The sequence below is a fragment of the Flavobacterium glycogeni genome, assembly GCF_048286775.1.
GTDB lineage: Bacteria > Bacteroidota > Bacteroidia > Flavobacteriales > Flavobacteriaceae > Flavobacterium.
Map to the genome: position 1 here is coordinate 1 of NZ_JBLVPV010000014.1, position 95,625 is coordinate 95,625.

At 33.8% G+C, this 95,625-nt stretch carries 76 protein-coding genes; 35 read left to right on the forward strand and 41 right to left on the reverse strand.

Annotated features, from left to right (window positions below):
- Positions 1-384 precede the first annotated feature (384 nt).
- Positions 385-1,833: a PhoX family protein gene (locus ACNQGX_RS12010; protein WP_417976538.1), complete on the forward strand. Its 1,449-nt coding sequence runs from the start codon at positions 385-387 to the stop codon at positions 1,831-1,833.
- A gap of 97 nt (positions 1,834-1,930) precedes the next feature.
- Positions 1,931-3,697, forward strand: a complete 1,767-nt coding sequence (locus ACNQGX_RS12015; RefSeq protein ID WP_417976540.1) for a cytochrome-c peroxidase — start codon at positions 1,931-1,933, stop codon at positions 3,695-3,697.
- A 53-nt stretch (positions 3,698-3,750) separates the two neighbouring features.
- On the opposite strand, the gene ACNQGX_RS12020 is transcribed toward ACNQGX_RS12015, so the two are convergent.
- The gene (locus ACNQGX_RS12020; RefSeq protein WP_417976542.1) at positions 3,751-4,320 is read right to left on the reverse strand and encodes a hypothetical protein; all 570 of its coding nucleotides are present in this window, start codon (positions 4,318-4,320) and stop codon (positions 3,751-3,753) included.
- 226 nt (positions 4,321-4,546) lie between these two features.
- Between ACNQGX_RS12020 and ACNQGX_RS12025 the strand changes: the two genes are divergently transcribed.
- From ACNQGX_RS12025 to ACNQGX_RS12045, 5 genes are all read left to right on the forward strand, one after another.
- Positions 4,547-5,929: an MATE family efflux transporter gene (locus tag ACNQGX_RS12025; protein ID WP_417976544.1), complete on the forward strand. Its 1,383-nt coding sequence runs from the start codon at positions 4,547-4,549 to the stop codon at positions 5,927-5,929.
- Between the two features lie 27 nt (positions 5,930-5,956).
- Complete coding sequence (locus tag ACNQGX_RS12030; protein ID WP_091204000.1) at positions 5,957-6,184, forward strand: hypothetical protein; 228 nt, start codon at positions 5,957-5,959, stop codon at positions 6,182-6,184.
- A gap of 19 nt (positions 6,185-6,203) precedes the next feature.
- The gene (locus ACNQGX_RS12035) at positions 6,204-6,443 is read left to right on the forward strand and encodes a hypothetical protein (protein WP_417976546.1); all 240 of its coding nucleotides are present in this window, start codon (positions 6,204-6,206) and stop codon (positions 6,441-6,443) included.
- Positions 6,444-6,498: 55 nt separating this feature from the next.
- Complete coding sequence (locus ACNQGX_RS12040) at positions 6,499-8,439, forward strand: LTA synthase family protein (RefSeq protein ID WP_417976547.1); 1,941 nt, start codon at positions 6,499-6,501, stop codon at positions 8,437-8,439.
- A gap of 296 nt (positions 8,440-8,735) precedes the next feature.
- Positions 8,736-9,533 (forward strand): hypothetical protein, encoded by a 798-nt coding sequence (locus tag ACNQGX_RS12045; RefSeq protein WP_417976549.1) that lies wholly within the window; start codon positions 8,736-8,738, stop codon positions 9,531-9,533.
- A 17-nt stretch (positions 9,534-9,550) separates the two neighbouring features.
- On the opposite strand, the gene meaB is transcribed toward ACNQGX_RS12045, so the two are convergent.
- The 3 genes from meaB to ACNQGX_RS12060 all read right to left on the reverse strand — a co-directional run bounded on the left by meaB (position 9,551) and on the right by ACNQGX_RS12060 (position 11,846).
- Positions 9,551-10,639 carry a methylmalonyl Co-A mutase-associated GTPase MeaB gene (gene meaB, locus ACNQGX_RS12050; RefSeq protein ID WP_417976551.1) on the reverse strand — a complete coding sequence of 363 codons (1,089 nt, stop codon included), beginning with the start codon at positions 10,637-10,639 and terminating at the stop codon, positions 9,551-9,553.
- Positions 10,640-10,733: 94 nt separating this feature from the next.
- Positions 10,734-11,381, reverse strand: a complete 648-nt coding sequence (locus tag ACNQGX_RS12055; RefSeq protein WP_417976553.1) for an NAD(P)-dependent oxidoreductase — start codon at positions 11,379-11,381, stop codon at positions 10,734-10,736.
- A gap of 57 nt (positions 11,382-11,438) precedes the next feature.
- Positions 11,439-11,846, reverse strand: a complete 408-nt coding sequence (locus ACNQGX_RS12060) for an Rrf2 family transcriptional regulator (protein WP_417976555.1) — start codon at positions 11,844-11,846, stop codon at positions 11,439-11,441.
- A gap of 143 nt (positions 11,847-11,989) precedes the next feature.
- On the opposite strand from ACNQGX_RS12060, the gene ACNQGX_RS12065 reads away from it, so the two are divergent.
- The 3 genes from ACNQGX_RS12065 (at position 11,990) to ACNQGX_RS12075 (ending at position 15,044) form a co-directional block, all read left to right on the forward strand.
- Entirely contained in the window at positions 11,990-12,904 is a 915-nt protein-coding gene (locus ACNQGX_RS12065) for an AEC family transporter (RefSeq protein WP_417976557.1), read from the forward strand.
- 53 nt (positions 12,905-12,957) lie between these two features.
- Positions 12,958-14,169, forward strand: coding sequence for an MFS transporter (locus ACNQGX_RS12070; protein ID WP_417976559.1), 1,212 nt, complete (start codon positions 12,958-12,960; stop codon positions 14,167-14,169).
- Between the two features lie 236 nt (positions 14,170-14,405).
- The gene (locus ACNQGX_RS12075; protein WP_417976561.1) at positions 14,406-15,044 is read left to right on the forward strand and encodes a peroxiredoxin; all 639 of its coding nucleotides are present in this window, start codon (positions 14,406-14,408) and stop codon (positions 15,042-15,044) included.
- Between the two features lie 329 nt (positions 15,045-15,373).
- Here the strand turns inward: ACNQGX_RS12075 and ACNQGX_RS12080 are convergent, their stop codons facing one another.
- The 7 genes from ACNQGX_RS12080 to ACNQGX_RS12110 form a co-directional block, all read right to left on the reverse strand.
- On the reverse strand, positions 15,374-16,255 hold the full coding sequence (locus ACNQGX_RS12080) for a DMT family transporter (RefSeq protein ID WP_417976563.1): 882 nt from the start codon (positions 16,253-16,255) through the stop codon (positions 15,374-15,376).
- Entirely contained in the window at positions 16,255-16,836 is a 582-nt protein-coding gene (nudK, locus tag ACNQGX_RS12085; protein WP_417976565.1) for a GDP-mannose pyrophosphatase NudK, read from the reverse strand. Before nudK ends, ACNQGX_RS12080 begins: the two co-directional genes overlap by 1 nt.
- Positions 16,837-16,897: 61 nt before the next feature.
- Positions 16,898-18,169, reverse strand: coding sequence for an adenylosuccinate synthase (locus tag ACNQGX_RS12090; RefSeq protein WP_121364626.1), 1,272 nt, complete (start codon positions 18,167-18,169; stop codon positions 16,898-16,900).
- 59 nt (positions 18,170-18,228) lie between these two features.
- Positions 18,229-18,684, reverse strand: a complete 456-nt coding sequence (locus ACNQGX_RS12095; RefSeq protein ID WP_035670620.1) for a Fur family transcriptional regulator — start codon at positions 18,682-18,684, stop codon at positions 18,229-18,231.
- Between the two features lie 118 nt (positions 18,685-18,802).
- Positions 18,803-21,022: a RelA/SpoT family protein gene (locus ACNQGX_RS12100; protein ID WP_417976567.1), complete on the reverse strand. Its 2,220-nt coding sequence runs from the start codon at positions 21,020-21,022 to the stop codon at positions 18,803-18,805.
- A gap of 82 nt (positions 21,023-21,104) precedes the next feature.
- Positions 21,105-21,506, reverse strand: a complete 402-nt coding sequence (locus tag ACNQGX_RS12105) for an acyl-CoA thioesterase (protein WP_417976569.1) — start codon at positions 21,504-21,506, stop codon at positions 21,105-21,107.
- 112 nt (positions 21,507-21,618) lie between these two features.
- On the reverse strand, positions 21,619-22,404 hold the full coding sequence (locus tag ACNQGX_RS12110; RefSeq protein WP_417976571.1) for a TrmH family RNA methyltransferase: 786 nt from the start codon (positions 22,402-22,404) through the stop codon (positions 21,619-21,621).
- A 207-nt stretch (positions 22,405-22,611) separates the two neighbouring features.
- On the opposite strand from ACNQGX_RS12110, the gene ACNQGX_RS12115 reads away from it, so the two are divergent.
- The 4 genes from ACNQGX_RS12115 to ACNQGX_RS12130 are packed head-to-tail and all read left to right on the forward strand — an operon-like array spanning position 22,612 to position 26,654.
- Positions 22,612-23,214 (forward strand): trimeric intracellular cation channel family protein, encoded by a 603-nt coding sequence (locus tag ACNQGX_RS12115; protein ID WP_417976573.1) that lies wholly within the window; start codon positions 22,612-22,614, stop codon positions 23,212-23,214.
- A gap of 35 nt (positions 23,215-23,249) precedes the next feature.
- Positions 23,250-24,251, forward strand: a complete 1,002-nt coding sequence (locus ACNQGX_RS12120) for a GNAT family N-acetyltransferase (RefSeq protein ID WP_417976575.1) — start codon at positions 23,250-23,252, stop codon at positions 24,249-24,251.
- A complete protein-coding gene (locus ACNQGX_RS12125; RefSeq protein ID WP_417976577.1) occupies positions 24,248-25,378 on the forward strand; it encodes a DegT/DnrJ/EryC1/StrS family aminotransferase in 1,131 nt (376 codons plus the stop codon). Before ACNQGX_RS12120 ends, ACNQGX_RS12125 begins: the two co-directional genes overlap by 4 nt.
- A 1-nt stretch (position 25,379) precedes the next feature.
- A complete protein-coding gene (locus ACNQGX_RS12130) occupies positions 25,380-26,654 on the forward strand; it encodes an O-antigen translocase (protein ID WP_417976579.1) in 1,275 nt (424 codons plus the stop codon).
- 16 nt (positions 26,655-26,670) lie between these two features.
- On the opposite strand, the gene ACNQGX_RS12135 is transcribed toward ACNQGX_RS12130, so the two are convergent.
- Entirely contained in the window at positions 26,671-27,810 is a 1,140-nt protein-coding gene (locus tag ACNQGX_RS12135) for a glycosyltransferase (protein ID WP_417976581.1), read from the reverse strand.
- A gap of 36 nt (positions 27,811-27,846) precedes the next feature.
- Between ACNQGX_RS12135 and ACNQGX_RS12140 the strand changes: the two genes are divergently transcribed.
- The 3 genes from ACNQGX_RS12140 to ACNQGX_RS12150 are packed head-to-tail and all read left to right on the forward strand — an operon-like array spanning position 27,847 to position 30,460.
- Positions 27,847-28,974, forward strand: a complete 1,128-nt coding sequence (locus ACNQGX_RS12140; RefSeq protein WP_417976583.1) for a glycosyltransferase — start codon at positions 27,847-27,849, stop codon at positions 28,972-28,974.
- Positions 28,971-29,363, forward strand: a complete 393-nt coding sequence (locus ACNQGX_RS12145) for a sugar 3,4-ketoisomerase (RefSeq protein WP_282714996.1) — start codon at positions 28,971-28,973, stop codon at positions 29,361-29,363. The genes ACNQGX_RS12140 and ACNQGX_RS12145 overlap by 4 nt, the downstream gene beginning before the upstream one ends.
- A complete protein-coding gene (locus tag ACNQGX_RS12150) occupies positions 29,360-30,460 on the forward strand; it encodes a glycosyltransferase family 4 protein (RefSeq protein ID WP_417976585.1) in 1,101 nt (366 codons plus the stop codon). The genes ACNQGX_RS12145 and ACNQGX_RS12150 overlap by 4 nt, the downstream gene beginning before the upstream one ends.
- Here the strand turns inward: ACNQGX_RS12150 and ACNQGX_RS12155 are convergent.
- Both ACNQGX_RS12155 and ACNQGX_RS12160 read right to left on the reverse strand, forming a co-directional pair.
- Positions 30,457-31,347: a glycosyltransferase family 2 protein gene (locus ACNQGX_RS12155; protein ID WP_417976587.1), complete on the reverse strand. Its 891-nt coding sequence runs from the start codon at positions 31,345-31,347 to the stop codon at positions 30,457-30,459. The genes ACNQGX_RS12150 and ACNQGX_RS12155 overlap by 4 nt on opposite strands.
- The gene (locus ACNQGX_RS12160; protein WP_417976589.1) at positions 31,347-32,030 is read right to left on the reverse strand and encodes a cell division ATP-binding protein FtsE; all 684 of its coding nucleotides are present in this window, start codon (positions 32,028-32,030) and stop codon (positions 31,347-31,349) included. Before ACNQGX_RS12160 ends, ACNQGX_RS12155 begins: the two co-directional genes overlap by 1 nt.
- Before the next feature lie 236 nt (positions 32,031-32,266).
- On the opposite strand from ACNQGX_RS12160, the gene ACNQGX_RS12165 reads away from it, so the two are divergent.
- The 3 genes from ACNQGX_RS12165 to ACNQGX_RS12175 are packed head-to-tail and all read left to right on the forward strand — an operon-like array spanning position 32,267 to position 37,634.
- Positions 32,267-35,281, forward strand: a complete 3,015-nt coding sequence (locus ACNQGX_RS12165) for a tetratricopeptide repeat protein (RefSeq protein WP_417976591.1) — start codon at positions 32,267-32,269, stop codon at positions 35,279-35,281.
- Positions 35,282-35,328: 47 nt separating this feature from the next.
- Entirely contained in the window at positions 35,329-37,128 is a 1,800-nt protein-coding gene (locus tag ACNQGX_RS12170) for a porin family protein (protein ID WP_417976593.1), read from the forward strand.
- Between the two features lie 56 nt (positions 37,129-37,184).
- Positions 37,185-37,634, forward strand: a complete 450-nt coding sequence (locus tag ACNQGX_RS12175; RefSeq protein ID WP_417976595.1) for a hypothetical protein — start codon at positions 37,185-37,187, stop codon at positions 37,632-37,634.
- A 427-nt stretch (positions 37,635-38,061) separates the two neighbouring features.
- On the opposite strand, the gene ACNQGX_RS12180 is transcribed toward ACNQGX_RS12175, so the two are convergent.
- On the reverse strand, positions 38,062-38,475 hold the full coding sequence (locus tag ACNQGX_RS12180; protein WP_417976597.1) for a hypothetical protein: 414 nt from the start codon (positions 38,473-38,475) through the stop codon (positions 38,062-38,064).
- Between the two features lie 183 nt (positions 38,476-38,658).
- On the opposite strand from ACNQGX_RS12180, the gene ACNQGX_RS12185 reads away from it, so the two are divergent.
- From ACNQGX_RS12185 to ACNQGX_RS12220, 8 genes are all read left to right on the forward strand, one after another.
- Entirely contained in the window at positions 38,659-38,808 is a 150-nt protein-coding gene (locus tag ACNQGX_RS12185; protein WP_417976599.1) for a hypothetical protein, read from the forward strand.
- Positions 38,809-38,890: 82 nt separating this feature from the next.
- On the forward strand, positions 38,891-40,516 hold the full coding sequence (locus ACNQGX_RS12190) for an amidohydrolase (RefSeq protein ID WP_417976601.1): 1,626 nt from the start codon (positions 38,891-38,893) through the stop codon (positions 40,514-40,516).
- A gap of 195 nt (positions 40,517-40,711) precedes the next feature.
- Positions 40,712-42,328 carry an asparagine synthase B gene (gene asnB, locus ACNQGX_RS12195; RefSeq protein WP_417976603.1) on the forward strand — a complete coding sequence of 539 codons (1,617 nt, stop codon included), beginning with the start codon at positions 40,712-40,714 and terminating at the stop codon, positions 42,326-42,328.
- 582 nt (positions 42,329-42,910) lie between these two features.
- Positions 42,911-44,854 (forward strand): DNA topoisomerase (ATP-hydrolyzing) subunit B, encoded by a 1,944-nt coding sequence (gene gyrB / locus ACNQGX_RS12200; protein ID WP_417976605.1) that lies wholly within the window; start codon positions 42,911-42,913, stop codon positions 44,852-44,854.
- A gap of 95 nt (positions 44,855-44,949) precedes the next feature.
- Entirely contained in the window at positions 44,950-45,885 is a 936-nt protein-coding gene (gene mdh, locus ACNQGX_RS12205; RefSeq protein ID WP_131917053.1) for a malate dehydrogenase, read from the forward strand.
- A gap of 226 nt (positions 45,886-46,111) precedes the next feature.
- The gene (gene secDF, locus ACNQGX_RS12210; protein WP_417976607.1) at positions 46,112-49,081 is read left to right on the forward strand and encodes a protein translocase subunit SecDF; all 2,970 of its coding nucleotides are present in this window, start codon (positions 46,112-46,114) and stop codon (positions 49,079-49,081) included.
- A gap of 380 nt (positions 49,082-49,461) precedes the next feature.
- Positions 49,462-49,830 carry an acyloxyacyl hydrolase gene (locus ACNQGX_RS12215; RefSeq protein WP_417976608.1) on the forward strand — a complete coding sequence of 123 codons (369 nt, stop codon included), beginning with the start codon at positions 49,462-49,464 and terminating at the stop codon, positions 49,828-49,830.
- A gap of 152 nt (positions 49,831-49,982) precedes the next feature.
- Entirely contained in the window at positions 49,983-52,109 is a 2,127-nt protein-coding gene (locus ACNQGX_RS12220; protein ID WP_417976610.1) for a T9SS type B sorting domain-containing protein, read from the forward strand.
- A 52-nt stretch (positions 52,110-52,161) separates the two neighbouring features.
- Here the strand turns inward: ACNQGX_RS12220 and lgt are convergent, their stop codons facing one another.
- The 5 genes from lgt to ACNQGX_RS12245 form a co-directional block, all read right to left on the reverse strand.
- The gene (gene lgt / locus ACNQGX_RS12225; protein ID WP_417976612.1) at positions 52,162-53,088 is read right to left on the reverse strand and encodes a prolipoprotein diacylglyceryl transferase; all 927 of its coding nucleotides are present in this window, start codon (positions 53,086-53,088) and stop codon (positions 52,162-52,164) included.
- Between the two features lie 68 nt (positions 53,089-53,156).
- On the reverse strand, positions 53,157-53,405 hold the full coding sequence (yidD, locus tag ACNQGX_RS12230) for a membrane protein insertion efficiency factor YidD (protein WP_282727229.1): 249 nt from the start codon (positions 53,403-53,405) through the stop codon (positions 53,157-53,159).
- An 83-nt stretch (positions 53,406-53,488) separates the two neighbouring features.
- On the reverse strand, positions 53,489-54,967 hold the full coding sequence (gene cysS / locus ACNQGX_RS12235) for a cysteine--tRNA ligase (protein WP_417976615.1): 1,479 nt from the start codon (positions 54,965-54,967) through the stop codon (positions 53,489-53,491).
- Positions 54,968-55,124: 157 nt separating this feature from the next.
- Positions 55,125-55,796, reverse strand: coding sequence for a GTP cyclohydrolase I FolE (folE, locus tag ACNQGX_RS12240; protein WP_131917046.1), 672 nt, complete (start codon positions 55,794-55,796; stop codon positions 55,125-55,127).
- A gap of 228 nt (positions 55,797-56,024) precedes the next feature.
- Positions 56,025-57,227 carry a pyridoxal phosphate-dependent aminotransferase gene (locus ACNQGX_RS12245; RefSeq protein ID WP_417976617.1) on the reverse strand — a complete coding sequence of 401 codons (1,203 nt, stop codon included), beginning with the start codon at positions 57,225-57,227 and terminating at the stop codon, positions 56,025-56,027.
- A 127-nt stretch (positions 57,228-57,354) separates the two neighbouring features.
- Here ACNQGX_RS12245 and ACNQGX_RS12250 point away from each other — a divergent pair, with 127 nt between their 5' ends.
- Complete coding sequence (locus ACNQGX_RS12250) at positions 57,355-58,683, forward strand: PDZ domain-containing protein (RefSeq protein ID WP_417976619.1); 1,329 nt, start codon at positions 57,355-57,357, stop codon at positions 58,681-58,683.
- Between the two features lie 60 nt (positions 58,684-58,743).
- Here the strand turns inward: ACNQGX_RS12250 and ACNQGX_RS12255 are convergent, their stop codons facing one another.
- A complete protein-coding gene (locus ACNQGX_RS12255; RefSeq protein WP_417976621.1) occupies positions 58,744-59,130 on the reverse strand; it encodes a DUF1573 domain-containing protein in 387 nt (128 codons plus the stop codon).
- Positions 59,131-59,347: 217 nt separating this feature from the next.
- On the opposite strand from ACNQGX_RS12255, the gene ACNQGX_RS12260 reads away from it, so the two are divergent.
- Entirely contained in the window at positions 59,348-62,062 is a 2,715-nt protein-coding gene (locus ACNQGX_RS12260; RefSeq protein WP_417976623.1) for a valine--tRNA ligase, read from the forward strand.
- A gap of 263 nt (positions 62,063-62,325) precedes the next feature.
- Entirely contained in the window at positions 62,326-62,703 is a 378-nt protein-coding gene (locus ACNQGX_RS12265; protein ID WP_417976625.1) for a hypothetical protein, read from the forward strand.
- Between the two features lie 172 nt (positions 62,704-62,875).
- On the opposite strand, the gene ACNQGX_RS12270 is transcribed toward ACNQGX_RS12265, so the two are convergent.
- From ACNQGX_RS12270 to ACNQGX_RS12300, 7 genes are all read right to left on the reverse strand, one after another.
- A complete protein-coding gene (locus ACNQGX_RS12270; RefSeq protein ID WP_417976627.1) occupies positions 62,876-64,786 on the reverse strand; it encodes a S9 family peptidase in 1,911 nt (636 codons plus the stop codon).
- Between the two features lie 136 nt (positions 64,787-64,922).
- Positions 64,923-65,474, reverse strand: coding sequence for a PepSY-associated TM helix domain-containing protein (locus ACNQGX_RS12275; protein ID WP_417976629.1), 552 nt, complete (start codon positions 65,472-65,474; stop codon positions 64,923-64,925).
- Positions 65,475-65,600: 126 nt separating this feature from the next.
- Positions 65,601-67,862, reverse strand: coding sequence for a TonB-dependent siderophore receptor (locus ACNQGX_RS12280; RefSeq protein WP_417976631.1), 2,262 nt, complete (start codon positions 67,860-67,862; stop codon positions 65,601-65,603).
- A gap of 189 nt (positions 67,863-68,051) precedes the next feature.
- Positions 68,052-69,185, reverse strand: coding sequence for a PepSY-associated TM helix domain-containing protein (locus tag ACNQGX_RS12285; RefSeq protein WP_417976633.1), 1,134 nt, complete (start codon positions 69,183-69,185; stop codon positions 68,052-68,054).
- Between the two features lie 64 nt (positions 69,186-69,249).
- Positions 69,250-71,622 (reverse strand): TonB-dependent siderophore receptor, encoded by a 2,373-nt coding sequence (locus tag ACNQGX_RS12290; RefSeq protein WP_417976635.1) that lies wholly within the window; start codon positions 71,620-71,622, stop codon positions 69,250-69,252.
- A gap of 198 nt (positions 71,623-71,820) precedes the next feature.
- Positions 71,821-72,300 (reverse strand): DUF6265 family protein, encoded by a 480-nt coding sequence (locus tag ACNQGX_RS12295; protein WP_417976637.1) that lies wholly within the window; start codon positions 72,298-72,300, stop codon positions 71,821-71,823.
- 340 nt (positions 72,301-72,640) lie between these two features.
- Entirely contained in the window at positions 72,641-74,932 is a 2,292-nt protein-coding gene (locus tag ACNQGX_RS12300; protein WP_417976639.1) for a DNA topoisomerase 3, read from the reverse strand.
- A gap of 397 nt (positions 74,933-75,329) precedes the next feature.
- Between ACNQGX_RS12300 and ACNQGX_RS12305 the strand changes: the two genes are divergently transcribed.
- Positions 75,330-76,868, forward strand: coding sequence for a Fic family protein (locus tag ACNQGX_RS12305; protein ID WP_417976641.1), 1,539 nt, complete (start codon positions 75,330-75,332; stop codon positions 76,866-76,868).
- 169 nt (positions 76,869-77,037) lie between these two features.
- On the opposite strand, the gene ACNQGX_RS12310 is transcribed toward ACNQGX_RS12305, so the two are convergent.
- Genes ACNQGX_RS12310 through ACNQGX_RS12320 form a run of 3 tightly spaced genes read right to left on the reverse strand, consistent with a single transcriptional unit; the run spans position 77,038 to position 78,630 of the window.
- Complete coding sequence (locus ACNQGX_RS12310; protein WP_417976643.1) at positions 77,038-77,442, reverse strand: hypothetical protein; 405 nt, start codon at positions 77,440-77,442, stop codon at positions 77,038-77,040.
- On the reverse strand, positions 77,402-77,755 hold the full coding sequence (locus tag ACNQGX_RS12315) for a hypothetical protein (RefSeq protein WP_417976645.1): 354 nt from the start codon (positions 77,753-77,755) through the stop codon (positions 77,402-77,404). The genes ACNQGX_RS12310 and ACNQGX_RS12315 overlap by 41 nt, the downstream gene beginning before the upstream one ends.
- Positions 77,756-77,760: 5 nt before the next feature.
- Positions 77,761-78,630 carry a hypothetical protein gene (locus tag ACNQGX_RS12320; RefSeq protein ID WP_417976646.1) on the reverse strand — a complete coding sequence of 290 codons (870 nt, stop codon included), beginning with the start codon at positions 78,628-78,630 and terminating at the stop codon, positions 77,761-77,763.
- A gap of 208 nt (positions 78,631-78,838) precedes the next feature.
- Between ACNQGX_RS12320 and ACNQGX_RS12325 the strand changes: the two genes are divergently transcribed.
- From ACNQGX_RS12325 to ACNQGX_RS12335, 3 genes are all read left to right on the forward strand, one after another.
- Complete coding sequence (locus ACNQGX_RS12325) at positions 78,839-79,210, forward strand: helix-turn-helix domain-containing protein (RefSeq protein WP_417976672.1); 372 nt, start codon at positions 78,839-78,841, stop codon at positions 79,208-79,210.
- A gap of 353 nt (positions 79,211-79,563) precedes the next feature.
- On the forward strand, positions 79,564-81,162 hold the full coding sequence (locus tag ACNQGX_RS12330; RefSeq protein ID WP_417976648.1) for a hypothetical protein: 1,599 nt from the start codon (positions 79,564-79,566) through the stop codon (positions 81,160-81,162).
- 203 nt (positions 81,163-81,365) lie between these two features.
- Entirely contained in the window at positions 81,366-82,271 is a 906-nt protein-coding gene (locus tag ACNQGX_RS12335) for a phospholipase D-like domain-containing protein (protein WP_417976650.1), read from the forward strand.
- 291 nt (positions 82,272-82,562) lie between these two features.
- Here ACNQGX_RS12335 and ACNQGX_RS12340 read toward each other — a convergent pair whose 3' ends face one another.
- The 10 genes from ACNQGX_RS12340 to ACNQGX_RS12385 all read right to left on the reverse strand — a co-directional run bounded on the left by ACNQGX_RS12340 (position 82,563) and on the right by ACNQGX_RS12385 (position 95,058).
- On the reverse strand, positions 82,563-83,300 hold the full coding sequence (locus tag ACNQGX_RS12340) for a hypothetical protein (protein ID WP_417976652.1): 738 nt from the start codon (positions 83,298-83,300) through the stop codon (positions 82,563-82,565).
- Positions 83,301-83,394: 94 nt separating this feature from the next.
- Entirely contained in the window at positions 83,395-83,922 is a 528-nt protein-coding gene (locus tag ACNQGX_RS12345; RefSeq protein WP_417976654.1) for a transposase, read from the reverse strand.
- Positions 83,923-85,383: 1,461 nt separating this feature from the next.
- Entirely contained in the window at positions 85,384-85,941 is a 558-nt protein-coding gene (locus ACNQGX_RS12350) for a YbhB/YbcL family Raf kinase inhibitor-like protein (protein ID WP_417976656.1), read from the reverse strand.
- Positions 85,942-86,033: 92 nt separating this feature from the next.
- Complete coding sequence (locus ACNQGX_RS12355; protein WP_417976658.1) at positions 86,034-86,873, reverse strand: helix-turn-helix domain-containing protein; 840 nt, start codon at positions 86,871-86,873, stop codon at positions 86,034-86,036.
- Positions 86,874-87,027: 154 nt separating this feature from the next.
- Positions 87,028-87,774, reverse strand: coding sequence for an ankyrin repeat domain-containing protein (locus ACNQGX_RS12360; RefSeq protein WP_417976660.1), 747 nt, complete (start codon positions 87,772-87,774; stop codon positions 87,028-87,030).
- A 527-nt stretch (positions 87,775-88,301) separates the two neighbouring features.
- Entirely contained in the window at positions 88,302-89,606 is a 1,305-nt protein-coding gene (locus ACNQGX_RS12365) for a M20/M25/M40 family metallo-hydrolase (RefSeq protein WP_417976662.1), read from the reverse strand.
- Positions 89,607-89,993: 387 nt separating this feature from the next.
- The gene (locus ACNQGX_RS12370; RefSeq protein WP_417976664.1) at positions 89,994-90,308 is read right to left on the reverse strand and encodes a transcriptional regulator; all 315 of its coding nucleotides are present in this window, start codon (positions 90,306-90,308) and stop codon (positions 89,994-89,996) included.
- A 403-nt stretch (positions 90,309-90,711) separates the two neighbouring features.
- Positions 90,712-93,159, reverse strand: a complete 2,448-nt coding sequence (locus ACNQGX_RS12375) for a serine hydrolase (RefSeq protein ID WP_417976666.1) — start codon at positions 93,157-93,159, stop codon at positions 90,712-90,714.
- A 94-nt stretch (positions 93,160-93,253) separates the two neighbouring features.
- The gene (locus ACNQGX_RS12380) at positions 93,254-94,285 is read right to left on the reverse strand and encodes a helix-turn-helix domain-containing protein (protein WP_417976668.1); all 1,032 of its coding nucleotides are present in this window, start codon (positions 94,283-94,285) and stop codon (positions 93,254-93,256) included.
- A 278-nt stretch (positions 94,286-94,563) separates the two neighbouring features.
- Complete coding sequence (locus tag ACNQGX_RS12385; protein WP_417976670.1) at positions 94,564-95,058, reverse strand: GNAT family N-acetyltransferase; 495 nt, start codon at positions 95,056-95,058, stop codon at positions 94,564-94,566.
- Positions 95,059-95,625: the final 567 nt, after the last annotated feature.

Sequence of the window (95,625 nt, forward strand, 5' to 3'; positions counted from 1 at the left end):
ACAATAACGAAAGAATCAAATCAAATTTAAACAAAATGAGCCCGATAAAATATCGAGCTCACTATTGTCAAAATTAATTATAAATTTGTCTAAACTTTTGGGTGCAGTCTATTTAAAGCAATTTAAACGGGGTTTTGTTTTTTACTTTCAAAGGTTTCGTTTGTTAATACTTTTGGCGCATGATTGATTCGAGAAGACGTAAGTTGTATTTTCTTACGAAAGTTATTTGAAGTTTATCATTGTATTACGATACGGTTAGTATGTAAAATTATTGTTTTTATCGCTTTAAAATCCAGCCAACTCTTGGCTTTTTGTTAATATTCAATTCATTCAGAGTTTAAATTCACGGCATTACTTTGCTGAGAATTTAAACAATCAACCAAAATGAAACGAATTATTTTACCAATGTTATTTTTAGCATCATTAATCTCATGTGAGAGTGATTCTAAATCTTCTAATGAAACGACGAGTGTTGTTTTAGCGAATCAATCTTCGACCCCGGTGTTATTGAAAAAGCAAGTCGGCTTTGAGAACTTAGAGCTTTTTTCACTGATTGCTTCTGATGATGTTTTAGCAGAAAGTCCAAATTTTGTTTTTGGAGGATCAGCTGATGGATCAGGATTGTTGAAAAACGCCGATGGCACTTTTACTTTTTTGGTAAATCACGAAGACAATTTTGCAGTATCAAGAGTCACATTTGATAAAACATTAAAACCTACAAAAGGAGAATATTTGTTGAATTCTGACGGAGGATTCTCGAGGTTATGCGGCGCTACAATGGCAACGGTTGCTGAACATGGTTTTGGACCACTTTATATAACCTGTGGAGAATCAGGAGAAGAATCCCAAACGCAGGGAATAAATCCTTATGGAGATGTTGGAGCTGCTTCTATTGTAAAAGCATTACCAGCTTTTGGAAGATTAAGTGCGGAGAATGCTTTGCCATTAAAAAAAACTGCATTTGCAGGAAAAACAGTTGTTGTGATTGGTGATGATGATGATAAAACCAATGGCGGACAAGTATTTATGTATGTATCGAATACTGTGGGTGATTTGTCAACTGGTTCTTTGTATATGATGAAAAGAACGAATGACAACCAGAGAGAGAAAGATATGGTTGCGGGAGAAACCTATAATGTTTCGTTTGTGAAAATCGAAAATCAAAAAGATTTGTCAGGCGCAGCAATTAATGCGTCAGTAAATACTTTAAAAGCCGTAAAATTTGGTAGAGTTGAAGATCTAGATTACAGAAAAGGAGGAGGAGCTGCTGACCGTGAAATCTACTTTAATGTTACTGGACAAGCTACTACAGGAGTTAATGCGGATGCTTCAAGAACTAAATACGGTAGAGTTTATAAGTTGAATCTGGACGCTGCAAATCCATTAACAGGAACTTTACAGATAATTCTTGATGGTGATGATCGTACTGGAATTGCCGGAAAATTCCAAAATCCAGATAATATTTGCGTGACAAAAAATTATGTATACGTACAAGAAGACGCTAATGGATATGGAGATGAGACTCATGATGCTTACATTTATCAATACAATATTGCTACCAAGGCATTAAAAGTGGTTGTGGAGTTAGATCATCGCCGTACCGCGACTGATGCTGCAAAATATAATGTAGGTGGAACTTCTAAATTTGGAGATTGGGAATATGGTGCTTTGATAGATGTTTCAGAGCAATTAGGAATTGAAGATACTTTTTTATTGAGTGTCCAGCCACATTCTTGGAGAGGTGATAAATATAAAGGGGTTGATGGAGGTACAAAACGTCCACTTGAAAATCAGGCGAGTCAAATTGTTTTAATCAAAGGATTGGCAAGATAAATTCTTCACAGATTAAATAGTTGCAGAAATCCACGGTTTCCTTTTTGAAACCGTGGTTTCTGTTTTTTTATAATTTTCTTAATAATTCATAAATAGCATGAAGAATTTTTTTCTTTTTTTAATTCTAATTTCACTTTTCTCCTGTAAGGATAATACCCAAAAGCATGAGGAAATAAATGATTTGTTCCAATCAGATATTAAAATATTAGTTCAAAAAGTTGCTCAATTAGAAGATTTAATTCAAAATAACGCACCATTACCACAAATTCAAAAGCAATTCTTGGAGGCACATCAAAGCTACAAACAAGTAGAAACGATTAGTGAGTATTATTTTCCGACTGTTTCTAAAGAGATTAATGGTCCTGCATTAGATGAATTTGAAGAAGACGAGGGAAAAACAGTTCCTCCTGAAGGATTTCAAGTAATTGAAGAATTTATTTTTCCTAAATATGACCCTGAATCAAAAGGGGTACTTTTAAAAGAAATTGGGATACTTTCCGCTAATTTAAAAAGGCTAGACTATCTTTCGCAAACGAATCAATTGACAGATTCGTATATTTTTGATGCTATGCGGTTAGAAGTCTTTAGGATTATTACTTTAGGGATTACCGGATTTGATTCGCCAATTGCTCAAAACTCCATTCCTGAAGCATTGTCATCATTAGAAAGCATTGAGAAATATTATAAGGTTTATGCTGAAGACTCAGATGACGCAGTTCTAAAAACGATCGAAGAGGGAAAAGAATATTTGAAAAATAATAATAAGTTCAATGAATTTGACCGGGCTGCTTTTATTCTGAAAGTTGCAAATCCGCTGAGTAAGGATTTATATAAAACCCAAATGGCTTTGAATATTCCTTTTGTCAAAGAAACCAGAGGATTAAAAACAACTGCCCAAACCCTTTTTGACAAAAATGCTTTTGATGCCGAAGCTTTTTCGGCATTTCCAGATTATGAAACGACACCAGAAAAAATAGAATTGGGAAAATTATTGTTTAATGATCCTGTTTTATCGGGAGATAATTCTCGTTCTTGTGCTTCTTGTCATCATTCTGATAAAGCTTTTACCGACGGTGTGGAGAAATCAATTTCATTAGACGGTAAATCTTTGGTTAAAAGAAATACGCCTACGCTTACTCATATAGCATTTCAACGTGCTTTCTTTTTCGATTCGAGAGTTAATTATCTCGAAGATCAGGCTGTAGCGGTAATTATCAATGAAAATGAGATGCATGGTTCTTTGGCAAAATCAGCTATAGCTTTAAAAAAACAAGCGAGTTATGTTGCCAAGTTCCAAAAGGCATTTCCTAAGAAAGAAATAGATGAATTTGGGATAAAAAACGCATTGGCATCCTACATAAGATCATTGAGTAATTACGATTCAAAGTTTGATGGATTTATGCGGGGAGAGGAAAAGTTTGATTTAGATGAAATCGCAGGATTTAATTTATTCGCCGGAAAAGCAAAATGTGCGACGTGTCATTTTATTCCATTGACAAACGGAACGGTACCGCCAAGTTTTATGAAATCAGAAAGCGAAGTGCTGGGTGTTCCGGATAAGTATAAAAAATTAGATCCTGATTTAGGGAAATTCGAATTAACGAAAGCCGAAATTCATCGTAATTCTTTCAAAACGCCTACCATAAGAAATGTAGAATTGACGGCTCCATACATGCACAATGGTGTTTTTAAATCGTTGGAAGAAGTGATTGATTTCTACAATGATGGCGGCGGGAGTGGATTGGGATTCAAGTTAGAGAATCAAACCTTACCCGAAGACAAACTGAACCTTACAGACTTGGAAAAAAAACAGCTCATTGTCTTTATGAAAACGTTGACAGATAAAAAATATTTTAAAAAATAAAACAAAAAATGCGCTGAAATTCAGCGCATTTTTCTAACTAATTCAAAACAGTTTTATAGTTTGAAACCATAAGCAAGACGAACTCCAACTTGTCCTACACCTTCACCTGAAGTTCCATTATTGTTCACTGTTGGAAAATCAGAATAGTGCTCATAACGCAAAGAGATATCAATGTATTTTGAAGCATAACCAATACTTGGGGCTAAAATCAAGGAGGTTTGGTTGTAATTATTAGTCACTGCAAATCCTGCACCGGCTTCACCCATTACATAAAATTGATCATCCCATACGAAAGCTTTAAAACCTGCTTTTACCGGAATAAATCCTAGATCGTCTCCGTCAGCTTTACTTACAAATAAGTTGTTGAAACCAGTTGTTAAGGTTACAGAATATCTTTTTGATAAATCATATTGTAATCTTGCATCGGCTCCTAAAGCTAATTTGTATGGATTATCAACTGAATATCCACCATTTAAACCAAATCCTAAACGGAATCCCTGATCGTAATTTGGAACTTCTGTAACTTCTGTAACTTCTTTTGTTTCTTGTGCTTCTACATTACCAGCAAATAGCATTGCTATTGCTAATACAAATACCGTTTTAATTTTTCCAGTGATTTTCATAATTCTATTGTTTTGATTAATATTCTTTTGTCGTTATTTCTATTTGTTTCTAAACGACTTTACAAATGTATAGCCCTCATAAGTCTGTTTTGTTATAGAATTGTTGGGTTTTGTTATAGAATTCCTTGTTGAGTGTAAATAAGCAGTAAAAAAGTAGTGTTATATATGCAATAGTATTGATGCAATTGAAAGCTTCTAATTATCTTTGCCATCAAAAAAGCAAAAAGTGAATTTATCTCAGTACTTCAAAGAGTTTTCTTATAATATTGCATTAGCCTACCCAGTAGTTTTAGGAATGCTAGGTCATACATTAATAGGTATAGTTGATAATTTCATGGTTGGTAAATTGGGTTCTACCGAATTGGCGGCCGTTTCACTGGGTAACAGCTTTATATTCATCGCTTTGTCTTTAGGGATAGGATTTTCTACCGCAATTACTCCCTTAGTGGCTGAGGCGGATGCCGAAAAAGATGATCAAAAAATCCGTTCGACTTTTCATCACGGATTGCTTTTATGCACGGTTTTAGGAGTTGCATTATTTATTTTGACGGTGTTGTCTAAACAAATTATGTATTTGATGCACCAACCCAAAGAAGTGGCTGATATGGCTGCTCCTTATATTGACTGGGTTGCGTTTTCTTTGATTCCGGTGATTATCTATCAGGGATACAAACAATTTGCTGATGGTTTAGCCAAAACAAAATATTCGATGTATGCTATATTTATGGCTAACGTAGTGCATATATTTTTTAATTATGTACTGATTTACGGAATTTGGATTTTTCCAAAATTAGGAATTCTGGGTGCTGCACTAGGAACCGTATTATCAAGGATAATGATGGTAGTTTTTATGCATTACCTGATGAAAAGAAATTCAGCATTGAAAAAATATTTCAAGAATTTTAGTTTCAAAGAAATACGAAAATCAATTTTGAAAAAAATTATCAATCTTGGTTTGCCCTCAGCAATGCAAATGTTGTTTGAAGTAACTTTGTTTACAGCTGCGATTTGGCTTTCAGGTTCTTTGGGTAAAAATAGCCAGGCTGCCAATCAGATTGCACTTATTCTGGCATCGTCAACTTTTATGGTAGCGATGGGGTTAAGCGTTACAGCAATGATCCGAGTGAGTCATACCAAAGGAATGAACGATTATAAAAATTTGATTATTGTAGCACGATCTATTTTTTTATTGGCGATTATACTTGAAACCTTTTTTGCGATAATCTTTGTGGTTTTTCATAATTTTCTGCCACATTTATTCTTGAATATGACGGATTCAGCCCAAATGCTAGACAACGAAGAAATCATCATTATAACTTCAAAATTACTCTTGATTGCAGCCATTTTTCAAATCTCGGATGGAATTCAAGTAGTTGTTTTGGGAGCGTTACGTGGTTTGCAAGATGTAAAAATCCCTATGTACATTACCTTTGTGGCGTATTGGGTCATTGGTTTCCCTATTTCCTATTATTTAGGAAAATATACGGAACTCAAAGCCGTTGGAATCTGGATTGGACTTTTGGCGGGATTAACCGCTGCCGCTTTATTTTTGTATATTCGCTTTGCGAGATTGACAAGAAAGTTGGTGGTGCAAAATCATAACAAATAAAATAATAAATACTTAACTATTAAATTCATGGAATTACCAAAATTTTTACTGGGCGACAATACTGATTTTCCCGAAGATATTTTTATCATACACTTAGATTACCCAAGATTTATCATCAATCTAAAAGATGATGAGGTAGAGTTTATGGAAGAAGCAGAGGATCTTGACGAAGCAGAATTAAATGCTGAAATGGAAGGATTAATCGTTCTCGCCAATGAATTTTATGACCGAGAAATTAAACTTTACGAAGAGTAGGTCTAAAATATCAAGTTTTATGAAAAAAATATTTGTAGTGTTTTTGGCTTTATGTGGAGTCGGATTTGTGTTAAAAGGAATATTTGGTTTTTTTCCTTTGAATTTCTGGACAATTTCTGAAAATAATTATTGCTATGATTTAGGACATAATTTCGGTTATTTAACCGCTAAAGTTGCTAAAATTATTGTGGGTATATTTTTAATTAAATATACTTATGATTGGTTTAGTAATGAAAATAAAATGCAAGAAAACAATTAGATAATCCTAAATAATTTTTCTAAATAATAATTGTAAAGTAAAATATCCCTTTTAAATGAGAAGATTAGCTTTTCTGAAACCTGTTTTCAATTTCATAGCAATAGGATTGCTAATAACTACCTTAAGTCGAATATTTTTATTTTTTCTCTTTAAAGACAGGGTAGTAGAAACTCAAGAGTATTGGCACATTTTTCCAATTGGATTCCGAATGGATTTAATATTGTTGTGTTATTTGTCTTTTCTTCCCGCAGTTTTAATTACCTTTTTGCCCAGTCAAATTATAAAATACACGAATAAAATTGTAGTGTTTTATAGTTTTTCATTTCTCTTTTTGATTCTTTTTGTAGAACTGGCAACGCCGGATTTTATTAAACAATATGATACGCGTCCAAATAAGATTTTTTTAGATTATTTGATTTATCCAAAAGAAGTTGTCGGGATGTTGCTAAAAAGCTATTTAACTTCTATAATGGTTACTTTTTTAATTTTAGGAATCACGTTGTATTTTGCCATAAAAAAAGGGAATACATTATTTCACACTCAAAAATCGGATTACAAATTCAAGCTGATTATTTTTCCGTTTGTTGCTTTTTTTCTCTTTTTTGGTGCGCGTTCCAGCCTTACTTCAAAAAGACCCATTAATGCGAGTAATGCTGTTTTTTCAACGGATCAATTAACAAATTGCTTAGGATTAAACTCCTTTTACACCGTTGCTTTTGCCGCTTATTCGATTAAAAATGAAGGCAATACTAAGATGTATGGTAAAATGGATGAAGCGGAGGCGACTGCCCGCGTAAAAAAATACATGAATGTGTCAGAAACTGATTTTACCGACGCATCGATTCCATTTCTTCATAATCAAGAACCCGATTCTCTTTTAAAAAGACCGTATAACCTTGTCGTTTTTTTACAAGAAAGTCTTGGAGCGGAATACGTTGGTATTTTGGGTGGAAAACCATTAACTCCGGAGTTCGATAAACTGTCTAAGGAAGGATTGCTGTTCACCAATTTGTATTGCACCGGAACGCGAAGTGTCAGAGGAATTGAAGCCGTTATAACTGGATTTCTTCCTTCTCCATCTGAAAGTGTGGTGAAACTTGGAAATTCGCAACAAGGATTTTTTACTTTAGCGGATGCTTTAAAAAGAAAAGGTTACAGCACCAGTTTTATCTATGGCGGCATGGCTAATTTTGATAACATGGCTTCTTTTTTCAATGGAAATGGTTTTGAAGACATTGTGGATCAGGATGATTTCGACAAAGACGGGAATAAATATGCTTTCAAGGGAACTTGGGGTTATTCTGATGAGGATTTGGTGGTGAAAGCTAATAATTATTTTAAATCCAAAGGAAATAAACCATTTTTTTCGTTAATGTTTTCTACGTCAAATCATGAACCTTTTGAGTATCCTTCCGGCAGAATTAAGCCTTTTGACAAAAAGCCTGCAACAGTAAACAATGCCATGAAATACGCTGATTTTTCAATTGGCAAATTTATTGAATTAGCTAAAAAAGAGGCCTATTTTAAAAACACTATTTTTATTGTTATTGCAGATCACAATACAAGAACCTACGGAAAAAATTTAGTTCCTATAAACAAATTTCATATTCCTGCTTTGATCATTGGACCTAACGTTCCAAAAGGAAAAGTATATGATAAATTAAGCAGTCAAATTGATATTCCGCCAACTTTATTGAGTTATCTCGGAACTCAATTTGAAACCCCGATGGTTGGAAGAAATTTAAACAGTTTGAATGCATCCACAAAAGGAAGATCTATTATGCAGTTTAACGATATTAACGCTTTTAGAGTTGATAATCAAGTCGTAATCATGCAGCCAAACTTAAAACCGTTACAGTTTGAAATTAAGAACGATACTACTTTTATTCTTGTGAAACTAAATACTGAATTAGCAAAAGATGCTTTAGCACATGTTATTATAGCTGGAAATTTATATAAAGAGAAAAAATATAAACTTAGGGATAAGAAGAGATAAATCGTTGTTTTTCGGAAAATTGGAAAAAGGATTAGGGTAATTTTTTATAATCTTGGTACAGATTTAATAATTTTTGAGCGGCTGCAAAGGGTGAAATTTCATCATTTTGCACCGCTTTTTTGTTTTATTTTTTAAATATTTGGATGATTGAAAATAAATTTCACATTTAAATGAATTAGTTGTATTTTTAACAAGTTAGTTTGCAGTGTGTTAGTGTTTGAAAAACAATAAAAATTAGGGTAACAAAAACTAACCTCTATTGATATAATACTATAAACCATTAAATCTAAACCGTCATGAAGAATACAAAAACAATTTCAAAAGTCCTTCTCGTTCTATTTTTATTGGTGCAAAATAGTTTTGCTCAACAAAAAGGCTTAGATGCATCTATAAAAGAGAAAAAGGTACAAACAGGCAATTCTTTAAATGAAATAGAAACAAAGGCAATCCCAGGAACAATAGTAAATAAAAAAAGCAATATAAATAACATAAATGGAGGGATGCCAAACAGAATTTCGATGAATGTTACAGTTCCAAAACAGACTCAAGGAGCGACATTTGGCGAAAAAGTAAACGCAGGCAGAATAAATGTAACATTAGTTGAAGGAGGTTGTGTAGTTTTATTTCCTTCAAATACAGGATATAGGGTTAATACCTCCAATAATAGTATTGTTGAATTGTCTAAAAATGAGAGTCTCGCTTTTGGAGAAAAAGTAAATCAAGGGCTACATGCCGCTGGTGGAGCATTATCGCAAGGTGCTTCGTTAATGGGCGGGGCTTTACCGGGTGGCGCTATTATTTCCGCAGCAGTTTCAAGTGTGGGTAATTTATCAGGTGGTGCAAGTGGTGGCGCAGCTGCAGCTTCTTATGCAAAAACTGGAAAAAAAGTTTGGGAAATCAATGATAAAGGGGATGGTGTGATGCTAGAGTTGACCGATGGTGAATTTGAATTGACATTTGTTATAGTTGAAAAATCTACTTCAGGTTTAAAAGATACCTTAAAAACCCAGGTTCGCATTGGTTTTGACATAATAGGTAATGTTTTAAAAACCAAACATGATACCGCTAAAAACTCTGTGGGTAATATCCGTTAATAAAAAGGAATTTATAGTTAAAATTTAAAATACTTTTCCAATAAAAGAGTGGCGGCTGCAAAGGGTGAAATTTCATTATTTTGCACCGCTTTTTTGTTTTGTTCCAATGCCTTTTGAATTTCCGGATGGTTGTAAAAATTGGTTTTCAATTGTTCGTCGATAGTCTCCAACATCCAATATTGGTTTTGTTCTTTCCTTTTTTCAAAGAAATAAGTATTGCCTTTTGTCAGTTCCAGGAATTTCTGAATGGTTTCCCAAACATCGGGTATTCCTTCATGGGTAATGGCGCTGCAAGCAGCAGTTGTGGGTGTCCAACCGGATTTTTTTGCAGGGAAAAGATGCAATGCTCTATTGAATTCTAATTTAGCTAAATTTGCTTTTCTAATATTATCACCATCAGCTTTGTTGATGACAATAGCATCAGCCATTTCCATGATTCCGCGTTTGATACCTTGCAATTCATCGCCAGCTCCTGAAATCTTTAATAGAAGAAAAAAATCAACCATGCTGTGAACGGCGGTTTCACTTTGTCCTACGCCAACCGTTTCTATAATAATAGTGTCAAAACCGGCAGCCTCACAAAGAGTAATCGTTTCACGGGTTTTTCGAGCCACACCCCCTAATGTTTCTCCCGAAGCTGATGGACGTATAAAAGCATTCTTGTCTTTAACTAATTCTTCCATTCGGGTTTTATCACCCAAAATGCTTCCATGCGAAATCGTACTGCTGGGATCAACGGCAAGTACCGCTACTTTCTTTCCTAAACCAGTCAAGTATTTTCCAAAAGCTTCAATAAACGTGCTTTTTCCAACACCGGGAACTCCAGTAATTCCTATTCTGACAGATTTGTTAGCATAAGGCAAACAGGCATTTATTACTTGATTGGCTTTTGCCAAATGGCTTGCATTCGTACTTTCCACTAAGGTAATCGCACGGCTCAGAGCAGTTATGTTTTTTGCTAAAATACCTTCAACTAGTTCTTTTGCCGAAGGTTGTGTTTTTCTAAATTGCTGAATATGCCCAACAGCAGCAGCGCTGATAATTTCAGGAGGAGAAATTCCGGGTTTTTCGTTTAAGGCGCTTGGATGATGTTTTTTATTTGGCAAAATAATTTTTTAGAATAGTAAAAGTAGTGAAAACAAAAACAGTTTCAAAAAGCAACTGCTTATGAAACTGTTTTATTTAAGAAAATCAATAGAATTAATACGCTGCTGTAAAACGAACCTGATGATGTTTTGGGTTTTCAACTTCATCAGCAATAACAACTGCTAAATCTTCCACTGATAAAATGCTTCTTTGATTTTCATCAAAAACAGGATTTTCTAATCCCAGACGGTATTTACCCGTTCTTCCTGTAGTTATGCCTTGATGCATTTCAAAAGCCGGACTGAAAAATGCCCAATCCAAATCTTTTTCTTCTTTGATAATGTTCAAATAATCCCTCGCTGCTGTTGCTCCTGCATAATATTCTTTTGGAAAATCTGGTGTGTCTACAGCTTGCAGATTTGGAGCAACAAACAAACTTCCTGCGCCACCAATGACAATTAACCGTTTTATGCCTGATTTTTTAACGGCTTCTTGAATGGCTTTTGAGCCTTCAATAAAATCGGTATATAAATTTGGATTGGCCCATCCGGCATTATAAGCACTTAGTACCACATCATTTCCTGCAATGATTTTAGACAGTTCTTCAACGTTATTGATGTCAGCTTTCTCCCATTTGACGGTTGCGTTTCCATTTTTTTTAGGATTTCTTGCTATGGCCGTAATTTCATGATTGCGACTTGCCAATTCATTTAAAATGGTTGAACCTACAAATCCTGTGGCTCCGATAATTGCGATTTTCATAATTGCATGTATTTAAAAGTAATAAAAAATGTTACAGTTTAGTTTAAAAAAATAGTCTTAAAATTGATTAGAAAAATTTTCCAGTGTAATACCGCTTAATTGTAAGCTGATTTTTTCATTGATATTTTCATATAAATTTTCTAAATTTTCATTGATTTTTTTTCCAACGGGGCAATTTGGATTAGGCTCATTTTTTGAAAATCCCAGGCCAACAGTATCAAAAGTCATTTTAAAAATAGTGTCTAATGAAATTTTTGAGGCCGATTTTAATAATTTCGTTCCTCCATTTTTGCCTTCTTTGCTTTCTACAATATTATTTTTTTTCAGGTTTGCTATTTCTTTTCTGACCAAAACAGGATGTAAATTGATACTTCCCGCTATAAATTCAGAAGATAAGTATTCATCTGGGAATTTAGAGAGTAATGTAAGTATATGTATCGTTATTGCAAATTTACCTGAAACCATACTGTAATAAAATATATTGCAAATATACAATTAAAAATAGAATTACCAATTTTTTGTTTTTTAACATAATCAAAAAATCTAAAGGAGGATTTTCTATTCCCCTGAATAAATTTAAATGGTATTTTTGTATCCAATTCGTAATTATGAATAACTTCATTCTAATCTTTGTTTTTTTATTCCTGGGCATTGTACTGCAAAATGTAAAAGCATTTCCTGTTGTAAATGCTTACAAGCTATTAAACAAGATTGTCATTTATATCTGTCTTCCGGCATTGGCCCTGTACTATATTCCAAAAATAGAGTGGAGTACAGAATTACTCTTGCCAATTGGGGTATCATGGATTGGGTTTGTCGTTTCGTATTTGTTTTTTAGTTTTTTAGGAAGCAAATTTGGATGGTCTAAAAAACTCATAGGATGTTTAATTATAACTGCCGGTTTAGGGAATACTTCTTTTTTAGGCTTCCCAATAATTGAAGCATTATATGGCGAGGAAGGTTTGAAAACGGCTATTTTAGTTGATCAACCTGGTTCTTTTGTGGTGCTTTCTACATTGGCAATTCTCGTGGCAACCTTATATTCTACCGGAAGCCCAAACGGTTTTCAAATTGCCAAAAAGATTCTTCTTTTTCCTCCATTTATAACTTTTTTGGTAGCCTGTTTGATGAATGTTTTTAATTTTGATTTCCACGAATACATTCAGTTTCTTTTGCAAAAAGTAGGTAGCGCCATGACTCCATTGGCTATGCTTTCAGTTGGACTGCAATTAAGTTTTGACAGAAAAAGCCAACACTGGAAATTTCTGGGATTGGGTCTTTTGTATAAATTAATAGTGACTCCGGCTCTCATTTACTTGTTGTATGTCGTAATTTTGCAACAGCATTCAAAAACCATTCAAGTTGCCATAATGGAGTCTGCGATGGCACCCATGATTACAGCTTGTATTTTAGCGTCTACCCACGGTTTAAAGCCCCGTTTATGCAGCATGATGATTGGTTTTGGAATTCCATTGTCGTTTGTCACCTTGTTGTTTTGGTATTTTGTGGTTCAGTTTGTTTGAATTTTATAAACCCATTTGAATCAATAATTATTAATATCGTTTTATTTAAAAATATGAATTCATCTCTTGATAATGTATCAAAACCAGATACAAATCCTATTGCTCAGCAAACCGTTTACTCCGTATTATTCTCCATTGCATTCGCCCATTTATTGAATGATTTATTACAAGCAGTTATTCCGGCAGCATATCCTATTTTAAAAGAAAATTTCAATTTAACGTTCACCCAAATCGGGTTAATCACCTTGGCGTATCAATTGGCGGCTTCTATATTGCAACCTTTGGTTGGTTTGTATACGGACAAAAGACCAAAGCCTTTTTCTCAAATTTTTGGAATGCTGTTTACCTTATCCGGAATCGTGTTTTTATCGTATGCTTCCAGTTTTTCGATGATTATAATTTCGGTTGTTTTGGTTGGGATTGGTTCTTCCATTTTTCATCCAGAAGCTTCCCGAATCTCCTTTTTGGCATCTGGTGGAAAGCGTGGTTTGGCACAATCCATTTTCCAGTTGGGAGGCAATGCCGGAACAGCAATCGGACCTTTGTTAGTTGCCTTAATTGTAGTTCCTAATTCACAATATTACATCATTTGGTTTGTGATTGTTGCTATCATCGGATTGATTGTTTTAAGTAGAATTGCGTTGTGGTATCAAAACCATTTAAGTTTAAGAAGTACCAAAAAAACGGTAATCGATGTGCCTAATTTATCCCAAAAAACGATTGTAATCTCAGTGGGAATTTTGTTAGTTTTGATATTTTCAAAATTCTTTTACATGGCAAGTATGTCGAGTTATTTCACGTTTTATTTAATCGAAAAATTTGGATTATCGGTGCAGGAAGCGCAATTTCATTTGGTTTTATTTTTGGCTTCTTGTGCTATTGGAACCTTAATCGGCGGACCGTTGGGCGATAAATTCGGAAGAAAATATGTGATTTGGTTTTCGGTTTTGGGAGTAGCACCTTTTACTTTATTGTTGCCGTATGTTGATTTGTTTTGGACAGGCGTTTTATCAGTCTTAATTGGAATCATAATCTCCTCTGCATTTCCGGCAATCTTGGTTTATGCACAAGAATTATTGCCTAAAAAACTCGGAATGGTTTCTGGTCTTTTCTATGGTTTTGCCTTTGGAATGGGCGGTTTGGGTTCCGCTTTATTGGGAAATCTTGCAGATCACACCAGCATAACTTACGTGTATTATCTTTGCGCCTATTTGCCTTTGATAGGGATTATAGCGCTCTTTCTGCCTAATTTAAAGAAAAAATAATACTTCTTTTCAGGAGCTTTTTCCTGCTCTGCACTGTATCTTTTGTTTTTTAAAGAAAAAAACAAAAGGATGTCGTTGCGATCAGGGCTAGGGCATTTGGTTTCCTAAATTGCATTATTTTGGAAGTATTGCTTTCTGGTTTTCATAAAAATTAGTAGAATTTTAAGATTAGTTTTCTCCTTTATTGCTTTTATTTCAATAACTTACAATGTTACTAATCAATAAATTAAATTACTATGGCAACATTACGATTAGGCGATATTGCTCCTGATTTTGAAGCAGAAACGTCACAAGGAAAAATAAAATTTCATGAATGGTTAGGAGATTCTTGGGGTGTTTTATTCTCCCATCCCGCTGATTTCACACCTGTCTGTACCACTGAGTTAGGAACAGTTGCCAATTATTATCCTGAATTTGAAAAGCGAAATGTAAAAGTAATCGCATTGAGTGTTGATGGAGTAGATTCCCACAAGGAGTGGATTAAAGACATCAATGAAACTCAAAACACCACCGTTAACTTTCCTATAATTGCTGATGAAGACAAGCATGTTGCTGAATTGTACGATATGATTCATCCCAATGCAAGTGAGAGTTTCACGGTTCGTTCGGTTTTTATAATTGGACCAGACAAAAAAATAAAATTGACCTTGACATATCCTGCGTCAACCGGTAGAAATTTTGACGAACTATTGCGTGTTATTGATAGTTTACAATTGACTGCTAAATACAGCGTAGCAACACCGGCAAACTGGAAAGATGGTGATAAGGTGGTAATCTCGACAGCAATTAAGGACGAAGATATTGCTGCTAAATTCCCAAAAGGCTACGAAAGAGTAAAACCATATTTAAGAATGACACCACAGCCTAATAAATAGTAATTTTTTAGAACACCTTATCAATAAAAAAGCAGAATGAATTTATTTTCATTTTGCTTTTTTATGTATACAGTACCAAACATTAAGTTTCTGCTTCAAACACACCAACGTGTAAATTTGAAGTCATTGGAGTTTTTTAATACAATTTAGAGCTTCTTCAAATTTTCTTTTTACCTCTTAATCTCATTGTTGGAATTAGTTTTGATTTATTAGTATAAAAAAGCAGCATAGGAATTTTAAAGTATTAAATTTTCTAATGCAATTTTCTCTTTACCTCTTAATCTCATTGTTGGAATTACTAATTGATTTAGAGTAAAAAAACTGAACAGTTACTTTTTAGTGGTAATTAATAACCCGGAAATAATGATTCCCATACTTATAATTTGGGTTAGTAAAATGGCTTGGTTAAGAAAAAAATACGCCAAAATCCCACTGAAAACGGGGATCAAATAATATATTAATGCTGTTTTTGAGGTGCCAATTAATCGAATGGCTTCGTTCCATAAATAGAAAGAAATTAAGGAAGCGCAGATGCCTACGTATGTGGTTATCAGGACTGTTTTAGTGTCAAAAATCACTTTTTTATAATAGATGTGTTCATACATATAAAAAGGAAATAGTAAAATTGTGCCGATTATAAATACACTAAACAAAAACACTTTTGGGGTTAACTCATCCGGTTTTTGTCGGACTAGTATCGTATAATAAGCAAAAAAGAAGCAAGCAACAAGCATCAATAAATCACCAATGGTAAAACTGATATGGAGTAATGCTTGCATGGAACCTTTGGAAATAAGGACTAAAACTCCTGTAATTATGGTTGCAATTCCCACTATTTTTATAGTAGAAACTTTCTCTTTAAAAATAATCCTGGAGAGAACAACAATAAATAACGGAATCGAAATGGCGATTAATGATAAATTGACTGCGCTTGTTGTTCTTCCTGCAAAGTAAATCAGCGTATTAAAAATAGTGATGCCCAATACAGCCGTAAGCGTAAGATACCGAATGTGTTTCTTTACAATTTTGAAACTTTCAATCGTACTTTTTATAGCAAACGGAGCCAAAACAATACAAGCAACTGTCCATCGCCAAAAAGCCAATCCAATAGGAGGGATGTGACCTTTTATACCACTGGCAATTACCATATTTACTGACCAAAGCAAGGTAGCTAATAAGGCAAATAAAACCCCTTTAGTCGTGTTGTTCATTAAATAAGACTGTTTATTTTGGCATATTGTAGTAACATAATGGTTTTTGCATCCTGCATTTGACCGGATTCAATCATAGAATACGCTTTGTCGAAAGACATTTCCATCACATCTATATTTTCTTCTTCATGTTCCACTCCGCCACCGTCACTCACTTTCATGGATTCATCATATTCGCCAACAAATAAGTATAAAATTTCGGTTACGGCACCGGGTGACATATAGGTTTCCATCACCTTTTTTACTTTAGTAATGCGGTATCCTGTTTCTTCTTCGGTTTCTCGAATGATGCATTGCTCGGGATTATCTTGGTCCAGAAGTCCTGCACAAACCTCAATCATCATTCCGGTTTCATTTCCGTTAAGATAGGTTGGCAAGCGAAATTGTCGCGTTAAAATAACTGTTTTTTGTTGTGTGTTATATAATAAAATGGCGGCGCCGTTTCCTCGATCATAGACTTCTCTTTTTTGGGTAATCCAAGAGTCGTCTTTTTTTTGATAGTCAAAAGTTACTTTGTTTAAGATATACCAATTGTCTGAGAGCAATTCGGTTTTTTGTATTTTAATAGCTGGATTTTTCATTTGGCTGGATTGATTTTTAAACTAAAAAAAACGCTCTGAATTTTCAGAGCGTTTAGTAATCTTATTTTAGAATAGTTTGCTTTCTGTCTGGACCTACAGAAACTATTTTGATAGGAACTTCCACTTCTTTTTCAATGAATGCAATGTATTCTTTTAATTCAGTCGGTAATTCATCATAGGTTGTCATACCAGTCAAATCTTGTTTCCAACCTTTGAAATCCTGATAAACCGGAGTTACATTTTCTGGCTCGATGTTATAAGGGAAATGAGAAATTTTCTCCCCTTTATAATTGTATTCGGTACATACTTTCAACGTTTCAAATCCTGAAAGAACATCACCTTTCATCATCATCAGTTGCGTTACACCATTAACTTGAACAGCATATTTAAGTGCTACTAAGTCTAACCAACCACAACGTCTTTGTCTTCCGGTTACAGATCCAAATTCATTTCCTACACGTGCCATAGTTGCACCATCTTCGTCAAAAAGTTCAGTAGGGAATGGACCACTTCCTACGCGTGTTACATACGCTTTGAAAATTCCGTATACTTCCTTGATTTTATTTGGAGCAATACCTAAACCGGTACAAGCACCTGCAGCAGTTGTATTAGATGAAGTTACAAATGGATAGGTACCAAAATCAACATCCAATAATGAACCTTGTGCTCCTTCGCATAATATTGATTTACCTGCTTTTTGAGCTTGGTGTAAATATTCTTCGCTGTCGATAAAATCTAATTTTTTTAGTTCTTCGATAGCTTCAAAAAATTCTTTTTCTAATTCCTCTAAATTGTATTGGATAGCAACATCGTAGAATTTTATCATTGCTTCATGCTTGTCAGCCAAAGCTCTGTAACGATCTGCAAAATCTTCTAATTCGATATCACCTACACGAAGACCGTTTCTTCCGGTTTTGTCCATATAAGTCGGACCAATTCCTTTTAAAGTAGAACCAATTTTTGCTTTGCCTTTAGAAGCCTCAGAAGCAGCATCTAATAAACGGTGTGTTGGCAAAATTAAATGCGCTTTTCTTGAAATGATTAATTTGCTTTTGATGTCTAAATTAAATTTCTCAAGACCTTCAATTTCTTTTTGAAAAACTACAGGATCAATTACTACTCCGTTTCCAATGATGTTTACAGCCGTTTTATGAAAAATACCAGAAGGAATAGTTCTAAGAACATGTTTTATTCCGTCAAATTCCAAAGTATGTCCTGCATTTGGACCTCCTTGAAAACGAGCAATAATATCATAATTTGAAGTTAGAACATCAACAATTTTCCCTTTTCCTTCATCTCCCCATTGTAATCCTAGTAATAAATCTACGGTCATTCTATCTGTTATTTTGTAGTTAGTGATATATTGAAGGGACAACTAGTCAGTTATCCGTACTATTTTTGTTTTTTTATTCCATATAAATATAAGGAATGGTTGGTAATCTCTATGTCGAATATTTCTTCGATTGTTTTTTTGATACTTTGAATTCTTGGGTCACAAAACTCGATTACTTCGCCAGTATCTGTCATTATAATATGATCGTGCTGTTTGTCAAAATATGATTTTTCATAATGTGCCTGATTCTGTCCAAATTGGTGTTTACGCACTAAAGCACAATCCAATAGCAATTCAATCGTATTGTAAAGAGTTGCTCTACTCACACGATAGTTTTTATTTTTCATTTTGATATAAAGATTTTCTACATCAAAATGTTCTTCGCTATCGTAAATTTCCTGAAGGATAGCATAACGTTCAGGAGTCTTGCGATGTCCTTTTTTTTCAAGATACATTGTAAAAACATTTTTTACAATTTCTTGGTTTTTGGTGTTATCTGTGGAAATGAGTGTCATATGCGGGCAAAGATAAATTTTTTAGTTTAAAGTATAAAGTTTCAGGTTTGTTTAGTTTCAAGTTTTTTAGTTTCAGGTTGAATAAACGGAGATTTGAAACTAAAAACTGGATTTTTTTCTATGTTTTATAAACCCTTGTTACTTTATCGATTCCGTCAATTTTTTTGATATTGTTGATCATTTTTTTCAAAATGGTATTGTTTCGAACAATTACCGCAACTTGACCATGAAAAATTCCTGCATCGGTACTTAAGGAAATACTCTGAATATTAACATGCATATTGTTTGAAATCACCTTTGTTAATTGGTTTGTAAGTCCTAAAACATCCATTCCGGTTATGTTTATGATGGCTTTGAATTCTTCTTGTGAAGAGTCAATCCATTTGGCGGTCATTATTCGGTAGGCATAATTAGATTGCATCCCAATGGCGTTCGGACAATCTTTTTTATGCACTTTTATTCCTTCGTTGATCGTTACAAATCCAAATACATCATCACCCGGAATTGGGTTGCAGCAAGGCGATAATTTATAATCCAATTTGTCATGTTCCTTACCAAAAACAAGTAAATCATAGTTACTGCTTATGATTGGTTTATGGATATCTTCATCAGCAGTGCTTGGCGAACGTTTCATTTTATTTTTGAAAAAATTAATGAAAGTATTGCTTTTTTGTGCTGCGTAGTCTTTGAGTTGCTGGTTTTCAATAGCGCCAATTCCTACTCTATAAAATAAATCTAAACTCGTTTTTAGTTTGAAAAAGTTAACCAATTCGTTAACCACTGATTCGTTTAACGTTATTTTTAAATGTTTTAGTTTTCGAGTAAGGAGTTCTTTTCCTTCCTCGCCAATTTTCTTGGTGTTTTCGTTTAAAACATTTTTTATCTTCGTTTTGGCTCTGGAAGTGGTTACATAATCTAGCCAGTTGATTGTAGGTTTTTGATGTTGCGAGGTGATAACTTCAATTTGATCGCCACTTTTTAATTCGAAGTTCAAAGGAACTAATTTCCCATTGACACGCGTTCCTCTGGTTCTAATTCCTATTTCAGAATGAATGCTGAAAGCAAAATCAAGTGAAGTGGCGCCTTTAGGCAATGATTTTATTTCTCCTTTTGGAGTAAATACAAAGATCTCTTTAGAATATAAATTCATTTTGAAATCTTCCACAAAATCTACTGCATTCGTTTCTGAACTTTCCAGGGCTTCTTTTAATAAGTTTAGCCAAACATCCAGACCGCTTTCTTCAGTAGCGCCATTTTTATATTTGTAATGTGCTGCGTATCCTTTTTCGGCAATTTCGTCCATGCGTTCGCTTCGAACCTGAACTTCGACCCAGCGACCTTTTGGTCCCATTACAGTAATATGCAGCGCTTCGTAACCGGTAGATTTTGGTGACGAAATCCAGTCACGCAAACGACTTGGACTTGGTCTGTAATGATCTGTTACAATAGAATATATCTTCCAGGCAAGAAATTTTTCGTCATGAGGATTTGATTTGTAAACGATGCGCAACGCAAACTTATCATACACTTCGTCGAAGCTTACGTTCTGCGCTTTCATTTTTCGACGAATGGAGTAGATAGATTTTGGACGCCCTTTTATAATATACTCGACTCCTTCTTCATCCAAAGCTGTTTTTAGAACGGCTGTAATATCAGCAATATAGGTATCTTGCTCTTCTTTGGTTTCTTTTATTTTGCTTACAATATCATTATAAACTGCAGGTTCCGTATATTTTAATCCTAAATCTTCCAGTTTAGTTTTGATGTTGTATAAACCCAATCGGTGCGCTAATGGAGCGTATATATACAAAGTTTCCGATGCAATTTTGGTTTGTTTGTCTTCCTGCATCGATTCCATAGTTTGCATATTGTGCAAACGATCGGCTAGTTTTATCAGAATTACACGAACGTCATCATTCAGTGTAAGAATCATTTTCCGGAAATTCTCGGCTTGTAATGATGCATTCAAATCCTTTTGAACCAAGGATATTTTGGTCAAACCTTCAACAAGTTGTGCTACTTTTGGATTAAACAAACGTTCGATATCCGGAACCGTCATTAGCGTATCTTCGACAACATCATGCAATAAAGCAGCGGCAATGGATGTGGCTCCCAAACCTATTTCCGAGGCAACAATTTTTGCCACAGCAATAGGATGAAAGATATAAGCTTCTCCTGATTTTCTTCGTTGGTCTTTATGCGCATCTACTGAAACATCAAAAGCCTTACGAATAAGTTTTTTGCCTTCCGGAGTTAAGGTTTGGTAGCTTATGCGAAGTAATTCTTTGTATTCTTGAGCAATTGCTTTATTTTCTTTTTCTAAATCTATTTCTGTCATAACGGCATGGTTCAATTCCTAAAAATAACAATAAGTAATGAAATAAACAAGAAGATTTTAGGATTTGAAAATAATAAAGGATCTATACTGGTTCATTATTGTCTAAAATGCGCATTGGCTTTTTGTTTTCATCCAATGCAACAAAAGTAAAATTCCCTGTTATGGCCTTTTCTCTATGATTGCTATACATTTGCTCGATATAAATTTCCACTTTCACATCTAAACTTGTGTTTCCTATTTTTGATACTTTTCCTATAAGTTCTACAATTGTTCCGGCAGGAATGGGCTTTTTAAAATCAATTCTGTCAGATGAAACGGTTACGCATCTTTTTCTGGTAAACCTGGTGGCTGCTATAAAAGCCACTTCATCCATCATCAACATGGCAGTTCCGCCAAATAAAGTATCGTAATGGTTGGTTGTGCTTGGGAAAACGGTTTTGAAAATTCTGGTTTCAGCTTGTGCGATTTTTTCTTCTAAATTCATTTTTAGGATATAAAATAGTTTGTTGTTTTTTGAAAAATATAGTTGTTGTAGGCAATTATTCGTTGGCTCTTTTAAAATCCAAATCCTGAAAATCATAACTAAAATCGGTGATCTAAAACCCTCTTTGTCTTTTGGCTTCAAAAATCAAGATGGCTGCTGCAACCGAAACATTCATAGAATCGATTTCGCCTTGCATTGGAATAATAATATTTTGAGTCGCTTCCTTTCTCCATTCCTCTGTCAATCCAGTGGCTTCCGTCCCTACAACCAAAGCGGTTGGCGTGGTGTAATCTTGCGTGTGATACGAAGTTGAGTTTTGTAAAGTCGCACAATAAAAATTAATTTTTCGTTCTTTCAAAAAAGCAATAATTTCTGATGTTGTTCCGGTAGCAATTTGGTTGGTGAATAAACAGCCTACACTGGAACGCACAATATTTGGATTGTATAAATCACTTTTTGGATTGGCAATAATTACCGCATCAAGATTAGCAGCATCGGCAGTGCGCAATAAAGCGCCGATATTCCCAGGCTTTTCCGGTGCTTCGGCAATAAGAATCAATGGATTTTCAGATAATTTCAAATCAGATAATTGCAGCGATTTGGTTTTGGCTACAGCCAAAATACCTTCAGTAGTATCTCTATAAGCCAGTTTTTGATAGACTTCCTTATTGATTTCTATCAGCTCTGCATTTTTAGATAATTGTCTGGCTTCAGCTTCAGAACAAATTTCAGGTAAAAATAACAGCATTTCCATTTCATAACTTCCTTTGATGGCAATAGAAATTTCGCGTTTTCCTTCAATTAAAAAGGTTCCGGATTGTTTACGAGCTTTTGCTTTTTCCTGCAATTGCACTAAAGATTTTATATATGGATTTTGTATCGAAGTGATTTGTTTCAAGAGGTACAACTATTTAATTTATAGGAAACAAAGATACATAGAGAAAATTCAGTTTTCTATATTTGGTTTCGAATATTTATCTACTGAAACAGGCGTGGATTAAATGTAGACAATATGAGTTGGTTACACGAGTATTTTCTTTAATTTTGTCCGAATTATATTTAATAAATAGCATTCTTTTTATCCATTTTTAAATCCAAAAACATCATGTTCCATTTATTAGACATCATCGGTACGATGGCTTTTGCCATGTCTGGCGCTTTGACGGCAATGAATAAAAAAATGGACCCTTTTGGTGTATTTATTATTGCATTTGTAACTGCCGTGGGTGGCGGAACGTTGCGTGATATTATGATTGGGCGAACTCCTGTGGGATGGATGCTGGATTTAAAATACGTTTATGTTATAATTATCGGATTTGTATTGGCCATCATTTTCAGAAAAAAATTCGACCGATTGCGAACTTCTTTGTTTTTATTTGATACCATTGGATTAGGAGTTTTTACTTTAATAGGTCTTGAAAAAGGAATTAATATAGGGCTTCATCCGGTTATTTGTGTAGCTTTAGGAACCATGACAGCTTGTTTTGGAGGCGTTATCCGCGATATTTTGTGTACTGAAATCCCTGTTATTTTCAGAAGGGAAATTTATGCAACGATTTGTATTCTGGGTGGAATTGTTTTCTTTATCCTTCGGGAATTTAATTTAGAAAATGATGTTTTATACTTAGCGACATCCTTAGTTATTATTTCGGTTCGTTTGATGGCAGTGAAATTCAAATGGTATTTATCCCCTTTAGAGAATAAATAAAAAATGCTTAATTTCACGAAGTCTAAAACCAAATAGTGAAAAATTATTCCGTCAAACAATACCAGGAAAGCGATTATACAAATTGGAATGCCTTTATTGGTCAAGCCAAAAACGCTACCTTTTTATTTCACCGTGATTTTATGGAATACCACAAAGATCGATTCGAGGATTTCTCTTTGATGATTTTTGAGAACGAAAAATTGGTTGCTGTTTTGCCAGCGAATAAAATTAGGAATGAAATTTTTTCGCATCAAGGATTGACTTATGGTGGCTTGGTTTATAGTGATAAGTCAAAATTGACAACTATAATTAATGCTTTTAGGTCTGTTTTGTTGTTTCTAAATGACAATAAAATAGAGAAACTGCATCTAAAAACGATTCCAACTATTTATCATGCAAAACCTGCCGAAGAAATTCAATATGCTTTATTTTTGGCTGAAGCCAAATTGGTAAGACGAGATTGCTTGTCTGTGATTGATTTATCACAGAAGAATAATTTTTCAAAAATTAGAAAAAGAGGCATTCAAAAAGGAATTGCAAAGGGTTTAGTTATCAAAGAAGAAAGTGATTTTGAATTGTTTTGGAATGAAATATTGATTCCAAACTTAGAGGAAAGACACCATGCAGAACCTGTTCATTCTTTGAAAGAAATACACTTGTTGAAAAGTTTTTTTCCTAATGATATCAGGCAGTTTAATGTATATCACAATAATGAAATTGTAGCAGGAACTACTGTTTTTGAAACTCCAACTGTAGCACATTGTCAATACATTTCTAAATATGAAAACGATGAAAATCTAGGAAGTTTAGACTTTTTATATCATTTTTTAATTACAGATGTTTTTGCCAATAAACGATTTTTTGATTTTGGGATTTCTAATGAAGCGCAAGGAAAATTATTGAATGATGGATTGTCTTATTGGAAAGAAAGTTTTGGAGCCAGTACAATAATTCACGATTTTTATGAAGTCAAAACGGCTAATTATGTTAAGCTAGATACCTTTTTTACTAAATCAAAAAATATACTGACCAAATGATTCCATTTCTTGATTTAAAAAAAATAAACGAACCGTATGAAACTGCTTTTCAGGAAAAATTGAAAACAGTTTTAGCCAATGGTTGGTATATTTTAGGAAATGAAGTCCAGGAATTTGAAGCCAGTTTTGCCAACTATTGTGGTGCGAAATATTGCATCGGAACCGGGAATGGTTATGATGCTTTGGTGCTGATTTTTAAAGGCTACATACAATTAGGGAAATTGCAAAAAGGTGATGAAGTTATTGTTCCTGCAAACACTTACATAGCAAGTATTTTGGCTATTTTACAAGCAGATTTAATTCCTGTTTTGGTCGAGCCAAAATTAGAAACCTACAACATCAATCCCGATTTAATTTCACAAAAGATTACTTCAAAAACCAAAGCAATTCTGGTAGTTCATCTTTATGGACAATTGGCAGAAATGGATGCGATAAATGAAATTGCTGTTGCAAATGATTTGTTGGTTGTCGAAGATGCGGCTCAGGCTCACGGTGCAATCAGAAACCAGGAATCAGCACCCGAGACCGCAGGTCGAACTGACGAAGTAATCAAAAATCAAAAATCAAGCGTAGCCTATAGTTTTTATCCCGGGAAAAATCTAGGCGCATTGGGAGATGGGGGAGCAGTTACCACAAATGATTCGGAGTTGGCAAAAGTCATTCAATCACTCCGGAATTATGGTTCTGAAACGAAATATTATAATGACTATGTAGGTATAAATTCAAGATTAGATGAATTGCAAGCGGCTTTCCTTAATGTGAAATTGCCCCATTTAGATATTGAAAATCAACGACGTAGAGTAATTGCAAAACGCTATTTGTCTGAAATTAAAAATGATAAAATACGATTGCCAAATTGGGATTTATCAAATAATCATGTTTTTCATTTGTTTGTCATTCGAACCCAAAACAGAATAAAGTTGCAAAACTATTTACATCAGAATAATATTCAAACGATAATACATTATCCCGTTGCGCCTCACAATCAAAAAGCATTATCATTATGGAATCATTTGTCTTTTCCAATAACCCAAAAAATTCATGATGAAGTGTTGAGTTTGCCTATAAGCCCAGTCTTGACAATTGATGAGGTGAGTTTTATTGTTGCAGTTTTAAATAAATACTAAATTGGAATTTATTAAAAAAATAGCACAGACACAGCTGTTTAAGATTACGTCTTTAAATAGTTTAAGCGTTATTTTAAAAATTGGAATTGGGTTAATTACTTCAAAATTATTGGCTGTTTTTGTAGGTCCAAGCGGAATGGCTTTAGTTGGTAATTTGAGAAATTTTTTAACTTCCTTAGAAGGCATTTCGACTTTAGGTTTTCAAAACGGAATTATAAAATATGTTGCTGAAAACGATAAAAATGAGAATCAGCTTAAAAAAATAATTACCACAGTTTTTATTAGTTTGGTATGTATTGCGACTGTTTTAAGTGGCGTCTTATATTTTTTTGCGTCTTATTGGAACAGTCAAATATTTGGAAATAATTTTGAGTATGCGATTGTTTTCAAAGTACTGGCTTTGGCTTTGCCTTGGTACGCAATTTCTGTCTTTTTGTTGTCTGTACTTAATGGTTTAGGGCAATTCAAAAGAGTTATTTGGGTCAACATAATAGGGAATGCCATTGGTTTATTGGTTTCTATAGGTATGATTTTGAACTATAAAACTCTAGGTGCATTGCTGTCATTAGTATTCTCGCCAGCTTTATTGTTTTTTGTGACATTTTATTACATAAACAAGGAAATCAATTTTTTTAAAACGATTCGTATGTATCAGTTTGATTATCAGGTGCTGAAAAATCTATCGTCTTATTCTTTAATGGCTTTGGTTTCAACAGTTTTAGGACCTTTGGTGTATTTGTTAATCAGAAATCATGTTATCCAGAATGTTGGACTGGAACAAGCCGGTTTTTGGGAAACAATGACACGCATTTCCACATATTATATGTTGTTTGTTACTACAATTTTGACTGTTTATTTTTTGCCGAAATTGGCTGTCGCCAAAAACAATCTGGAGACAAAACGTGTTTTTTGGAGTTATTTCAAAAATATTTTACCTGTTTTCATAATAGTATTAACGGTGCTTTACTTTTTACGATTTTTTATCGTTAATCTACTTTTTACCCATGCGTTTCTACCGGTAACGACTTTGTTTTTTTGGCAGTTGGCAGGTGATGTTCTAAAAGTAGCTTCTTTGATTTTAGGGTATCAGTTTTTCGCAAAAAAATTAACTGTAGCATTTATAGTTTCCGAAATATTTTCACTTCTTGTTTTGTACTTTTCAAGTATTTATTTAGTTGATTTATTTGGAATTCAGGGACTTGTAATGGCTCAGGCTTTTGATAATTTTATTTATTTGTTGGTGTTGGTTGTTTATTTCAGAAAGAGTTTGTTTTAGTTTTTTAGATAAAAATTTAAGCTTTATTCCAAGTTTCTAAGTAGTGCTTAGCAATTTTTATAAAATCATGTTCTTGCTCCAGAAATGCTCGTGCTCGTTTGCCAATTGCAATAATTTCTTCGGGATTTTCAATCAAAAATGACAATTCTGCTACTAAATAATCCACATCAGGCAAAGCATTTACAGCAACTCGTTCGGATACATTATAATGTTGTACAAACTCTTTTTCGGCACCAGTGAATACGACTTTTCCTTTTGCCATGGCTTCCAGTGCATTATATCCTTGGTCGCAACTAAAAGTTTGGTCTAATAAAATATGTGCTTTGTTGTATAAATCGATATAAATCGGATACGGAACTGTTTTTGTAATAATTATTTCAACTCTGTTTCCGTATTTTATTTTTATGATTTCAAGTGCTTTTTCAAAATAAGGAATGCCTTTTTGATTGTAGCTCCATTCATTTATACCAAGAAAAATCACGATTTTATTGTCAATGTTCAATTGCTGAAACATTAATTTTGTGTGATTAATTGGGTATGGAATGAAACCGGAATATTTCGAACTTTTATTTACGGCACCAACATAATCAAAATCGGTTGCGATTATTCCACTGCATTTTTCCAAAACAAAATCGTGTATTTTTTTGTGATTTTCTTTTAAATATTCAAATAATGGATCAAACTCTTTATTTAGTTTTGGATTAAGAAAAAAGGGTTGTAAAATTGATTTTTTGGTTTTGTTTTCTATGTCGAATTTCATATTCAAATAATCAGCGCCGCAGGACAAAATAAAAACCCTTTTATTAGATTCGAAAATTTTCTTAATCAAGAAAAGTTCAAATTTCTTTGTTGTTTTTATAGGAGCTTCATTGATGAACTGAATTACATCGAAATTTTTAAATTTTGGAAGTAAAAAATAAAAGCGAATTCCATATTCTAAAGTCGCAAAGTCATATTTAAAAAGGCGATAAATAATTTGTCTAAGTATATTAATTAACTTAAATTTACTCCATTTGGCTTCAAAATTTAAATCAACGGGATAGTTTTTGAAACCATCACTATTTGCTGCTAAAATTACTTCATGTCCAAGTTGAACTAACCCTTCCTTCAAAGAATTGTGTAAAAGACTATATTCTCCGATAAGTAAAATTCGCATGAATATTATATTTGTAACGAAAATATGCAATCAGCAATGATAAAACAAAACTTTAAGTATAAAATTGCTTTAATTGGGTACCGGTTAAGTGGAGGCGGAAGCGAAAAAGTTATGGCTATGTTGTCAATTTTTTTTGATAAAATAGGAATAGACGTTTATAACATCATTATTTTAGATGAAGTGTCGTATTCTTATTCTGGGAAGCTTGTCAATTTAGGGTTGTTAAAGGACAACAAAAATGGATTTTTGAATAAATACAAGCGACTGATTGCTTTGCGAAATTGTTTAAATGCGAATGATTTTGATTACATAATAGATTTCCGTTTTAGAATTAAACCTATTCAGGAGTTAATTTTATCGCGATTTATTTATAGCACAAAAACGATATTTACAGTTCATAGTTTTTTGATAGATCATTATATGCCTAAGAACTCTTTGTTGACCAGGTTTATGTACAATCATTGTTATGCGAATGTTGCTATTGTGAAAGAAATGAAGGAGTTGATAGAGCAGAAACATAATTTAAAAAACGTTATTACTATTTCTAATCCGGTAAATTTAGAGGAAGTTAACGAAAAGTGTACAGAATCAATTGACGTTGAATTTGATTATATCATTGCGATAGGTCAATATGAGAGTACAATAAAGCAGTTTGATAAGTTAATATTGAGTTATGCAAATTCAATATTACCTAAAAAAAATATTCATCTTATAATACTGGGAAAAGGCAATAAAACCCCATTGAAAAGTATAGCAGAAGCGAATGGAATTTCAGAATATGTGCATTTTTTAGGATACCAAAACAATCCTTTTAAGTATATTTCTAAAGCTAAATTTCTGGTATTGACGAGTAAAAACGAAGGATTTGCCAATGTTCTCTTAGAAGCTTTAGCATGTGAAACTCCCGTTATAGCATTTGATTGTCCCTGTGGACCAAGTGTAATTATTAAGGATAAAAAAAATGGGATTTTAGTAGAAAATCAAAACTTGCAAAAACTTACGGAAGCAATGAATTTACTAGAGTCAGATCAATCTTTATATCTCCATTGCAAGCAAAATGCATTAGAAAGTATAAAGCCTTTTTTACTGGAAACAATTGGTCAGCAATGGTTAGAACTAATGAAAATGGAAGGTTTTTTAAATATAACTAAATTAGAATTATGAATGTAAAAATAATTGACATTCCAAAAATAGAAAATACCTTAGGAAACATTGCTGTGATGGAAAACGGTTCCATTCCCTTTGATATAAAAAGAGTTTATTATCTATATGATATTCCAAGTTCTTCAAAACGAGGAGGACATTCCCATAAAAATCTCCAACAAATATTGATAGCTATTTCAGGAAGTTTTGATGTGGTTTTAAAGAATGGAAGTTCAGTCAAAACAATTACATTGAATAAACCTGACAAAGGATTATTTATAGAAAATCACATTTGGAGGGAATTAGAAAATTTTTCTTCCGGAGCAGTTTGTTTGGTTTTAGCATCTGATGTGTTCGATGAAGAAGATTATATTCGGGATTTTGATGAATTTTTGATTTCTAAAAAATGAAACTTTTATACATTGTTCCCAACATAAATAATGAAGGTGGTGTAGCCAGAGTCCTTTCGATAAAAGCCAATTACCTTGTTGAAAAATTAGGATATGAAGTTCATATTCTGACTCAAAACGAGGGTTTTTCTCCTCTGTTTTATTCTTTTAATTCCAATATTATTTTTCACGATTTACTATTGAAAGGTAACTTTTTTCAATTTTTTAATTCTTTTGCGAAGGGGTTAAAAAGTAAAATTAAAGCAATTCAACCCAATGTTATTATTGTTTGTGATAATGGTTTAAAAGCGTATTTTATTCCTTTTATTTTAAAAAATAAAGTACCTCTAGTTTTAGAAATGCACAGTTCAAAGTTTATTGAAGAAAGAGTATTAAAGAATGATTTTTTGACGAAAGTTAGATCTGGTTTTCTTTATTTTTTTAAAAAAACCGGGATAAAGAAATACGATCGATTTGTTGTTGTGACGAGCGAAAGCATTGCAGAATGGAATATAAATAACACGATTGTCATTCCAAACCCCTTATGGTTCACTTCTGAAAAATCCAGTGCTTTAGAAAATAAAAAAGTCATTGCAGTTGGTCGGCATACGTATGAAAAAGGATTTGACAGAATGTTACAAATTTGGAAAAAAGTAGTTGTAAAACACCCGGATTGGATGTTGGAAATTTATGGAAAAACATCTGAGAATGTTAATTTACGATTGTTAGCTGAAAATCTGAATATTTCGGACAATGTAGTTTTTTATGAACCAGTTCAAGATATTGATAAAAAATATTCTGAAGACTCATTTTGTCTAATGACATCTCGATTTGAAGGTTTTGGAATGGTTTTAATTGAGGCAATGGCTTCTGGATTGCCTTGTATTGCTTATGATTGTCCGTGCGGTCCAAGAGGAATAATTTCTGAAAATGAAGACGGATTTTTGATCGAAAATGGGAACGAATCAGATTATGTAAAAGCAATTGAGACTTTAATCGAAAATACGACATTAAGAAGGGAAATGGGAAAAAGGGCAAAATTATCCAGCGAAAAATACAATATCGATGCTATTATGGAAACTTGGAATCAATTGTTTATTGGAATGAAAAAGAATTAATTTTTCTGATTTATCGAGCATAAATAGCCAACTCGAAACCAATTAAAAAGGAATAAATTAGGATTCTTTCCGGTCAAATTTTGTAAAAGATATTTCTCTAAAACGGAATGTATTTTTGAAATGATGAAAGTGGATTTTGTTCTTTTTAAAAAATGATACAATTGAATAAGCTTTACAAATTCAATATCAATTTTTTCTTCTTCGTATAACGAAATCAGATTTTCTAAAGACTCTTTAGTTTTATTCAGATAAACCAAATTTGTATCAATATCTCCGTGTTCAACAGGATTTTCAATGTGATTTACTTTGGCTTGCAATACACTCAATTGATACGAAAGCTGGGTGTCATCATGACCGTATTTTTTTATGTTTTTATCAAATTTTACTTTGTTGAAACACTCTTTTTTAATTACGGTATTATTAAAAAGTAATGATTGATACGATTTTTTCTTTCGGTTTGTTGCAGATTTGTCCTCAATAAATCTTCCGTATTTCCAACGTAGTTTTTGGTTGTTAGAGGGACATTTTTCAGGATGTAACCTACCGCCATAAACAACATCAAAAGCATGAAGATTTTCAATGTATTTTTTTATGTAATGGTCATGAATAATGATGGAGTCCCCGTCGATAAAAAGCAAATAATCAAATTTTGCTTGCTCAGCAAGGGAATTTCTGTTTTCACGATGTGCCAGATTTTCTTTTAAGGAGACAAAACTGCAATTTGATAATGCATTGACATTTTCATTACATGCATTCAAATTTGATTTTGAAGCATCATCTTGACATAGAATTTCAAAATCTATTCCGCAATCCATACATTGTTTGTGCAACTCTAAAACAAGAGGATAAACATTGTAATTGTATATTGGAACAAGAATGGAAAGCATTATGCCGTTCTCTGAACCACTTCAAAGATTTTCGCATCTTCACATTTCAATGTTTTCGAAGGGAATTTCATCAATAATGCATAATCGTGTGTTGCCATAATAATGGTTTTTCCGTTAGCATTGATGCTTTTTAATACTTCTAAAACTTCGGCACTGGTTTGTGGATCAAGGTTTCCTGTTGGTTCGTCAGCAAGGATTAATTCAGGGTCGTTGAGTAAAGCTCTGGCTATGGCAACACGCTGTTGTTCACCACCTGAAAGTTGATGCGGCATTTTATTGCCAAATTCTTTCATCCCTACTTTGTCTAAAACTTCATCAATTTTTCGTTGCATTTCGTCATTGTCAATCCAGCCTGTAGCTTTTAGAACAAATAACATATTGTCTTTTACAGTTCTGTCCGGTAGTAATTTGAAATCTTGAAAAACGATTCCAATCTTTCTTCTCAAAAACGGAATATCATCTTCTTTCAAAGTGGCTAAATCAAAATCTACTATATGACCTTCTCCTTCCGTTAAAGCTAAATCAGCATATAAAGTTTTCATTAAGCTACTTTTTCCGGAACCTGTTTTTCCAATGATGTAAAGGAATTCACCGTGTTTTACCTCCAAGTTTACCTCTGTTAAAATAGATTTTCCTTCTTGATAAATATTTACATTTTTTAAAGACAGTACGGATTGTGACATAATTTGCATTTGTTTATTGGGTAAAAGTAAGAAGATAACGGTTCTATTCAAAATAAATTCTATTCAATTAGATAGAATTCTGATAATTATAAATAATATGTGAAAGTAGCGGAGTTTAAAGGGATGAATAAAGTTAAATTCTACGGTGTTAAAAAAAATGTTCATAATAAAAGCCAATAACGATTCGTTATAGAGTTCAGAATATGATACATTTGAATTATTAAAATAAAATCACAATGCGTAAAATTTCTTGGCTCTTCTTTATTCCAATTTTTATTATAACAGCCACTATTTCGGCACAAAAATCAACCATTTACACACACGATTCGAAAGATTTCAATAAAGCGGTTTCTTTATTTAAAGACGCGCAATACGCATCGGCGCAACTAATTTTTAATAAAGTAAAGGAAACGGCGACTACTGAAGAACTAAAATCTGATTGTGCGTATTATGCCGCTAATTGTGCCATTCGAACCAATCAGTCGAATGCAGATGCATTGATGGAGCAATTTGTTTCGGATTATCCTACGAGCGTAAAACAAAATCAAGCCTACATTGAGGTGGCACATTATCATTTTAACCAAGGGAATTATCCGCAAGCGTTACAATGGTTTGATAAAGTGGACGAAAGCAGTTTAAGCAGAAATGACCAAGATAAATTCAACTTCCAGAAAGGCTATAGTTTTTTTAATGCCAAAAAGAAAAAAGAAGCTACAGTCTATTTGAATAAAGTCGTGAATTCTGCTGAATATGGTTCTCAAGCCAAATATTATTTAGGGTTTATGGCGTATGAAGGCGATGATTATAAGCAAGCTACAAAGTATTTTGATGAAGTTTCAGGCGAAGAAAAGTACAAAGAAAAACTTTCGTATTATCAGGCGGATATGAATTTTAAGTTGGGAAATTTCCAAAAAGCGATTGATTTAGGTCAGAAAGCAATGGCTAAATCAAATCCTTTAGAAAAATCAGAACTGAATAAAATCATCGGTGAAAGTTATTTTAATTTAAAAAAATACGACACCGCAATTCCATATTTAGTAGCCTATAAAGGGAAAAAAGGAAGATGGAATAATACGGATTTTTATCAATTAGGATATGCGTATTACAAACAAAAAGACTACGAAAACGCGATTTCTCAATTCAATAAAATCATTGGCGGGAAAGATTTCGTAGCGCAAAATGCGTATTATCATTTGGGAGAAAGTTACCTGAATACCGATAAGAAACAACAAGCTTTGAATGCTTTCAAAAATGCTTCGGAAATGGAGTTTGATTTGGCCATCCAAGAAGATGCCAGTTTAAATTATGCCAAATTAAGTTATGAATTAGGGAATTCGTATCAAAGTGTTCCAGCGGTTTTACAGGCTTTTTTGAAAAAATATCCGGATAATGCAAGCCGTTCAGAGGTTGAAAAATTACTGATAGATTCTTATATTTCTTCTAAAAACTACAAAGAAGCCTTAGTTTTATTGGAAAAAAATAAATCACCAGAAAATAAATTAGCCTACCAAAAAGTACTTTTTTATAGAGGTTTAGAATTATACACGGATGGAAATTATCCAGAAGCATTGAAAATGTTCACGAAATCCATAAGTGAACAAAAAGATGCTGTTTTTACTGCTCGAGCTACTTTCTGGCAAGGAGAAACTGAATATGTTTTGAATGATTTCAAAGGGGCGTTATTAAGTTTCAAGCAATTCATTGGTTCAAACCAAGCAGCAACAACACCAGAATTTAAAAATAGTAATTACAATATTGCTTACACGTATTTCAAATTGAAAGAATACGAGCAAGCGGGTAATTATTTTCAAAATCAAATAGAAAAAGCACCTTCAGATAAAGTGCGTTTGAATGATTCGTATTTGCGTTTAGCGGATTGCCGTTTTGTAACTTCAAAATACGGTCCGGCTATGGATGCGTATATTAAAGTCATAGAATCCAAAAGTGAAGACGCGGATTATGCCTATTTCCAAAAAGCGATTTGCTACGGATTTATTGCTAAAAATGACAAAAAAATAGAGGAATTAAACGCTTTTTTACAATTGTATCCAAAATCAGAATACAGAGACGATGCGCTTTTTGAACTTGCCAATGCCTATGTTGCCGAGAATAAAAATGACCTTGCCGTAAAAACGTATGACCGATTAAATACTGAATTTAAAAAAGGATCTTTCACTTCCAGATCTATTTTGCGTCAGGGATTAGTGTATTATAACACGGATAAAGACGATCAGGCATTGTTGAAATTTAAAAAAGTTGCTGCGGATTTTCCTAGAACTCCGGAGGCTTTAGAAGCTGTAGCAACCGCTCGATTGATTTATGTAGACAATGGAAGAGTAGATGAATATGCAATTTGGGTTCGTACATTGGATTTTGTTGCTGTAACAGATGCAGAATTGGATAATGACACGTATGAAGCTGCTGAAAAACAATTTCAACAAAATAATACCAAGCAGGCTATTGCAGGATTTAATAGTTATGTAGGCCAATTTCCTCGAGGAATACATGCTTTGCAGGCTAATTATTACCTTGCTCAATTGTATTTCTCTGAAGGATCAGAGAGCAAATCTATTCCTAATTATGAATATGTAATTGCACAATCCAGAAGTGAATTTACAGAACAATCTTTGTCACGATTGGCTCAAATTTTCCTTAAAAACAAAGAGTATGAGAAAGTAATTCCGGTTTTATCCCGTTTAGAAAATGAAGCGGATATTTCTCAGAATAAAACTTTTGCACAATCGAACTTGATGAAATTGTATTACGATAAGAAAGATTATCCGAATTCAGGTATTTACGCAGAGAAGGTTTTGATGAATCCTAAAACGGATGATAAGGTAAAAAGTGATGCGCAAATTATCATTGCACGTGCGGCAATTGAAACGGGTGATGAAGCAAAAGCGAAAGTTGCTTACGCAAAATTAATGACGATTGCCAAAGGAGAATTAGCCGCCGAAGCCCTATATTATGACGCTTATTTTAAAAACAAAGACGAAAAATTTGAAGCTTCCAATACTGCAGTTCAAAAATTAGCGAAGAATTATTCCAGCTATAAATATTTTGGAGCCAAAGGATTAGTCTTAATGGCGAAAAACTTTTACGGGCTGAAAGACAGTTACCAAGCAACCTATATTTTAGAAAATGTAATTCAAAATTTTACGGATTTTCAGGATGTAGTTTCTGATGCGCAAAAAGAATTGGATATTATAAAAGCGGAAGAATCCAAAACAAATTCATCGATTACCAAGTAAAGAAGTTAGAGGTTAAGAGTTATAAATAAGAAGTAAAAAAATAAAAGATGACATTTAAAGATTTAAACATAAAATCATTCACAAATAAGGCAGCAACGTTTTCGGCACCCTTCCCTTCGGGGAAGTCCCGATGGCTATCGGGAGGGGTGGGGATTTTGTTTCTTTTACTCTCCCAATTTTCGTTTGCGCAAAAGAAAGAGCAAATAGGCACAGAAACTGTGAATGTTGTAAAACCATATACGCCAAAAATTTCGGACGCTTTCAAAGTCAAAGAAATTCCGGAACTGGATGAGGAAGGAAATGCTAAAAAAGAAACCATAAAATACACAATTTTCTCTTTTCCGGTAGCTTCAACTTTTACACCATCCAAAGGAAAAGCGGAAGGAGTAGAGAAAGAAAAACAAGCACATTTGTTTAAAAATTACGCCACTTTTGGTGTTGGGAATTACGGAACCTTTATTGGGGAATTATTCGTAAATCATGATATTAATAATACGGATTATGTTGGCGGGATGTTTCGTCATCATTCGTCTGAAGGCGGAATCAAAAGTGTGAAATTAGAAGATCGTTTTTATGATACATCGATTGACTTGATGTATGGTTCCAATCAAAAAGACGTGTCGTGGAATCTGGATTTAGGGTATCAAAACCAAATTTATAATTGGTACGGATTGCCTGCTAATTTTGATAGTACTTTGATTAACGGAATTAATCCTCAGCAAACTTACGGCACGATATCTTTAGGCGGAAATGTAGCGTTTAACGAAAGTATTTTAAACAAAGCAAGTCTTAAATACAATCATTTTTCGGATGCTTCCGGATCTTCTGAAAATCGATTTTATGCAAAACCGACTGTGGAATTTGATGTAATGGAAAGTGCTGTGAAAACGAATATAATTGTTGATTATGTTGGTGGTAGTTTCAAGAAAAATTATTCAAATACCAATACAGAGCGTGTAAAATATGGTTTTACAAATTTTGGAATTGTTCCCAGTTTTGTAATGCAGGAAGATGATTGGACGTTGAATATCGGAGCTGGTTTGTTTTATAGTTTGGATAATGAAAAGAGCAATAATAAATTTTTAGTGTATCCGCAGTTCAATGCTTCTTACAAAGTTGTTGGTGATTTAATGATATTCTATGCTGGAGCCGAAGGAAATTTGGAACAAAATTCCTATATGGATTTTGTTAATGAAAATCCGTTTTTATCACCAACATTGAATATTGCGCCAACAGACAAACAGTATGATGTTTTTGCCGGATTAAAAGGAAAGTTGACTAATAATGTGAGTTATAATGTTAAAGCTTCGTATGTAAACGAAAGAAATAAAGCCTTGTTTAGAAGCAATGATTATGATGAAAATAGGAGTGACGATGATTATGCGTATGGAAATTCCTTTCAAGTGGTCTATGATGATATGAGAACATTGAGTTTTTACGGAGAACTAAAAGCTGATTTTTCTGAAGATGTGTCTTTTGGTATCAACGGAACTTTCAATAGTTATACCAATGATTTTCAGCAAGAAGCGTGGAATTTGCCAACAATAAAAATAAATTCAAATCTTGATTTTAATATAACGGAGAAATGGTTTGCTTGTGCAAATGTGTTTTACGTAGGCGAGCGAAAAGATTTTCAGGTAAATACTGACTTTGCGGCTAATTCTGCTCCTGTAACTTTAAAATCTTATTTTGATGTAAATGCAAATGTTGGATTCAAATACAGCGACCGATTGACTGCTTTTGCAAGAGCCAATAATATTACTAATAAAGCCTATGAAAAATGGCTGAATTATCAAGTTCAGGGTTTTCAGGTGATTCTGGGAGTGAACTATAAATTTGATTTTTAAATATTTATTGAAACGCTGACAGGGTTTTAAACCCTGTCAGCGTTGTGAACCTACTTATGACTTTCAAACAAAAAATACATACCCATTATCTGCAATTAGTTCAGGATCGAATCGATGTTTTCAAAGACATGATTGTGGCACTTACCGAAGATTCGAAGAACGATGCCAAAGGTTCTGCCGGAGACAAACACGAAACCGCTTTGTCAATGATGCACCTTGAGCAAGAGAAACTCAATCGTAAATTGAGAGAAGTAATGGATCAAAAAACAGTTTTGGATAAAATTGATGCTACTGCAATTGCCGAAACTATCATTGTGGGGAGTTTAGTAAAAGCTAACGGAATCTATTTATATCTGAGTGTGGCACTTCCAAAAATTAGTATCGAAGGTATCAATATTATCGCACTATCACCACAATCCCCTTTGGGAAATAAATTAATGGGAAATGAGGTGGGATTTACTTTTGAGATTAACGGGACGAAGTATTTGGTGGAGAATATTGAATAAAAAAATCCATTTGGACATTAAGGAGGTTATTATAAAAATCTTTTCCAAATTTCTTTCCTAAAAACTGCAAATCGACCACCTTTAACCGAAGTAGCAGGTTAGTAATATCGGTTTCTTTTATTGTGTTCGTCAACTTTTTTTTGAATTTCATCCAGGGTCCCTCTTTTATTTACGAAAAAGTAAGCCAAAATAATTGTTGTAAATTGCAATAGCATTAAAGGTGAGGTTCTAACCATAACAAAAGTAAAAATAACTGCAATAAAGGTGATAAGATTTAATCTTAATCGACTAACATAACCTATGAAAGTAATCAACAGAAATAATGCGACTTGAAAAATTAAAATTTTCATAATAAAGTAGATGTTAAGTTTCAGTATAAAAACAAATTTCGCTCAGACTTTAAGGAGTGGGGTTAATGAAAAATCATTTATCCTCTTTTTCCAAAAAGGAATCTAAAAATAACTATAACTACAAATCCTAAAAGTGTATAAACTAAAACAGGAGGCATTGAATCTGTTAATTTAGCTAACGAACTTTTATGAATTTCATCCATATCCTTTGCTTGAGGCTGTTGTGACATATCCTGATTTTGATTTATCCTTGCAGTATTCCCGAATTCATCATCAATCGTCTTTTGTCCAGGATCCATCGTCGCATCATCTATATTTCCATATTGTTTATTAATCTCTTCATCAAGAGAATCAGAAATATGTTGAGTTTTTAATTGTTCATTTCGTTCTTCAATGATTTTTAGTTTTAAAGCATTACTTTTATTTGTCGCTGATTGTGCAGAAATAGAAATTGTTATGAATAAGAAAAATAAATTAAAGAGTGATTTCATAATGTTTTGTTTTTATCAATGATATAATCAAGTTTAATGTTTGTTTTAGTTTTACAAGCTAAAGATTTTTTAAGAGGATAATTTAAAATCTGTAGTAAACATAAAAAGTTAGAAAATAATTTCCTTACGGTTTTCCTCATTTGGGCATTTTTTTTGTGCTAATTCAACCAAATGTAATTAAAAATGTATTTAAAAAACATATACGCGCTTCCGAAAATCAATATTATCGCATTATCACCACAATCACCTTTGGGAAATAAATTAATGGGAATGAAAGTAGCGCATACTTTCGAAATCAATACTACAAAATACACTATAGAAGACATTTTATAAGCTTCTTCTTTCTAAATATTCATTTATAATTCACCGTTGTTCGGGTTTCTTTTTTTATATTAGCTCAACTAAACTGTCTATTATGAAACGAGTTATACTTCTTTTTGCTTTATTTTTATTGATTTCCTGTGATCAAAAAAATAAGATTTCGGTTGATACTATTATTACAGATGCAACTATTTACTCGGTCAATAACTCCTTTGAGAAGGCTTCGGCTATGGCGATCGATAAGGGGAAAATTGTGGCTATTGGTACCAATGGTGAAATTACCAAAAAATATGAATCTAAGAATACGATAGAAGCCGAAGGAAAATTCATTTATCCGGGTTTGATTGACGCGCATTGCCATTTTTATAGCTATGGATTAAGTTTGCAAGAAGCGGATTTACGCGGGACCAAAGGTATGGATGAAATAATTACACGTTTAAAGGCTTTTCAAAAAGATAAAAATCCAACGTTTATTGTTGGGAATGGTTGGGATCAAAACGATTGGAAAGTAAAAGAGTATCCTACAAAAGCAGAATTAGATGCTGTGTTTCCTGATATTCCTGTGGTATTGAATAGAGTAGACGGGCATGCGATAATCGCTAACAGTAAAGCGTTGAAATTAGCGGGAATTACAAAAGACACGAAAGCTGTTGGCGGTCAGATTGAAATGGCTAATGGTGAACCAACTGGGATTTTAATAGATAATCCGATGGAATTAGTCTCTAAAATAATTCCGAAACCAACCCGTAAAATACAAATTGCCGCTTTGTTGGATGCCGAAAAAGTAATGTTTGATTACGGATTGACAACTGTAAATGATGCGGGATTAGATCCAGATATTATTCATTTAATTGACAGTTTGCAAAAAGCAAAAGTTTTGAAGCTTAACGTATATGCTATGATTACGGCAAGCCAAAAAAATATTGATTTATATCTTAAAAAAGGAATTTATAAAACAGATAACCTAAATGTACGTTCTTTTAAAATGTATGGAGATGGCGCTTTGGGTTCCCGAGGTGCTTGCATGCACAAACCATATTCTGACATGCCAGAACAATATGGTGCTTTGTTGTCTTCTGTTTCGGAATTAAAAGCGGTTGCAAAACAAATTGCGGCTTCGAATTTTCAATTGAATTCGCATGCTATTGGCGATTCGGCAAATACAGTTATACTTAAAATATACGGCGAAGTTCTAGCAGGTACAAAAGACCGAAGATGGAAAATTGAGCACGCCCAGGTTTTGCGGGAACAAGATTTTGATTATTTCAAATTTGGGATAATTCCTTCTGTACAACCTACACATGCCACATCCGATATGTATTGGGCTGCTGATAGATTGGGGAAAAGAAGACTGAAAAATGCGTATGCTTATAAAAAATTACTTCAAAAAGCGAGGATGGTAGCTTTAGGAACGGACTTTCCTGTAGAAGAAGTGAATCCGATGCTGACCTTTCATGCAGCCGTAGCCAGAAAAGACAGTAAGGGATATCCAAAAGATGGTTTTCAAATGGAAAATGCTTTAACCAGAGCTGAAACTTTAAGAGGAATGACCATCTGGGCTGCTTATTCTAATTTCGAAGAGAAAGAAAAAGGAAGTCTAGAAGTAGGTAAATGGGCTGATTTTGTAATGTACGATCAGGATTTAATGAAAGTGGAAGAAAATAAAATGGTAAAAATGAAACCAATAAACACCTATTTAAAAGGCAACAAAGTGAAATAAATGAATTGTCAGCCTTTGATAATTTACAAGTGTAATCGAATGTTTTAATTTTTGGGTGTTTGAATTACGTTTTTACTGTAAAAATCAATTTTTGATTTTAAATTATAACTGAATAGTGTGTTTGTGTTTTGTATTTGTAACTGGTATCGCATCTTTGCCTTATCAAAATAAACAAAACATTTAAAATATATAGTTATGTGCGGAATATTAGCCATTATAGGAAAAGGAAAAGATGAAGAGTTAGTAAAAACACTTTCAAAAAGAATGTCACATCGTGGCCCGGATGAAAGTGATTTACACGTAACAGAAAACGGACATATCTTAAGTCATGAACGTTTGTCTATCATCGATTTGCATTCAGGAAGACAACCAATTCAAGGAACTTCAACTGCCTGGATGGTTCATAATGGCGAAGTTTACAATCATCAGGAATTAAGGGATGGTATTTTGAAAGGACATACTTTTAGAACTAAATCCGATTCAGAAGTTATTGTGCATTTGTACGAAGAGTTTGGTTACGATTTTTGCAACATGTTGGATGGAGACTGGGCTTTTGTGGTAGTTGATGGTGATGATTTTATTGCCGGTAGAGACCCAATGGGAGTGAAGCCGTTGTATTATGGTTTGGACGAAAGAGGAAGAATTTATTTCTCCTCTGAAATGAAACCTATTGCAGATCAATGTAAAACATTCTCTACATTTCCTCCAGGACATTTTTATACTCAAAAAACAGGTTTTGTAAAATATTACAAACCGGAATACGAAGACTACTTAAAAGCAGATCAGGATTTAGACTTGGATTTAATCAGAGAGACTTTGACGGAAGCGACCCGTAAAAGATTAATGAGTGATGTGCCAATTGGAGTATTGCTTTCAGGAGGATTAGATTCTTCATTGACATCAGCAATTGCTTCTAGATTATTGGCGGAAAGCGGTAAAAAATTACATTCGTTCTCTATTGGTTTAGATGCTGATGCTCCGGATGCTGCAGCAGCCAGAAAAGTGGCAGAGTATTTAGGAACAGAGCATCATGAAATCCACTTTACAATAGAAGAAGGGATTAAAATCTTGGATAAATTGATTTGGCATTTAGAAACCTATGATGTGACTTCAGTAAGAGCAAGTACTCCAATGTATTTCTTGTCTAAAGCGATCACTGATATGGGAATAAAAGTGGTGCTTTCCGGTGAAGGAGCCGATGAGATTTTTGGAGGGTATTTGTATTTTAGAAATGCACCTTCAACAGAGGATTTCCAAAAAGAAACCATCGAAAGAGTTCAAAAATTATTTACTGCCGATTTATTAAGAGCAGATAAATCGACTATGGCTCATGGATTAGAGGCTAGAGTTCCGTTTTTAGACAAAGCTTTCTTAGATATGGCAGTTCGTATCAAAGCAGAAGAAAAGATGCCTAAAACGTACGATGGAAAAGAAAAATATATTTTAAGAAAAGCATTTGATACTCCGGACAATCCTTATCTTCCTGCAGAGGTTTTATGGAGACAAAAAGAACAGTTCTCTGATGGAGTAGGATACAACTGGATCGATCAATTGATTGAGTATTGTTCTTCTCAAGTTACGGATGAACAATTAGCGGGAGCTGCAGGAGAGTTTCCATACAATGCGCCAACGACTAAAGAAGCGTACTTTTACAGATCTATATTTAACAAATATTATCCGCAAGTAAGTGCAGCGCAAACGGTTAGAAAGTGGATTCCGAAATGGCAAGAAAACCAAGATCCAAGCGGAAGAGCTAATGCGGCACACGTTCAGGCAGATACCGAAATTGCTAAAACTGGAGTTACGGTTTAAAAAAAAATCAATAGCATTGGCAATAGCAATGTCAAAAAATCAATTTAAAAATAATAATAATTTCAAGGACAGATTAAATTTGAATTAGTTAGCAAATTTCCCGAAGCGGCATTTTTAATGTTGTTTTTGGGATTTTGTTTTTTATGACTGTCCGTTTAATGCCAATGTATTTGATTTTGTCATTTCGACGAAGGAGAAACCACATAACGAGAGCAACTAATGAGATTTCTCCTTCGTCGAAATGACAAAACAGTTAAATTTTATTCATAAGATGTAGCTTGGCACAAGTAATTGACAAGCATATTAATTTAAATTTTCAAGACGGCATGTAAATGTTTGTTTTGAAAATTTGTTTTTTATAACAGGTTTCGTTTTAGAATTTAGATTTTTTTTGGAATTTGTTGTTTTTATTGAAATTGATTTTTGTCATTGCCATTGATATTGCTATTGATATTGCTATTGATTTTTCTAACAATATGTTAATAACTTAACTGCTTAAAAATTGATTTTAACGGTTATATAATTTGCGTTTTTATATATTTGCGTGTTAGACAAAAATTACATTTTTTTAGAATAAAATATATGAGCGAAGAAATCAAGAAGGACAATTATTCAGCGGATAGTATTCAGGCATTAGAAGGAATGGAGCACGTAAGAATGCGTCCATCGATGTATATTGGAGATGTGGGTGTTCGAGGACTACATCATTTAGTTTATGAGGTTGTAGATAACTCTATCGATGAGGCAATGGGAGGCCATTGTGATACCATAATAGTTGACATAAATGAAGATGGATCTGTTTCTGTAGAAGATAACGGACGTGGTATTCCAGTTGGAATTCATAAAAAAGAAGGAGTTTCGGCATTGGAGGTTGTAATGACCAAGATTGGAGCTGGAGGAAAATTTGATAAAGATTCCTATAAAGTTTCTGGAGGACTTCACGGTGTTGGGGTTTCTGTAGTAAATGCTTTATCCAATCATTTGAGAGCTACCGTTCATAGTAGTGATGGAAAAGTGTACGAGCAAGAGTATGAAAAAGGAAAGGCGTTGTATCCGGTTAAGCAAATTGGAGAAACGTCTAAGAGAGGAACAATCGTTACTTTTTATCCGGATCCAAGCATATTTACGCAAACAATAGAGTATTCTTATGATACTTTGTCAGCACGTATGCGTGAATTGTCATACTTGAATAAAGGAATTACAATTACTTTTACGGATAAAAGAGAATTAGATAAAGACGGAAATTTTGTTTCTGAAATCTTTCATTCTGATGAAGGTTTAAAAGAATACATCCGTTACTTAGATGGAAACCGTGAGCCAATTATTGCACACGTAATTTCTATGGATCATGAAAAAGGAGAAATTCCAGTTGAGGTTGCATTAATTTATAACACAAGTTACACCGAGAATATTTTCTCTTATGTAAATAATATCAATACGCACGAAGGAGGAACGCACTTGCAAGGTTTCAGAACTGGTTTGACCAGATCATTAAAGAAATATGCAGATGCTTCTGGAATGTTAGATAAGCTGAAGTTTGATATTTCAGGGGATGACTTCCGTGAAGGATTGACAGCTATTATTTCGGTAAAAGTTGCTGAACCACAATTTGAAGGACAAACCAAAACTAAACTGGGGAACAGAGAAGTTGTTTCGCCGGTGAGTCAAGCGGTGAGTGAAATGATTGAGAATTATTTGGAAGAAAATCCAAATGATGCCCGTATCATTGTTCAAAAAGTAATTCTTGCAGCGCAGGCTCGTCACGCGGCTAAAAAAGCGCGTGAAATGGTACAACGCAAAACCGTAATGGGTGGCGGTGGATTGCCAGGAAAACTATCGGATTGCTCGGAACAAGATCCAGCAAAATGCGAAGTATATCTTGTCGAGGGAGATTCGGCAGGTGGAACTGCAAAACAAGGTCGTGATCGTGCATTTCAAGCTATTTTGCCATTACGTGGTAAGATTTTGAACGTAGAAAAAGCAATGCATCACAAAGTTTTTGAAAACGAAGAGATTCGAAATATTTTTACGGCACTTGGTGTTACAATTGGTACAGAAGAAGATAGCAAAGCGTTGAATATTTCAAAACTGCGTTATCATAAAGTAATTATTATGTGTGATGCCGATGTCGATGGTAGTCACATTTCTACTTTAATCTTGACGTTCTTCTTTAGATTTATGAAAGAATTAATCGAAGAAGGTCACGTATATATTGCCGCACCGCCTTTATATTTAGTTAAAAAAGGAAACAAGAAAGAATATGCTTGGAATGACGTACAGCGTGATCAAGCGAATGAAAGAATGGGTGGAAGCGCAGGAATTCAACGTTATAAAGGTCTTGGGGAGATGAATGCTGAGCAATTATGGGAAACTACAATGGATCCAAGTTTCAGAACGTTGCGTCAGGTGACTATTGACAGTTTGGCGGAAGCCGACAGAGTTTTTTCTATGTTAATGGGAGATGAGGTACCGCCAAGAAGAGAATTCATTGAGAAGAATGCAGTTTATGCAAATATTGACGCGTAAGCGTAGTTTCATCGTTTGTTTTTTGTTCGAATAAATTACGATTGACTATAATAGAGAATAACCAAATTAACTAATAACCGAATAAACTTTAAAATATGAAAGTTACCATTGTAGGAGCAGGAAATGTAGGTGCGACCTGTGCAGATGTAATTTCTTATAGAGGAATTGCCAGCGAAGTAGTATTGTTAGATATCAGAGAGGGTTTTGCCGAAGGTAAAGCTTTGGATATTATGCAATGCGCTACCAATACGGGTTTTAATACCAAAGTATCAGGCGTTACCAATGATTATTCTAAAACCGCAGGAAGTGATGTAGTTGTTATTACATCAGGAATTCCAAGAAAACCAGGAATGACTCGTGAAGAATTGATAGGTATTAATGCAGGAATCGTAAAATCGGTTGCTGAAAATGTATTGAAACATTCACCGGATACTATTATAGTGGTAGTTTCTAATCCTATGGATACCATGACTTATTTGGCGTTGAAATCTACAGGTTTGCCAAAAAATAGAATTATTGGTATGGGAGGAGCGCTGGATAGTTCTCGTTTCAGAACGTATTTATCTTTGGCTTTGGATAAACCAGCCAATGATATATCAGCAATGGTGATAGGCGGACATGGCGATACTACTATGATTCCTTTAACAAGATTGGCTTCTTATAATGGAATTCCGGTTTCTCAATTTCTATCGGAAGAAGAATTGCAAAAAGTTGCTGCAGATACTATGGTAGGTGGAGCTACACTTACGGGACTTTTAGGAACGTCGGCTTGGTATGCTCCGGGAGCTTCAGTTGCTTTCTTGGTAGACAGTATTTTGAATGACCAAAAGAAAATGATTGCTTGTTCTGTATTTGTCGAAGGAGAATACGGTCAAAATGATATCTGTATTGGTGTTCCTTGTATCATTGGTAAAAATGGAGTGGAAGAAATTCTGGACATTAAACTAAATGATCAAGAAAAAGCCTTATTTGCTAAAAGTGCTGATGCTGTTAGACAAATGAATGATGCCTTAAAATCGATTTTAGCATAAAAAATTACATATATAATAAAGAAGACTGCACTTTTGCAGTCTTTTTCTTGAGATTAATTAATAAATAAATTGGTTAATCTTAACGTTAATTATATATTTGCTCGGTTTAAAAAAATGATGTAGTTCGGGATGTTCTTTTTTGAATTAAAAAAATCGATGTCAAGTCTTATTCTATAAGGTTTAAAGCAAAAATAAATAAATAAAAAATAATTAATTTTTAGTAATAATGCAGAATAAAGGACTTATTAAATTTTTCGCAATTCTATTTGCATTGGTAAGTATTTACCAACTTTCTTTCACTTTTGTCGCAAGCAAAGTAAAAAGTGATGCAAAATCTTTTGCAGGTGGAAATCCTGAAAAAGAAGTAAAATATTTGGATTCTATTGGTAAAGAGAAAGTATTTAATCTTGGATTTACCGATTTTACGTTCAATGAAGTTAGTGACAAACAAATCAATAAAGGTCTTGACTTAGAAGGTGGTATCAATGTGATACTTCAAATATCTGTTAAAGACATTTTAAAAGGATTATCGAATAATTCTAAAAACCCAGTTTTCAATAAGTCTTTGGCGGATGCTACTGCAGATTTACAAGGGAATAAATCGTATTTAGATAAGTTTTTTGATGCTTTTGAAGCAAATTCAAAAGGAACTGTAAAATTAGCTTCTCCTGATATTTTCGCAAACAGAAGTTTGCAAGGAGAAGGTGGAGTTGATTTTCAAATGACGGATGCACAAGTAAAAAAGGTTATCTCCAGAAAAGTAGATGAGTCTGTCGAAAGTGCTTTTGGAGTTTTAAGAAAACGTATCGATCAATTTGGTGTAACGCAACCTAATATTCAAAAATTAGGAAATTCAGGTCAGATTCTTGTTGAACTTCCTGGCGCAAAAGATGTAGATCGTGCTAAAAAATTATTATCAAGCACAGCTCAATTGCAGTTTTGGGAAACGTACAAAATTGAAGAAATAGGTAACTTTTTAATGGCTGCTAATGAGTCATTGAAAAAAACTGAAATCAAAATTACTGAAGTAAAACCAGTTGTGAAAGATTCTTTAAGTGCTTTACTTACGGATACTAAAGATTCAACTGCTACTAAAAAAGGAGAAAATCCTTTATTTGATAAAATTATTGGTCAAGGTGGAGGTCCAGTTTTAGGGCTTTTCTCTCCAAAAGATACTGCCGTAGTAAACGGATATTTGAAAAGAGCTGATATTAGAGTTTTATTAGCAGGTGACCAACGTTATGCAAAATTTGTTTGGGGTAAACCAATGACAATCAAAGATGCTAAAGCAAAAGATATTGATGCTGTAGAATTATACGCTTTAAAAGGAAACAGAGACAATGTGCCTTCAATGAGTGGTGGTGTGGTTACGGATGCAAGCGATACATTCGATCAATCAGGTAAACCAGCTGTTTCTATGCAAATGAATGGTCAAGGTGCAAAAGCTTGGGAAGAATTAACGGGTAGAGCGTATACTCAAAAAAGTAATATTGCTATTGTTTTGGATGATGTGGTTTATTCTGCACCGGGAGTTTCTACTGGTCCAATTTCAGGTGGTAGATCTGAAATTTCAGGAGCTTTTGATATTACAGAAACTAAAGATTTAGCGAATGTGTTAAGAGCAGGTAAACTTCCTGCTGCTGCGGATATTGTTCAATCAGATGTGGTAGGGCCATCCTTAGGTCAAGAAGCAATTGATAATGGTACTAACTCCGCTTTGATAGGATTGCTTTTAGTATCACTTTGGATGATGATCTATTATGGTAAAGCAGGTTGGTATGCAAATCTTGCATTAGCGGTTAACTTACTTTTCTTGTTCGGAATTTTAGCAAGTCTTGGAGCAGTGTTAACATTGCCAGGTATTGCCGGTATCGTTTTAACAATGGGAACAGCTGTTGATGCGAATATCATTATTTATGAAAGAGCAAAAGAAGAATTGCGTGCTGGTAAAACTCTGGAAGAAGCTATTAAAACTTCATACAGTTGGAGAGGTGCGATGTCATCAATTACTGATGCTAACGTAACGCATATTTTAACTGGAGCTGTATTGTTTATTTTTGGTTCAGGACCAATTAAAGGTTTTGCTACTACATTATTGATTGGTATCGTAACTTCATTGTTTACCTCTATTTTTATTGCAAGAATCTTTATTGATTGGAATATAAGCAAAAAGAATAATTTGACGTTTGTTACAAATTTCTCTAAGAATATGTTTAACAATTTCCATTTTGATTTCTTAGGTGTAAAAAAATGGACGTATTTATTCTCAAGTATAGTAGTTGTTATAAGTGTTATCTCTTTAGCAACAAACGGACTTGATGAAGGTGTGGATTTTGTTGGAGGAAGAACATTTCAAGTGCGTTTCGAAAAACCAATCGAAACTGAAACAGTGAAAGCTGAATTGACTAAAGTGTTTGGTAGTGCCGAAGCTAAAATAGTTGGTAAAGACAATCAATTAAAAATCACAACAAAATACAAAGTTCATGAGCCAGGAATTAAAGCTGATGAAGAAGTGAATAAATTGTTGTATGCTACTTTAAAACAGCATTTTTCAGCAGATATGACTTATGATAAATTTGTAAATTCTTATGATGGTAAAAAATTAGGAATTCTACAAGCTTCAAAAGTAGGTCCAACTGTAGCACAAGACATTAAAACTAATGCGTATTGGGCGGTACTTGGAGCGATGGCTATCGTGTTTTTATACTTGATGATCAGTTACAGAAAATGGCAATATAGTTTAGGAGCTATTGCAGCTATTGCACATGATGTTATTTTTGTATTAGGGATTTACTCATTATGCTATAAATTCATGCCTTTTGGTATGGAAATCGACCAGCACTTTATCGCTGCGATTCTAACGGTTATTGGGTATTCTATGAATGATACCGTAATTGTATTTGACAGGGTTCGTGAATTCTTGGCAGGTAAAACTAAAGGTTCTTTTGCTGAAATTGTAAATCAATCTATTAATACAACGATGTCAAGAACAATTAATACTTCATTGACAATGATTGTGGTATTGTTGATTATGTTTGTTTTTGGAGGTGAATCTATCAGAGGATTTATATTTGCTATGTTGGTTGGTATCATTGTAGGAACGTATTCTTCATTGTTTATTGCAACACCAGTACTTGTGGATACTATCTCTAAAGAAGATAAAAATAGGGTTGAAAAACAACACCAAGAAAGTTAAAAAAAAATAGTTTTATAATTTTTAAAAAGAGATTCAACGAAAGTTGGATCTCTTTTTTTTTAGTTCATATTGTTAATTTGGTTTTTTATTATTAATTTAATGGTATAATTCGAGAAACGTAATAGCTTTAAAATAATATTTTATGTATAAAAATGTTTTTTATTTTAACAGTTGTCTTTAGTTTTATGACGTTTTATGCTCAAGATAAAACGAATAGAATTAGGTTTTAATTATGGTTTTGGAGGTGAATTAAAGAATGACGATTATACGTACTCTAATAGTTATTATAAATTGCACTTATAGTATGCACTAAAAAAACAAAGCGTTTTAGATATGAGATTTTGTTGCAGTCGGAACTAAATTTTGCAATGCACCAACTTTTGAATTCCAATTTTGTGCAACCTGATGATCCCAATTACATTGAAAAACGGGAAAGATATGCCAAGTTAAAAGATATAAAAGAATATGTTTTGAATGTTGGTTTTTTGATGAGAAAACCAATTTTTAAAAAGGCTAGTGTTTATGTTTTGGGAAGTATTGGACCTATGATTATTGATACGGAGACAGAGCGATTATCAAAAGGTTTTGCTTTTTCTAACGTAGTAGCTTTAGGATTTACTTTTAAATTAAACAAAATTGCATTTGATGTCAGACCCAATTTTAGTCATGTGTCTAATGCTGGATTACAAAGATTAAATTCAGGGTATAATACTAAAAATATTGATTTTGGTTTTTCATTTTCTTTATAGAATGACGATTCTGTTTTTCTATATCCTTTATAATCAGTTACTATCTCTAAAGATATATTAATTGAAACTTTATAGTATCAAAGTATAAAATTTATATATTTACTAAATATTTGTTAAAACAGTCTTTTAGATAAAATTAAAAACTAGTAACAATGGAAAAATATATCAAGTCTTTCGCCTTTGTTTGTTTTGTTAATTTGTTACTTGGCTCCAGTATTTTTGGTCAAACTGCTCCGCCAACTCCAAATCCTCAATACTTATATTATTGTCTGAATGATAATGCTCTCCCTTTATCTGCAACGCCTTCTGGAGGAGGTACGTTAAGATGGTATACCACAGCTACTGGAGGAGTATTTTCTACTACTGCTCCAACACCATCAACAGCCACTGCTGCAACTGGGAGTAGCGTCCTTACTTATTATGTAACCCAGATTATAGGAGGGGTTGAGAGTACTCCTCGAACCCCTATATATGTTTATGTTGACCAAAAATTAGATTTATTCTGTGTAAGAGGAACAAATTCTATTAAATTTGATTTTGCCAATACTGGACAATCAAGTTTTACTTATAGTTACACTATAGATGGTGGGTTTCCTATTACAGGAACGCATATAGCTCCTTCGAACTTTACAGTTGCAGGTTTGAATGAGGGGCAAACCGTGACGTTTACCCTTACAGCTGTAGGCGCAAAGCCTTGTGTAACTCCTGAAACAGAAATTTGCACGACAACATGTTCTCCAGCTAATATTAAAACACCTAATTTCCCAGCCATACCTCCCTTTTGTTCAGGAACTGCTGCACCTCTATTGACTAATACTTCCCCAAATGGAATTACAGGAACTTGGTCACCAGCATTAATAAACAATACAACCAGCGGGAGTTATGTATTTACTCCAAATCCAACTTTATTTCCCTGTGCTACAACACAAACTTTGAATGTTACGGTTAGACCATTGGTTACCCCAACTTTCACAGGTATTCCAGCTACTGTTTGTCAAAATGCGACTGCGCCAATCTTGCCAACAAGTTCTTCAAACGCAACACCAATAACCGGTACTTGGAGTCCGGCGACGGTTGATACGGCTGTTTTGGGACCTGCTAATTATACTTTTACCCCAAATCTGGGACAATGTGTTTCAAGCCCTACAACAACAATAACGATTACTGTTAACCCCAATATAACGCCAACTTTTACACAGGTTCCACCTATTTGTTCCGGTGCAGTCCTTTCGGCTTTGCCTACTACTTCTAATAATAACTTTAGAGGGACTTGGTCTCCGGCATTGAATAATACGGCTACCACAACCTATACTTTTACGCCAACAGCGGGGCAATGTACTACAACGACTACTATGACCATTACAGTTACGCCAAATGGTACTCCGACATTTAATGCGATTTCTCCAATTTGTACAGGTACGCCTTTGGCTCCTTTGCCTACAACTTCTAATAATAACTATACAGGTTCTTGGTCTCCGGCCTTAAATAATACGGCTACTACAACCTATACCTTTGCGCCTGATGCAGGTCAATGTGCCACTACGGCTACTTTGACGATTACGGTAAATCCTTTGCGAACACCGGTTTTTAACACTGTTCCAACTACTGTTTGTGAGAATGCTCCCCCGCTGGTTCTACCAACGAGTTCTTCGAATATTCCCGCAATAACGGGAGCATGGAGTCCGCCAGCTGTTGATACCTCGATTTTAGGGGCAAGTGACTATACTTTTACTCCTGATGCAGGGCAATGTGCTGCAACAATTACAAAATCAATTACTGTGGCTCCTTCGAATACGCTTGTTGACGTGAATTGGACAGTTACGGAAGCATTTGCCAAAAATCAAATAGTCACGATTAATGCTACGGCAGCTGGAGATTATTTGTATCAATTAGATGATGGGCCGTTTCAAGAAAGTCCAGTTTTTGAATATGTTTCTTTAGGAACTCATTCCATTACGGTTCAAGACAAAAATGGTTGTAGTCTTCCAATAACAAGAAATAATGTTTTAGTAGTGAATTATCCTAAATTTTTCACACCTAACAGTGATGGATATAATGATACTTGGAACATTTTTGCTTTACAAGATCAATCCAGTTCTAAAATTCTAATATTTGATCGTTATGGGAAATTTTTAAAAGAAATTTTTCCAAATGGTTCAGGTTGGGATGGAACGTATATCGGACAGCCAATGCCGGCAAATGATTATTGGTTCAGTATTGAATACACGGAACAAGATATTCCCAAGAAATTCAAATCTCATTTTTCATTAAAAAGATAAAAACAAAAAAGCTTCCTGAATTGGGAAGCTTTTTTGTTTTTATTAAGTAATGTTATATTTTAATAGGCTTTTCTGCAGTAAAAATAAAATACAGTCCAATTAAAATAAAAGGAATGCTTAGCCATTGCCCCGTAGAAAATAATCCCAAAGCACTCTCAAAACCGCCTTGACTTTCCTTAACGGATTCCACTACAAAACGTACAGAAAATAACAGAACTAGAAACATACCGAATATATATCCTGTTTTATTTCGTTTTTCAGTTTTCCAATACAAGAAAAATAAAATTGCAAAGACAAAAATGTAGCAAAATGCTTCGTACAATTGAGTAGGATGTCTTACCGGAACCTGCTCGAGTAAAGATGCAAATTTAGGATCAGTTGCGATAGCAGTATAGGCATCTTTAGGGTTGGCTATTTGTGTAGCGTTAACAGCATCCATTGGACTGAAATGATCTTTGATGAATTTTATTCCAAAAGGTGATGTGGTTTCATAACCTATAATTTCTGAATTTAAAAAATTTCCTAATCTCACAAAAATAGCACCGCTGGCTACGGGAATTACCACTCTGTCTAAAATCCACATTTGGGGTCTTTTAAGTACATTTTTACTGTAAAAATACATGGCAATTATAATAGAAATGGCCGCACCATGACTTGCTAAACCTTGATAGCCGGTAAATTCAAAATTTGGAGAAAAGCGGAAAGGTAAAATGATTTCCAATAAATGATTGCGGTAATATTCCCAATCATAAAAGAAAACGTGTCCTAAACGTGCACCAATCAAAGTGGCAAGTACAGTCCAGATGAACAAAGAATCTAATTTCTCTATGGATTCTCCTTCACGTTCAAATATGTTTTTCATAATGTACCAGCCTAATCCAAAAGCAATTACAAACATTAAGCTGTAATATCTAATTACAAAAAAGCCTAAATCGATTCCTTCTGATGGATTCCAAACTATGTTTAAAGCGTGTGTCATTTAGTGTTAAATTTGTTTATTAGCCGTAAAAATAAAGATTTAAAGTAAAATTTCGTATTTAAAAAAAGTTAATGTTTGTGATTACACACTTTTTTGGGAACAGGATCATAACCGGTTTTTCCCCAAGGATGGCAACTTAAAATACGTTTCATTCCTAAAAAACCACCATAAAACAAACCATGGGTTTGTAATGCTTCAATCATATAGGAAGAACAAGTAGGTTCAAATCGACAAGCTGCAGGAGTAAAAGGAGAAATAGCAACTTGATAAAACCGAACCAATAGCAAAAATGGGTAAATAATTATTTTTGACAACATGACTTTAGTATTAGAATTTAAAACTTCACTTTTGTTAATCAAAATTATTTTACGGTATTAATCTGCAACTTGATATTAGGAAACTAAATACTAAAAGTAGTTCCTTCTTTTCCATCTTTCAACTGAATTCCTAATGCAATCAATTGATCTCTGATTTGGTCTGATAATGCAAAATTCTTATTGTCGCGGGCTTGTTTTCTCATTTCAATAAGCATGTTTACCGTCCCTTCTAATTTGTCATTACTGCTATCAGAAACTTTTTCGTCTTCCAGTCCTAGAACATCAAAAACGAAACTGTGCATTGCTTTTTCGAAAGATTTTAAATCTTCGGCATTCAAGGTTTCTTTTCCGTCTTTCAATAAATTGATAAATCGAACGCCTTCAAACAACTGTGCAATTAAAATTGGAGTGTTAAAATCGTCATTCATCGCATCATAACATAATTGTTTCCATGCCGGAATATCAATCGTGCTTTTTGTGCCTGCAACACTATCTTTTAACGAATTCATGGCTTCCATCAATCGTTTGTATCCTTTTTCGGCAGCGACAATTGCATCATCAGAAAAATCAAGAATGCTTCTGTAATGCGCTTGTAACATAAAAAATCGGGCTACCGATGCTGAAAAGGCTTTACTTAGAATAGTGTTTTCTCCAGTCAATATCTCTCTTGGTAAAATATTATTACCAGTAGATTTTGCCATTTTTTTACCATTTAAAGTCAGCATGTTGGCATGCATCCAGTAATTAACAGGAGTTTGTCCGGTACACGCTTCATTTTGAGCAATTTCACATTCATGATGCGGGAATTTCAAATCCATTCCGCCTCCGTGAATATCAAAATGATTACCTAAATATTTTGTACTCATTGCGGTACATTCAAGATGCCAGCCTGGAAATCCATCGCTCCATGGCGAAGGCCAACGCATAATGTGCTGTGGTTCGGCTTTTTTCCAAAGCGCAAAATCTTGTGAATTTCTCTTGTCACTTTGACCGTCAAGATCGCGGGTGTTGGCAAGCATATCCTCAATATTTCGACCGCTTAATCTACCGTAATGATTGGTTTCGTTGAACTTTACTACATCAAAATAAACCGATCCATTGGCTTCATAGCCAATTCCTTTGTCAATAATGGTTTTGATAATTTCAATTTGTTCAATGATATGTCCCGTAGCTGTAGGTTCTATACTTGGCGGTAAAAAATTAAATTCATTCAAAATATCATGAAAATCTACCGTATAGCGCTGCACCACTTCCATGGGTTCCAGTTGCTCTAAACGCGCTTTTTTTGCAATTTTATCCTCACCTTCATCCACATCATCTACAATATGTCCCACATCAGTAATGTTTCGAACATAACGAACCTTGAAATCCAAATGCAAAAAATACCTGAAAATCACGTCAAAGGACATGAATGTTCGCACATTTCCAAGATGCACATTGCTATAAACCGTAGGTCCGCAAACGTACATTCCAACATTCCCTTCGTGAATAGGTGTGAAAATTTCTTTTTCTCCCGAAAGAGAATTGTATATTTTTAGATTTTGGCTACTGTATAATGGCATTTTGTGTTTTTTTATTTGTCATTGCGAGGAACGTGGCAATCAGGAGCTTATTCCTGCTTTACGTTACAATCTTTTTTCGTTTAAAAAAACGAATAAAAGGATTTTCACTGCAATCAGGGCTAGGGCTTTATCGTTACTAATGAAGTTTATTTCTATTTTAGAACTTTGTTTCTAATTTAATATAATCCAAAAATTCTCTTTTAGTTTGAGCATCTTTAAATTTTCCGCCAAATTCTGAGGTTACGGTACTACTTTCAATATCGCCTATTCCTCTAGAATTTACACATAGATGTTTGGCATCAATAACGCAAGCGACATCTTCAGTGCCTAAAGCAATTTGTAATTCTTGAACAATTTGCATCGTTAAACGCTCTTGTACTTGAGGTCTTTTGGAATAATATTCTACAATTCTATTCATTTTAGAAAGTCCAATCACCCTTCCATTAGAAATATAAGCCACATGGGCTCTTCCTATAATTGGCAATAAATGATGTTCACAGGTAGAGTAAACGATAATGTTTTTTTCAACTAACATTTCGCCGTATTTGTAGTTATTGTCAAAAGTAGAGGCTTTTGGTTTTTTGGCAGGATTTAGACCTCCAAAAATTTCTTTTACAAACATTTTGGCAACACGATTGGGCGTACCTTTTAAGCTGTCATCTGTCAAGTCCATTCCAAGTGTAATTAGAATATTTTCGACATCTTTTTTTATTTTGTCTATTTTTATTTCATCTGTAATGTCAAAAGCATCCTTTCGTACTGGATTTTCCGCATTGGTACTAATATGATTGTTTCCTATTTCGTCTTGAAATTCTTCGTTGTTTATCATTAAAAGCTACTATTATTGTGGGTGTAAATATTTAAGCGGTAAAGATAAATAATAAAAATTAAAGAATTTCTATAGCGCTTACTATTTAAGACGACTTTAGGGTCACAAAAGCGTTGGTTTGTTCTAAACTGGTTGTAAAAACAAAGGCAGTAACTGTTACGTTACTGCCTTTTCATAAATTAGTTCTATTTTATGATACCAGAATGGTAGTGTTTTTTTATCTAATTATTATTTAGATTGAGTTGCATTATAAACAGGAATTGCCGCTTTCAAAATAGATACAGCAGTAATTAAATCTTCTTTCTTTAATACATAAGCAATTCGAACCTGATTTAATCCCATTCCCGGAGTCGAGTAGAAACCTGCTGCAGGCGCTACCATTACCGTTTCACCATTAAAATCATACGTTTCTAAAAGCCATTGTGCAAAAGTATCAGCGTTGTCAACAGGGAGTTGTGCAATACAGTAGAAAGCACCTTTTGGTTTTGATACTATAACACCTTCAATTTTGTTCAACTCATTAATTAGCGTATCTCTTCGCTCTCTATATTCCGAAATCACTTCGTCAAAATAACTTTTTGGAGTATCTAAAGCTGCTTCACTTGCAATCTGTTCAATAGTGGGAGGACTCAATCTTGCTTGCGCAAATTTCATAGCGGTAGCCATGACTTCTTTGTTTTTAGAAACAATACATCCTATTCTCGCGCCACACATACTGTATCTTTTGGAAACAGAATCAATCATAATAGCGTGTTCTTCAAGTCCTGGAACATTCATTACTGAATAATGGATATCACCATCGTACGTAAACTCACGATATACTTCATCAGATATCAAGAATAAATCATGTTTTTTGACCAAAGCTGCCAGTTGCATGATTTCTTCTTTCGAATATAAATATCCAGTTGGATTTCCTGGATTGCAAATAAGGATCGCTTTTGTTTTTGGAGTAATCAGTTTTTCAAAATCTTCAACTGCCGGTAAAGCAAAACCTGTTTCAATAGTCGAAATTACAGGAACAACTGTAACACCTGATGCTGTTGAAAATCCATTGTAATTAGCATAAAATGGCTCTGGTATAATAATTTCATCACCCTGATCCATAGTGCTTCCCATAGCAAACATAAGTGCTTCCGATCCGCCGGTAGTGATTATGATATCCTCTATATTTACAGGAATCCCTTGGTTGGTATAATAAGCCGATAATTTTTTTCTGTAGCTTTCATTTCCTGCAGAATGACTGTATTCTAAAATAGTTAAATCAATATTTTTAACTGCATTCATGGCAACTTCAGGAGTTTTGATATCCGGTTGACCAATGTTCAAATGGTATACTTTATGGCCTTTTTTCTTAGCTATTTCTGAGTAGGGAACCAATTTTCGTATTGGTGATTCGGGCATCTGTTTCCCTTTGTTTGATATTTTTGGCATAGTCTTAATTATTGAGTTGCAAATTTGCAATTTTTTTTTCGAATTTATTATAATCATTATGCGTATATATTGTTAAATCTGCATTTTTGATATGATTTATTTAGTATTTTTATCTAAAAGAATAACAATGAAAAAAACACTATTTTTATTTCTTATTTTCCTATTTGTTTCTGCTGTTTCTGCACAACAAGGATTTCATTTTGAAAAAGACGTTAATAAAGTCAGCGTACCTTTTAAATTGATCAATAATTTGGTTTTTGTACCTATTAAAGTGAATGGTATAGAGTTAAATTTTTTGTTAGATACCGGTGTTGCCGAAACCATATTGTTTAGTTTGGAAGAAAAAAAAGAAGTTCGTTTTTTTAATGCCGAAAAAATATTATTAAAAGGTTTAGGAAGTCAAGCGGCTGTTGAAGGATTAAAATCTACAAATAATATTTTGGAATTTAGCAGTTTAAAGAATAGGAATCACATGCTTTATATTGTTTTGGATCCCGATTTTAATTTATCTTCTCATGTTGGAATTCCTGTAAATGGTATTATTGGGTATCATTTTTTCAGAAATAATTTAGTTGAAATTAATTACCAAAAGAAAAGAGTGATCGTTTACAAAGACACTGATAAAAACCGAACTAAAATTGAAAAAAAGTTTAGTACTATTCCTATTACTATAGAGAAATTGAAACCTTATTTAAAAAGTACAGTGTATCAGGATAATCGTAATGTCCCTGCTAAATTATTGATAGACGTAGGCAATAGTGATGCAGTTTGGCTGTTTCAAGGCCGTTCTGAATCGATTAAAGTTCCATTGAAAAATTTTGATGATTTTTTGGGAAGGGGTTTTAGCGGCGACATAGAAGGTAAAAGAGGTAGAATTCAAAAACTCCAGATGGCAGATTTTGAGTTTAATAATCCCGTAGTGGCCTTTCCAGACTCGATTTCGATTAGAAATGTCACCATGGTGCCAGATCGAATGGGGTCAATAGGAGGCGAAATCATGAAGCGATTTACGGTTATATTCGATTACCAAAAACAACAAATGTATCTAAAAAAGAATAGTGATTATCAGGCTCCATTTAGCTATAATAAAAGTGGTGTGGAAGTGCAACATAATGGTTTGCAGTGGATTCAGGAAACCGTGCGAATGGAAACTGTTCCATTGGCTACAAAATATAATGAGTCAGGCGGAGTTAACGTTATGAATGATTTTAAATATAAATTTCAATTAAAGCCTATTTATGAGGTTGCCAATGTCAGGAAAAATTCTCCAGCCGCCAACGCGGGATTGAAAAAAGGAGATGTAATCCTTTTGATCAATAATAATCCAATCCATACACACTCATTGCAAGAAATTAATACTCTTTTTAAGTCGGAAGAAGAAAAATGGATTACTTTAGAGGTGGAACGTAAAAGCGAAATTTTAAAATTCAGGTTTCAATTGTATGATATTTTATAAAAAAAACGCTTCTGGAAAGATTTATCCAAAAGCGTTTTTAATTTATTTTTAATTCTGAAATTAATTGGAAATAACTTCTCCTTTAATTTTTAGAGCAACCCTTCCGGCTTCATAGTTGACTGCATTTGATTCAACAGTTAATGTTTTTCTGATAGGACCGGGAGCCATGTTGTATTTAACAGTTATTTTTCCTGTTTTCCCTGGCATGATTGGCTCGTCTGGTTTTGTAGGCACCGTGCATCCACAAGTAGATAGTACATTAGTAATAATTAATGGAGCATTACCTGTATTTGTAAAGATAAAATCACGAGAGCCATTTTCATTCTTGGTAACCTTTCCATAATCAATCGTGTTGTCTTTGGCAGCAAACTCAATTTTAGGTCCATTTTGAGCAAAACTGATACTGCTGATTAACGCGAATGTGAACAAAGCTATTATTTTTTTCATTTTCTTGAATTTAAAATCATTTAGTAAATTTAGTTCCTTATTAATTAAGGTACAAATTTTTATTTCTCTTTTTATAGTGTACTTAATTATTTACTTTTGTCTCCAATTAGAATTACAAATATCAGACCAAAGTCTAAAAGGTTATTTGTTGATTTGGTTATTCGTTTAACTGAATCAACAAACAATTGAATTTAACGATTAAACGATCCACAATAAAATGACAATTCCTGCACAATTTGACGCTAAAACTATTGAGAATAAGTGGTATGACTACTGGATGAAGAACAATTATTTTCACTCAGAACCAGACCATAGAACACCATATACCATAGTAATTCCTCCGCCTAATGTCACCGGAGTTTTGCACATGGGACACATGTTGAACAACACTATTCAAGATGTATTAATTAGAAGAGCGCGGCTCAAAGGTTTCAATGCTTGTTGGGTTCCAGGAACGGATCACGCATCGATTGCTACCGAAGCCAAAGTAGTAGCCAAATTAAAAGCTGAAGGAATCAATAAAAATGATTTAACACGCGAAGAATTTTTGGCTCACGCTTGGGAATGGACTGATAAATATGGAGGTGTGATTCTAGACCAATTAAAAAAACTAGGCGCTTCCTGTGACTGGGAAAGAACCAAGTTCACCATGGATCCTGATATGTCAGCTTCTGTAATTCGTTCTTTTGTAGATTTATACAACAAAGGATTGATTTATAGAGGATACCGTATGGTAAACTGGGATCCTGAAGCGAAAACTACTCTATCTGACGAAGAAGTAATTTACGAAGAGCAACAAGGGAAATTGTATTTTATAAGATATGAAATCCTCCCCCCAACCCCCTCCGAAGGAGGTGGAGCCAGTGACGGTTACGAAACAGGAGATAACACCCAGTCTCCCTCCCCTTCGGGGAGGGCTGGGGAGGGGATTATTATTGCAACCACACGTCCGGAAACTATTTTTGGAGATACTGCGATTTGTATTAATCCAAATGATGAACGTTTTGCTCATTTGAAAGGCAAAAAAGCGATTGTGCCTATTTGCGGAAGAGTAATTCCAATTATCGAAGATGAATATGTTGATATTGAATTTGGAACGGGATGTTTGAAAGTGACTCCGGCTCACGATATGAATGACAAAGCACTAGGGGAGAAGCATAATTTGGAGATTATTGATATTTTCAATGAAGATGCGACTTTAAATAGTTTTGGTTTACACTATCAAGGAAAAGATCGATTTGTGGTTCGTGAAGCAATTGCCAAAGAGTTAGAAACGATTGGTGCATTAGCCAAAACAGAAACACACTTGAATAAAGTAGGAACTTCTGAAAGAACCAAAGCGGTTATCGAACCTCGTTTGTCAGATCAGTGGTTCTTGAAAATGGAAGATTTGGTAAAACCGGCTATTAAATCTGTTTTAGTAGACGGCGAAATTAAATTGCATCCAGCACGTTTTAATAATACGTATGCGCATTGGTTGAATAACATCCGTGACTGGAATATTTCCCGTCAATTGTGGTGGGGACAACAAATTCCGGCTTATTTCTATGGAGACGGGAAAGAAGATTTTGTAGTTGCAGAAAATATTGATGATGCGTTGGTTTTAGCACAAAAAGCAACTGGCAATTTGCAATTAGCAAAAGAAAATCTCCGTCAAGATGTAGATGCTCTTGATACTTGGTTTTCATCTTGGCTTTGGCCAATGTCGGTTTTTGGAGGAATTATGGATCCGGAAAGTGAAGATTTTAAATACTATTATCCAACGAATGATTTAGTAACCGGACCGGATATTTTGTTTTTCTGGGTAGCTAGAATGATTATTGCGGGTTATGAATATACAGGCAAAAAACCATTTACAAATGTATATTTGACTGGTTTGGTTCGTGATAAACAAAGACGTAAAATGTCTAAATCGTTGGGAAATTCACCAGATCCTTTGGATTTGATTGAAAAATTTGGTGCCGATGGTGTTCGTGTGGGATTGCTTTTGAGCGCTTCTGCAGGGAACGACATTATGTTTGACGAAGAATTGTGTAACCAGGGAAAAGCGTTTACCAATAAAATTTGGAATGCGTTCAAACTAATAAAAGGTTGGGAAGTTTCGGATACTATTCCGCAGCCGGAATCATCGAAAGTGGCAATTGAGTGGTACGAAGCCAAATTGCAACAAACACTTCTGGAAATTGAAGATAATTTTGAAAAATACAGAATTTCCGATGCTTTAATGGCAATTTATAAATTGGTTTGGGATGATTTCTGTTCTTGGTTTTTGGAAATGATAAAACCGGCTTACCAACAGCCAATTGACAGCGTGACTTTTGCGAAAGCTATAGAAATGCTTGAAAATAATTTAAAATTATTGCATCCGTTTATGCCGTTTTTGACCGAGGAAATTTGGCAAATTCTTGCCGAGAGAACAACAGAAAAAGCCTTAATCGTTTCGACTTGGCCAGAAATGAAACCTTTTAATGCGGGTCTAATTGCTGATTTTGAAAATACAATTGAAGTGATTTCTGGAATTAGAACGATTCGTAAAGACAAAAATATTCCGTTTAAAGATACAATCGAATTGAAAGCGGTAAACAATGACAAAGCTTCTACGTATTTTGATTCGGTAGTGACTAAATTAGGAAACATTACTGCATTAGAATATGTTTCGGATAAAGTGGATGGCGCGTTGTCTTTCCGTGTAAAATCGAATGAATATTTCATTCCAATTACTGGAAATATTAATGTAGAAGAGGAAATTGCAAAACTTACTGCAGAGTTAGTGTATACGCAAGGTTTCTTGAAATCTGTTCAAAACAAACTGGCAAATGAAAAATTTGTGGCGGGTGCACCAGAGAAAGTTTTGGCAAACGAAAGACAAAAAGAAGCGGATGCTTTATCTAAAATTGAAACTATCGAACACAGTTTGGCTGGATTGAAATAAAATTTAGCTTATTTATAACATTCAAAATCCCATCCATTTTACAACGTGATGGGATTTTTTTTGTTGAAAAATTGAATAAATAATTCGTCTTTGGTAAAAGTGGAATAGTTGTGATTTATTATAATTTGATAATATTTTATCGATAAACGTCAATTGTATTGTGATTTAAAGAGTATTTTCTCCTTTAAACGATTTTTGTTCATTTTCTGAAATATTGTTAATATGTTTGTCATAGAATTCTCAATCATTAGATTAGTATAGAAATGAAAAAAATATTTAGTCCAGCATATAGAGAACATTATTTTGAAGGATATTCAATTGGTTTGAATCCATTTCTGGAATTTAATTATGCAAAAAGGAATGAAGCTTTTATTGCTGGATTTGATTCAGGAAGATCGGATTATGAGAGGATGAACGGATGTATTAGTGATGGAATTCCACAATGTATTGTTACTAATAAAGTTTTGGAAGATTTTCTTTTGGCGGGTTTACTAGGCTTAAGTATCGATACAGATGGCTATACTTCACATCAGATGAATTTGATAACAAAATGGTATCAAAGTGGTGTAGAGAAATATGAGCCAAATCAAAGTATCTCTCTTTCTGAATTACTTGAAAAAAACGGAATTCAAATAAATTAAACTTTTTATACAATGTCTCGCAACTTCAATTAAGTTGGCTACAATTCATCAAATTTTCGGTTGCTTTATATATTGAACTCAACATAATATAGCTGTATTTGAAAGTTTTAGGATAAAAAAAACTATCTCGTTGTAAGAATGAGATAGTTTATTTCTTTAAACTTATTTTCAATTATTTCTCTTTCTTCGATTTTAGGTATTTATCTAAGAAGAGTAATGTTGTTTTTGTTGTGGCAATTTGGTTTTCCTTTTTCTGAAAACCATGTCCTTCATCTGGATATACTACATATTGAACCGGCACTCCATTTTTCTTTACTCCAACCACAATTTCATCACTTTCTACAGGCAATACTCTTACATCATTGGCACCTTGGAAAACAAGTAATGGTTTGTTTATTTTATCGTAATTGTATAATGGTGATATTTTTTTCAATCGAATACTATCAGTAGTATAGGGATCTCCCATTTCATCATATAGCGCTTTACGGAATGATTCCCAATAAGGAGGAATACTTTTTAATGTTCTGGGCCAATTTGCAACGCCAAATAAATCCACACCTACTTTAAATTCTTCAGGATGGAATGCTAATGCGCCTAAAACCATGCATCCGCCATAGCTTCCGCCATAAATACCAATAGCATTCGAATCAATATAATCCTGTTGTGTTAGCCACTTTTTGCCCCAAATACAGTCTTTTAAATCTCCGTTGCTGTGATCTTTATTATCCATTTTGTAAAATGTTTTTCCATAGCCACTACTACCACGATTGTTTACGGCCAAAACTGCATATCCTTTATTAACAAGATATTGTATGGTGTTTGAATATCCAATGCGACTTTGTCCACCAGGTCCGCCGTGCACCCAGATTAATGCAGGAACTTTATTGTTTTTGGAAGCTTGCAAAGGTTTGTAATAAATGGCTGGAATTTCTTTGCCATCAAAAGACTTGAAACGAATCACTTCGGCTTTTACAAGGTCATTCTGATTAATTTTTTTGCTCAGAGTGGAGGTCAGTTGTTTTAGTTTTTTGGAAGGGATATCATAAAGATATAGGTTAGGCGAGCTGGTACTGCTTCCTACTGTCAGTAATAATTTATTTTCACTATTGGAAATGATTACATTTATTACATCACCATCGTTAAAGTCCGGGAACTTTAGCGGTTTTCCGGTAGCATGTTCAAAAAGTAGTACTTTGTTTTTTCCGTCATTGTTCACAAAAATAATACGATATTTTTCCTTTTCACTTAAAGACATATACATTACATCCCATTTATCTTCAAATATTTTTTCTGATTTTCCAGTATTGATATTGTATTTGATTAGCGAACTGAATTCTTTATCTTCATTACTGGTATAATAAAAAATGCTGTCATTTTTTTCAAAAGCCATCGGACTCCAATTTGCTTCTTTATCGCTACTGAGACGTTTGGTTGTTTTGGTTTTACTATCGTATAAATACATTTCGTTTTTATCCGTAGTGATTTCTTTGGTAAGTGCTATATAGCGTTCCGTTTTACTAATTACTGACGGGGTTAAACCGGATTCATTTTGGTACAAAATCGTTGGTTTCCAGGTTAGAGAGTCTAATTTTAAAATATCAAAATACTTTACGTCTCGCTTGTTACTATTTATGTACATACTTTTTTTGTCTTGGCTCCAGCCAATAAAGCTATTGGCACTATTTGCCCAAGGAGTGATGTCTTTTGGGTTATTACTTTTACGATCCATTAGGAATAAATGAGAATTTTCATTTCCTCCTTCATCTGCCGAATAAATGAATTTAGAACTTCCAGGTAAATAATCTACAGTATAAATACTTTCTTTAGTAGATTTTGTCAATGCTATAGCAGTAGTATCAGCGATGGATAACTCATACCCATTGTAGATTCCGGTAGTGTTATTGTTTATTAGGATTTTAGTTTCATCGTCATTAAACCCTGATGCACTTATCGATTTGGTATTGTAAAAATCTTCTAAGTCATACTGTTCAGGCAAACGTGCTTCCTCTTTTTTTTTCCCATCTTTACATGATGAAAGTATTATGATTAATAAAGTCCCAAATAAAATAGATGTTTTTTTCATAATTTAAAATTTGTTAAGTCATTATATATCAATTGTTATTATCAAATATATGAAAAAAATAATAGTTTGGTAAAAAACAGAAAACCCCGTCTATTTCTAAACGAGGTTTTTGAATGTTATGTCTTAAATTTGAATTTTAACCCAATAAAAATAAGAAAATTAATGGAAATACAACTCCGGCTACTGCCAGTTTCCAGCCTCTGTTTTTGAAACTGAATTTGCTGGATGATTTTATCATGATAACGCCGGTTATGGCAATTGCAATTAAACTCAAAGCAAAAATATCAGAATAATAAATCCAAAAATTAGAAGTGCTCTTATGCAATTTCATCGTTTGGCTGATGATTGGTGTTTTTACAAAAGATACAATTTCTCCTTTTCCGGTTTTCATATCAATCTCGACATCGTGTTTTTCAAAAGAAATTTTAAAGATGTCTTTCTTTACATTGTGACGCCTGAACTTGTCATCAATTCCCAATTGTTTTCCTAAGTCTTCCGCAAATTTTTCATTGATTTCACTTTCTGCAGGAAGCTTTACTGTTATGGCTTTGGTCTCGGTAGTGTATTTTTCAGGATGCCAATGTTCTCTGTGGTTCATCATAAGCCCTGATAAAGCAAAGGAAACGATGAGTCCAATATAGAAGTAACCTAAATCTCTATGTAAATTTCTGAAGGTCTTTTTTTTCATTGTATATGCGGGTTTTGCGTTTGCAAAAATAATCTATTCTGGCATAAAAATTCAAAAACTTTTTTCTGCTTTTCGATAACTGATTCAGTCAGAAAAAAGTTTTTGAATCTGTTTGCCCTGATCGTTTTAAAATTTGTATTTTAATGATGTCATTACCATGCGCGGAGCAATTGGATTTACACTGTAATTTTCATGAACGGTATAATTCAACTCATTTGTAATATTTGATAATTTGCACAAGATAGAAAATTGTTTCCAGTTGTAACCAGCAGATACATCAATTGTTGTGTATCCTACTAAAGGAATATCACGGTCTCTGATGGTTACAACGTAAGCTGGATTTGGATTTGGATTGGCGGCCGTAGGTTTAACAGCTGTCCATAGATAGTCGTCATTCCATCCTCCAAGACGGTTTCCAACAAAATTTCCGATAGCTCCAAAAGAAAGACCTTTTAATGCTCCAGAAGGCAAGGTATAGAAGAAACTTAAATTAGCTGTGTTTTTTGGAGTTCTTGCTACACGATCTCCTTCAACGAAGCTTCCGTTTGTTCCTGAAGTGTTAGTATAACGCATATCATTATAGCTATAACCCGCAACGATATTTAAACCTTCAGTTGGTCTTGCGGTAATGTCAACCTCAACTCCTTTGCTTTTTGTTCCTCCACCTAAAACTTTTGTGTTTGAATTTGTATTAACAGTAACTCCGTCTGCCAAATATGGAGCGGTTTGTGCTAAATTACTGTTTGTAATTTGATAAACAGTTACGTTAGTACTCAAAATTCCTCTCCAAAAGTCTTTTTTGATACCTGCTTCATATTGGTCTATGATAGAAGATTCTAGTACATCACCATCAACTGTAAGTCCAGTATTTGGTGTAAACGAACTAGAATAACTTGCAAACAACGACATATCTTTAGTCGGTTGGTATACTAAACCAGCTTTTGGTGAAAATGCTTCATCTTTACGTTTTGCTACTGGATCTATTGTAGCTGGTTTGCCTACTGGTGTGTTGTAATTTACAACCTCAGCTTCTTGCCAAGACCAACGTATTCCTGCCAAAACTTTAAATTTTTCTGTAATAGAAATTAAATCTTGTGCAAAAATTCCAAAACGGTTCGTGTCAGTTTTTGCTATTTTTGTAATATCAGCATTTGGAATAGCTCCTCCTTGATTAAAATTGTCGAAATCAAAAATGTTTCCACTACCATAAGTTGGTGGGGCAAATGTAAATGTATAGTCTTGCTTAAATGAATTCTCTAAATCTACACCTGTAAATAGTTGGTGTTTGATTGTTTCTGTTGTAAAATTTCCTTGTAAACTGAACTGCTCACCGATTATTTGTTCCAGGTTTTTATTTTGTCCTAATGGTCTATTCCAGTCGCCGTTTGCTGCAGGCTGAATACGCTCTGTCCCTTTAGAAGTTCTGTTGTAATCTTGAAAAGAAGTGTTGAAATTTAGTTTCCAATTATCATTAAAATTATGATTTACTAATCCAGATACGCTAGCTTGTTTCGTTTGCCCATTAGACCAATGCGCTCCCAAATACATACTGCGTGGCAAATCAATTATTTCTTTTCCGATAATTGCAGTTCCAAAATCGGGCGTCCAATCATCGTGTAAATAATCTCCTTGTAGTGTAATTTCTGTTTTGTTGCTTACTTTGAAAAGAAAAGAGGGGTTAATGTAATAACGCTCTTTTGTTACGTTATCTCTGAAGCTTTCCGAGTTTTCGTAAGAACCAGTAAATCGGTATGCTATGGTTTGGTTCAAAGGACCATAAATATCGATTGATGGTTTGTAGAATGAATTACTTCCCATTTGCATGCTTACTTCTCCTCCTTTTGTGAAAGAAGGCGATTTTGTCACCATATTCAATATCCCTCCAGGTGCTACATTTCCGTATAGCAATGCCGAACTCCCTTTTAGGATCTCTACTTTTTCTAGAGAAGAAACCTCTGGCATAGATCCGCTATTAAGACGGAAACCATTTTTAAACATATTATTTGCAGACATATCATATCCTCTTGAGAAAAAAGATTCTGAAGCTCCACCACGGGCAGAACTTACATAAACACCATTTGCGTTTTTTATCACATCACTCAAGCGGATGGCTTGTTGTTGACCAATGATTTCAGCACCAATTACTTGTACACTTTGTGGCGTGTCCATTGGTTTCAATCCAGAACGTAAGGCAGATACTGGTGCTTTTTGATGATTAGAAGTAATGATTACTTCTTTAAGAGTCCCTCCTTTTTTATTTTTTATGGTGTCAGAAACAGTGTCGAAAGCTTCAATAGCTTTTGTGTTTTCTATATCATTTGCTGCTGTTTGTGCAAAGCCAGCCAGACTACATAAAAAGGTTAACGAAAGCGGTAAAATATATTTCATGATTGTTTATTTGGAATAATTAAAAATAACGATGCAAATATAGAATCCAATTTTGATTTAACAAAACTTATTTAGATTAAATATAAATAGTAATTTAAAATTATTTTTTACGCAGTTGAAATACAGCATTTTAACACCATAAAAAAACCTTGCTTATTTAGAGCAAGGTTTTGGTTTAAGGTCAATATGTTAAATTTTTGGCTTTGATTTTCTGTTTCGTCCCCACCAAATATAGAATCCGGATATTGGAAGACTCGCAATAAGTAAACTGGTCAGAAATGCAAATATTTTGCCTGACAAACCTAATATGGCTCCTGTGTGAATGTCATAATTCATTTTAATAAGGTTATCGGCAATTTTAGCATCTTTCTGTCTGCCCCATAAATGGGAAACATTCATTTCTTTTAAGCTGTATTGATCAAAATAACGGTAATCTATTTTCCAATAGGTTCCTTTGTCTAAATTAGCATTGGCGGCTATTGGTGAAGCAACTGTTTCTGGTGGATGTATTTCTATGGATTCCGCTTGAGGATATTCTTTTTGCATTTTATGCCAAATTTTATCCAATGGGTTTGCAATTGCATTTGTTGCTGTATTTATTTTCGAAAGCGGTTCTTCATATAGTAATGATTTTTCACCACCGGACACTTTGTAATACGAATACGCAAACCATTGAAATCCCCATACTAAACCCGTAACGGCAAAAATAATCCCAATTATAAGCATATAAAAACCGGTGATATTATGTAAATCGTAATTTTTTCTTTTCCACTTCGTGCCATTTTTCCATTTGAACCAAAAGCGCTGTTTTGCCGCATTTTTATTTTTGGGATACCAAAGAATCAATCCCGAGACTAATAATACAAGAAAAATTAAAGTGGCTACGGAAACTACGACTTGACCAATTTCAGGGGGAAGCCATAAGTTAAAATGTCCGTCTAGTATAAAAGGAAAGAATCCTTCCTCATTGTTTACCGTTTTCAAAACTTTTCCTGTATAAGGATTTATAAAGATCGTATAGTAATACGTGGGTTCATAATGATAAAATTCAGCTTCTACGGCATTATTTTTTTCGTTGAATTTTACAGCATGGAGTAGTTTATCAGGAAGCTCTTTTTTAGCAATCGCAGCTAATTTTGAAGGAGGTAAAAAAGCATCCTCCTGTTCTTTTACAAAACGATATTCTTCAGTGCTGTTTTGTATTTCTTCCTGAAAAGCATACAAACAACCCGTTATGGCAATTATGAAAACTATTATGCCTGATGATAAACCCAACCATAGGTGTACTTTTCCTATCAGTTTTTTGAAATTATTATTTTTCATTAAAAATGGATAAAACTCCCCACCGAAATGAGGAGTTTAGTTAAACAAACAAAACTAACTAACTCTAAAATTTATACCCAACAGATAAGCGCATGTTGGTTCCGGCTTCTGTTTGCCAGTAATACATGGTGTTATAGCTATAATATCCTCCAGAATACAAGTATTTATTCAAGATATTATTGACAACAAGGTTGACTGATATTTTATTTTTTTGGTAAGTAACACCTCCGTCCAATCGGAAATAGTCTGGAAGCATTCCTGTATTATCAGGTGAAATAAACCAAGGTGCTCTCTTTACTTGGTATTGGTATCCTAATGAAAAACCAACTCCGTTTAGTGTCCCTCTATCTATTTTATAATTCAACCAAGCATTTTGGATATGTCTTGTCGTTCCTGCTACTTGAGTGCCCACAAGCGATTGATCAGTGTCTTTGGTTGTTTTTCCTTCCGTAAAGGCATAGTTTACAATAAGATCTAAATTTTTGAAAATTTCACCTCTAAGGTCTACCTCAAACCCTTTTGTTTTTTGTTGTCCACTTTCTCTACTGAATTGGTTTGTAGAATTGGAATGTTCAGGATCTAATGTTAGCACATTGTTTTTGGTAATTTGGTAAACGGAAACAACTGAATTCCATTTTCCGTTCAACCAGTCTCTTTTTAAACCGAATTCTATATTCCCTCCAGTTTCAGGTTTAAAAGATTTGCCTTGCCAGTCCGCACCGTAGTTTTCATTAAAAGATTGATCGTTCACAAAATAGGCGGCTGTGTTTTTATCAATAGAATAACTCAAACCTACTCTTGGTGTAAATTTTTCGTTTTTGGTACCCCCAGAGTAAACATTAGACGCTTTAAGTACGGTATATCTTCCTGCCAATGTTAATCGAAGTTTATTGTCAAAGAAACCCAATTCGTCCTGGACATATAGCGCTTTGTAACTGTTTTGGTATTTTACACCTCTATCTTCCAGACTTTTACTTCTGTCAAAAGTAGGAGAGGCGGCCAGTGTTCCGTGTACCGGATTGTATATGTCTAAATCAGGCATTGTAAAGGTTTGTGACCAGTCGTGAAAAAATGTTTTATCACTTAAATCCAATCCTGATAGTATTTTGTGGGTTACGGATCCTGTTTTAGCTTCGCCATTTATAAAAGCTTGTCCAACATAGATTTTTCCTAAAATATCCCAATTTCCTCCTGCACGTTTAAGAATCGCATCATTGGTAGGATCAAAGCCAGCTGGCCATAATGACATTCCTTCCTGTTGGTAATTAAGATAGGATGTTTGAGCCGTTAATTTCCAGTTATCACTTATTTTATGGTCTAAAATGGCAAGAATATTTCTTTCTGTCATTTTTGTCGGGTCTAAATTTGATTCTGAAGTGGTAAAGTTTCTAGGCAAATCAGCGTACCCTTTTTTAGAAAAAGCATAGTTACTCCCAACGGCATTTACTTTAGAAAATTGTTGCGTGTATTCCAGTGTTATTGCTGTTTTATCGGTTGCCAAATATTTAAGTACAGGAGCAAATGTGTAGCGGTCATTAAAATCAAAATCACGGTAATTTTGTTTCTTTTCGCCCATTACATTAATGCGGTATAATAGTTTTCCGTTTTTGGTCAACTTCCCATCAAAATCTAATGTTCCTCTATACATATCAAAACTTCCCAACGTTAAACTCGCTTCGCCTTTGGTACGTCCGCTTGGTTTTTTGGTAACTACATTATAAAAACCGCTCGGGTTACCGTTTGCGAGCATAAATCCTGCAGGACCTTTTACAAACTCAATCCGTTCTACCATACTCATATCCTCCGTAAGCGGACCCCAACTTGAGCTTACATTCATTCCGTTTCTAAAAGCGGCTACTTGACTGCCTCTCATCGTAATATTGGCATAATTATCCCAATGTTCCACTCTTGTAGCGCCACTCACATTGCGGGTCACACCTTCTAGCATATTGAAAATTTGTTGGTCTTGAATAAGTTTTCCAGTTATGACCTGAATATTTTGGGGTATTTCTATAATAGGAGATTGTAATCGTAGCGTAGATGAAACACGATTCGTTTTGAAAGCACTTTTGTTACTCAAAACCACTACTTGGTTGAGTTCATTGTTCGATAAGGTAAGTTTTAGTGCTACGGCAGTAGCTTCTCCAGTAGTAATTTTTACTTCTTGCTCCAGGTCATTATACCCAACTAAAGTAACTTTTAGGATATGAACTCCTTCAGGCATGTTTTTTAGTGTAAAAGTTCCATTGTTATCCGCAATAGTATTTTTGTTTGCTCCTTTTATAGAAACTGAAACTCCTTCGGCGGGTTTGTTGTCACTAGTCAAAATGGTTCCATTTATGCTACCGGAGTTTTGGGCAAAAGCGGTGGTTATAGAAAGTAGTACTAGACAGGCGAGGAAAATAAATTGAGGTATTCGTTGTTTTAAATAGTTCATGATTAAAAATTAAAGGATTTAAAGCTTATTTAGAATAAATAAAAATAAGACAAAAATAAAATTTAATTTTTATTCAACAAATATTATTTAGACTAATTAAAAATAATATTTTAACGAGATGATTTCCATAGTTTTGGGTATAAAAAAACCCTGCTTTTCTAGAGCAAGGTTTTGATTTGATTATAAAATGTTAAACTTTTATTTGATTTTTTTCATCGAAAAACTCTCAGAGCTTGGTTTCCCTTGTTGGATTCCAGAAATTTTAGCCACCAAACTGTCAGGAGTAATTTGGGTATAACTGATTTTTTGAGGATAGTCGTGTTTCAAATTTTCAAATGCTACTTGTTTATCGGTTGCAGTTGTCAATTTGAAAGCTACTGGTTTATCGTTATTCTGTCCTTGTACAGTTGCAGTATAAATCAGTTCTTCTCCTTTTTGTTGCAAAATAATAGATTCAAAATGCAACGTATCTTTCTCTTTTATGTAATAGGATTGTGCTTCAAAAGTACTGTCGTTTACTTTTTTCCAATTTTCCGTTAGATTGCCATCACCTGATTTGTTTTCCCAATTACCCAAAAGCCAACTTGCCGCTTTGATTTTTTCGTTTTTGCTTGAATCAGAATTTTTGCAGGAAACAATGGCTAACAAAAGCAGTAAAAGAGTCGTTTTTTGAAACATTGGTGTAAATTTTTGATGTTATTTTGAAAAGCTAAAGTATGAAAAAATAAAATAGAGTCCCTTTTTTAGTTTTGGAATATGCAAAAGAGTGACCCATCGAATTAATGGTTCATTGTGAATAATGAAGTAATCAGGCTAAAATAGTGATCAGATTCAGTTGAGTGTAGTTTTTTACCACATAGAGGCATAGAAATTCTAGTATTTAAAAAGAGTTTGATAGATGTTTTACTTTTCACATAGTCAAACTATGTGAAAAATAGTATTATTTTCTATTATTTCTCTAATTAGAAGTTTTATTTCTATGTTTCTATGTGGTAAAAAAAATATTTTTTGAATGTTCTTAAATACTTTCGCTCAAAATAGAATAAACCAATTCTTTAGTCGGTTTTTGATCTTTTAGTTTCGTTCTGACCATATCAAAAGTGACTTTGAAATCACAGCCCGATTTATAATAGCTGCAACCATAAGCGGTTTTCCCTTTAAGAACTGTTCCTTTTTGACATTTAGGACAGGCTAATGCGTCTGGAATGGCTTTCGCCAAAGTTTTCTTTGGTTCTAATACAAGTTTGAAATTTTCATCGAAACGAAGCAAGCCTTCCACAGAGCCGGCATCGGTTTTGAAGTCTTTCAAGTTTACTGTAGACCCTTTTTGAAGCAATCGTAAGTATTGGTTTTCTGATATTTTTTTCTCTGCAAAAGTGTAGGGCAATAGAAAAGTGCAACCTGCTTTATAATCACCACAACCATAAGCTGATTTCCCTTTGATGAGTGTTGCTTTTTTGCATTTCGGACAGGCTTCCGCCAAAATTCCTTCCGCTTTCTTTTTCTCTACTTTAGCAACTTCTTTTTGGACATTTCCCGCATGCGAGATATTGGCGCGTCTGGTTTCACTTCGTACTTCATACACCAAGACTTCTACCATGCGCTTCATATTGTTGATAAACGCGGCGGCGGTAAAGGTTCCTTTTTCAATATCTTTCAACTGCTTTTCCCAGGAACCCGTAAGTTCAGCCGACTTTACCAAATCATTTTGAATGGTGTCAATCAATTGAATCCCCGTTGGTGTTGGCAATACCTGTTTTTTGTTCCGAACAATGTATTGGCGTTTAAACAGGGTTTCAATAATATTGGCTCGTGTTGATGGACGCCCAATACCATTTTCTTTCATCAATTCGCGTAAATCTTCATCATCCACTTGTTTGCCCGCGGTTTCCATGGCGCGCAATAAAGTGGCTTCCGTAAACTGATTGGGTGGTTTGGTTTCCTTTTCTAAAAACGAGGGTTCGTGTGGTCCTTTTTCGCCTACAACAAAACTCGGTAATATATCGGCTTCTTTTTCTTTGGCGTTTGGGTCTTCAAAAACGATACGAAATCCTTTTTTCAAGATTTCCTTTCCGGTGGTTTTGAACAGCACATCGGCTGCTTTTCCAATTACTGTGGTATTGGCTACCAAACAATCGTCATAAAACACGGCAATAAAACGCTTTACAATAATATCATACACTTGTTGCTGATTGTATTGCAAGTTGGTTTGCATACCCGTTGGAATAATCGCATGGTGATCGGTTACTTTTTTATCGTTGAAAACTTTGGTCGATTTTTTAATCTTCTTTTCTAAAAGCGGTTGCGTCAATGCGGCATAATTGGTTAAATTTTGCAGAATACCGGGTACTTTTGGATAGATATCGTTAGGCAAAAACGTAGTGTCGACTCTCGGATACGTGACTACTTTTTGTTCGTATAAAGTCTGAACAATTTTAAGCGTTTCATCAGCCGAAAACCCAAACTTTGTATTGCAATATACTTGTAAACCTGTTAAATCAAAGAGCTTAGGCGCAAACTCATTGCCATTCTTTTTTTCGACAGAAACAATTTCAAACTCACTTTCCTGGACTTTATTCGCCAAAATTTCGCCATCTTCCTTTTTCAAAAAGCGTCCTTCCTCATAGCTGAAAAGCGTTTCTCTGTACATGGTTTGCAACTCCCAATACGGTTGAGGTTTGAAATTCTCAATTTCTTTGAATCGATCCACAACCATTGCCAGTGTTGGGGTTTGCACCCGTCCGATAGACAAAACTTGTTTGTACCCGCCATGTTTTACGGTGTACAAACGGGTGGCATTCATACCGAGTAACCAGTCGCCAATGGCTCTGGAAAATCCTGCGTAGTATAAATTATCGTAGTTGGCGGATGGTTTTAAGTTTTCAAAACCTTCTTTGATGGCTTCGGTGGTTAAAGATGAAATCCATAAGCGTTGTACCTCGCCTTTATAATTGGCTTCATTCATGACCCAACGCTGAATGAGTTCTCCTTCTTGCCCCGCATCCCCGCAGTTGATGACCAATTCGGCTTTGTCGAACAGGCTTTTTATGATTTTGAATTGCTTTTGAATTCCCGAATTTTCGACCACTTTGGTTTCAAATTTGTCAGGAAGCATGGGCAGGTTATTCAGATCCCAACTTTTCCAATGGGATTTGTAATCGTTCGGTTCTTTTAAGGTACATAAATGCCCAAAGGTGTAGGTTACGGCATAGCCGTTGCCTTCGTAATACCCATCGTGTTTGGTATTGGCTCCTAAAACGGATGCGATTTCTCGTGCTACACTTGGTTTCTCGGCAATACAGACCTTCATTTTCTCCTTCTAATTTAAGGACGCAAATTAAGAATTTAGATGTTGCTATTATAAAGAAATCTGCAGGAGTTATGAACGGGTATAAATAGTGGAGGAAGCATTAGGAGGAATGAAGCACTGTTTATCGATGCTTTATTCATACACTATCCATACACTATCTATACACTATCTATGCTTTATCAAATATTAAATAACTTTCGTAAAACAAAATAGTAACAAAAAAAAAGTTGTACCAATACAAGATTGTGGAAACCTTAAAAATAAACGAATATAAATTGCATAAGTATTTTTCACCTAAGTGTGTTAAAAATAAGTGTTTTTCACTTGTTTTAAGTATTTTTCACCTATATTAAAGATTTTTCATTTATATTTGAATAATCATTTTTCACTAAATCACATGGAAAATAAGTCCTTTTCACTTAAAATAAGTATTTTTCACGGTCGCAGTACACCAGAAGAAGGTTTGCTAGTAGGATATGGTGCTCTAATAGAAGCCTATACTTTGATACTACCACTACCCAATAGTCTAACACTAATAAGCTCCAAAAAACGTCAGTACAATACAGACCAATGGCAAGTACTTACCTCTCGTTATGAACCGGAAGATACGCTCTACAAACAATTGGTTTTTGCATTAAAATACGAAGGGGTAAATCTGTTGTTTTTTAAAAAACTATTCGAAAAATTATCTACAGCCGAGATAGAAACACTTGTACAACTGGAACCACAAGGACAATACAGCCGAAAAATTTGGTTTTTGTACGAATGGCTATTAGGTACCAAACTAAATATTTTGGATTTGGACAAAGGTAATTTTGTGTCTTTATTAGATGAAACAGTACAATATGCTTCACCTATAAGTATCAATTTCAGACGACACCGCATTAAAAACAATTTACCTGGTACCGTTAATTTTTGCCCTTTGATATTTAAAACTCAAAAATTAGAACGCTACATAGAAGCTAATCTTTCCAGCAAAAAAGACACCTATTTGAATGCCATTCACAAAGACGTATTACATCGTGCATCAGCATTTTTATTACTAAAAGATTCTAAAGCTTCCTTTACCATAGAAGGCGAAAATCCAACAAATAATCGTGCCGTCAGATGGGGAAGAGCCATAGGACAAGCGGGGTCAAAACCTTTAGACAAAGAAGAACTACTGCGGTTGCAACAAATAGTAATAGAAAATAGTCGTTTTATAAAAATGGGTTTTAGAGACGAAGGAGGTTTTGTGGGCGAACATGACAGAATTACCGGAGAACCCATGCCCGAACATATTTCGGCAAAATGGCAAGACATCGAACCCTTGATTGACGGACTAATTGCAACCTATAAAAGCATAGAAGATTCTGGTTTTAATGCCGTTCTTGCAGCAGCAAAAATAGCCTTTGGCTTTGTTTTTATCCATCCTTTTGTGGATGGTAATGGTAGAATACACCGCTATTTAATACATCATATTTTAGCCAAAATGCAATTTGCACAACAAGGAATAATTTTTCCAGTTTCGGCTTCTATTTTAAATCATATCGATGATTATAGAATAGTTTTAGAATCCTTTTCGCATCCATTATTAGATTTTATAGATTGGAAAACTACAAAAAACAACAATGTGGAAGTCTTGAATGAAACGATTGATTTTTACCGCTATTTTGACGCTACCAAACAAGCCGAATTTTTATATGATTGCGTGAATGACACCATTGAAAACGTAATTCCCAATGAGGTAAACTATCTTCAAAAATATGATGATATGAAACGATATCTTGACGATACGTTTCAAATGCCCGACAAGACAGTCGTTATACTCATTCGATTTTTAGAACAGAATAATGGAAAACTTTCAAAAAGAGCCCTTGAAAAAGAATTTTCCGTTTTGACAGATGATGAGGTAAAGGAGATTGAGGATCATTATATGGCCTATTTTTACAACTAATGGCAAGAGTGGAAAAAACGGGACTACAAACAATAAAACCTTATAATCAAGTACGGTGAACGAGGCAGTATAAATGCACTTTCATGTTTAGCAGGTTTTAATGTTGTAAAAAGTGCACTAGCTAATTCTTGTAGTTCCTGTGTACTTTTAATTTCATTTGCTTCCATAGCTATTCTTTTTCAGTAGTTAATTTATTGAGGTCCTGCGAATCTGTACTAAGCATTTGATGCATTTCATCCAATAACTCAATTTCATCCAGAGGAAGTAACTGAGCAACGATTTCCAATACGCTCGCAACATTAATAGATGGATTTTTGATCGTCTCTGAAATTTCAGGCGCTTCTTGGTCTAGTGCCAGAATGCATAATTTCAGCATGTTATAAATAACATACCCAAGTTCGCAATAATTCAGCACTCTGATTTCAGCAGTGTACATATCCGTTTTATCTGTAACAGGCTTTAGTGTGTTGAAATAGCGAACGCTTAATTTTCTATTATTCTCTACCTTTTTAATTTCATCTGTTTCCATAATTCTATTCTTTGAGGTTAGTAGTTTTATCTTGTTCTTGATCATCGTTCCTAATCATTTCATGAATTTTATCCAATAATTCAGCTTCTTCTAATGGGACAAGCCGCAACACAATTTCCAATACGCCTCGTATGGCAGCGCAAGGATTTTTAATAGTCGTCACAGACTCTTGTTCTGCATCAAGTGCTATTAGTGAAAGTTTTACAATATCTACTATAAAAAAATGCAATTCAAGGTAACTTTTAACCGGCAACGTTATATTGTACTGTCCCTTCCTGTCATCAGGTTTTAGAACTACAAAGCTTTTCCTGGCAACTCCTTTTAAATCTTCTAAGGTTTTAACTTCATTTGTTTCCATAGTCTTTAATTATTTTTTTGTTTATCCAGTTCATTTTCAATTTCCTTTAGTCGATCGAGTTCTTTTTGTGCCAAAACATCCGCTTGGTTTTTAAATTTACAGCATCTTTCTTCTAGTAACTCGTAATACAAATAATCAACATCATTAGCTTTGCTAAAACGTAAAGCACTGGGTTGCTGCTTCAGTAGTTTAAACATGGATTGATCTTCCTGAGTTTTACGGGGGAAAAGTTCTGTAGTTATAGTGGTGAAGTATTCACAAAGATTAAATAAATGGTCTAATGAAAAGTGATTAGGGGTATATCCCAGAAAAACACGGATCAAAGACAAACAAGTTTGTTCCACTATTTGATGAAGACCGGACATTTTTACTTCATCTGAGGAATGAGCATCATCATCATTATACACCCATCCCCAAATAGTGGAAATATTATTCTTCCTATTTGCTGCATAAAGCGATGCGGCTTTTAGATTTCTTTTTGGAGTTCCGGTAATGTTTAAATATGGGGACTTTTCTGCATTTTGGTATAGTAGCTCTGCATTTTGCATGATTTGCCAGAACAAGTACTGCTGATCGTCGCACATTTTTTTAAGATTGCTGAGTTGGTGGATAAGAAGCGTTGCGGTAATACTCCCATCTGTTTTCGTTTTTATTTTATCACTAATGTCATTGGTTGCATTTTCTATGGTTTCCTCTACGAGAACTAATAGGTACAAATGAGAATGCTTTTTTTGTATCCCCGTATCAGGATAAATGGTATGGTTTGAACTATAAGTTGTTACACGTTTACCAAAACAGTAAATAGCAGCTGTCTTGATATGTTCTTTAATTGCTGCCTCCAATTCTTTTTGCTGTGGAAATTCAATTGTGTTCATAATTTTGATTTTTCTGAGTGAAACTTCTCTGACAAATGTGTATTTTTGTTTAGGTCATAGCAAGTTCCGAACAGTTCCTGCCGTACCCAACCAATTAAGATTGTATCACACAATACTACATTGGTATTTTACCAATAAAAATTTTAGAACGATTTAATACCTTTGAAGAATGAACACAGCAACAAAACCAAAACATATATGACGCAACATCAGTCGCATTAGAGAATTGCGAGAAATGAAACAAGAAGCATTAGCAATTGCGTTGGGCGTAAGTCAGCAAACTGTTTCTAATATGGAAAATAGTGAAACTATTGAAGATGAAAAATTACTTGAAGTTGCAAAAGCACTAGGAGTAAATGAAGCGGTTCTAAAAAACTTTTCGGAAGAAGCTGTTTTTAATATTATTGGAAATACAGTTAATAATCATGATAATGGTGCATTATTTAATTATCAACCAAGCTTCAATCCTATCGAAAAATTAGTTGAAGTTTTTGAAGAAAATAAAAAACTTTACGAACGACTGCTCCAAGCTGAAAAAGAAAAAGCGGAATATTTAGAAAGATTATTTAAAGATAAATAATTACTTAAAAAACTATTAAGAAAGGCTGTTTCAATGGAGGCGGCCTTTCTTGTTTTACTTGGCTGTCTCACTCAGAAATAACTATAGAAAATAATGAAATAATGTTTTTAAGTTCATTTTAAAACTCCTTTTCGAGGAACTATTTTATTCAGAAAAAATCCCTACTTTGGTAATCTAATAAAAGGGGTATCGATGTAATTATTCCAGCCCTCAGTCCTCAAAAAACATTTAAGTCAACAAACATACAGAGTAAATCCAAAAATCTCAAATCGAAACCACAAAAAAAGAAATTGATCCTATGATAAATGAGTTGAATGAGAAGGAAATTGCCATATTAGAAAATCGTTAAAGTTATGAGTGGACAGGAGGGAATGAGAGGATATATTATGCAATCAATTATTGCTATATTAGAATCACTAAATAATGAATGGGATTATATACAGATAGAGCCAAAAACAGAAAATGATAAGGTTGACATAATTTGGTATTACAATGAAAGTGTTGAGGTTTGTCAAGTAAAATCTACAATAGGTCAATCGAATAGAGCTGCTATTACAAGTTGGATAAATGGGTTATATTCAGATTTTAATAATGCAATTAAATACAAAATAATCATTGTTGGTGATTCGACAATCGATGCAAAAACTTTTGCAAACAATGTCAAAAAAGAAACATTTACAGAGCAATTTGCAGTACTTGAAAATATTAAAAACAGAATCAGTATTGACATTTTTCCCTTGAATACTTCAATATTATTAAAGGCAATTAATGCAGACTTAGATAAATTATTTAATGTAAATGAATATAATCTAAATTACGAACACAAAGATTTAATTGCAAAAGCATTAGTTGGTGAATTCTCAATTTTATCAACCGAGGGGAGTAAATTAAGCAAAAAAGATTTTACTGAAAATTTACTGAAGTGGAGTCAAATTAACTTTCCAAATTTATTAAATGAAGGATCTCTTGATTTAAGTTTTTGGCTAAATAATAAAATCGATTATTCAAAGGATATCAATGATATAAGTATTTCTAATATTGATAATTTTAGCTACTATAATAAATTGATAGATGAAACAAAGTTGTTAATCAGTCACATGCATGAGCTGAAACTGCATAAGCCATTTTATGAAGTTAACAAGTTTGATTTTATTCTTTCAGAATATGAAAATAAACCTAAACTTATAACTGAATACGAGCAAGATTATTTAAAGAATTTAATTCATCAAATAATTTCAATAGAAGTTGATAATGATTTTTTCAATTTAGGCGATTTACTAGAAAGTAAAAAAATTATCATCCAAAATTTTCTTTTTGGTTATGATGATGGATGCTCATATTCAGGAAGCGAATCTGAATTAAAGAAGTTTAAATTATATAATAAATTATTTTCAAAATTACATAAAATTCAATACCTTTTGAAATATTGGAAAATAATTCAAAAATATAATTTATTACCTATTGTAGTTAAGAATGAAAACTCGACATTCAAAGAAGATATTATAATAAATTTAAAAATCCCAAACTTTGTTAAAATTATAGATTTCAAAAAATTCATTAAACCAAATCGTTATTCAATTTTAGATGAGTTTGTAAAAAAAAATGGTGCTTTTATTAATGAAGTTAAGCATATATCAAGTAGCAAAGTAAAAAACAACAATGATTTGTCAAACTACAGTTATTTTATTATTCCAGGCCTTACGTATGGAATAGTCCATAACACCGAAGAATTTGAATACTTATTAAGTTGGATTTTTGATTATAAAATTTTCAATGAAAATGACCATCAAATAATTCAAGTCAAAATTGATTCTATTAACACTAATGAAATAAAGTCATTTCCAAGTTATATATTTTTTCAGAGCAATTCAGATTTTATAATTGAATATGAAATAAACTCTAAAAATCAGAAAAAAATTATTGCAGGTAAATTAAATTATCAAAAAAAATAGTATTTTAAGATTGATGATTTAATATCAGAATTAATGAGTGGAATTGATGACATTTTAAGTCCCCTATTCAGATGGAAATTGTTAACCCGATCAGCTGGATATGCCAGCGGTTCGCTAGCGCGGAAATTCTTTCCGTGCCTACAATAAATAAGTTTTCAGAAACACATAATTTAAAAAAAAACGCTAAACATTAAAATTTAAAAATGGCACAATTTTACACTGGAGAAGCACTTGCTGATAAATTAACAGATATTATATGGAATGCAAAAAAAGAATTATTAATTCTATCTCCGTTTATTCATTTAGATGATTATTGTAAAGAAGTCTTTAAAAATTATAAACATGATCCTGAACTGGAAGTAGTCTTGGTTTTCGGAAAAAATGAAAGAGAAGCAGGGAAGAGTTTAAATAAAAATGATCTGGATTTTTTTAAAGAATTCAAAAACATTACAATTATTTATTGTAAAGATTTGCATGCTAAATTCTATTCAAATGAAAAAGAAGGCTTGCTAACTTCTCTCAATCTACTTGATAAATGCATGGTCAAAAACATTGAATATGGTATTTATTTTACAAGTTCTCTAAATCCAATTGACAAACTTTATGAAGAAACCGTAGGTTATACAAATGATGTAATTTTAACCAGTCCTTGTATATATGTAAAAAGACCCCAATTCAAAAAAGAGCTATTTGGTTTTAAAAAAACCTACGTATCATCTGAAGTATTATGGGATGTGACCGATGAATTGTATCAAAATCGAAAATTCCCAGAAAAACTTTATGACGATTTTAAAGGAGAAACAAATATCTCAAAAGAGTCAAAACCGAAACGGGAGGAATTTCAGAATAATGTAGTTAAAGACAAAATAGAATACAAAAAGCCAAAAGAGTACAATAACACTCAATCCTATCAACAATATTTTGGATTCTGTATAAGGACCGGAGTAAAGATTCCTTTTGATGTCAAACGTCCATTTTCGTTAGAAGCTTATTATTTATGGGCAAATTTTGAAAATTGGAATTATAGAGAAAATTATTGTCATAAAACAGGAGAAAATTCAAATGGTAGAACTTCGATGGCAGAGCCAATTTTATACAAAAACCGTTAATCATTATTTTTTGAATATATAAAAAATAGGGCGGGACATACAGTATAGTTAATACAGGTCAAAGCCCCACTCACCGAGCTGTTCGTCGCGTGGGCAAGGCAAAAGTCTCCTAACTTTGCCCAGCGTGGGAATTACGAGTTATAAAACAAGAGGTATTGGCTAGTGTTATTAGGAGTGAACCAGCAGTCGGTTTCTAATATCGAAGTAAGCGAAACAATCGAAGAAGAGATACTATTTCTTCATTTGCTTTTGGAAGCTATAGATAAACCCGTAGCAAAATGATATAATCCTTTATTCTTCTACTATTTTTTCTGTGCTGATGGTATTGTTTTCTCGATATAGTTTTTGTCCAATTTTGCCTTTGTCTCCTAACGCACGTCCCTTTATTAACCAAGCGACACCAAATGCAAAAAGGGATAGTGCTTCAAAAACCAAAGTAGAGTAAGGAAATAATTTGAATTCAACCGAAATAGGCACCATAATAACAAATACAAGTATCGAATAGCCGCAGCATCTATAAATGTTATTTTCATTTACTATACTTATAGGAGCATTGGTTTCATTTTCTTGGCCTATTGTAAAAACATTAATAGCTAATAATGCAAGTATTAAAAATAGTATAGTGGCAAACCCATAATGAAGATACCCAAGCAATTCTTCGGCATACGGAATTAGGGTATAAATTTTATTTGAAGAATCATTAGGATTGGTTGGAACTAATGCAACGCCTAATGCCATTATCCCAGCTATATTGGTAAGCAAGTTGTCGTTTTTCCAAATAGAAATATTTCCATGCCCTTTGTATCGGATAAGAAATAAGCCTACTGCACACAATGTCCCTGTAAAAATTTCCCTGAGATTGGTATAGTAGTAATGGCTTATGGAGGGTTGAACTTGAGTTTTGAAAAAAATAATAAAAGATAAACCAACTAAAAGTATCGGCAAACTTATCCCAAGATAACCAATGGCACGTCTAATCCTTCTGTAGGTAAAAATATCATAACTCTCAATTTTAATACCTATTTTCATATTCATTGTGTATTGATTATAGTTTCGGTTTTTACTGAAGTCAAATATACAAAAAGAAGCCCATGCTCATGCGAGCATCTTGCTCGGACACAATCTAATTCATATCGATTTCCAAAATAGAATGTTCATTATTACCGTAGTTTCTAGCACTGCTATATTTCCAATCTATTGGATCGATTACAAATCCTGCTTCTACGGGATTGTTATGTATGTAATTTAGTTTTTGCTCAAATACTTTTAATGACCAAATTTCAATAGGCATGTTATTTTGTTGCCAAAATTGTCTGTGTTTTACATTGCTATTTTTTATTCCAGCTCTTTCAAACATCCGCAACATCCATTCCTTTCTGCTTTCTTGTGCATTTTCTTCAATAATTTTCAGCATTCTCCTTGAAGTAAATCCTTTAAAATCTCTCATTAGACCAGAAGGATCACCTAATACATGACTGGGCATTAAGCAATAACCATAAAGTTCCAGTCCTTTGTTTTTTCTACAATGCTCTAACGATTCTATTATGCAATCAAAATAGACAACTCTTGTAAAAACATCAATCCAATTTACTGTGGCAAAGCTTACAAAATAAGCTCCTGTACTTTCTCCAAATTTATATTTTCTACTCATAGATAATGCAATTTAATGAAAAAACTAGAACTTTTAGGGTTAGTTTTCTTGTCTTTTACTTTGTTTGTGGGTACGAGCAAGATGCTCGCACCAGCGTTTGAGTTTATTTCTGCTCGCGATAGCTGGGGGAGACAGCTTAATTTAATGACATTGTGCTCGCACTAGCTGGTGGCTTCTCGATACAATTTTAAACAGTAAAGCTATCGCATTACTGTTTAAAATCACTACCATTGACGTTTTTTATTACGTAGCCCTTCGACTGCGCTCAGGGTGACACAATGAATGTCATTTTATATTGCTTTTTTTGTAAAAAAATTAACCTCGAAGTGACGGTTGAAACAGCTTAAACTAATGACATTGTGCTCGCACTAGCTGGTGGCTTCTCGATACAATTTTAAACAGTAAAGCTATCGCATTACTGTTTAAAATCACTACCATTGACGTTTTATTGAAAGTAAATAATTAGGGCTTACTAATTTTCTTTTTTGCTTGATCAAAAAAGAAACAAAAAAATCAAGTCTTCACTTCCTCGTCGGTCAAATTAGTTTTCGAATACTAAAAGAAAAGAACTCGCTACGCTCAAACAGCTTTTCTTTTTACGTATTCTTCAAACATTTGACACTCGACTGTGGAAGCTAAGGACAGTTGAACCTCGGAAATAACAGCAATTTAATATATAATTGAATACAACCAGACAAAGTCATTTTATATTGCTTTTTTAGGATAAAAATTATACCTCGAAGTGACGGTAGTGCGTTGACGATAAAATTTAGTGTATTTCCGAGCCATTGGATAATAATTTGCGATAGAAAATTTTTAGGAAGTATTGAGAACCCTTATATATTTAAGGCTTCTCGATACAATTTTAAACATTAAAGCTATCGCATTACTATTAAAAATCATTATCATTGACGTTTTTTATTACGTAGCCCTTCGACTTCGCTCAGGGTGACACAATGAATGTCATTTTATATTGCTTTTTTTGTAAAAAAATTAAGCCTCGAAGTGACGGTAATGCGTTAACGATAAAATTTAGTGTATTTCCGAGCCATTGGATAATAATTTGCGATAGAAAATTTTTAGGAAGTATTGAGAACCCTTATATATTTAAGGCTTCTCGATACAATTTTAAACATTAAAGCTATCGCATTACTATTAAAAATCATTACCATTGACGTTTTTTATTACGTGAGGCTTCTTCCGATAGTTATCGGAATGCGCTCAGGGTGACACAATGAATGTCATTTTATATTGCTTTTTTTGTAAAAAAATTAAGCCTCGAAGTGACGGTTGAGACAGCTTAACTTAATGACATTGTGCTCGCATAGTAATCGGGGAAAGCAATTCACAACTCTAAACACCTTTTAAAGTCATCGTATAATGTTGGGTATTATTTATCGACAAAGCCCTTCAGTTTTTCAACGAAGGGCTATTGGTTTTATGAATTTACTTTACATCTATTTATTTTTTTTCTCTTTGGTAATAGGTTACAATACTTGCTTTAGCAATAGTATTCATCCATAGATAGTATCCAACAGTTGCAGGATTTGTGTTGGAGTCTAAACCTAATTTGTCTGTTTTTAAAGCGTACACCGTTATTATGTACTGATGCAATCCGTGATTTTCAGGGGGACATGGGCCTCCATACCCGGCAACACCATAATTTGTAACACTTTGAATGGCTCCTTTTGGCGCAAGGTTTACTGTTACATTGCCTGCATTTGTAACTAATTCATTGCTATTGCTTGGAATGTCAAATACCACCCAGTGCCACCATCCACTGACCGTTGGTGCATCAGGATCATACATCGTAATTGCAAAACTTTTAGTGCCTTCCGGTGCATTTGCCCAAGATAATTGAGGCGATTGGTTTTTGCCTGTGCAACCAAAGCCGCCAAATTCTTCGGTTTTTGTGGCTTGTCCGCCCAAATCTTTACTGCTTAAAGTAAATGTCTTTTGGGCAAAAATCGTAGTTGTTGTAAATAGCAAACAAAGCAATGCTAAATTAATCTTTTTCATTTTTTAATTATTTTAAAAATTTAGATTGCAAAGATAATTTACCACAAAGCTTTCGGGTTACTCTAAAAAGTTCTAAAAGTGTTTCCGGAAGTTCATTTTTCCAGTTGAAATTGTTTTGGGGTAGTATTGTATTTTACTTTAAATGCCTGAGTGAAACTTGATAAACTTTCAAACCCAATTTCAGCATAAATATCAATGGGACGCTTCTTTTTACTATTTAATAAGTAAGCGGCGTACTCTAATCTTTTTTCTTGAAACCATTTTATGGGACTTGTCTGGTAGTGTTGTTCGAAATTTCTCTTGAAAGTAGAAATGCTCATGTTGCATAAAAAGGAAAGTTCCTGAATGGTCAGATTGTTCAATTTATTGCTTTCAATTACAGCTGTAAAATGCCTGCTTTGACTGTCTTGGTAAGGCAGTATGTTATTTAAAAATTCAGTGCCGTTTCTGTGCAATAAATAGGTTGCTATTTCTTCAAATTTAGCTTGCAATAAGCTGCTTTGAAGTGAATTATCGTATTCTTTTATTTTAATCAAACTCTGGACAAAATGATGAATGTAGTCATCATATTGGAATATCTCATAAGGTTTAGCACTTGAATGAACCGTTTTTGAAAGGTTGTTTTTTTGCAATAATTTCAGTAGCATATCATCATTAAAAAAGAATAATACGCTTCGATATGCATTCGTTTCCGAAAGATTCTCCGTCATTAAACAATTTCCTGATTTTATTAATAAAAATGCGTCATTATTAATAATTGTTGCTTTGTCTTGCGTGATGAGTTCTTTTGTTCCTTCAAGCAAAAAGCTAAAAACATTCTTATTCAGCATGACCCTATTCTTGATAGAAGAACTTGTTACATTATAATCAAAAATTTGCACCTCACTTTTGGTGTCAATATTTAAATCATTAGGAAGATGTTGAATGTTCATAGTGTATTGTCAGGTTGAAGCTAAAGTTCTGGTGCTTAGGATGGATGGGGGAGTTGTAACCAGAGTATTTTTGGCTGAACGTAATTATGAATAAAAACGGTAATTCCACTAAAATCCCCAGTCAACCCAAACGCCTGTTGGCAGATGGTTGCTTTTATTTTTTAAAGTTGCAGTATTCGTCAAGTCCATTCAAATCGGAAGTATTATAACCTAAATCAATCGCTTTTTTTATATCTGAACAACCACCTTCTTTATCTTCTTTTTTTAATAAAGTTTTACTTAAACCTCTCATAAAATAAATAGTGGAAATATCTTTAGGATTTAACTCAAGTACTTTTGTAAAATCTTTTATTGCGTTTTCAAAATCTTGCATAGCATAAAATGTTCCTGCCCGTTTTGTATAAATTTCCACAAGATTTTCATTATAATTTATTGCGGAAGTATATAATTCATTTGCTTTTTTATAGTTCTTGTTTTCAATGCATAATTTGTCAGCCTTTTCAATTAAATCATTTAGTTTACTATTCTTCTTTTCAGGTTTTAATTTCAATTTATTTTCAATCAATGCAACTAATTCTTTATTATTACTTTCTTTTGCGGCAGATAATACTGAATTTCCTTGGTTATCCTTTGAGTTTATATCTGCGCCATTTTCTAGTAATAAGTTTACAATTTTAATGTTACCTTTCGAGCAGGCATACAATAAAGCATCTGTATTAAATCCATCTTTCCAATTTACATTCGCTTTGTTTTCTATTAGTTTTTTTGCAATTTCATAATTATCATTATTTACAGCAGTTATTAAAAGATTTACTTTCATCCAAGAGTTTTCTTCTGTAAAATTTGGATTTGCATTTTGTTTTAGTAATTCATCAACATTGTTTAAATTATTTTCTTTCACAGCTTTATATAGCTTTTCGTTCACGTTTTGTCCAAATGCAAAAAGGAAATTTAAAAAGAATAGGATTGATAAAATTTTTGTTTTAGAGTGTTTCATTTTTTATTTAGTATTTCGATTTTTTTGCAATCTCTGCCAACTTGTATATACGCGAAAAAAACCTTCGTTATACCTGAATTTGGGTGGATTGGCGCTATTTTGTAGCATTTATTATTTCTTCAAATATATAAATTAATACCGAAAACACTGATGAAAAACGTTTGGTTTTATATCTTTTTAAAAGGAACTCCTTTTGATTCAGGGATTTTAGGGGAAACCATAAATACTGTTTTTTACCAAAAAAACTACAACTTTTTTAGGGTTGTAGTTTCTTGTGTTTTATTCTGTTTGTGGGTACGAGCAAGATGCTCGCACCGGGGGGTAAAAAATAGTAATGGGTAATTATTTTACAATAAACAGATTGCAAAATAATTACCCATTAAAATAAACAAACTTCAATTATCAAGAAGTCCAAAGAAGTATCCTACTTTCTATTTCAAGGTACTACTATCCACTCTTGATGGTGTATCTTTTCCGTTAACAATAGTAGAAGAACTAATCGCAATGGCTTTAATGATTTGTGTCATGTTAACCATATCAAGAGTTTCTATTTCATCACTTACTTTGTGGTAATTCGGTTCGCTATCCATTTTAGAAGTAGAAATCGTATGTGCAGGAACGCCCAGTTTTGCTAGAGTCGCATTATCTGAACGATAGAATAATTGTTGTTCCGGGTAAGGATCCGGATAAAATTTAAACGCTGATCCTTGTAAATTTTTCTGAAGTATTTCCCCCATACTAGATTTTTCAAAACCAGTGATGTAAGCCGAATTTTTACCCCATTTCGATTCCGTTCCAATCATTTCCAAGTTAAACATAGCCATTACTTGCGCTGGGTTTAATTGTTTCGAAAAATATTGTGCGCCGTAACCTCCAATTTCTTCTGCTACAAATGTGGTAAACAGTATCGTACGCTCATTATTATTTAGTTTCTTGAAATACTTGGCCAGCATGATTACGGCTGTTGTTCCAGCGGCATCATCATTAGCGCCATTATAAATAGAATCGGTACCATCGTGCTCCACTCCTTCTGCCGGGGAACCCACACCTAAATGGTCATAATGCCCCGAAAACACAACATATTCATTTGGCTTGCTTTTGCCTTTCAATACGCCTACTACGTTATTCAATGCTTTTTTTGTAATTGTATTGGTGCCTTCTATTGAAAATTGAGTCGCTTCAGTAGTGCCAAAAACAAAGACAACCGTATTTCCTCCAGGATTAGCAGTCATTTGCGGAATGTGTTTCACATTTTGGATTCGGGTTTTAAAAGAAGCATCTACAAGAACCAAAAGATTTTTTTCGCTCTGATAATACTCGTAAAACTTCGGACCAAATTTATCTCCAGCATTTATTTTTACAACCTGAACATCACTTTTTTCAGTCAAAGCAACTTGAGGTTGGTATGAAAAAGAAACCATATCACCTTTATCAATTACTTTACCATCAATCAGCACCTTTAGGGAAACATTTTTAGACTCGGTCATGGAAAACTCCTGCTTGAAATCCTTCGCTCCGTTAAATGTTTGCAGTCCTATTTTCTTAAATTCAGATTCAATATAAGAGGAAGCCTTATCGATACCAGGAGTAAACGCTCTTCGGCCTTGCATATCATCCGCCGAAAGCACTTTCTCTATTTCGGTAACGTCTTTTGTATTGATAATTTTATTGATGGACTGCGCCTGCAATATGCAAGTTGAACAAAGCACAACTGCACTTAAAATAATTTTTTTCATAAATTATAGCTTTTAATAACAATAGATTCTACAGTAAGAGTGCAGTATTGAAAAAGTGTTACAGTAAAACTACTAAAAAGGTTTAGGACCTATTTACAATTTGGAGCAGAATGATTGAAGTTTTCAAGAACGAAACCTCCTGCTGTTCGCTGTATCTCTACACTTCGTTACGAGGATGCCGCTACCATCAGGGCTAAAAATCACGAACTTTTTTCATAATACCGTTTCCACAATCTGGTCATTGCGAGTTCCGATAGCTATCGGAACGAAGCAATCACACTTAAATAGGCCTCTCAAAAGTAAGAACTAACTACAAATACTCTTTAATGGAAAAAGCTTATAATTGGTTCATGAACCGCGTTACAAACGCTACGTTTTGTATTACAATTAAGTTGGTACTCGTTGAAAACGAGCACCAGATGGGAGCGCTTTTTCGCGGATGGTTTCAAAACGATAGGGCAGGTATTCGCTCAATTGGGCGACAAAATTATGTTTCATGACAATGCTCAGCTTCCATAAAATAGCAAATTGTAGCGAGTCTCTCTTGAAATAATCATTCAATCCTGTGGGTAGTATCCCTAATGCCCGAGCCACATCGGCTTTCTTAATTTTATTTTGAATAACGTGGTAATGAATAAAATTACCTATCAAAGGATAATGTTCCCCGAGATCTTTCTTGTATTTCTTGCTGGTGTTTATCATCTTTCTTATATTTTATTCTATAAAGGTAGTCGTTTTTGTTATTAAACAGCTGTTAATTACCAGCAGTATTGGTGCAAGTTACCAGTACTATTGGTATTAAAGACCAATAGTACTCCCTAAAACAACCTATTATATTGGTGCTTATTATCACTATTACTGGTGTTAAATACCAATAATACTGGTATTTATTACCAATATTATTGGTGTTTAATACCATTAGTACTGTCTTTTATTACCAGTATTATTGGTGTTTACTATCCATTTTAGGGAATTAGTCCAAAAACAGTCGGTAGATCGGGTAAACATATCGGTAAAAAAAATCGCCCCTTTTGCATTCAAAAGAGGCGATTGTTATTATATAGAAAAGAAATTTATTTATAACGTCCCGATATCGGGAATAGAATTAATGATGCAAATTTATTGCTGTTTTATCAGCATCTATATTTAAATGCTTTATTTTTTCAAAAAATAGATTTTTAATCCTATCAGAATTTATATAAAACCCTGTAATATTTTGTCGTTTGTCACGAACAAACCGAATACCGCCAAAATTCCGAGTACTACTTAGGAACAAGTCCGCCTGAATAGGAGTGAAACTTATTACGGGTTGATTTTTATTATTTGTAAATAAGCCTTTTTCATTTTGAGACAATGTGTATGTTGTCTTTAACGCATCGCTGTAAAATGTGCCTGTAAACTCACTCAAAGCATCAGTAGAGTAGTTTATAGGGTTGTAGGCTTCATATGCATATTCATCGCTTTCGCCAGAAGTATAAATCATTTTCATAGTACCAGCTTCTTTACGAAATTTTACCATGATAACACTATAGTCATCAACCACCATTTGGAAACTATTTTCTGATATTGGCACTAATAGGCTTTCGTCATTGCTGCCTAAAGATTGGTAACGTAAAGTGTCATTTTTTACATAAATTCTACGAGCCGCCACTCTTTCATTGTCCCAATAATAGCCACTGTATGCTCCTAATTGTTGGGGTGTCATTTTTATGGTTTTAAGCTTACTGAAATCAATACTTGATGGTTCAGGAAATATATCCCCAAGCACTTCATTAGCCATATCCATGGCAAGGCTACCATTGTATCGATTGTTGTTGCCAAGTACAAATGAAGTAACATGTTGACGTGGAAATATGAAAATATTACTTGCATAACCGCCCTCTAAGCCAAAAGCCCAAATTTTTGGAACGCCTCGTTTTGCATGTTGATGCTGTTGTCCGTATAATAATCTTCCGGCAGTAGGGTTAAAAGTGGTGGTGCCATCATTTAAAGTAACGGGAGCAGTCAGTTTTTCAATTAATTTTTTGCCGCCTACTTTGGGGTTCTCAAAATTGAGATACCAACGACTTAGATCTGCTGCCGAAGTGTAAAGATTGGTAGTTCCAGTAATGGAATTGTTGCTATGACTATTCTTTAACCCGTTTTTACTAGCTTGATAGGGAACAGCCACATTGGGTATCATCATTTCACTATCATCACAAAACAAGGTATTGGTCATACCTAAGGGTTGAAAAATATGTTCCTGAGAAAAGGCTGCCAGAGTTTGCCCTGTAATTTGCTTTACTACTTCAGCCAATAAAAGGAGTCCTGATGAAGTCTGAGAAAATTTTGTACCCGGTATGTAATCCAATTTCTTTTGTTGAAAGATTAAATCCAACGCATCTTTTTGCGTAAAAACATCTTTATCTCTCCACCCTGCAATTTCTTTTAAGGCTAAAAAGTCAGGCAAACCACTCGATTGGCTTAACAAATGCTTAATGGTTATTTTATGCCCAAAATCAGGTAATTGTGGAATATATTTATGAACATCATCAGATAATGACAGTTTTCCCTGTTCTTCCAGCAGTAAAATTGCAAAAGCCGTAAATTGCTTTGACATAGCACCTATTTGAAATTTGGTGTCTATGGTTATTGGTGCTTGATGATTTATATCTGCACTTCCAAATCCTTGTAAATAGACAGTTTTACCGTTCTTTAATAGCCCTGCTGCCACGCCCGGTTTAGATGGAGCATTGTCCCACTCCGAGAATACCTTATCTACCCTTTTAATTGTTTCTTTCTGTATATGGGGTGTGTTTGCTTCAATAAGCGCTATGATCTCATGAGCCATTTTTGATCCAGAACTAGGGTCTTGTCCGGTTACAAATCTGCCATCAACAACAACAAAATTGTCCCAACCTTTATCAGAATACACAAAGTTGCCTTCATTGCTTTTTATGGCCTGGTCAATTGCAAAAGGAAATGTTTTGTAGTATTCTTTTTCCTTGCTTTCAAACTTGTCGGGAAAACCTGTTATCTTTTTGCCAGCATACAGCGATTTTCCAGCGTCATCTTTCAGGTAGGCTAACCCTGCCGTGCCGTGACAAATTGCGGAAACTACTCCATTCTTGTTGTAAATTTTCCTTGCAATGTTTTGAATAGTTTGGTTTTCTGCCACACCAAACATGGCTGCTCCGCCACCATTAAAAAAAATGGCACTATAATCGTCTGTTTTGATATCTGATGGCTGTAAGGTATGCTCCAATTTGTCCATAAAAAAGGCATCATAAAGATGTTTTTTCTGAATACTATCAGAGGAATTGATATAGCCAATCGGAATTGCCCCACCCTTGGGACTGATGAAATCTACAGCGTATCCCGCTTTTATAAATATGTCATAAGGAACTACAATCTCCTCAAAGTGATTGGAAGCACTTAATTTAGTGTTTCCATAATAATCCTGATTTGATGTTACAAACAAGACTTTTTTTTGCGCGTAAACAGATGTAAGCCATGAGCTGAATAAAATGCCCATAAAAATTACTAGATAAAATTTAGTTGTCGATCTATACATAAATGATTTTTTTTTATGAGTCCAAATGTATAGAGACACTATGTCTTTCAGGATCTAGTTCGCAAAATGGGAGTATGATTTTATAGAATCGAACTCATTTTGAGTGTGATTTTTGATATTCTGCGGGAGTTAAGCCGGTTATTTTTTTAAATGCAGTAAAGAAAGTCGATTTTGAGTAAAAACCACTATCATAACCTAAACTTTCAATTGTATAGTTTTTTTCGGTTTCTAATAATTTTTTTGCTTTTTCAATTCTATATTCTTTAATGAGAGTTGAAAAAGATTTACCTACGATTTCATTTACATACTGAGATAATAGATGTTTTGCTACTTTCAGTTCTTTTGCGGCTTCTTCAAGGCTGAAATTTGGATTAAGATACAGTTCTTTTTTAACTATTATTGATAGTTTTTGGCCAATTAGATCCAGCGTTTCCGCGTCCATTTCTTTGTTTTTGTATTTCTCTTTTTCTTGAAAAAAAGTGGATTCATTACTATTTCTAAAAATTAAAAGCAAGACAATTAAGTACAAAATAAATGTAAATGATAAAGCTCCAACTATATAAGAAGTGTAAGCTGCGGTAGTATATGCTAACCATATAGATGTAACCCCTAGATAGATGCTAAGGAGCCATACATCTATTTTTTTTAAACTTTCTTTTTCTTTGAATTTTTGAATAATCGGCTGGAGGTATTTTAAGGAAAAAATAATGTAAAGCAACCATTGGTAATATATTGCTTTTACAATCCATCTACTCCAAACTTCACGATGTTCAACATATGGATAAAAAATTCCTAAAATTGTTATTACTGCCAAATAAGGCATTACATGTTTTGTCCAATTTGGTTTTTCATCTTTTCTATATGATTTCAGATATAAAAAAAGAAACGGACCAATCAGAACGCAAGCCGAAAGCCCAACCTGAATAAAAATATTGGATAAGTGCGGATTAAAATAGAAAAATACGGATTTAATAATTCTGATACTTAAAACCAGCAGTAGTAAGGATAAAAAATAGTTTGTGAAAATTTTCTTTTTAGTATTTATGGCAAAATATAATGAAAGTAAAAAGCCATTAAAAGCTCCTAAGGCGCTAAAGAAGAAAAGTAACTGATTTGATTCTGTCATTATTTAGTTAAATTAATAGTTGTTTACGCATTAATTATCAGAGTAAAAACACTTTGAAAACCAATTGTCCAAAGAACAAGTATTGTCTTTTTTCATTCAATCAATTTTGAAGTGTTTCACAAAAAATATCCGCTAACGTCAGTGTGTCTAATAACCTCCATTTTAATATTTCATATTCGGACTCCCATCTTTGAAAAATCTAAAATATGCAATTCTCAGAGGGTTGTTTTAGGTTTTTAGACAGTCTGACGCCTGTTAGCGGTTCGTTGTTTTTGTTGTCAGTCGTTTAATTTTACCCAAATGTAGTCATCAATAATTTGCCCTTTTTTGATAACAGCTTTCTTTCTTATGCTTTCTAAATAATATCCGTTTTTTTCTAATGCTTTCATTGATGCGTTATTAAAGTCAAAAACACCAGCTACAATTCTTATAATGTCAAAAGTTGCAAAAGTATATTCAGTCATTTTTGCAATAGCTTGTGTTGCCAAGCCTTTGCCCCAAAATGGCTCTGCTATGAAATAACCTATTTCGGCACAAAGTCTATGCACATCATCCTGAATAGTAATTCCTATTTCTCCTGCCAATTCATTGTCATAGAATATAAAAAATCTTTGAGAAGGATTTTTATCAAGTTGAATGTTTATAAAATCTATTGCATCTTGTTTTGTAAATGGATTAGGTGTTTTGTCATAACCATTATCTAAAACATTAGGGTTGTTACGCATTTGTGCAAATGTGTCTGCATAGTCAAGGCTGTATTGTCTAAATTCCATATTAAATTTGTTTATTCTGTTGTCTATCTTGAAGTGTCTCACAAAAAATATCTGCTAACTTGCACATAGCTCTGACAATATTCGACTTGTCACCCCTAAAATGGGACGCTTTGTCTGATAAACGTCAGTATTTATTTATTTTCAAATATATAAATTAATACCGAAAAAACTGATTGAAAATATTCTGGTTTTATATCTTTTTTCAAAAGTAACTTCTTTTAATTCAGGGATTTTATGGGAAACTGTAAATGCTGTTTTTACCAAAAAAAACTACAACTTTTAGGGTTGTAGTTTCTTGTATTTTATTTTGTTTGTGGGTACGAGCAAGATGCTCGCACGGGCTTCTCGATACAATTTTTAGCATTAAAGCTATCGCATTAATGCTAAAAATCACTCGAAGTGACGGTTGAAACAACTTAATTTAAAGCTATCGCATTACTATTTAAAATCACTACCATTGACGTTTTTATATTTCAACCAGTTGCATGTTTAATTCAATAGCTTTTTTTGTAAGAAATTTAATTTGTTGTTCTTTTTGTTTTTGCAAATAAATTTCAACTCCTTTTT

Coding starts and splice junctions, on each gene's coding strand:
- folE (WP_131917046.1), bottom strand. CDS start 55,796: ATGATAAACAACGAAGAATTTCAAGACGAAATAGGAAACAATCATATT.
- ACNQGX_RS12375 (WP_417976666.1), bottom strand. CDS start 93,159: ATGTATAGATCGACAACTAAATTTTATCTAGTAATTTTTATGGGCATT.
- ACNQGX_RS12100 (WP_417976567.1), bottom strand. CDS start 21,022: ATGACAGAAATAGATTTAGAAAAAGAAAATAAAGCAATTGCTCAAGAA.
- ACNQGX_RS12145 (WP_282714996.1), top strand. CDS start 28,971: ATGAATGTAAAAATAATTGACATTCCAAAAATAGAAAATACCTTAGGA.
- ACNQGX_RS12075 (WP_417976561.1), top strand. CDS start 14,406: ATGGCAACATTACGATTAGGCGATATTGCTCCTGATTTTGAAGCAGAA.
- ACNQGX_RS12185 (WP_417976599.1), top strand. CDS start 38,659: ATGTATTTAAAAAACATATACGCGCTTCCGAAAATCAATATTATCGCA.
- ACNQGX_RS12270 (WP_417976627.1), bottom strand. CDS start 64,786: ATGAAAAAAACATCTATTTTATTTGGGACTTTATTAATCATAATACTT.
- ACNQGX_RS12280 (WP_417976631.1), bottom strand. CDS start 67,862: ATGAAATATATTTTACCGCTTTCGTTAACCTTTTTATGTAGTCTGGCT.
- ACNQGX_RS12065 (WP_417976557.1), top strand. CDS start 11,990: ATGAATAACTTCATTCTAATCTTTGTTTTTTTATTCCTGGGCATTGTA.
- ACNQGX_RS12305 (WP_417976641.1), top strand. CDS start 75,330: ATGGAAAATAAGTCCTTTTCACTTAAAATAAGTATTTTTCACGGTCGC.
- ACNQGX_RS12370 (WP_417976664.1), bottom strand. CDS start 90,308: ATGATAAACACCAGCAAGAAATACAAGAAAGATCTCGGGGAACATTAT.
- cysS (WP_417976615.1), bottom strand. CDS start 54,967: ATGCCATTATACAGTAGCCAAAATCTAAAAATATACAATTCTCTTTCG.
- ACNQGX_RS12135 (WP_417976581.1), bottom strand. CDS start 27,810: ATGCGAATTTTACTTATCGGAGAATATAGTCTTTTACACAATTCTTTG.
- ACNQGX_RS12350 (WP_417976656.1), bottom strand. CDS start 85,941: ATGAAAAAGATTAATTTAGCATTGCTTTGTTTGCTATTTACAACAACT.
- ACNQGX_RS12090 (WP_121364626.1), bottom strand. CDS start 18,169: ATGACCGTAGATTTATTACTAGGATTACAATGGGGAGATGAAGGAAAA.
- ACNQGX_RS12045 (WP_417976549.1), top strand. CDS start 8,736: ATGAAGAATACAAAAACAATTTCAAAAGTCCTTCTCGTTCTATTTTTA.
- ACNQGX_RS12320 (WP_417976646.1), bottom strand. CDS start 78,630: ATGAACACAATTGAATTTCCACAGCAAAAAGAATTGGAGGCAGCAATT.
- ACNQGX_RS12170 (WP_417976593.1), top strand. CDS start 35,329: ATGACATTTAAAGATTTAAACATAAAATCATTCACAAATAAGGCAGCA.
- ACNQGX_RS12095 (WP_035670620.1), bottom strand. CDS start 18,684: ATGACACTCATTTCCACAGATAACACCAAAAACCAAGAAATTGTAAAA.
- ACNQGX_RS12140 (WP_417976583.1), top strand. CDS start 27,847: ATGATAAAACAAAACTTTAAGTATAAAATTGCTTTAATTGGGTACCGG.
- ACNQGX_RS12255 (WP_417976621.1), bottom strand. CDS start 59,130: ATGAAAAAAATAATAGCTTTGTTCACATTCGCGTTAATCAGCAGTATC.
- ACNQGX_RS12385 (WP_417976670.1), bottom strand. CDS start 95,058: ATGGAATTTAGACAATACAGCCTTGACTATGCAGACACATTTGCACAA.
- nudK (WP_417976565.1), bottom strand. CDS start 16,836: ATGAAAAATCCAGCTATTAAAATACAAAAAACCGAATTGCTCTCAGAC.
- ACNQGX_RS12250 (WP_417976619.1), top strand. CDS start 57,355: ATGAAAAAAACACTATTTTTATTTCTTATTTTCCTATTTGTTTCTGCT.
- ACNQGX_RS12105 (WP_417976569.1), bottom strand. CDS start 21,506: ATGAATTTAGAAGAAAAAATCGCACAAGCTGAAACCAGAATTTTCAAA.
- ACNQGX_RS12150 (WP_417976585.1), top strand. CDS start 29,360: ATGAAACTTTTATACATTGTTCCCAACATAAATAATGAAGGTGGTGTA.
- asnB (WP_417976603.1), top strand. CDS start 40,712: ATGTGCGGAATATTAGCCATTATAGGAAAAGGAAAAGATGAAGAGTTA.
- ACNQGX_RS12365 (WP_417976662.1), bottom strand. CDS start 89,606: ATGAAAAAAATTATTTTAAGTGCAGTTGTGCTTTGTTCAACTTGCATA.
- yidD (WP_282727229.1), bottom strand. CDS start 53,405: ATGTTGTCAAAAATAATTATTTACCCATTTTTGCTATTGGTTCGGTTT.
- ACNQGX_RS12190 (WP_417976601.1), top strand. CDS start 38,891: ATGAAACGAGTTATACTTCTTTTTGCTTTATTTTTATTGATTTCCTGT.
- ACNQGX_RS12260 (WP_417976623.1), top strand. CDS start 59,348: ATGACAATTCCTGCACAATTTGACGCTAAAACTATTGAGAATAAGTGG.
- lgt (WP_417976612.1), bottom strand. CDS start 53,088: ATGACACACGCTTTAAACATAGTTTGGAATCCATCAGAAGGAATCGAT.
- ACNQGX_RS12330 (WP_417976648.1), top strand. CDS start 79,564: ATGAGTGGACAGGAGGGAATGAGAGGATATATTATGCAATCAATTATT.
- ACNQGX_RS12160 (WP_417976589.1), bottom strand. CDS start 32,030: ATGTCACAATCCGTACTGTCTTTAAAAAATGTAAATATTTATCAAGAA.
- ACNQGX_RS12290 (WP_417976635.1), bottom strand. CDS start 71,622: ATGAACTATTTAAAACAACGAATACCTCAATTTATTTTCCTCGCCTGT.
- ACNQGX_RS12115 (WP_417976573.1), top strand. CDS start 22,612: ATGTTCCATTTATTAGACATCATCGGTACGATGGCTTTTGCCATGTCT.
- ACNQGX_RS12335 (WP_417976650.1), top strand. CDS start 81,366: ATGGCACAATTTTACACTGGAGAAGCACTTGCTGATAAATTAACAGAT.
- ACNQGX_RS12125 (WP_417976577.1), top strand. CDS start 24,248: ATGATTCCATTTCTTGATTTAAAAAAAATAAACGAACCGTATGAAACT.
- ACNQGX_RS12155 (WP_417976587.1), bottom strand. CDS start 31,347: ATGCTTTCCATTCTTGTTCCAATATACAATTACAATGTTTATCCTCTT.
- ACNQGX_RS12380 (WP_417976668.1), bottom strand. CDS start 94,285: ATGACAGAATCAAATCAGTTACTTTTCTTCTTTAGCGCCTTAGGAGCT.
- ACNQGX_RS12355 (WP_417976658.1), bottom strand. CDS start 86,873: ATGAACATTCAACATCTTCCTAATGATTTAAATATTGACACCAAAAGT.
- ACNQGX_RS12035 (WP_417976546.1), top strand. CDS start 6,204: ATGAAAAAAATATTTGTAGTGTTTTTGGCTTTATGTGGAGTCGGATTT.
- mdh (WP_131917053.1), top strand. CDS start 44,950: ATGAAAGTTACCATTGTAGGAGCAGGAAATGTAGGTGCGACCTGTGCA.
- ACNQGX_RS12040 (WP_417976547.1), top strand. CDS start 6,499: ATGAGAAGATTAGCTTTTCTGAAACCTGTTTTCAATTTCATAGCAATA.
- secDF (WP_417976607.1), top strand. CDS start 46,112: ATGCAGAATAAAGGACTTATTAAATTTTTCGCAATTCTATTTGCATTG.
- ACNQGX_RS12015 (WP_417976540.1), top strand. CDS start 1,931: ATGAAGAATTTTTTTCTTTTTTTAATTCTAATTTCACTTTTCTCCTGT.
- ACNQGX_RS12275 (WP_417976629.1), bottom strand. CDS start 65,474: ATGAAAAAAAAGACCTTCAGAAATTTACATAGAGATTTAGGTTACTTC.
- ACNQGX_RS12175 (WP_417976595.1), top strand. CDS start 37,185: ATGACTTTCAAACAAAAAATACATACCCATTATCTGCAATTAGTTCAG.
- ACNQGX_RS12060 (WP_417976555.1), bottom strand. CDS start 11,846: ATGGTTTCAGGTAAATTTGCAATAACGATACATATACTTACATTACTC.
- gyrB (WP_417976605.1), top strand. CDS start 42,911: ATGAGCGAAGAAATCAAGAAGGACAATTATTCAGCGGATAGTATTCAG.
- ACNQGX_RS12265 (WP_417976625.1), top strand. CDS start 62,326: ATGAAAAAAATATTTAGTCCAGCATATAGAGAACATTATTTTGAAGGA.
- ACNQGX_RS12055 (WP_417976553.1), bottom strand. CDS start 11,381: ATGAAAATCGCAATTATCGGAGCCACAGGATTTGTAGGTTCAACCATT.
- ACNQGX_RS12285 (WP_417976633.1), bottom strand. CDS start 69,185: ATGAAAAATAATAATTTCAAAAAACTGATAGGAAAAGTACACCTATGG.
- ACNQGX_RS12070 (WP_417976559.1), top strand. CDS start 12,958: ATGAATTCATCTCTTGATAATGTATCAAAACCAGATACAAATCCTATT.
- ACNQGX_RS12300 (WP_417976639.1), bottom strand. CDS start 74,932: ATGAAGGTCTGTATTGCCGAGAAACCAAGTGTAGCACGAGAAATCGCA.
- ACNQGX_RS12220 (WP_417976610.1), top strand. CDS start 49,983: ATGGAAAAATATATCAAGTCTTTCGCCTTTGTTTGTTTTGTTAATTTG.
- ACNQGX_RS12165 (WP_417976591.1), top strand. CDS start 32,267: ATGCGTAAAATTTCTTGGCTCTTCTTTATTCCAATTTTTATTATAACA.
- ACNQGX_RS12030 (WP_091204000.1), top strand. CDS start 5,957: ATGGAATTACCAAAATTTTTACTGGGCGACAATACTGATTTTCCCGAA.
- ACNQGX_RS12345 (WP_417976654.1), bottom strand. CDS start 83,922: ATGAGTAGAAAATATAAATTTGGAGAAAGTACAGGAGCTTATTTTGTA.
- ACNQGX_RS12180 (WP_417976597.1), bottom strand. CDS start 38,475: ATGAAATCACTCTTTAATTTATTTTTCTTATTCATAACAATTTCTATT.
- ACNQGX_RS12010 (WP_417976538.1), top strand. CDS start 385: ATGAAACGAATTATTTTACCAATGTTATTTTTAGCATCATTAATCTCA.
- ACNQGX_RS12310 (WP_417976643.1), bottom strand. CDS start 77,442: ATGATCAAGAACAAGATAAAACTACTAACCTCAAAGAATAGAATTATG.
- ACNQGX_RS12080 (WP_417976563.1), bottom strand. CDS start 16,255: ATGAACAACACGACTAAAGGGGTTTTATTTGCCTTATTAGCTACCTTG.
- ACNQGX_RS12020 (WP_417976542.1), bottom strand. CDS start 4,320: ATGAAAATCACTGGAAAAATTAAAACGGTATTTGTATTAGCAATAGCA.
- ACNQGX_RS12295 (WP_417976637.1), bottom strand. CDS start 72,300: ATGTTTCAAAAAACGACTCTTTTACTGCTTTTGTTAGCCATTGTTTCC.
- ACNQGX_RS12245 (WP_417976617.1), bottom strand. CDS start 57,227: ATGCCAAAAATATCAAACAAAGGGAAACAGATGCCCGAATCACCAATA.
- ACNQGX_RS12340 (WP_417976652.1), bottom strand. CDS start 83,300: ATGAAAATAGGTATTAAAATTGAGAGTTATGATATTTTTACCTACAGA.
- ACNQGX_RS12315 (WP_417976645.1), bottom strand. CDS start 77,755: ATGGAAACAAATGAAGTTAAAACCTTAGAAGATTTAAAAGGAGTTGCC.